The 114,297-nt window shown below is 58.7% G+C and carries 106 protein-coding genes, 5 tRNA genes and 1 other RNA gene (1 of these 112 running past the window's edge); 76 read left to right on the top strand and 36 right to left on the bottom strand.

Features of this window, described 5'->3' with window-relative positions:
* Positions 1-168 precede the first annotated feature (168 nt).
* The 11 genes from CLV83_RS15110 to CLV83_RS15060 all read left to right on the top strand — a co-directional run bounded on the left by CLV83_RS15110 (position 169) and on the right by CLV83_RS15060 (position 10,592).
* Positions 169-747 carry a TRAP transporter small permease gene (locus tag CLV83_RS15110; RefSeq protein WP_132294057.1) on the top strand — a complete coding sequence of 193 codons (579 nt, stop codon included), beginning with the start codon at positions 169-171 and terminating at the stop codon, positions 745-747.
* A 16-nt stretch (positions 748-763) separates the two neighbouring features.
* Positions 764-2,050, top strand: coding sequence for a TRAP transporter large permease (locus CLV83_RS15105; protein ID WP_132294054.1), 1,287 nt, complete (start codon positions 764-766; stop codon positions 2,048-2,050).
* A 12-nt stretch (positions 2,051-2,062) separates the two neighbouring features.
* A complete protein-coding gene (locus tag CLV83_RS15100) occupies positions 2,063-2,500 on the top strand; it encodes a universal stress protein (protein WP_132294051.1) in 438 nt (145 codons plus the stop codon).
* Between the two features lie 92 nt (positions 2,501-2,592).
* Positions 2,593-3,309, top strand: coding sequence for a GntR family transcriptional regulator (locus CLV83_RS15095; protein ID WP_132294048.1), 717 nt, complete (start codon positions 2,593-2,595; stop codon positions 3,307-3,309).
* Positions 3,306-4,313, top strand: a complete 1,008-nt coding sequence (gene eutB, locus CLV83_RS15090; RefSeq protein WP_132294046.1) for a hydroxyectoine utilization dehydratase EutB — start codon at positions 3,306-3,308, stop codon at positions 4,311-4,313. Before CLV83_RS15095 ends, eutB begins: the two co-directional genes overlap by 4 nt.
* 25 nt (positions 4,314-4,338) lie before the next feature.
* Positions 4,339-5,331 (top strand): cyclodeaminase, encoded by a 993-nt coding sequence (locus CLV83_RS15085; RefSeq protein ID WP_132294043.1) that lies wholly within the window; start codon positions 4,339-4,341, stop codon positions 5,329-5,331.
* Positions 5,332-5,395: 64 nt separating this feature from the next.
* Positions 5,396-5,884 carry an Lrp/AsnC family transcriptional regulator gene (locus CLV83_RS15080; RefSeq protein ID WP_132294040.1) on the top strand — a complete coding sequence of 163 codons (489 nt, stop codon included), beginning with the start codon at positions 5,396-5,398 and terminating at the stop codon, positions 5,882-5,884.
* Positions 5,885-5,972: 88 nt separating this feature from the next.
* Positions 5,973-6,596, top strand: a complete 624-nt coding sequence (gene gmk, locus CLV83_RS15075; protein ID WP_132294037.1) for a guanylate kinase — start codon at positions 5,973-5,975, stop codon at positions 6,594-6,596.
* Positions 6,597-6,658: 62 nt separating this feature from the next.
* Complete coding sequence (gene rpoZ / locus CLV83_RS15070) at positions 6,659-6,871, top strand: DNA-directed RNA polymerase subunit omega (RefSeq protein ID WP_132294034.1); 213 nt, start codon at positions 6,659-6,661, stop codon at positions 6,869-6,871.
* 98 nt (positions 6,872-6,969) lie between these two features.
* Entirely contained in the window at positions 6,970-9,093 is a 2,124-nt protein-coding gene (spoT, locus tag CLV83_RS15065) for a bifunctional GTP diphosphokinase/guanosine-3',5'-bis pyrophosphate 3'-pyrophosphohydrolase (protein ID WP_132294412.1), read from the top strand.
* Positions 9,094-9,254: 161 nt separating this feature from the next.
* Positions 9,255-10,592 (top strand): aminoacyl-tRNA deacylase and HDOD domain-containing protein, encoded by a 1,338-nt coding sequence (locus tag CLV83_RS15060; protein WP_243642397.1) that lies wholly within the window; start codon positions 9,255-9,257, stop codon positions 10,590-10,592.
* A gap of 7 nt (positions 10,593-10,599) precedes the next feature.
* Here the strand turns inward: CLV83_RS15060 and CLV83_RS15055 are convergent, their stop codons facing one another.
* Positions 10,600-12,525 (bottom strand): ATP-binding cassette domain-containing protein, encoded by a 1,926-nt coding sequence (locus CLV83_RS15055; protein ID WP_132294406.1) that lies wholly within the window; start codon positions 12,523-12,525, stop codon positions 10,600-10,602.
* A 66-nt stretch (positions 12,526-12,591) separates the two neighbouring features.
* On the opposite strand from CLV83_RS15055, the gene CLV83_RS15050 reads away from it, so the two are divergent.
* Both CLV83_RS15050 and bamJ read left to right on the top strand, forming a co-directional pair.
* Positions 12,592-13,089 (top strand): TIGR02444 family protein, encoded by a 498-nt coding sequence (locus CLV83_RS15050; RefSeq protein ID WP_132294031.1) that lies wholly within the window; start codon positions 12,592-12,594, stop codon positions 13,087-13,089.
* A 63-nt stretch (positions 13,090-13,152) separates the two neighbouring features.
* Positions 13,153-13,857, top strand: coding sequence for a BamJ family beta-barrel-assembly machinery protein (gene bamJ, locus CLV83_RS15045; protein ID WP_132294028.1), 705 nt, complete (start codon positions 13,153-13,155; stop codon positions 13,855-13,857).
* Between the two features lie 93 nt (positions 13,858-13,950).
* Here bamJ and CLV83_RS15040 read toward each other — a convergent pair whose 3' ends face one another.
* Together CLV83_RS15040 and rsd are read right to left on the bottom strand one after the other, a co-directional pair.
* On the bottom strand, positions 13,951-14,922 hold the full coding sequence (locus CLV83_RS15040) for a WD40 repeat domain-containing protein (RefSeq protein ID WP_132294025.1): 972 nt from the start codon (positions 14,920-14,922) through the stop codon (positions 13,951-13,953).
* Positions 14,919-15,392, bottom strand: coding sequence for a sigma D regulator (rsd, locus tag CLV83_RS15035; RefSeq protein ID WP_132294022.1), 474 nt, complete (start codon positions 15,390-15,392; stop codon positions 14,919-14,921). Before rsd ends, CLV83_RS15040 begins: the two co-directional genes overlap by 4 nt.
* Positions 15,393-15,533: 141 nt before the next feature.
* On the opposite strand from rsd, the gene CLV83_RS15030 reads away from it, so the two are divergent.
* The gene (locus CLV83_RS15030; protein WP_132294019.1) at positions 15,534-15,932 is read left to right on the top strand and encodes a flagellar basal body-associated FliL family protein; all 399 of its coding nucleotides are present in this window, start codon (positions 15,534-15,536) and stop codon (positions 15,930-15,932) included.
* Between the two features lie 16 nt (positions 15,933-15,948).
* Here the strand turns inward: CLV83_RS15030 and gshA are convergent, their stop codons facing one another.
* From gshA to pyk, 3 genes are all read right to left on the bottom strand, one after another.
* Positions 15,949-17,514, bottom strand: a complete 1,566-nt coding sequence (gshA, locus tag CLV83_RS15025; protein WP_132294016.1) for a glutamate--cysteine ligase — start codon at positions 17,512-17,514, stop codon at positions 15,949-15,951.
* A gap of 70 nt (positions 17,515-17,584) precedes the next feature.
* Entirely contained in the window at positions 17,585-19,852 is a 2,268-nt protein-coding gene (locus tag CLV83_RS15020; RefSeq protein ID WP_132294013.1) for a Tex family protein, read from the bottom strand.
* A 108-nt stretch (positions 19,853-19,960) separates the two neighbouring features.
* Positions 19,961-21,397, bottom strand: a complete 1,437-nt coding sequence (pyk, locus tag CLV83_RS15015; protein ID WP_132294010.1) for a pyruvate kinase — start codon at positions 21,395-21,397, stop codon at positions 19,961-19,963.
* Positions 21,398-21,513: 116 nt separating this feature from the next.
* Between pyk and CLV83_RS15010 the strand changes: the two genes are divergently transcribed.
* Both CLV83_RS15010 and CLV83_RS15005 read left to right on the top strand, forming a co-directional pair.
* A complete protein-coding gene (locus CLV83_RS15010; RefSeq protein ID WP_132294007.1) occupies positions 21,514-23,808 on the top strand; it encodes an ATP-binding protein in 2,295 nt (764 codons plus the stop codon).
* The gene (locus CLV83_RS15005; protein ID WP_243642396.1) at positions 23,792-25,168 is read left to right on the top strand and encodes a sigma-54-dependent transcriptional regulator; all 1,377 of its coding nucleotides are present in this window, start codon (positions 23,792-23,794) and stop codon (positions 25,166-25,168) included. Before CLV83_RS15010 ends, CLV83_RS15005 begins: the two co-directional genes overlap by 17 nt.
* 99 nt (positions 25,169-25,267) lie before the next feature.
* Here CLV83_RS15005 and CLV83_RS15000 read toward each other — a convergent pair whose 3' ends face one another.
* Positions 25,268-26,875 (bottom strand): methyl-accepting chemotaxis protein, encoded by a 1,608-nt coding sequence (locus CLV83_RS15000; RefSeq protein ID WP_132294001.1) that lies wholly within the window; start codon positions 26,873-26,875, stop codon positions 25,268-25,270.
* Between the two features lie 502 nt (positions 26,876-27,377).
* Between CLV83_RS15000 and CLV83_RS14995 the strand changes: the two genes are divergently transcribed.
* From CLV83_RS14995 to CLV83_RS14980, 4 genes are all read left to right on the top strand, one after another.
* On the top strand, positions 27,378-28,364 hold the full coding sequence (locus CLV83_RS14995) for a TRAP transporter substrate-binding protein (RefSeq protein WP_132293998.1): 987 nt from the start codon (positions 27,378-27,380) through the stop codon (positions 28,362-28,364).
* 129 nt (positions 28,365-28,493) lie between these two features.
* The gene (locus tag CLV83_RS14990) at positions 28,494-29,051 is read left to right on the top strand and encodes a TRAP transporter small permease (protein ID WP_132293995.1); all 558 of its coding nucleotides are present in this window, start codon (positions 28,494-28,496) and stop codon (positions 29,049-29,051) included.
* Positions 29,048-30,445, top strand: coding sequence for a TRAP transporter large permease (locus CLV83_RS14985; RefSeq protein WP_132293992.1), 1,398 nt, complete (start codon positions 29,048-29,050; stop codon positions 30,443-30,445). The genes CLV83_RS14990 and CLV83_RS14985 overlap by 4 nt, the downstream gene beginning before the upstream one ends.
* A 293-nt stretch (positions 30,446-30,738) precedes the next feature.
* Positions 30,739-31,239: a hypothetical protein gene (locus CLV83_RS14980; protein ID WP_132293989.1), complete on the top strand. Its 501-nt coding sequence runs from the start codon at positions 30,739-30,741 to the stop codon at positions 31,237-31,239.
* A 109-nt stretch (positions 31,240-31,348) separates the two neighbouring features.
* On the opposite strand, the gene CLV83_RS14975 is transcribed toward CLV83_RS14980, so the two are convergent.
* Positions 31,349-31,972: a TetR/AcrR family transcriptional regulator C-terminal domain-containing protein gene (locus CLV83_RS14975; RefSeq protein WP_132293986.1), complete on the bottom strand. Its 624-nt coding sequence runs from the start codon at positions 31,970-31,972 to the stop codon at positions 31,349-31,351.
* A 286-nt stretch (positions 31,973-32,258) separates the two neighbouring features.
* Between CLV83_RS14975 and CLV83_RS14970 the strand changes: the two genes are divergently transcribed.
* The 4 genes from CLV83_RS14970 to CLV83_RS14955 all read left to right on the top strand — a co-directional run bounded on the left by CLV83_RS14970 (position 32,259) and on the right by CLV83_RS14955 (position 36,719).
* Positions 32,259-33,710: an efflux transporter outer membrane subunit gene (locus CLV83_RS14970; RefSeq protein ID WP_243642405.1), complete on the top strand. Its 1,452-nt coding sequence runs from the start codon at positions 32,259-32,261 to the stop codon at positions 33,708-33,710.
* Positions 33,707-35,245, top strand: coding sequence for an MFS transporter (locus CLV83_RS14965; protein ID WP_132293980.1), 1,539 nt, complete (start codon positions 33,707-33,709; stop codon positions 35,243-35,245). Before CLV83_RS14970 ends, CLV83_RS14965 begins: the two co-directional genes overlap by 4 nt.
* A 38-nt stretch (positions 35,246-35,283) precedes the next feature.
* Positions 35,284-36,312 (top strand): HlyD family secretion protein, encoded by a 1,029-nt coding sequence (locus CLV83_RS14960; RefSeq protein ID WP_132293977.1) that lies wholly within the window; start codon positions 35,284-35,286, stop codon positions 36,310-36,312.
* A gap of 98 nt (positions 36,313-36,410) precedes the next feature.
* On the top strand, positions 36,411-36,719 hold the full coding sequence (locus CLV83_RS14955) for a DUF190 domain-containing protein (RefSeq protein WP_132293974.1): 309 nt from the start codon (positions 36,411-36,413) through the stop codon (positions 36,717-36,719).
* 89 nt (positions 36,720-36,808) lie between these two features.
* On the opposite strand, the gene CLV83_RS14950 is transcribed toward CLV83_RS14955, so the two are convergent.
* From CLV83_RS14950 to ilvA, 3 genes are all read right to left on the bottom strand, one after another.
* Positions 36,809-38,311 (bottom strand): Na+/H+ antiporter NhaC family protein, encoded by a 1,503-nt coding sequence (locus tag CLV83_RS14950; RefSeq protein WP_132293971.1) that lies wholly within the window; start codon positions 38,309-38,311, stop codon positions 36,809-36,811.
* An 89-nt stretch (positions 38,312-38,400) separates the two neighbouring features.
* On the bottom strand, positions 38,401-39,690 hold the full coding sequence (locus CLV83_RS14945) for an NAD(P)/FAD-dependent oxidoreductase (protein ID WP_132293968.1): 1,290 nt from the start codon (positions 39,688-39,690) through the stop codon (positions 38,401-38,403).
* A 221-nt stretch (positions 39,691-39,911) separates the two neighbouring features.
* Positions 39,912-41,462, bottom strand: coding sequence for a threonine ammonia-lyase, biosynthetic (gene ilvA / locus CLV83_RS14940; RefSeq protein WP_279387530.1), 1,551 nt, complete (start codon positions 41,460-41,462; stop codon positions 39,912-39,914).
* 114 nt (positions 41,463-41,576) lie between these two features.
* On the opposite strand from ilvA, the gene rpiA reads away from it, so the two are divergent.
* Complete coding sequence (gene rpiA, locus CLV83_RS14935; RefSeq protein ID WP_104004714.1) at positions 41,577-42,254, top strand: ribose-5-phosphate isomerase RpiA; 678 nt, start codon at positions 41,577-41,579, stop codon at positions 42,252-42,254.
* Between the two features lie 458 nt (positions 42,255-42,712).
* On the opposite strand, the gene CLV83_RS22865 is transcribed toward rpiA, so the two are convergent.
* Positions 42,713-42,835 carry a hypothetical protein gene (locus tag CLV83_RS22865; protein ID WP_268807721.1) on the bottom strand — a complete coding sequence of 41 codons (123 nt, stop codon included), beginning with the start codon at positions 42,833-42,835 and terminating at the stop codon, positions 42,713-42,715.
* Between the two features lie 231 nt (positions 42,836-43,066).
* On the opposite strand from CLV83_RS22865, the gene CLV83_RS14930 reads away from it, so the two are divergent.
* Positions 43,067-46,093: a DUF748 domain-containing protein gene (locus tag CLV83_RS14930; protein WP_132293962.1), complete on the top strand. Its 3,027-nt coding sequence runs from the start codon at positions 43,067-43,069 to the stop codon at positions 46,091-46,093.
* 187 nt (positions 46,094-46,280) lie between these two features.
* On the opposite strand, the gene CLV83_RS14925 is transcribed toward CLV83_RS14930, so the two are convergent.
* Together CLV83_RS14925 and CLV83_RS14920 are read right to left on the bottom strand one after the other, a co-directional pair.
* Positions 46,281-48,767 (bottom strand): ABC transporter permease, encoded by a 2,487-nt coding sequence (locus CLV83_RS14925; protein WP_132293959.1) that lies wholly within the window; start codon positions 48,765-48,767, stop codon positions 46,281-46,283.
* Positions 48,768-48,769: 2 nt separating this feature from the next.
* Positions 48,770-49,459 carry an ABC transporter ATP-binding protein gene (locus CLV83_RS14920; protein WP_132293956.1) on the bottom strand — a complete coding sequence of 230 codons (690 nt, stop codon included), beginning with the start codon at positions 49,457-49,459 and terminating at the stop codon, positions 48,770-48,772.
* Between the two features lie 122 nt (positions 49,460-49,581).
* Between CLV83_RS14920 and CLV83_RS14915 the strand changes: the two genes are divergently transcribed.
* Positions 49,582-50,193 carry an arylesterase gene (locus CLV83_RS14915; protein WP_132293953.1) on the top strand — a complete coding sequence of 204 codons (612 nt, stop codon included), beginning with the start codon at positions 49,582-49,584 and terminating at the stop codon, positions 50,191-50,193.
* A 23-nt stretch (positions 50,194-50,216) separates the two neighbouring features.
* Positions 50,217-50,717: a hypothetical protein gene (locus tag CLV83_RS14910; RefSeq protein WP_132293950.1), complete on the top strand. Its 501-nt coding sequence runs from the start codon at positions 50,217-50,219 to the stop codon at positions 50,715-50,717.
* Positions 50,718-50,800: 83 nt separating this feature from the next.
* On the opposite strand, the gene CLV83_RS14905 is transcribed toward CLV83_RS14910, so the two are convergent.
* Positions 50,801-51,382, bottom strand: a complete 582-nt coding sequence (locus CLV83_RS14905; protein ID WP_132293947.1) for a superoxide dismutase — start codon at positions 51,380-51,382, stop codon at positions 50,801-50,803.
* 297 nt (positions 51,383-51,679) lie between these two features.
* On the opposite strand from CLV83_RS14905, the gene CLV83_RS14900 reads away from it, so the two are divergent.
* Complete coding sequence (locus CLV83_RS14900) at positions 51,680-51,964, top strand: hypothetical protein (protein ID WP_132293944.1); 285 nt, start codon at positions 51,680-51,682, stop codon at positions 51,962-51,964.
* Here CLV83_RS14900 and nudE read toward each other — a convergent pair whose 3' ends face one another.
* Positions 51,965-52,516: an ADP compounds hydrolase NudE gene (nudE, locus tag CLV83_RS14895; RefSeq protein ID WP_132293941.1), complete on the bottom strand. Its 552-nt coding sequence runs from the start codon at positions 52,514-52,516 to the stop codon at positions 51,965-51,967.
* 82 nt (positions 52,517-52,598) lie between these two features.
* Here nudE and yrfG point away from each other — a divergent pair, with 82 nt between their 5' ends.
* From yrfG to CLV83_RS14875, 4 genes are all read left to right on the top strand, one after another.
* Positions 52,599-53,255 (top strand): GMP/IMP nucleotidase, encoded by a 657-nt coding sequence (gene yrfG / locus CLV83_RS14890; protein WP_132293938.1) that lies wholly within the window; start codon positions 52,599-52,601, stop codon positions 53,253-53,255.
* Positions 53,252-53,686, top strand: a complete 435-nt coding sequence (gene hslR, locus CLV83_RS14885) for a ribosome-associated heat shock protein Hsp15 (protein WP_132293935.1) — start codon at positions 53,252-53,254, stop codon at positions 53,684-53,686. Before yrfG ends, hslR begins: the two co-directional genes overlap by 4 nt.
* Positions 53,687-53,829: 143 nt before the next feature.
* Positions 53,830-54,705, top strand: a complete 876-nt coding sequence (hslO, locus tag CLV83_RS14880; RefSeq protein ID WP_132293932.1) for an Hsp33 family molecular chaperone HslO — start codon at positions 53,830-53,832, stop codon at positions 54,703-54,705.
* 183 nt (positions 54,706-54,888) lie between these two features.
* On the top strand, positions 54,889-56,436 hold the full coding sequence (locus CLV83_RS14875) for a phosphoenolpyruvate carboxykinase (RefSeq protein WP_132293929.1): 1,548 nt from the start codon (positions 54,889-54,891) through the stop codon (positions 56,434-56,436).
* A gap of 174 nt (positions 56,437-56,610) precedes the next feature.
* On the opposite strand, the gene ppx is transcribed toward CLV83_RS14875, so the two are convergent.
* Positions 56,611-58,128: an exopolyphosphatase gene (gene ppx, locus CLV83_RS14870; RefSeq protein WP_132293926.1), complete on the bottom strand. Its 1,518-nt coding sequence runs from the start codon at positions 58,126-58,128 to the stop codon at positions 56,611-56,613.
* Positions 58,129-58,543: 415 nt separating this feature from the next.
* Here ppx and trxA point away from each other — a divergent pair, with 415 nt between their 5' ends.
* The 4 genes from trxA (at position 58,544) to CLV83_RS14850 (ending at position 62,265) form a co-directional block, all read left to right on the top strand.
* The gene (trxA, locus tag CLV83_RS14865; RefSeq protein ID WP_132293923.1) at positions 58,544-58,870 is read left to right on the top strand and encodes a thioredoxin TrxA; all 327 of its coding nucleotides are present in this window, start codon (positions 58,544-58,546) and stop codon (positions 58,868-58,870) included.
* Between the two features lie 220 nt (positions 58,871-59,090).
* Positions 59,091-60,350 (top strand): transcription termination factor Rho, encoded by a 1,260-nt coding sequence (gene rho, locus CLV83_RS14860; RefSeq protein ID WP_132293920.1) that lies wholly within the window; start codon positions 59,091-59,093, stop codon positions 60,348-60,350.
* Between the two features lie 132 nt (positions 60,351-60,482).
* Positions 60,483-61,967, top strand: a complete 1,485-nt coding sequence (gene ubiD / locus CLV83_RS14855; protein WP_132293917.1) for a 4-hydroxy-3-polyprenylbenzoate decarboxylase — start codon at positions 60,483-60,485, stop codon at positions 61,965-61,967.
* Positions 61,960-62,265 carry a 2Fe-2S iron-sulfur cluster-binding protein gene (locus CLV83_RS14850; protein ID WP_132293914.1) on the top strand — a complete coding sequence of 102 codons (306 nt, stop codon included), beginning with the start codon at positions 61,960-61,962 and terminating at the stop codon, positions 62,263-62,265. Before ubiD ends, CLV83_RS14850 begins: the two co-directional genes overlap by 8 nt.
* Positions 62,266-62,271: 6 nt before the next feature.
* On the opposite strand, the gene CLV83_RS14845 is transcribed toward CLV83_RS14850, so the two are convergent.
* Positions 62,272-62,595, bottom strand: coding sequence for a ribbon-helix-helix domain-containing protein (locus CLV83_RS14845; protein ID WP_132293911.1), 324 nt, complete (start codon positions 62,593-62,595; stop codon positions 62,272-62,274).
* Positions 62,596-62,812: 217 nt separating this feature from the next.
* On the opposite strand from CLV83_RS14845, the gene CLV83_RS14840 reads away from it, so the two are divergent.
* The 3 genes from CLV83_RS14840 to gloA all read left to right on the top strand — a co-directional run bounded on the left by CLV83_RS14840 (position 62,813) and on the right by gloA (position 65,634).
* Positions 62,813-63,403, top strand: a complete 591-nt coding sequence (locus CLV83_RS14840; protein WP_243642395.1) for a tat (twin-arginine translocation) pathway signal sequence — start codon at positions 62,813-62,815, stop codon at positions 63,401-63,403.
* 23 nt (positions 63,404-63,426) lie between these two features.
* Positions 63,427-65,010: a GMC family oxidoreductase gene (locus CLV83_RS14835; RefSeq protein WP_132293905.1), complete on the top strand. Its 1,584-nt coding sequence runs from the start codon at positions 63,427-63,429 to the stop codon at positions 65,008-65,010.
* Positions 65,011-65,100: 90 nt separating this feature from the next.
* Entirely contained in the window at positions 65,101-65,634 is a 534-nt protein-coding gene (gene gloA / locus CLV83_RS14830) for a lactoylglutathione lyase (protein ID WP_132293902.1), read from the top strand.
* 56 nt (positions 65,635-65,690) lie between these two features.
* Here the strand turns inward: gloA and CLV83_RS14825 are convergent, their stop codons facing one another.
* From CLV83_RS14825 to CLV83_RS14775, 11 genes are all read right to left on the bottom strand, one after another.
* Complete coding sequence (locus tag CLV83_RS14825; protein WP_243642394.1) at positions 65,691-66,188, bottom strand: TIGR00645 family protein; 498 nt, start codon at positions 66,186-66,188, stop codon at positions 65,691-65,693.
* A 108-nt stretch (positions 66,189-66,296) separates the two neighbouring features.
* Complete coding sequence (locus tag CLV83_RS14820) at positions 66,297-67,574, bottom strand: heme biosynthesis HemY N-terminal domain-containing protein (RefSeq protein ID WP_132293899.1); 1,278 nt, start codon at positions 67,572-67,574, stop codon at positions 66,297-66,299.
* Positions 67,571-68,854: a uroporphyrinogen-III C-methyltransferase gene (locus CLV83_RS14815; protein WP_132293896.1), complete on the bottom strand. Its 1,284-nt coding sequence runs from the start codon at positions 68,852-68,854 to the stop codon at positions 67,571-67,573. The genes CLV83_RS14820 and CLV83_RS14815 overlap by 4 nt, the downstream gene beginning before the upstream one ends.
* Before the next feature lie 73 nt (positions 68,855-68,927).
* Complete coding sequence (locus CLV83_RS14810) at positions 68,928-69,710, bottom strand: uroporphyrinogen-III synthase (RefSeq protein ID WP_132293893.1); 783 nt, start codon at positions 69,708-69,710, stop codon at positions 68,928-68,930.
* A complete protein-coding gene (gene hemC / locus CLV83_RS14805; protein ID WP_132293890.1) occupies positions 69,694-70,632 on the bottom strand; it encodes a hydroxymethylbilane synthase in 939 nt (312 codons plus the stop codon). The genes CLV83_RS14810 and hemC overlap by 17 nt, the downstream gene beginning before the upstream one ends.
* A 105-nt stretch (positions 70,633-70,737) precedes the next feature.
* Positions 70,738-71,514 carry an IclR family transcriptional regulator gene (locus CLV83_RS14800; RefSeq protein ID WP_132293887.1) on the bottom strand — a complete coding sequence of 259 codons (777 nt, stop codon included), beginning with the start codon at positions 71,512-71,514 and terminating at the stop codon, positions 70,738-70,740.
* Between the two features lie 185 nt (positions 71,515-71,699).
* Positions 71,700-73,202, bottom strand: a complete 1,503-nt coding sequence (locus tag CLV83_RS14795; protein WP_132293884.1) for a CoA-acylating methylmalonate-semialdehyde dehydrogenase — start codon at positions 73,200-73,202, stop codon at positions 71,700-71,702.
* A 50-nt stretch (positions 73,203-73,252) separates the two neighbouring features.
* Entirely contained in the window at positions 73,253-74,419 is a 1,167-nt protein-coding gene (locus CLV83_RS14790) for an iron-containing alcohol dehydrogenase (protein ID WP_132293881.1), read from the bottom strand.
* 19 nt (positions 74,420-74,438) lie between these two features.
* Positions 74,439-75,794 (bottom strand): TRAP transporter large permease, encoded by a 1,356-nt coding sequence (locus CLV83_RS14785; protein ID WP_132293878.1) that lies wholly within the window; start codon positions 75,792-75,794, stop codon positions 74,439-74,441.
* On the bottom strand, positions 75,781-76,437 hold the full coding sequence (locus tag CLV83_RS14780) for a TRAP transporter small permease subunit (protein WP_132293875.1): 657 nt from the start codon (positions 76,435-76,437) through the stop codon (positions 75,781-75,783). Before CLV83_RS14780 ends, CLV83_RS14785 begins: the two co-directional genes overlap by 14 nt.
* 65 nt (positions 76,438-76,502) lie before the next feature.
* The gene (locus CLV83_RS14775) at positions 76,503-77,576 is read right to left on the bottom strand and encodes a TRAP transporter substrate-binding protein (protein ID WP_132293872.1); all 1,074 of its coding nucleotides are present in this window, start codon (positions 77,574-77,576) and stop codon (positions 76,503-76,505) included.
* A 263-nt stretch (positions 77,577-77,839) separates the two neighbouring features.
* Between CLV83_RS14775 and argH the strand changes: the two genes are divergently transcribed.
* Both argH and CLV83_RS14765 read left to right on the top strand, forming a co-directional pair.
* A complete protein-coding gene (argH, locus tag CLV83_RS14770) occupies positions 77,840-79,237 on the top strand; it encodes an argininosuccinate lyase (protein ID WP_132293869.1) in 1,398 nt (465 codons plus the stop codon).
* Between the two features lie 55 nt (positions 79,238-79,292).
* Complete coding sequence (locus tag CLV83_RS14765; RefSeq protein WP_132293866.1) at positions 79,293-80,474, top strand: YbfB/YjiJ family MFS transporter; 1,182 nt, start codon at positions 79,293-79,295, stop codon at positions 80,472-80,474.
* Positions 80,475-80,513: 39 nt separating this feature from the next.
* On the opposite strand, the gene CLV83_RS14760 is transcribed toward CLV83_RS14765, so the two are convergent.
* The gene (locus CLV83_RS14760) at positions 80,514-81,026 is read right to left on the bottom strand and encodes a glycine cleavage system transcriptional repressor (RefSeq protein ID WP_132293863.1); all 513 of its coding nucleotides are present in this window, start codon (positions 81,024-81,026) and stop codon (positions 80,514-80,516) included.
* Between the two features lie 161 nt (positions 81,027-81,187).
* On the opposite strand from CLV83_RS14760, the gene CLV83_RS14755 reads away from it, so the two are divergent.
* Both CLV83_RS14755 and CLV83_RS22860 read left to right on the top strand, forming a co-directional pair.
* Complete coding sequence (locus tag CLV83_RS14755; protein ID WP_132293860.1) at positions 81,188-82,099, top strand: AEC family transporter; 912 nt, start codon at positions 81,188-81,190, stop codon at positions 82,097-82,099.
* A 325-nt stretch (positions 82,100-82,424) separates the two neighbouring features.
* Positions 82,425-82,550 (top strand): hypothetical protein, encoded by a 126-nt coding sequence (locus CLV83_RS22860; RefSeq protein WP_279387529.1) that lies wholly within the window; start codon positions 82,425-82,427, stop codon positions 82,548-82,550.
* On the opposite strand, the gene CLV83_RS14750 is transcribed toward CLV83_RS22860, so the two are convergent.
* From CLV83_RS14750 to CLV83_RS14735, 4 genes are all read right to left on the bottom strand, one after another.
* Positions 82,547-83,158 carry a 5-formyltetrahydrofolate cyclo-ligase gene (locus CLV83_RS14750; protein ID WP_279387528.1) on the bottom strand — a complete coding sequence of 204 codons (612 nt, stop codon included), beginning with the start codon at positions 83,156-83,158 and terminating at the stop codon, positions 82,547-82,549. The genes CLV83_RS22860 and CLV83_RS14750 overlap by 4 nt on opposite strands.
* 4 nt (positions 83,159-83,162) lie before the next feature.
* A non-coding RNA gene (ssrS, locus tag CLV83_RS14745) (6S RNA) lies at positions 83,163-83,342 on the bottom strand.
* 113 nt (positions 83,343-83,455) lie between these two features.
* The gene (locus CLV83_RS14740; RefSeq protein ID WP_132293857.1) at positions 83,456-83,782 is read right to left on the bottom strand and encodes a cell division protein ZapA; all 327 of its coding nucleotides are present in this window, start codon (positions 83,780-83,782) and stop codon (positions 83,456-83,458) included.
* Positions 83,779-83,988, bottom strand: a complete 210-nt coding sequence (locus CLV83_RS14735) for a TIGR02449 family protein (protein ID WP_132293854.1) — start codon at positions 83,986-83,988, stop codon at positions 83,779-83,781. Before CLV83_RS14735 ends, CLV83_RS14740 begins: the two co-directional genes overlap by 4 nt.
* 189 nt (positions 83,989-84,177) lie before the next feature.
* On the opposite strand from CLV83_RS14735, the gene CLV83_RS14730 reads away from it, so the two are divergent.
* From CLV83_RS14730 to CLV83_RS14685, 10 genes are all read left to right on the top strand, one after another.
* The gene (locus CLV83_RS14730; protein ID WP_132293851.1) at positions 84,178-87,099 is read left to right on the top strand and encodes a transporter substrate-binding domain-containing diguanylate cyclase; all 2,922 of its coding nucleotides are present in this window, start codon (positions 84,178-84,180) and stop codon (positions 87,097-87,099) included.
* Between the two features lie 118 nt (positions 87,100-87,217).
* Positions 87,218-87,820 carry a UPF0149 family protein gene (locus tag CLV83_RS14725; RefSeq protein WP_132293848.1) on the top strand — a complete coding sequence of 201 codons (603 nt, stop codon included), beginning with the start codon at positions 87,218-87,220 and terminating at the stop codon, positions 87,818-87,820.
* A 62-nt stretch (positions 87,821-87,882) separates the two neighbouring features.
* A complete protein-coding gene (gene pepP / locus CLV83_RS14720; protein ID WP_132293845.1) occupies positions 87,883-89,199 on the top strand; it encodes a Xaa-Pro aminopeptidase in 1,317 nt (438 codons plus the stop codon).
* A 41-nt stretch (positions 89,200-89,240) separates the two neighbouring features.
* A complete protein-coding gene (gene ubiH, locus CLV83_RS14715; protein ID WP_243642393.1) occupies positions 89,241-90,485 on the top strand; it encodes a 2-octaprenyl-6-methoxyphenyl hydroxylase in 1,245 nt (414 codons plus the stop codon).
* A gap of 89 nt (positions 90,486-90,574) precedes the next feature.
* Positions 90,575-91,849: an FAD-dependent monooxygenase gene (locus tag CLV83_RS14710; RefSeq protein ID WP_243642392.1), complete on the top strand. Its 1,275-nt coding sequence runs from the start codon at positions 90,575-90,577 to the stop codon at positions 91,847-91,849.
* A 152-nt stretch (positions 91,850-92,001) separates the two neighbouring features.
* Positions 92,002-93,102, top strand: a complete 1,101-nt coding sequence (gcvT, locus tag CLV83_RS14705) for a glycine cleavage system aminomethyltransferase GcvT (RefSeq protein WP_132293839.1) — start codon at positions 92,002-92,004, stop codon at positions 93,100-93,102.
* Between the two features lie 24 nt (positions 93,103-93,126).
* On the top strand, positions 93,127-93,516 hold the full coding sequence (gene gcvH / locus CLV83_RS14700; RefSeq protein WP_132293836.1) for a glycine cleavage system protein GcvH: 390 nt from the start codon (positions 93,127-93,129) through the stop codon (positions 93,514-93,516).
* 82 nt (positions 93,517-93,598) lie between these two features.
* Positions 93,599-94,795, top strand: a complete 1,197-nt coding sequence (locus CLV83_RS14695; RefSeq protein WP_207894908.1) for a class I SAM-dependent rRNA methyltransferase — start codon at positions 93,599-93,601, stop codon at positions 94,793-94,795.
* A 38-nt stretch (positions 94,796-94,833) separates the two neighbouring features.
* On the top strand, positions 94,834-95,871 hold the full coding sequence (locus CLV83_RS14690; RefSeq protein WP_132293833.1) for an NADP(H)-dependent aldo-keto reductase: 1,038 nt from the start codon (positions 94,834-94,836) through the stop codon (positions 95,869-95,871).
* An 86-nt stretch (positions 95,872-95,957) separates the two neighbouring features.
* Positions 95,958-96,374: a CBS domain-containing protein gene (locus CLV83_RS14685; protein WP_104004673.1), complete on the top strand. Its 417-nt coding sequence runs from the start codon at positions 95,958-95,960 to the stop codon at positions 96,372-96,374.
* 27 nt (positions 96,375-96,401) lie between these two features.
* On the opposite strand, the gene CLV83_RS14680 is transcribed toward CLV83_RS14685, so the two are convergent.
* Entirely contained in the window at positions 96,402-97,058 is a 657-nt protein-coding gene (locus CLV83_RS14680; protein ID WP_132293830.1) for a histidinol-phosphatase, read from the bottom strand.
* A 268-nt stretch (positions 97,059-97,326) separates the two neighbouring features.
* Between CLV83_RS14680 and CLV83_RS14675 the strand changes: the two genes are divergently transcribed.
* Both CLV83_RS14675 and ptsP read left to right on the top strand, forming a co-directional pair.
* The gene (locus tag CLV83_RS14675; RefSeq protein ID WP_132293828.1) at positions 97,327-97,821 is read left to right on the top strand and encodes an RNA pyrophosphohydrolase; all 495 of its coding nucleotides are present in this window, start codon (positions 97,327-97,329) and stop codon (positions 97,819-97,821) included.
* Positions 97,822-97,864: 43 nt separating this feature from the next.
* The gene (gene ptsP / locus CLV83_RS14670; RefSeq protein ID WP_132294391.1) at positions 97,865-100,162 is read left to right on the top strand and encodes a phosphoenolpyruvate--protein phosphotransferase; all 2,298 of its coding nucleotides are present in this window, start codon (positions 97,865-97,867) and stop codon (positions 100,160-100,162) included.
* A gap of 13 nt (positions 100,163-100,175) precedes the next feature.
* On the opposite strand, the gene CLV83_RS14665 is transcribed toward ptsP, so the two are convergent.
* Positions 100,176-100,946, bottom strand: a complete 771-nt coding sequence (locus tag CLV83_RS14665; RefSeq protein WP_165900320.1) for an NRDE family protein — start codon at positions 100,944-100,946, stop codon at positions 100,176-100,178.
* Between the two features lie 111 nt (positions 100,947-101,057).
* Here CLV83_RS14665 and CLV83_RS14660 point away from each other — a divergent pair, with 111 nt between their 5' ends.
* The 20 genes from CLV83_RS14660 to rpoB form a co-directional block, all read left to right on the top strand.
* Positions 101,058-101,858 carry a sulfite exporter TauE/SafE family protein gene (locus tag CLV83_RS14660; protein WP_207894907.1) on the top strand — a complete coding sequence of 267 codons (801 nt, stop codon included), beginning with the start codon at positions 101,058-101,060 and terminating at the stop codon, positions 101,856-101,858.
* Positions 101,859-101,868: 10 nt separating this feature from the next.
* A complete protein-coding gene (lgt, locus tag CLV83_RS14655) occupies positions 101,869-102,669 on the top strand; it encodes a prolipoprotein diacylglyceryl transferase (protein WP_132293822.1) in 801 nt (266 codons plus the stop codon).
* Positions 102,670-102,712: 43 nt separating this feature from the next.
* Positions 102,713-103,555 carry a thymidylate synthase gene (locus CLV83_RS14650; RefSeq protein ID WP_132293819.1) on the top strand — a complete coding sequence of 281 codons (843 nt, stop codon included), beginning with the start codon at positions 102,713-102,715 and terminating at the stop codon, positions 103,553-103,555.
* A 24-nt stretch (positions 103,556-103,579) separates the two neighbouring features.
* Positions 103,580-104,086, top strand: coding sequence for a dihydrofolate reductase (locus CLV83_RS14645; protein ID WP_132293816.1), 507 nt, complete (start codon positions 103,580-103,582; stop codon positions 104,084-104,086).
* A complete protein-coding gene (gene birA / locus CLV83_RS14640) occupies positions 104,086-105,057 on the top strand; it encodes a bifunctional biotin--[acetyl-CoA-carboxylase] ligase/biotin operon repressor BirA (RefSeq protein WP_132293813.1) in 972 nt (323 codons plus the stop codon). Before CLV83_RS14645 ends, birA begins: the two co-directional genes overlap by 1 nt.
* Entirely contained in the window at positions 105,054-105,776 is a 723-nt protein-coding gene (locus CLV83_RS14635) for a type III pantothenate kinase (protein WP_132293810.1), read from the top strand. The genes birA and CLV83_RS14635 overlap by 4 nt, the downstream gene beginning before the upstream one ends.
* Complete coding sequence (locus CLV83_RS14630; RefSeq protein WP_132293807.1) at positions 105,773-106,420, top strand: hypothetical protein; 648 nt, start codon at positions 105,773-105,775, stop codon at positions 106,418-106,420. The genes CLV83_RS14635 and CLV83_RS14630 overlap by 4 nt, the downstream gene beginning before the upstream one ends.
* A 24-nt stretch (positions 106,421-106,444) precedes the next feature.
* Positions 106,445-106,520: transfer RNA gene (locus tag CLV83_RS14625), tRNA-Thr, on the top strand.
* Between the two features lie 22 nt (positions 106,521-106,542).
* Positions 106,543-106,626: transfer RNA gene (locus CLV83_RS14620), tRNA-Tyr, on the top strand.
* Between the two features lie 54 nt (positions 106,627-106,680).
* A tRNA-Gly gene (locus CLV83_RS14615) sits at positions 106,681-106,755 on the top strand.
* Between the two features lie 11 nt (positions 106,756-106,766).
* A tRNA-Thr gene (locus CLV83_RS14610) sits at positions 106,767-106,841 on the top strand.
* Between the two features lie 89 nt (positions 106,842-106,930).
* On the top strand, positions 106,931-108,124 hold the full coding sequence (gene tuf / locus CLV83_RS14605; protein ID WP_132293774.1) for an elongation factor Tu: 1,194 nt from the start codon (positions 106,931-106,933) through the stop codon (positions 108,122-108,124).
* Positions 108,125-108,187: 63 nt separating this feature from the next.
* Positions 108,188-108,263: transfer RNA gene (locus CLV83_RS14600), tRNA-Trp, on the top strand.
* A gap of 60 nt (positions 108,264-108,323) precedes the next feature.
* Positions 108,324-108,692, top strand: coding sequence for a preprotein translocase subunit SecE (gene secE / locus CLV83_RS14595; protein ID WP_132293804.1), 369 nt, complete (start codon positions 108,324-108,326; stop codon positions 108,690-108,692).
* A gap of 9 nt (positions 108,693-108,701) precedes the next feature.
* On the top strand, positions 108,702-109,244 hold the full coding sequence (gene nusG / locus CLV83_RS14590) for a transcription termination/antitermination protein NusG (RefSeq protein ID WP_132293801.1): 543 nt from the start codon (positions 108,702-108,704) through the stop codon (positions 109,242-109,244).
* Positions 109,245-109,350: 106 nt separating this feature from the next.
* Complete coding sequence (gene rplK / locus CLV83_RS14585) at positions 109,351-109,785, top strand: 50S ribosomal protein L11 (protein ID WP_132293798.1); 435 nt, start codon at positions 109,351-109,353, stop codon at positions 109,783-109,785.
* Positions 109,785-110,480: a 50S ribosomal protein L1 gene (gene rplA, locus CLV83_RS14580; RefSeq protein ID WP_132293795.1), complete on the top strand. Its 696-nt coding sequence runs from the start codon at positions 109,785-109,787 to the stop codon at positions 110,478-110,480. Before rplK ends, rplA begins: the two co-directional genes overlap by 1 nt.
* Positions 110,481-110,725: 245 nt before the next feature.
* Positions 110,726-111,220 carry a 50S ribosomal protein L10 gene (gene rplJ, locus CLV83_RS14575; protein WP_132293792.1) on the top strand — a complete coding sequence of 165 codons (495 nt, stop codon included), beginning with the start codon at positions 110,726-110,728 and terminating at the stop codon, positions 111,218-111,220.
* Positions 111,221-111,287: 67 nt separating this feature from the next.
* Complete coding sequence (rplL, locus tag CLV83_RS14570; RefSeq protein WP_132293789.1) at positions 111,288-111,659, top strand: 50S ribosomal protein L7/L12; 372 nt, start codon at positions 111,288-111,290, stop codon at positions 111,657-111,659.
* Positions 111,660-111,827: 168 nt separating this feature from the next.
* A protein-coding gene (gene rpoB, locus CLV83_RS14565; protein WP_132293786.1) for a DNA-directed RNA polymerase subunit beta crosses the window boundary here: on the top strand, positions 111,828-114,297 show its 5' portion. The gene runs 1,634 nt beyond the window's last position; only the first 2,470 of its 4,104 coding nucleotides appear in the window; it begins with the start codon at positions 111,828-111,830; its stop codon lies beyond the right edge, outside the window.

Below are 114,297 nucleotides of genomic sequence, written 5' to 3'. Positions count from 1 at the left end.
GAGATCAGAGGGCCGGCCCGGGCGGCCGGCCCTCTTTGTTTTAGATGGCGTTTTTTTAGAAGACGTTGTGCAACCTAACGTCGTGTCAAAAGCCGCTTTTGGAACGGGTTAAGGACTTTTTGGAGAACACCGCAATGTCCAAGGTACTGATCACCAAGGAGGGCTGGTATGGCTGACAAACCAGCGGATAACGAACATTCGTCCGACCTGCCGGGTATTCTCGGCATTATCGACTCATGCATCAGTCGCCTGGAAGCCTGGGGCTTGGCGCTGAGTGTGATTCTGATGGCGGTAAACACCATTGCCAATGTCATCGGTCGTTTTGTTTTCGGCGAAAGTCTCTTCTTCAGTGAAGAGGTCAACCGCATTCTGATCATCCTGATCACCTTCGCCGGCATCGGCTATGCCGCCCGTCATGGCCGTCATATCCGTATGTCAGCGATCTACGATGCCCTGCCTCCGAAGGTGCGCAAGGTGTTCATGGTGTGTATTGCCGTGATCTCCTCAATCTGCCTGTTCGCGCTCTGTTACTTCTCGATTGTGTATATCGAGAAGGTGGCGAGTTCGGGCCGCATCCTGCCTTCACTGCAGATTCCGGTTTACTGGATCTATCTGTGGGTGCCGGTGGGCTTCTTTGTGACCGGGGTGCAGTACGCACTGACGGCGGTGAAGAACCTGGTACAGAAGGATATCTACCTCTCGACCAAGGTGCTCGAGGGATATGACGACACCGAAGTTGAGCTATAGGTAGGGAGACGCGCTGATGGCAGCTACCATCTTTCTGACAATGATCGTCCTGCTGTTGCTGGGTTTCCCGATGATGATCCCGTTGATCATCGGTGCCTTCATCGGCTTTTACGACCTCTTTAACGGGGTCGGTAAAATGGACTTCATGGTGCAGCAGTTTATGGCCGGTATCCGCCCGGCATCGCTGATTGCCGTGCCGATGTTCATTTTCGCCGCGGATATCATGACCCGCGGTCACTCCGCCAACCGGCTGATCGATATGGTGATGAGCTTTGTCGGCCATATCAAAGGCGGGCTGGCGGTGAGTACCGCGACGGCCTGTACCCTGTTCGGTGCCGTATCTGGTTCAACCCAGGCTACCGTGGTGGCGGTGGGCTCACCGCTGCGCCCGCGCATGTTGAAGGCGGGCTACAAGGACAACTTCGTGCTGGCGCTGATCGTCAATGCCAGTGATATCGCCTTCCTGATCCCGCCGAGTATCGGCATGATCATCTATGGCGTGGTCTCCAACACCTCTATTTCCGAGCTGTTTATCGCCGGTATCGGGCCTGGCCTGCTGATTCTGGTGCTGTTCTCCATCTACAGCATGATCTACGCCACCATCCACAATGTCCCCACCGAGCCGAAAGCGAGCTGGGGTGAACGCTTGACCGCCGTGAAACAGGCGGTATGGCCGCTGGGCTTCCCGGTGATCATTGTCGGCGGGATCTACGGCGGTATATTCAGCCCCACCGAAGCGGCGGCGGTCTGCGTACTCTACGCGCTGATCCTTGAGTTCATCGTGTTCCGGGCGATTTCGGCGCGGGATATCTTTGAAACCGCCAAGTCCACCGGTTTGATCACCGGTGTGGTGTTCATCCTGGTGGGCGCCGGTGCAGCATTCTCCTGGGTGATCTCCTTCGCACGGATTCCGCAGGAGATTCTGTCAGCGGTCGGTGTGGCCGAGATGAGCGCCATCGGCGTGCTGTTTGTGATCTCCATCGCCTTCTTTGTCGGCTGCATGTTTGTCGATCCGATCGTGGTGATTCTGATTCTGGTGCCGATCTTTGCACCGGTGGTGGAATCGGTCGGTCTGGATCCGGTGCTGGTGGGTACCATCATCACCCTGCAGGTGGCGATAGGGTCGGCGACGCCACCCTTCGGCTGCGACATATTCACGGCCATGGCGGTGTTCAAGCGCCCCTACATGGAGGTGATTCGCGGTACGCCGCCCTTTGTCTTCATCCTGCTGGCGGTGGCTGTGGCACTGATCTTCTTCCCGGATATAGCGCTCTTCCTGAGGGATCTTGCGTTCGAGAAATAGTAAGGAGGCAAGGTGTTTAAACGGATACTTCTGCCGGTCGATGGATCGGAAGGTGCCTTCGCGGCGCTGAAAGTGGCAGTTGCAATGCAGAAGACCCATGACGCGGAGCTGATGATTCTGTCGGTCTACCGGCATCACAGCCTGCGCGAGGCCTCCATGTCGATGGTGCGCCCGCGGGATCCGGAACATATGGATGATCTGATGCAGAGCTATTCCAAGGAGGTGGCGGAAAGCTTTCGCAAGTACGCCATCGACCAGGGGTGCCCCGGGGTGAGGGCGTTCGTGAAAAGTGGCCATACCGCGAAGACCATCGTGGAATTTGCCGAGAAGAACAAGGTGGAACTGATTATTATCGGCAGCCGCGGACTGGGCGATGCCGAGACCTTTCTGGTCGGCAGCGTCTCACAGAAAGTGGTGGGGATGTCGAAGATACCGGTACTGGTTGTCTGATCTTCCATCCAGGGAGCCGAGTCGCTGGCCACCCCTCAAGGGCTGGTCGGCTCCCATAACAATAACGATTTGAATAGCAGGTTGGACACACGATGAATGCTTGGCCGGACAGTTCCGGTACTGAGGTGGATGAATCGCTGAGTAGCGTTGAACAGCGTTTTGAACATATCTACTCCACGCTGCGCAGCCGCATCTGTCTGCTGGATTACAAGCCGGGCACCCGCCTGTCGGAAGTGGCGCTGGCGAAAGAGTTCGATGTCAGCCGCACACCGGTTCGCCGGGTGCTGGGAAGGCTGGAGCTCGAGGGGTTACTCGAGATTCGCCACGGCGTAGGTACGCTGGTAACCGGTATCGATTTCGCTTATCTGGCCGAGGTTTACCAGGTGCGGATGGAGCTGGTCTGCCATCTGGGCATCATGGCACCGATGCCCCCGTCTGAGGAGCTGCTCGATGCGATCCGCGCAACCCTGGAGCGGGCGCGTAAAGTACCGCACGCGGACAAGCCGAAACGGCTGTTTGCCCAGGTGAATATCGAGTTTTTCGAACAGCTGATGCAGCTCGTCGGCAACCGTGCCCTGCGAGAAGTCGCCACTATTCTGTTTTACCGTTCGTCGCGCATGTGGCCCTACCTGATGCGTGAAGAAACCGTGGCGATGGAAGCTGAACTGTTTGCCAATGAGATCCGCGAAACGCTGCAACTGCTTGAAAGCGGTCAGATGGTCGCCGTTGGCAACCTGCGGCGGCGCCATATCGCCATGGCGCTGCAACGGCTGAAACTGATGTCTTCCGAGAACGGGTTGGTTGCATGAAGCTGATCGATCTTGCTGCTGTGTATCGTGCGCGCCGGTCGATCGCCGGGCGCGTGACGCGCACACCACTGATACCGGCGTTCAGTCTCAGTGATGAACACACCGAGGTGCGCCTGAAGCTGGAAACCACCCAGCCCACCGGCGCTTTCAAACTGCGCGGGGCGGTGAACGCCCTGGCCAACCTGAGCGACGAGCAGCTCGCGCGCGGTGTGGTCTGTGCATCCACCGGTAATCACGGCCGGGCGCTGGCCTGGGGAGCATCCCAGCTCGGCGCGCGCGCCACGATCTGCATGTCGTCACTGGTGCCGCAGAACAAGGTGGAAGCGATTCGGGCCCTGGGTGCCGATGTGCGCATCCACGGACGCAGCCAGGACGAGGCGCAGCAGCTTGTGGATAAGCTGGTTGCCGAACAGGGCATGAATGAAATCCCGCCCTTTGATCACGCCGACGTGATCGCAGGCCAGGGCACCATCGGACTGGAGATTCTCGAAGACTGGCCTGAGGTGGATACGCTGATTATCGGTCTTTCCGGCGGCGGTCTTCTTAGCGGTATCGCATTGGCGGCGAAAGCGATCAAGCCTGATATCCGCATCATCGGTGTCAGCCCGCGCCGGGGCGCGGCCATGGCCGCCAGTCTGGAGGCCGGAAAGCCGGTCGAGGTTGAGGAGCTGGAAACCCTGGCCGATTCCCTCGGCGGCGGTATTGGTCTGGACAACCGCTACACCTACGAGCATGTGCGTTCACTGATGGATGCTTATGTGCTGCTGGAGGAGCGGGAGATCGCTGCCAGCATGCGCCACCTTTACCGTTATGAACAGCTGGTGGCTGAAGGCGCCAGTACCCTGGGGGCTGCCCTGTTGCTGGAGCCGGAACGTCGCCAGCAGATGAACGAGCAGCTGGGCTCGAAGATCGCGATCATTGTCTCCGGTCGTAATGTGGATATGGATGCCTTCACGGCGGTGATCGATGGTACTCACGGGGCCTGGAGAGCGGATAATCCTTAAGCAGCAGTGCTAAGCGGGAGCGAGCATGGCCGATATCAATATACTCACCGAGTCTGAACTCAAGCAGTGCGTCACCCTGACCAAAGAGGTCACCGACGTGATTGCCGCTGCCTTTGCACGGCTGGCGCAGGGTGGTGTGGTGATGCCACCGGTACTGAGCATGGAGCTGCCCCAGGTGAACGGCGAGGTGGATGTGAAAACCGCCTTCGTTCCGGGTATGGATAACTTCGCCATCAAGGTCAGTCCGGGCTTCTTTAACAATCCTCTTAAAGGGCTGCCGAGCCTGAATGGGCTGATGGTGGCGCTCTCCGCCGAGACCGGCATCGTATCCGCCGTGCTGCTCGATAACGGCTATCTGACCGATATCCGCACCGCTGCCGCCGGTGGCGTTGCCGCCCGTTTTATGGCGCCGCAGCGGGTTGAAACCGCCGGCGTGATCGGCACCGGCTTGCAGGCTCGATTGCAGGTGCAGGCGCTGTTGCTGGAACGGCAGGTGGAACGCCTGCTTGTCTGGGGCCGTGATGCGGACAAGGCCAGGCAATACGCCGAGGAACAGACCCAGGCTCTGGGGATTCCCGTCAGTGTTGCCGATAGCGCAGAGGCACTGGTGAAGGCCTCCCAGGTGGTGATCACCACCACTCCGGCAAAAGAACCGGTTATCGATGTGGCCTGGTTGCACCCGGGGCTGCATATCACCGCCATGGGTTGCGATTCGCCGGAGAAAAACGAGATCGATCCCCGTGTGCTGGTGCAGGCGGATCTGGTGGCGGTGGATCGGGTCAGCCAGTCGCTGGAACGCGGTGAAATGCGTTCGGCAGTAAAAGCAGGTTTGATCGATGCGGACACCATACTGCCGGAGCTGCCGGCGATCAGCGCCGGTCTGGTGCCGGGGCGACACTCCGAGGAGCAGATCACCCTCTGCGACCTGACCGGCACCGGCGTTCAGGATACGGCGATTGCCGACCTGGCGTTGCGTATCGCCGCGGAGAGAGGCCTGGGTACGCTGATCAAAAGTTAAGCCCGATGGTTCGATGCGCAGGAGCGGATGCGCACGGGAATAAGAAAGAGAGATAAAAGCCTGAATGCGTATACGACTGGATGATCGTGATATTCAGATGCTGTCGATCCTGCAACGGGAGGGACGCATCACCAAAACCGAGCTGGCGCGCCGGGTGAATCTGTCGCCGACGCCCTGCTGGGAACGGCTGCAGCACCTGGAAAAGGTCGGCGTGATCGAAGGCTATGGTGCCCGGGTGGCCTGGTCTGCCCTGAGTCGCCAGACCATCGTCTTTATGGAGGCGGAGCTAAACAGCCATCAGGCAGCGGATTTCACCAAGTTCGAACGCGCCATGCAGGAGCAGCCCGAGGTGCTCGAATGTTACGCCCTCGGCGGCGGTATCGACTACCTGTTGAAGGTGATTGCGCCCTCGGTGGACGACTATCAGCGCTTTGTCGATCGCATGCTGAACGCCGATATCGGTTTGCGTCGTTACTACACATATATCGTTACCAAGCGGGTCAAGGATACGGAGTTCGTGCCGGACAGCCTGCTGGAAACTCTCAAAGGCTAATTGCTGCTAACCTGCGCTGGCAGAGAGTCGGCGAACAGGCCGGGTTCTGCTAGAATTTTGCCTTTGCGATCAGAGGGTAGCTAGCGACATGAAACATCTGGGTCATCTTTACATCGTTTCGGCTCCATCGGGCGCCGGCAAGACCAGCCTGGTAAAGGCGCTTCTGGAGCGGGACTCCCAAGTGGTGGTGTCGGTTTCACATACCACGCGTCCGCGTCGTGAAGGCGAAATCGAGGGTGTGGACTACAACTTCGTCACGCCGGAACAGTTCGAGGCCAAGATCGAGAAAGGCCAGTTCCTCGAGTACGCCGAGGTATTTGAGAACAAGTACGGCACCTCCCAGGTGTGGGTCAAAGAGCAGCTCGATAAGGGCCTGGATGTGATTCTGGAGATCGACTGGCAGGGAGCGGAGCAGGTGCGCCGCCTGATGCCGGAAGCGCGCTCGGTGTTTATTCTTCCGCCGAGCCGTGAAGTACTGGAGCGCCGTCTGCGTGGCCGTGGCACCGATACCGAAGAGGTGATTCAGCGCCGCCTGTCGAAAACGGTTTCCGAGATCAGCCACTACACCGAGTTCGATTATCTGATCATCAACGATGACTTCGAAACCGCGCTGGCGGATCTCTCCTCGGTGTTCCGCAGTGCGCGTCTGACCCAGGATCGGCAGCAGCAGAGACATGAGGCTTTGCTCGCCAGCCTCTTGTCTAAGCTTTGATCGAAACGTAAACTAGCTGACCGTTTTTATTTTAATCACCTAATTTCCCGCCGAGGACTGCAATGGCACGAGTAACAGTTGAAGATTGCCTGGATAATCTCGATAACCGCTTCGAGCTGGTGATGGTCGCATCCCGTCGTGCACGTCAGCTGGCGACTGGTGGCAAAGATGCTCAGGTTGAGTGGGAAAACGACAAACCCACAGTGGTTGCCCTGCGTGAAATCGCCGAAGGCTTCGTCGATCGCACCATCCTCGACGAGCGCGAAGAGGCCTGATCTTTCCCTCCGCTTTCGGATACGGCATCATCATTGAGTAGAGCTTGTCGCCGGCGACGCAGTGTTGATGTCGGCGCTACTGAGGTTTACGAGATATGATGCCGACCATCGATGCACTTTCAGACAATCTGACCGAGTATCTGGATCTGGAACAGATCCGGCAGGTGCGTCGTGCCTATTTCTACGCTGAACAGGCCCATGATGGTCAGCGCCGCAAAAGCGGTGAACCCTACGTAACCCATCCGCTGGCGGTGGCCGGTGTTCTCTCTGAAATGCACATGGATCATCAAAGCCTGATGGCGGCGATGCTGCATGATGTGATCGAAGATACCGAGATCAGTTACGAAGGGATCGAAACCCAGTTCGGCAAGCCGGTGGCGGATATCGTCGACGGCGTCTCCAAGCTGACCCATCTTGAGTTCGAGACCAAGGCCGAGGCCCAGGCGGAGAACTTCCAGAAGATGGTGCTGGCCATGGCGGAGGATATCCGCGTCATTCTGGTCAAACTGGCCGACCGTCTGCATAACATGCGCACCCTGGGTGCCATGCCGCCGGTGAAACAGCGCCGCATCGCCCGTGAAACCCTGGATATCTATTCTCCCATCGCCGCGCGTCTGGGTATGCGTGATCTGCAGGTGGAGCTTGAGGATCTGGCATTCCAGGCTTACTACCCTATGCGCGCCCGTTATATCCGCCGCGCCGTGGTTAAGGCTCGGGGCCAGCGTCGCGATATCATCACCCAGATCGAACAGGCCATTCAGGGGCGGATCGATAAGGAACATCTACCCGGTATCGTCACCGGCCGCGAGAAGCACCTTTACAGCATCTATCGCAAGATGAAGACGCAGAGCAAGGCGTTTTCCGAGATCATGGATGTGTTTGCCTTCCGTGTTGTGACCGAGTCGGTGGACGACTGCTACCGCATCCTGGGTGCTGTGCATAACCTCTACAAGCCGGTGCCGGGTCGTTTCAAGGATTACATCGCCATCCCCAAGGCGAACGGCTACCAGTCGCTGCATACCGCGCTGTTCGGTGCGCGCGGTATCACCATCGAGGTGCAGATCCGTACCCGCGAGATGGATGCCGTGGCCAGCCAGGGGATTGCCGAGCACTCCCATTACAAGGTCTATGGTGACTCCGACAGTGCGGTAGGTTCCTACAACCGCGCCCGCAAGTGGGTGCAGGGGCTGCTGGAGATGCAGCGTCGCGCCGGCGACTCCATGGAATTCATCGAGCACGTCAAGAAGGACCTGTTCCCGGACGAGGTCTACGTGTTCACGCCCAAGGGCCGCATTCTCGAGCTGCCACGTGGTGCGACCCCGGTGGATTTTGCCTACGCCGTGCATACCGATGTCGGCAACTCCTGCGTTTCCTGCCGTATCAACCGTCGCCTGGCGCCGCTGTCGGAAGCGCTGGATAGCGGTCAGACCGTGGAGATCATCACCACGCCGCGCGCCCAGCCCAACATGGCCTGGCTCAACTTCGTCGTCACCGGCAAGGCGCGTTCCAGCATCCGTCACTTCCTGAAGAATCAGCAGCGTCACGAATCCGTGGAGCTGGGCCGGCGTCTGCTGAACCAGTTCATGGCGAACTATGGCGCCGGTATCGACGATATCGATCCGGACAAGCTGCAGGCCCTGCTGGATGAGGCGGAACTGAAAAACCTGGATGCCCTGCTGGAAGATATCGGCATGGGTAACCGCATGGCCTATGTGGTGGCGCGTCGCTTGAGACCGGAGGTCGCGCCGGACAGCGAACAGACCCAGACGCTCTCCCCTCAGGGCAAGCCGCTGGCGGTGCATGGTACCGAGGGCATGGTGATGCACTATGCCCGCTGCTGCCACCCGATCCCCGGCGATGCCATCGTCGGTCATATCAGCACCGGTCGCGGACTGGTAGTGCACCGTACCGATTGCCGCAATATCCGCTACATGCGTGAAGACCCGGAAAAATGCGTTTTCCTTGAGTGGTCCAGCGTGGCGGAAGAGGAATATCCGGTGGCATTGATGCTGTCGGTGGAGTCCCAGCGCGGCATTATTGCCCATCTGGCGATGGCGGTCGCTTCGGCAGGAGCGAATCTGCTCAAGATCGATAGCGGTGAACGGGAAGGACAGCTATACAGTGTTCAGATGGAACTGACCGTATTCAACCGAATTCACCTGGCGAAGGTGATCAAGCAGCTGCGCAGGCAGCTGGGCGTAAACCATATCGCTCGTCTCTAAGATCTCTTCTGTCTCTGTGTTGTGTCAGTTCTTTATTGAAAGTTAAAGGTTTTTGCGGTCATCGGGCGGTCATTCATATAATCTGCTTCAATCGCTGGAACGTATTGAATGGGCATCGATACAAATTCCTGACTTAGCGTTTTCCAATCCGGAGATTTTCAGTGACTGTAGGTGTGCAGATCCCCGCATATGACAACCCAGGAGGCGCCTGTGTCCGGCTCGTGCTGATGCATGATGCCGAAGGCAAGGTACTGGTTCTGGTACCCTCCGACAAACTGCTCAACATGGCTGCCGTGTGGTCGCTTTCGGGCCGCAAGCTGCGGGCCGTAAGAGGCGAGGATACGCAGCGCTATTTCTCCCAGGGCGGGCTGCAGAGTGAAGAGGGTCAGCAGCGGCTGATGCACTCCTTCACCTTGCTGGTGGATGCTTCCCTGCAGGGCCAGAGCGAGATCAACCTCTGCGAGCTGCGCAGTGGGCTGAGTTTCCAGTGGCGTGTTAATACAACGCCAGAGCAGAAAGTGCTTTACGGCGAGTTGGCGCAGGAGCCTGAAACCATCCCGCTGCAGAGCGGTGCCGAGGCGGGTCGTGATGCCGTGGTGATCACTCGTGCAGTGGAGCGTTTTACCGCGCTACGTATTCAGCAGCGTCTTGAAGATACCCTGGGTTTGCCGGCGCTGGCTCCCACAACCCAGAAGATCATCATGCTGCGCTCGGATCCGGATTCCGGCGTTGATGCATTGGTCCCTGTGGTTCGTCTGGACCCCAGCCTTTCCGCTCAGGTGATGAGCTGGGCGGCATCGCCCTATTACGCGGCGCCGGGCAAGGTGGAGTCGATTGAAGATGCGGTGATTCGCGTACTGGGCTTCGACCTGGTGGTGAACCTGGCGCTGGGAATCGCCATGGGTCAGGTGCTCAACCTGCCGGAAGATGTGCCCCGCGGCTCAACCCCGTACTGGAAACAGTCGGTTTATACCGCGACCCTGTGTGAGCTGCTGACCCGCCGCATGCCGATCGAAACCCGCCCCAAAACGGGCCTGGCCTATCTTTCCGGGCTGTTGAATAATTTCGGCTATCTGGTGCTGGCGCATCTGTTCCAGCCGCAGTTCTCCATTCTGTCCCGCTACATCGAGGCCAATCCGCATCTGGAGCCCCAGCTGGTGGAGCAGCATGTGCTGAAGGTCACGCGGGATCAGGTGGGCGGCTGGCTGATGGACAGCTGGAACCTGCCGTCAGAGGTGTGTTCGGGTATTCGTCAGCAGCAGTTTGAACTGCCGATCGGTGATGGCGAGCCCTATGCCCGCCTGTTAAGGCTGGCTCAGGCGCTGCTGCGTCGTGAGCAGCTGGCCGATGGGCCGATCACGACCCTGGAGCCGGATATGTATGAGCCGCTGGGCTTGAGTGATGGCGATCTCGAAGATGCCGTGGCTGCACTGCTTGCTAACCGCGACAGCCTGGATCAGTTGACCCATACCCTCAGCAGGCATCGGACGGCGGTCTGAGCCTGACTCAGTTATCCGCCTGATCCAGTTCCTCCTGGAGTAGCTCGAGCGCTTCGAGCTGCTCCATCCAGGCTTCCTCGATCTCCTGCTGTTCACGGGTCAGGCGTGCCTGATCGGCCAGCAGCGTCTTTAGCTGTTCCTTGGCGCTGTCATCGTAGACCGCCGGATCGCCCAGTGCTTCTTCCACCTTGGATAGCGCATCGCTGGTTTTCTCCAGCGCCTTCTCCAGCTTTTCCACCTCTTTCTTCAGTGGTCTTAACTGGGCGCGTCGTTCCGCCTCCAGACGCTTCTGCTCCTTGCGCTCGGCAGCGCTGAGTGAGCGGGTCTCCTTCGGGGCCTCTTCATTGGCGCTGGATTGCTCCCGGCGCTGCTGAGCCAGCCACTGGTGATAGTCGTCGAGATCACCGTTGAACTCCTCGACGCCACCATTGGCGACCAGCAGGAAGCGGTCCACGCTGTTACGGATCAGGTGGCGGTCGTGGGAGACCAGAATCAGGGCACCATCGAAAGATTGCAGGGCCAATGTCAGTGCATGGCGTACTTCCAGGTCCAGGTGGTTGGTGGGCTCATCGAGCAGCAGCAGGTTGGGTTTACGCCAGGCGATCAGGGCCAGCGCGACGCGGGCCTTTTCGCCCCCGGAGAAGGAACCCACGGGGTCCAGCGCCTGGTCGCCGATAAAGCCAAAACTGCCGAGGAAGTTGCGCAGTTCCTGGTCCGTGCTTTTCGGCGATATACGTTGCAGGTGCAATAGTGGTGAGGCGTTCAGGTCCAGCGCTTCCAGCTGATGCTGAGCGAAGTAGCCGATCTCCAGGTGTTCGCCCTCGTGGCGCTCTCCGTTCACCAGGTTTATGGAACCGACCAGGCTTTTGATCAGTGTCGATTTACCGGCGCCGTTGTGACCGAGCAGGCCGATCCGCTCGCCCGGCGTCAGTGTCAGTGCGATATCCTTGAGTATGGTGCGGCCCGGATAGCCAAGATCCGCATCGTAGAGCGTCAGCAGCGGCGAGGAGAGCTTGTCGGAGCAGTCGAAAGTAAAGCTGAACGGGCTGTCGATATGAGCCGGGGAGAGTTGCTCCATCCGCTCCAGTTCCTTGACCCGGCTCTGTGCCTGTTTCGCCTTGGAGGCCTTGGCCTTGAAGCGGCGCACAAAGCCCTCGATCTGCTCGATACGGGCCTGCTGTTTCTCGTAGGCGGCCTGCTGTTGCGACAGCTTTTCCGCCCGCAGATGTTCGAACGCCGAGTAGCCACCCTTGTAGAGAGTGAGCTGACGGTTATGCATATGCGCCACATGTCCGACCACGGCATCGATAAAGTCGCGGTCGTGGGAGATCAGCAGCAGTGTACCCGGGTAGAGCTTGAGCCACTGCTCCAGCCAGATGGTGGCGTCCAGATCCAGGTGGTTGGTGGGCTCATCGAGCAGCAGCAGGTCGGAACGGCACATCAATGCCTGGGCCAGGTTCAGACGGATACGCCAGCCACCGGAAAAACTGCTGACCGGGCGCTCGGCGTCGCCGGGCATAAAGCCCAGGCCGTCGAGCAACTGGTGGGCGCGGGAGTCGGCACGATAGCCGTCGATGGCGTCGAGTTCGGCATGGAGTTCGCCGATGCGGCCCGCCTGATGGGCGGCTTCTGCCTCGGCCAGTTGCTGCTGCACCTGGCGCAGGCGCGCATCACCGTCGAGCACGTATTCCAGCGCCGTACGATCGGTGGCGGAAACCTCCTGTGCCATATGGGCGATAGAAAGCCCTGCGGGTAACTTGAGCTCGCCGGCATCCGGCTGCAGCTCGCCCAGCAGCAGTTTAAAGAGGCTCGATTTACCGACGCCATTGTTACCGACGATGCCGACCTTCCAACCTGAGTGCAGGGTGAGATTGGCCTGTTCCAGCAGGGGAAGGGCGCCGCGGTTTAAGCTGAGATTCTGGATCTGTATCATGGCGCTGAATGTTACAGCGCGCATGGCCTTCAGCGCCAGTACTCACGCAGCTTATGGAGCCTTTTCATGTCCCTGGAAAACCCGCTTTGGCGCTATGCGCTGGATCTTTACTCCCGTCCGGGTGTGGAAGCTGCTGCGCTGGAGCTGCAAACGCTGGGATGCAGTATCAATCGACTGATTCTGGCCTGCTTTCTCGCGCAGCAGGGAAAGCAGCTGACGCCGGAGCTGTTGCAGGGCGAGGCGCAGGCTTGGCAACGGGAATTGACCCATCCGCTGCGCGCGCTGCGTTATCGGGTGAGAGAGCAGAAAGCCGAGCGTGCCGAGCTGGATGTCTGCTATCGCAAACTGCGCGAAGCGGAGCTGGCCTGTGAGCAGGTAGAGATCATGTTGCTGTGGCAGAGGGTTGAAAAGACCCACCAGGCGGAGGTGTTGAAGGAGGATCCGCTGCGCAGCAACATTGAACTGATCGTTGCAGAAATGGGCGATCAGGCTGTGATGCAAGCGTCATCGCAGATCGACGCTTTTATTGCTGTGGTTGATCCTGATCGGCTGGCCAGTGGCTGAACTTTCGCGTTTAATGGGCGACTAACCCAGCACAACCCGCGTTAAACTGTTAAGGAATCGAGCATGAAGAAAACCTTAATCGCTGTGGCACTGACTGGTGCGCTTGTGTCTGCACCGGCTCTCCAGGCCGAGGAGCTTAGCACCGACCAGGAGAAACTCAGCTACAGCCTGGGTCTGATCCTCGGTCAGAAGCTGAAAATGGATATTGAAGACCTGGATATCGATGCCTTCCGTAGCGGTGTGGAGACTGTCTACTCCGAGGAAGAGCCTCTGCTGACTCAGGAAGAGATGGGTGCGGTCATGCAGTCCTTCCAGCAGCAGCAGATGCAGGAACAGCAGGCTGCCATGGCCAAGATGGCTGAAGACAACAAGGCGGCCGGCGATGAGTTCATGGCTGAAAACGGCAAGAAGGATGGCGTGGTTACCACCGATTCCGGTCTTCAGTATGAAGAGCTGAGCGAAGGTGAGGGCGCAAGCCCGAGCGAGGAGGATACCGTTAAGGTTCATTACCGCGGTACCCTGATCGACGGTACCGAGTTCGACAGCTCCTATGCCCGTGACAAGCCGGTGTCCTTCCCGCTGAACGGTGTTATCCCGGGCTGGACCGAAGGCCTGCAGATGATGAAAGAGGGTGGCAAGGCGCGCCTGGTGATCCCGTCCGATCTGGCTTACGGCCCGGGCGGTATGGGCAACGCTATCGGCCCCAACGAAACCCTGGTATTTGAAGTCGAGCTGCTGGAGATCAATCCGGACTCCGACGCTCAGTAAGGCAACTGCCTTGCACTGAAAAACGGCCGCTGATGCGGCCGTTTTCGTGTCTGGTATGAGGTGCGCCCCGCGCCAATAGAGCGGGTGAAAGATTTATCTCAGCACGTTAATCAGCCCATTAGAGCCCACCGCGTAATAGCGGCCGTCATTACCGAACCCTACCGCCTCAATGCTGGTGCTCGTCGGCCCGTAGGCATCACGCTTTTTGGTCTGCCACTTGCGCAGCTCTTTGCCGGAGCTTACATCCCAGAGCTGCACGCTGCCGGAGGCGCTGCCGGTCAGCAGCTGGCTGCCATCGCTGGAGAAGCGGGCGCTGATATAGCTGATCCGTTTTTTCCACAGCATTTCGTCACCGCTCAGCGTATGCAGAATCTGACCACTGCGGGTATCCCAGATATAGGCCTTGTCCAGCGTGGCTGAACTGAACGCAAAGCGGCCGCCATCGGATAGCTCCACCGTGTCCACGGTGTTGTCGAAACTGATGCTGTGCAGCTCTTCACCGCTGCTCATCTCCCACAGGCGAGCCGTGTAGTCGTCAGCGCCGGTCAATGCCAGGTCGGCGGCGCTATCCAGCGCTACGGAGCGAACCCGGGCCGGGTGTAGCAGGGTGCGGCGGATACCACCGTTCTTGATATCGAAATAGACCGCCTGGTGATTGGCGAGGCCTAGAAGGGCGTAATCACCATTGGTGGACAGGGCTATGGAGAGAACTTCGGAGGGGGCGATCCAGTACCAGATCGGTTTACCATCGTCGGTGTTCCAGAGCACCAGGTCGATGCTGCTGGCCGTGGCGGCGAAGCGCCCGTCCGGCGAGAAGCTGCTGTCGACGATATTGGTATAGTCGCCCTGCTTGTGGTTCCAGTCGTACAGACGCTCATGGCGGCGAGTATCCCAGTAGCTGCCGCCGTGCTGTGTGGAGCCGACGATGGCGTGATTGCCGTCTGGTGAAAGAGTGGCGCTGTAGATCCCCTGGGCAGTGTATTCCTGCCAGCTTTCAGGGTCGTCGCCGGTGCCGCAGCCGGTCAGCAGCAGGGCGCTGCAGAGGAGGGCCGCGACGCGCTTCACGCTTCGTCAGCCACCGGCCGGTGAGCGTTATGGAGCACTTCGATCAGTTCATCTTCCAGTTCGAAGCGGTCTTCCAGTGTTTCGCACATATTGGACAGCTCTTCGGCAAAGTCACGAATCTCGCGCAGTGTCGGGCTGTCGAACGCGCCGTAGCGGTCGTTGAAATCCAGTGCGGCATTGGTAGTCGGTTGAATGCGCGGGAACAGGCCCTGCACCTTGTCGACGCTGCCGTCATCGAACTCGCTGCCTTCGAGCAGCAGCTGCTCGTAGACTTCGAAGTGGCCAGATGAGAGGTAGTCCATCAGCAGGTCGCAGAACAGTGTCAGCTGTTCGTTGAGCGGCTTGCCGATCTCACAATCCGAAAGGGAGAAAAGGGTCCGGATCAGCTGCTGACGCTGCTCGAGCCACTGATCGATAATATCGCTGACACCGCCCCAACGTTCTTTGGCATTACGGCATTTTTCCAGCATTTTCGCCCCTCCGCATTTATTATTGCTCAATAGTAATGCCAGCCCAACGGGGGTGCAACAGCGCACCGGCTAGTGTCGGCCGGAGGCCGGCCCCGGTATACTCTCGCGGCATAGATCACAGGTATCAAGAGAGGGAAGAGAATGTTCAGAACACTAAAGCCGCTGCTACTTACGCTACTGTTTCTGACGGCTCCTCAGCTGCATGCGGAGGAGGAGGGGGCTCCCTACATCAGCTATATCGAGCTTAAACCCTTTGTGACCAACTTTGGCTCGGCGGATGATCTGCACTTTCTGAAGGCGGAGGTAACACTGCAGGTGGACTCCGAAGCGGCCCATCACGCTGTGAACGCGCACAAAGCACAGATCCGCAATGATCTGGTGTTTCTGTTCAGTGCTCAGACCGAGGAGAGTGTGGCCGGCGTTGCTGCACAGCAGCTGTTGTCAGGCGAGGCGTTGAAACTGGTGCAGGATATGCTGAGGGAAGAAGAGGGCGCGCCCTATGTCGCTGACCTCTTCTTCACCAGCTTTGTCGTTCAGTAAAACGCTTTAGACCAGCTTAACTGGCCATATAGTGGGCGAGAAAGTCGTCGAAGCTCTGGCTGTCGGCGGCCTCGATCGCCTGCTGCTCGGCCAGAGAATCCGCAGCCATCTTGTTGAACAGCTGCTCTCTTTCCGCTGACAGCGGTGTGGCACACAGGGCTTCCCGGTGTGCACGGCTCTGCTGCAGCGCCCATTCGTTATAACCGGCACCGCTTTCGCGAATGGCGTTCAGCACCTGCGCCGAAGGCGTCTGGTCCGGATCTTCCAGCTTGGCGTACTGCGCATCCACCGCCTTGGTGTAGCTGTCGCCGCCCTTGATGCTGTCCATCACCTGGGCCGTGAGTCTTACCTGATCGAGCATATCACTGCCGCGTTCGGCAACGCTCTGACCGCCGTTGTTGCAGGCCAGTTTCAGGCCTGGCTCACGTCCGCGGGTCACCACCAGCTGATGGTTGATGGCGATCTGTTCGCACTCTGCATCGGTGATCGGCTCGTTGGAGCAGATCAGGCAGGTGATCAGGAAGGAATCCATGAACAGGGACTGTTCCAGGTCGATGCCCAGCGGCTTCAGCGGATCGATATCGGTGCTGCGCACCTCGATGTACTCCACACCGCGCTCGCGCAGCGCCTGGATCGGCTTCTCGCCGGAACGGGTGACCCGCTTCGGACGTACGTCGCTGTAGTACTCGTTCTCGATCTGCAGCAGGTTGGTGTTGAGCTGGTTGTACTGGCCGTTCTGCTTCACACCCAGCTGCTCGTAGGCCGGATGCGGCCTGCGGATCGCATCGCTCAGCGACGCGGTATAGGTATCCAGGTGGTTGTAGCAGATGTTCAGTGCCGACTGCGCCTTGTTGGAGTAACCCAGGTCGCTCATGCGCAGGGAAGTCGCCCAAGGCATAAACAGCGTATGGTCACCGATCTTTTCCAGCTGGTTCGGGCGGCCCTGCATAAAGCTGGACGACAGCGCCGGAGAGGCGCCGAACAGGTAGAGCAGCAGCCAGCTGTAACGGCGGAAGTTGCGGATCAGATTGAAGTACCCGGCGGAGCGGAAGGCATCGATACTGCCGCTGGTCTTCGTCAGCTGCTGATACACCGGCCAGAAGTTTTCAGGCAGTGAAAAGTTGTAATGAATACCCGCTATGGTCTGCATCATCTTGCCATAGCGGTGCTGCAGACCGACCCGGTAGATGTGCTTCATGATGCCCACATTGGAACCGCCGTACTCGGCGATGCGGATCGCCTCTTCCGACGGGATGTTGCACGGCATGCTGGCGTTCCAGAGCTCTTCGTCACCCAGGTGCTTGTAGGTGTAACGGTGCAGGTCGGCGAGGTACGCCAGTGTCTCTGCAGGCGTTGCGCACACCGGGGTAATAAACTCCAGCAGCGCTTCGGAGTAATCGGTAGTGATCTGCGGGTGCGTCAGCGTTGAGCCGAGCGCGCGCGGATGGTCGGTCTGTGCCAGACGCCCCTGAGAGTCGACTCGCAAGCCCTCTTTCTCGATGCCGTGGCCCAGTTGGGTCAGCAGTTTGGCATCGCCGGTGGCGACCAGTAGATCCAGATGTTTTTCCAGAGTTGCCTGCACAGGTCGGATTCCTGTTAAAAAGACTAAAACGCGGCATTATACGCCCGCCAAAGGGCGGGAGCCATGCTCCCTATTTTTTTCCGCGAGCCAGGCCCGCAGCGCGCAGTTGGGCACCGAGACTGCCCTCGCGAGCCGGCTTCTGCTCGCGGCTCGGGGCGCTCTTCGGTTTGCGCTCGGATGCTGTCGGCGCCGGGCGTTCCCTCTTCATGCTCAGGCCGATCCGTTTTCTGCGCTCGTCCACTTCCAGTACGCGCACCTGCACGATCTGACCGCTGGAGACCACGTCATGCGGGTTGCTGACGAACCGGTCTGCCAGCTCGGAGACATGCACCAGACCATCCTGATGCACGCCGATATCCACAAAGGCGCCGAAGTTGGTGACGTTGGTCACCACGCCCTCGAGCTGCATCCCCGGTATCAGATCGGCCAGGGTCTCGACCCCCTCCTGGAATTCAACGGAGCGAAACTCCGGCCGAGGGTCGCGGCCCGGCTTTTCCAATTCGCGGAACACATCGTTTACGGTATAGCTGCCGAAACCTTCGCTGACAAAACTGGACGGGTCCAGCGACTTCAGCGCTTCAGGTTTCGCCAGCAGGTCGCGTTGATCTAAACCGGCGGCTTTGGCGATAGCGGCGACCAGTGGGTAGGACTCAGGATGCACGGCGGAATTATCCAGCGGTTCCTCACCATCGCGGATGCGCAGAAAGCCGGCGCACAGCTCGAACGCCTTGGGTCCGAGGCGCTTCACCTTAAGCAGCTGGCGACGATTAGTGAATACGCCCGCTTCGTCACGCCAGGCGACGATATTGTCGGCCAGGGCCGTGTTAAGGCCGGACACATGACGCAGCAGCGCACTGGAGGCGGTGTTCAGGTCGACACCTACGTGGTTGACGCAGGTTTCGACCACCGCGTCCAGCGCTTCGGCCAGCTTCTGCTGGTTCACGTCGTGCTGGTACTGGCCCACGCCGATGGAGCGCGGATCGATCTTCACCAGCTCCGCCAGCGGGTCCTGCAGACGACGGGCGATGGACACCGCACCGCGGATGCTCACGTCCAGGTCGGGAAACTCTTTCGCGGCCAGTTCGGAGGCGGAGTAAACCGAGGCACCGGCTTCACTGACGACCACGGGTTGCAGGTTGAGGCTGGTTTCGCGCTTGGCCAGCTCACGGGCGAGCTGCTCGGTTTCCCGCGAGGCGGTGCCGTTACCGATGGCGATCAGTTCGACGCCATGCTTTTTACACAGCTTGGCCAGCGTCGCCAGTGACTGGTCCCACTGCTTTTTCGGCACATGGGGGTAAATAGTGGTGTGTTCGAGGAAGCGGCCGGTGGCGTCCACCACAGCTACCTTGACGCCGGTACGCAGGCCCGGGTCCAGCCCCAGGGTGACACGGGAGCCGGCCGGCGGTGCCAGCAGCAGGTCATTCAGGTTGCGGGCGAACACCTCGATGGCAGCGTCTTCCGACTGCTCACGCAGCCGCTTGACCAGCTCAGTCTCCAGCTGCGGCTGCAGTTTTTTGCTCCAGCACTGTTCCAAAGTGCGCTGCATCCAGTCGGACAATGATGCCGCACGCAACTGCCAGTGGCGCTGGATCTGTTCGATGCCCAGCTGCTCGCGGCCTTCCGGCAGTTCGAGTTTGTACTTCAGTACCCCCTCCTGCTCGCCACGCAGCATTGCCAGGGCGCGATGGGAGGGGATCTTCGCGACCGGCTCCGAATATTCGAAGTAGTCACGGAATTTGCTGTCCGGATCCGCCTTGCCGCGTGCGGCGCGACTGACCAGCAGGCCATACTGCCACAGCATTTTACGCAGCGATTCGACCAGGTCAGCGGCTTCAGCCAGTTGCTCGATCAGAATATGGCGGGCGCCTTCCAGCGCGGTATCGCTGTCGGCGATGCCCTTGTCTGCGTCGATAAAGGCGGTGGCGGCCTGCTCTGCCTGTTGTGACGGGTTTTGCAGCAGGCTTTCGGCCAGTGGGCCAAGACCTGCTTCGCGCGCCTCCTGTGCCTTGTTGCGGCGCTTGGGGCGGTAGGGGGCATAGAGATCTTCAAGCCGGGCGCGATTATCCGCCGCCAGCAGCTCGCTTTTCAGGCTGTCACTGAGCTGACCGTTATCCTCGAGCTGGCGCAGAATGGTGTCGCGTCGGCTCTCCAGATCACGCAGCTGCCCGAGACGCTGATGCAGATTGCGCAGTTGGGTATCGTCGAGGGCGCCGGTGGCTTCCTTGCGATAGCGGGCGATAAAGGGAACGCTGGCGCCTTCGTCCAGCAGTGCGATGGTGGCGCGTACCTGGCCGGGGTTGATCCCCAGGTCGCTGGCCAGTCTCTGTTCTATCGGCATCGGCGAGTTGCTCGGTAGGATAAACGTCAGTAACAGCTGAAACGTTATTCAGTGTGGCAAAAAAAGCCCCCGCAGGGCGGGGGCTCTAGGTGTTCAAACGCGGGCCGATCAGGGCACCTGGATAATCTGCATGGAGTTGGTACCGCCATGCACGCCCAGTTTCTGGCCGCGGGTCAGCAGCACGGTATCGCCGCTGGCGATCTTGCCGGCGGCAACCAGTCCTGCCAGAGCCTCATCGTTGAGCTTCTCTTCGCTGGCCTGGGTCGCATCAAAGAACATCGCTTCCACACCACGATAGAGCGCCACGCGGCGCATGGTCTGTTCGTTGCGGGTCAGCGCGTAGATCGGCAGGCCGGAACGGATACGGGACATCCACAGTGGGGTGGAGCCGGACTCGGTCAGGCAGATGATCGCCTTGATGGTCGGCAGGCTGTTGGCGGTGAACATGGCGGAACGGGCGATCGCCTCGTCGCTGCTCTTGCAGGCGTGCTCCGGCTCGGTGGTGACCGGGCGCGACAGCAGGTGCTTCTCTGCGCCCTGGCAGATCCGGGTCATCGCCTGAACCACGTCTACCGGGTACTGGCCGGCGGCAGTCTCGGCGGACAGCATGACCGCATCGGTGCCGTCGAGGATGGCGTTGGCCACGTCGAACACCTCAGCACGGGTCGGCATCGGTGCGGTGATCATGGTTTCCATCATTTGAGTCGCGGTGATGACGACACGGTTAAGCTCACGGCCGCGGCGGATGATGTGTTTCTGCACGCCGATCAGCTCGGCATCGCCGATCTCCACGCCCAGGTCGCCACGGGCCACCATGACGCCGTCGCAGGCGAGGATGATTTCGTCCAGTGCTTCCTGGGTGGCTACGGTTTCGGCCCGCTCAACCTTGGCGATGATCTCGGCACGGCTGCCGGCTTCATCGAGCAGAGCGCGGGCTTCGCGCAGATCGTCGCCGGAACGCGGGAAGGAAACCGCGACATAGTCCAGGTCCAGCTCGGCCACGACCTTGATATCGGCCTTGTCCTTCTCGGTCAGCGCTGCAGCGGAGAGGCCGCCGCCCTGGCGGTTGATACCCTTGTTGTTGGACAGCTTGCCGCCGATGGTGACTTCGGTGTTGATGCGGCTGCCATCGATGCTGGTCACACGCAGCTGCACGCGGCCGTCGTCGAGCAGCAGGATATCGCCTTCGGCACAGTCTTGTGGCAGTGCCTTGTAGTCGATACCGACTTCCTGCTGATTACCGGCGTTGGTTTCCAGCGCAGCATCGAGCACGAAGTGATCGCCGATCTTCAGTTCGATCGGACCTTCGGCAAAGCGGGCGATACGGATCTTCGGACCCTGGAGGTCGCCAAGGGTTGCCACTGACATGCCCAGCTTGCGGCTGGCTTCGCGGACCGCCAGTACACGCTGACGATGGTCGTCGGCGCTACCGTGAGAAAAGTTGAGGCGGACGGTGTTCACTCCGCTCTGGATCAGCTGTTCAAGAACACCAGGTTGGTCGGTGGAGGGGCCCAGGGTGGCAACGATCTTGGTACGTTTCAGCATCGGAAGGTCTCTGCTTGCAGTGGAGGACGCCTGTTCGGCGGAGCGCGACTAAAGTAAGATTCAGACACTACAATTTCAAGTCATGCAGGATTTCAACATGGAGATAGGCCGATAAGATGGCGGAAAAAGCCGGCCCATCCATCAACTCACCCAAGGCCTTTCGGCCTGCAATCCTGTTTCTGCTGCTCGCGCTGTTCTCGTTACTCCTGCTTGAAACCGGCGTGATCAGCCGACAGGAGGCGCTCGAAGATCTGCAGCAGAGTGCCGAGTCTCACCTTGATCGCTATATTATCAGTTTGCAACAGAAGCTGAGCCGCTACAAAGATTTGCCGCATCTGCTCTCGACCCACTCTGATCTGCGTACCGCGGTTGTGGCCGAAAAGGGCGCGCCCGCCATCGACAATGCCAACCGTTATCTCGAGCAGGTTAATGAGATCATGGGCACCACCGATGCCTATCTGATGAACGCCGAGGGGCTCACCGTTGCCGCCAGCAACTGGCGCAAGGAAGACACCTTTATCGGTCGGAACTTCAGCTTCCGGCCCTATTTTCAGGATGCTATGGCCGGGAACGAAGGCCGGTACTTTGCCCTGGGTACCACCTCCAATCGCCGTGGTTACTACTTCTCCAGCCCGCTCAGACTGGAGGGTAAGGTCGTCGGTGCGGTCGTGGTTAAGGTGGATCTGCACGATGTTGAGCGGCACTGGAGTAACCCGCTGATCGATATTCTGGTGACCGACTCGGATGGCGTCATCTTCATCTCGACCCGACCCGAGTGGAAGTTTCGTTCGTTACGGGCGCTCTCCCAGGCGGATCTCGGCCGCATCGTGGAGAGCCAGCGCTACGGCGATTACGAGCTGTCGGCGCTGGATGTGGTCAAGCGCGAGCCGCTGGCGGAAGGGGGTGAACTGATCACCCTGCTGGATGGGCGCGAGATTCGCAATGAGGCCCTGGATGGGGTGGAACCGAAAAAATATGTGCTGCGCCGCAAGCAGGTGCCGGGCACCGGTCTTTATGTTTCGGTACTGGCGAGCCTTGCGCCGGTGGGCGAGGCGATGTGGGGCGCGCTGCTGCTGGTGGGCTTCAGTACCGCTGCCATCACGCTGCTGATCCTGTTCCTGCTGGCGCGTCGGCGCATTGTGCGGGAGCGGGCGCTGTTCCAGCAGCGAGAGATGCTGGCGCTGGAGGAGAACGAGGCACGGGTGCGGGCGATTATCGATAATACCCATGCGGGCCTCGTCGTGCTGGATTCCAGCGGTTGTATCGAGTCGATCAACCCCACCGCCGAGACCCTGTTCGGGCAGACGCTGGAGGGGATGCGCGGTCACTACTTCAGTCAGCTGCTGACGCAGCCGGATCGGGTGGTTTGCTGGCGCCATATTCTTGCCGATACCGCCGAGGTGCCGGATCTGCTCAACGCCGAAGTCACAGGGCTACGCGCTGATGGCGGTGAGATTCCGCTGGAGATCACCATCAACCGCATGGCGCTCACCGATGGGCGGCACTTTATCGTTACTCTGCATGACCTGACCGAACGCAAGGAGCAGGAAGACCGCCTCAGAGCCGCTCAGGAAGCGCTGGAGAGCCGTGTGGAGGAGCGTACCGCCGATCTGAGCCGCGCCAACGACAAGCTGCGTGAAGAGATGGAGCAGCACAGCCAGACCCAGAACGAACTGATCCAGACCGCGAAACTTGCGGTCATCGGGCAGATGTCCGCCGGGATTAACCACGAGCTGAACCAGCCGCTGACGGCGATCCGCAATTACGCCGATAACGCCCGCGCCTTTCTGGCGCGGGATAGGCTGGAGACGGTGGACAGTAACCTCACCGAGATCAGCGGCCTCACCGAACGGATGAGCCGAATCATCCATCCGCTGAAGGAGTTTGCCCGCAAAAGCAGCAACAGCTCAGAGCTGGTGTCGCTGCAGGCGGTGCGCGATGGCGCCATGTCGCTGATGTATGGCCGCTTTGAGAAGGCCGGTGTTGCGGTCTACTGGCCGGAACGGCTGTCGGAATTCTATGTGCTCGGCGATATCCTGCGGCTGGAGCAGGTGGTCGTGAACCTGCTGGCCAACGCGCTCCAGGCGATGGAAACCAGCGCGGATAAACGTATAGATGTCAGCATCGAGACCCATGAAAAACGCCTGCTGCTATCGGTGCGTGACCATGGGCCAGGGATCGCCGAGAGCGATCTGCAACGTGTATTTGAACCCTTTTTCACCACCAAGAAGTCGGGCCAGGGTCTGGGGCTGGGGTTGTCGATCTCCTATCGGATCGTCGAAACCCTGGATGGCAAACTGACGGCGGCGAATCATTCCGAGGGTGGTGCGGTGTTTACCATCGACCTGCCCCGCGGCGTGCGCCCGGAACTGACAGTCCTGCCGGCGGAGGAGCATGATGACAAGCGGTGAACCGACGATCGCACCGATACTGCTGATCGATGATGAAAAACATATCCGCCTGGCGGCAGGGCAGACGCTGGAGCTGGAGGGTTATGCGGTGGAGGCCCTGCCCTCAGCGGACGGTGTGCTGGAACGGCTCGATCCGGACTGGCCCGGGGTGATCGTCACCGATATCAATATGCCCGGTATGGATGGGCTGGAACTGATGCGCCAGGTACGGGCGGTGGATCCGGAGCTGCCGGTGATCCTGATCACCGGTCACGGCGATATCTCCATGGCGGTGAGTGCCATCCGCGAGGGGGCTTACGATTTTATCGAAAAGCCGTTCGCCTCCGATTTCCTGCTCGATACCGTGCGCCGTGCCGTGGATAAACGCCGGCTGACGCTGGAGAACCGTCGCCTGCGTCAGGAGCTTGAGATCCAGAACGCAGCCGGTCCGCGCATGGTGGGTAAGGATCCGAAAATCGTCGCCCTGCGTCAGTTGTGCAAAACCGTGGCGGAAACGCCGGCGGATATCCTGATCCTGGCGGAAACCGGTTCCGGCAAGGACCTGGTGGCGCGCTATATCCATGAGCGCAGCCCGCGCCGGTCGAAAAACTTTGTCGCCATCAACTGCGGTGGGGTGCCGGAAAACCTGATTGAGAGTGAACTCTTCGGTCATGAGGCTGGTGCGTTTACTGGTGCCAAGGCGCGCCGTATCGGCAAGCTGGAGCACGCCAACGGCGGTACCCTGTTCCTCGACGAGATCGAGAGCATGCCGATGTCGCTGCAGATCAAGCTCCTGCGGGTGCTTGAGGAGCGCGCCATCGAGCGTCTCGGTTCCAATCAGCTGATTCCGCTGGATATCCGGGTGGTGGCTGCGGCCAAGATCGATCTGAAAAAACTGGCGGAAGAGGGCCGGTTCCGTGAGGACCTCTATTACCGCTTGAATGTGGTCAGGATCGATATTCCGCCGCTGCGTGAACGCCGCGAAGATATCTCACTGTTGTTTCAGCACTTTGTGCTGGTGGCCTCGGCGCTGTACGGGCGAGAGGTGGTGGAGATCTCTGCGGAGCGGATGCACAGCCTGCTGATGCATGACTGGCCCGGTAACGTGCGAGAGCTGCGCAATCTGGCGGAACGCTATGTGCTGCTGGGTGAGTCCTGCACCTTCGACTTCGATAACCGGCCGATCACCGATGATGCCAACGGTAACGGCCTGACCCTGCCTGAACAGGTGGAGCGGTTCGAGCGGATGCTGATCCACACCGAACTCTCCAAGCATGGTGGCTCGATCAAGGACACCCTGCATGCGCTGGGTCTGCCGCGCAAAACCCTGTACGACAAGATGAAGAAGTACGGCCTGGAAAAGGAAGACTACAAGGCGTGAGCCGCTCCGACCGCAGACGAAAAAGCCCGCATGATGCGGGCTTTTTCTGTGTTGAAGCAAAGTGGCGAAAATCCGCCACTCTTTTAAGACGTACAGAGATCAGAGCTTGAAGCGGCTCACCATCTGCTCCAGCTGCTGCGACAGATCGCTAAGCTGGTCGGAGACACTGGCCAGTTCCTGTGCCCGGCTGGCGGTGGTTTCGGCACCGTCATTGATCTCGGTGATGCTCTGCTCAACGCTGGAAGCCATCTGGGTCTGCTCGCGCACGGCGCTGGCCACCTGGTGGTTCATATCGTTGATGATGCGGACCTCTTCGGCGATGTTGCTCAGGGCGTTGGCGGTTTTTCGCACATGCTCGACGCCATCGCCGGCGCCATCGAGGGCGGTACGCATCACGGAAACAGCGTCCTTGGCATCCACCTGCAGGTCGCTGATGATCTTGTTGATCTCCTCGGTGGAGGCGTGGGTGCGGCTGGCCAGTGTCCGTACCTCGTCGGCTACCACGGCAAAACCACGGCCCTGTTCGCCGGCGCGGGCGGCTTCAATGGCGGCATTCAGTGCCAGCAGGTTGGTCTGTTCGGCCACCTTCTGAATCACTTCAAGCACGGTGCCCACGTTCTCGCTCTGGGAGTCGAGACGCTCGATCACGCCGGTGGCGCGCTCAATGCTCTGTTTCAACGCTTCGATCGACTCGATGGCGGTTTGGGTAACCTGGGTACCGTCGTTGCTCTCCTGCAGCGCCAGATCCGAGGCGGAGACAGTGCTTTCGGCGCTGGCTTCCACACTCTTGGTCGCCGCCTCCATCTGTTCCATGGCGGAGGCTACTGAGCTGGTCTGCATCTGCTGGCCGCGGGCAGCATCGATGGAGTGGGTGGCGATGGTGCTGATCTGGGAACTGGAGCTGGCCAGTTTCTGCACCGTGTCGTTCACGTGCTGAATACTGGACTGGAAGGTGCCGAGCATGGAGTTGAAGGCGGTGGCCATCTGGCCCACTTCGTCGCCGGAGTTGATATCGACACGCTGACTCAGGTCGGCATTTTTCTCGATGTCGGTCATGGTGTTGGCAAAGCTGTTGATCGGCCGGATCACGATACGACGGATAATAAAGCTGATCAGCAACACGCCGGCGACAAACAGCACCATCTCTACCAGCGCCACGTTGCGCAGGTTTTTCATGATTTCACTGTCGACGCGGGCGAAGTCATAGGTGACACGGACGGCGCCCAGTACTGTGCCTTCATCAACCTGGTGACAGAGCAGACAGTTAGTGCCCTTGTACTCGCTTAACGCTTTCATCGGCGTCACCACGGTGAGGCGGTGGCCCTCGCTGTCATCGAACTCTTCGACGACGTGCTCGCCGTTCATGGCGCGCCTGTCCAGCTCATCCATGATGACTGAATCTTCGGTGCCCGGACCATACATATCGGAGACGGCGTCACCGCGGATAATGCGAGCCTCGGTGACCGATTCGTTGCTGAGAATCTTCTGCTGCAGCGTGCCGCGGTTTTGCATGGCGCCACTGAGCATGAGGATGTTGATGCTGTCGAAGTAGGAGTCAGCAGTGGCAAGCGTGGTGAATTCCGCGACGTCACGGCTGAGTGAGCCCTCACTGCGGTGTATTGCTGTCAGTGAACTGGCGAATACGATCAGGAACACAATCGCCAGCGACAGGTTCACTTTTGTCTGTATCGATAGGGCCTTCTTCACAGCACCGGTCTTCCTTTGATCAGGGGGGAGGGCAGTCTTATATGGCTTTCGGCATGTTGCGCAAAATCTATAGCCTATTCAATACAAACTGCGCTAATGGCGCAGAAAGAATACAACTTTTTGATCTGGCCAGGGGTCAGGGAACTCTAAGCCGCTTTCTGGCATCTCAGAATCAGTAGCGACGCCTGTATCAGCAATGCTGCATCGCTCCCTGGCGGGCGCATCAGCGAGAACATCCTTCCCAAGTTGGCGAATCACCGCCCATCCTTCTTTTTTGATGTGTGGAAATCCGCCGATTTCGCGCTTGATTCATTTCTCTTAATTATCCGGTACTCATTTCTCGTCTTTATAAGGTGCTGTAATTAGTAGATTTATTTCTTTTGTTGAGATTTTTTCCTGCTTTGGCATCGGTTTTGCTCATCTAAGCGGACTGCCGGGATTTCCCCAAGATGCCGGTAACAATAACGATGACTAACAACGATAAAGTCTCAGGAGAAGAATAATGCGTCTACTGACTGCTGCAGTTACCACTGTTGCCCTGGCACTGGGTGCCCAGATCGCCAGCGCCGCGCCGATCGAAATCAAATTTTCCCACGTCGTTGCCGAGAACACCCCTAAAGGCAAGATGGCGCTCAAGTTCAAGGAACTGGTAGAAGAGCGTGTGGGCGATGAAGTAACTGTCTCCGTCTTCCCGAACTCTCAGCTGTTCGGCGACAACAAGGTGCTGGAAGCGATGCTGCTGGGCGATGTCCAGATGGCTGCTCCGTCACTGTCCAAGTTCCAGAAATACACCACGCAGCTGCAGGTTTTCGACCTGCCGTTCCTGTTTGAAGATATGGCTGCCGTTGACCGCTTCCAGCAGAGCGAAACCGGTCAGGAGCTGCTGAACTCCCTGAACAAGCGTGGTCTGGTGGGTCTGGGTTATCTGCACAACGGTATGAAGCAGATGTCTGCCAACGAACCGCTGCGTGTGCCGGCCGACGCCTCAGGCAAGAAGTTCCGTATCATGACCTCCGACGTTCTGCAGGCGCAGTTCGAGGAAGTTGACGCCGTACCGCTGAAAAAGCCGTTCTCTGAAGTGTTTACCCTGCTGCAGACCAAGGCTATCGACGGCGCTGAAAACCCCTGGTCTAACATCTATTCCAAGAAGTTCCACGAAGTTCAGCCTTACATCACTGAAACCAACCACGGTCTGCTCGACTACATGGTTGTGACCTCTGCCGAGTTCTGGAACGGCCTGGATGACGACCTGCGCGTCGAAATCAAAAAGGCCCTGGACGAAGCGATCGCCTACGGTAACCAGATCTCTGGTGAACAGGCTGCTGCCGACCGTCAGGCCATCATCGACTCTGGCCGTTCTGAAGTGATCGAGATCACTGCGGAAGAGCGTCAGAAGTGGGTTGATGCCATGAAACCGGTCTGGAAGCAGTTCGAAGACGAGATCGGTGCTGACCTGATCGACGCCGCTCTGAAATCCAACGAAGGCTAATTCCCCGCTACATCCCGGCCCGGATGGTCTCCATCCGGGCTCCTTCTGCTGCCGTTTGGGATGTAGAGGAAAGGCCGGGGTCTCCCCTGTGCGTCTGTTGCACTACGGCTGGATAGAGGTTTAATCATCATGGCTTTACGTAACCTGGTCACCCAGATCGAGGAGGCGATTCTGTCTCTTCTGCTGGTGAGCATGACCCTCCTTGTCTTTGCTGAAGTGGTTGCCCGCTTCGGTTTTAACGCTGGTATCCACTGGGCGCAGGAAGCAACGCTGCTGCTGTCCGGTTGGTTCGTCCTCTTTGGTGCCTCCTATGGCGTGAAAGTGGGTGCTCACATCGGTGTGGACGTCTTTGTTCGCATGTTGCCTTCAAAGCTGTACCGCGCCGTCACTCTGTTCGCGATTCTGCTTTGCGTGGGTTACTGCGTGCTCTTCCTGATCGGCTCCTGGGAGTACGTGATGAAGATGAAGATGATCGGTATCGAGCTGGAAGACATTCCGGTACCGAAATGGACCGCGTCCACCATTCTGATTATCGGTTTTGCGCTGCTGATCATCCGTTTCCTGCAACTGGGCTGGAAGGTGATGCGGGGCGAGGCCGAAGGTTTCAGCTTTGCCGATGAAGCGGAAGAGAGTATGCACCTGGCTAATGAACTGAAAGAGTCCGAAGAGAAGGAGAATCGCTCATGACAACTGCGATGCTCTTTATCCTGCTGTTCGGCTGCATGCTGATGGGCATGCCGATCGCAGTGGCGCTGGGTCTGTCCAGCGTGACTACTATCCTGCTGTTTTCCAACGACTCGCTGGCGTCTATCGCACTGAAGCTGTTTGAAGCAACTTCCGAGCATTACACGCTGTTGGCGATACCGTTTTTTATTCTGTCGTCCGCGTTCCTGTCCACCGGCGGTGTGGCCAAGCGCCTGATCAACTTTGCGGTTGATGCGATCGGTCACGTCCGTGGCGGTCTGGCGATGGCATCGGTAATGGCGTGCATGCTGTTCGCAGCGGTCTCCGGTTCGTCACCGGCTACCGTGGCGGCGATCGGCTCCATCGTTATCGCCGGTATGGTGCGCTCCGGTTATCCGGAATCGTTCGGCGCCGGTGTTATCGCCAACGCCGGTACCCTGGGTATCCTGATTCCGCCGTCCATCGTTATGCTGGTGTACTCCGCCGCTACCGAAGTGTCCGCCTCGCGGATGTTCATGGCCGGTTTCGTGCCGGGCATCATGATGGGTCTGATCCTGATGATTGCGATTTATATCGCCGCGCGGATCATGAAGCTGCCGGCCCAGCCGTTCCCGGGCTTTGGTCAGCTGGCGCGTTCAGGTTTGATCGCCCTGGGCGGTCTGATGCTGATCATCATCGTGTTGGGTTCCATCTACGGTGGTATCGCGTCTCCGACCGAAGCCGCTTCCGTGGCTGCGATCTACGCCTACCTGATCGCCGTGATGGGCTATCGCGATATCGGTCCGCTCAAGGGCGTGGCCTGGCGCAAGGATGGTGAGGGTATGGGCAGCATGGTGGCGCGTAACACCGGCCTGATGCTGCTGGCGTTCCCGAAATCCGTGACCCATCCGGAAGTACGCAAGGTGTTCGTGGATGCGTCCAAGGTCGCCATGATGCTGCTGTTCATCATCGCCAACGCGATGCTGTTTGCCCACGTGCTGACCACCGAGCGTATTCCTCACCAGATTGCTGAAGTGATTGTGCAGTGGGGCCTGCCGGCCTGGGGCTTCCTGATCGTGGTGAACATCCTGCTGCTGATCGCCGGTAACTTCATGGAGCCGTCCGCGATCCTGCTGATCATGGCGCCGATCCTGTTCCCGATTGCGACTCAGCTGGGTATCGATCCGATTCACCTGGGTATCATCATGGTGGTGAACATGGAGATCGGTATGTTGACGCCGCCGGTGGGGCTTAACCTCTTTGTTACCGCCGGTATTACCGGTCGCGACATGGTTTGGGTGATCAAGGCCTGTGCACCCTGGCTCTGCCTGCTGCTGTTCTTCCTGATATTGATCACTTACATACCGCAGATATCGCTGTTCCTGCCGGAATACATCGATAAGCTGAACGGTTACTAATCCGCGTTGTAAACGCTAGAACAGGAGATCCGGGAGTGGCGGCAGGATGCCAATGCTCCCGCAAACTGCTCTCGCAGATAGTTCTCTAGAACAACTCTCGAGAGCACGCCCGCGAAAGCGAGTTTTTCTGCCGCTGTAGCCTTTGGTTACAGCGGCATTTTTATGTCTGCAGCTTCGCCTGCTGGCTGGGAAAAGTCTGTTCGATACCGTGCCGCATCAGCCGGATATGAGGTGCGCAGTTCTGGTTGTATAATGCGGGGTTAATATTTGAGCAGTTGTGGGGTTATGCATTAATGCTGGGTACGATTGCAGCGATCTGGGGATTCTGCGGCATTATCATGTTGTTCAGCAGCGCCATCTATCGTCTGGGGGCGCTGGCGCTGGATATGCCCGTTCACAGCTTTAGCTGGTATCACTGGGTGGCCCTGGTGGCCTGTGTGCTGTTCATGGGGTTTGCCGAGGGTTACCGCGGCTTTCAGCAGAACTTCTCGCCGCGTGTGGCGGCGCGCCTGCTTTACCTGCAGCGTAACGTGACACCGGCACGCCTGATTTTCGCGCCGTTTTTCGGTATGGGTTACTTCCATGCCACGCGCAAGCGCCAGATCATCTCCATCTGCCTGACGGCGGGCATCGTTGTGCTGGTGCTGATCGTACGTCAGATAGAGCAGCCCTGGCGTGGAATTATCGACTGCGGTGTGGTGCTGGGCCTGGCCTGGGGCATCGTTTCCCTGGCGGCGTTTACCTTCAGGGCGTTTTCACGCCCGGGCTATTCGGTCTCGCCTGAAACTCCCTGAGGCAAAGCGAAAAATCTTCTTTTTAAGCCCCCGAAAGGGGGCTTTTGCGTTTCAGATGCTCAAGACTTTTTACGTTTCTGACGCTCAAGGCTTTGTGTATTTCATGCGCTCAGGGCTGTTCCGTGGCGTAGGCGCGTAAAAAAGTATCCACCGCCAGGGCGACCCAGCGATCGATCTGTGCCTGGGACGGCAGGGCCGTGGGATGGGTTAGCGCCTCCAGGTTGCTGATACCGCGCAGCATGCCGATGAAGATCCGGCCGGCGTCGGCGGTACCGACAGCGTGCAGGTCCAGCTCGCCTTTCTCTGCAGCCAGTTCCAGATGCCTGGAGACCATTGGGTCGATGACGTTGGGGCCGACCAGGAAGAAGCGTCGCGCCAGGCTGGGGAAGTGTGGCGCCTCGGAGATCACTATTCTGAGCAGGGCCATGGCGCTGGCGGAGAGAGCCAGGTCCATATATGCATGGGCGATCGCTTCAAGCCGGGTACGCAGGTCTTCTTCGTCCACCGCCAGCTCAGCGAACTGTTCCCGCATCACCAGGCAGAGGTGCTCGATGGCATCGCAAAATAGAGCTTCCTTGGTGGGGTAACGGGTGTAGATGGTGGCCTTGGACACGCCCGCTGCACGTTGAATCATATCGGTGGTGGCGCCGCTGAACCCATGTTGCAGGAACACGTCGGCAGCGGCAGTCAGAATTGCCTGTCGCTTGTGGTCGGGTTTTGCGCTCTGCTCCATGTGGCACCTGATTATTGTGAATTGTTCTCTGTGGATCGGTCTGAAGAGCCCGGCAAACTATAACCAGCTGGCCTGGCTGTCTCAATAGCAATGGGTTTTGTGCTGGTATTTAATCGATTTATACCAAAAGTGAACTACTCGGTTCACCAAATCAAACCATTCTAAGACTATATTTGTAAGTTGCATGCAACTAAACTGTACTGTCTAGTTTAGTTTAGTTTAAGCGATGTTTTTGCGTATGTTCTTTAATAGTCCTCCCATTGCCGGGTGCCGCCCGCCTTTGCTAGTGACCCTGATGGTGGCCTGTATCGCCCTGGCAGGCTGTGCTCCGATGGTTGAAGTTGATAACCCCGCTGACTCCGATCTGATGGAAGTGGAGCTGCCTCTGGCACAGCAGAATCCCCTGTTGAGTGACGCAGTGATGCCGGCGCAATGGTGGCAGCTGTTCGGTGATGACACGCTGAACTGGCTTGAACAGCAGGCGGTTGAAGCTAGCCCGGAGCGGCAGCTGGCAGCGCTGCAGGTAGCAGCTCAGGTGGCACGGCTGGGGTTGGTTGAGTCGCAGGGTAATCCGCAGTTAGGGATGGGAGCGGAGTACAGCCGTTCAGGTATCAGCGAAAACTCGCCCAATGCGCGTATCGGCGGTAGTCCCAAGGCGCATGACTACTGGGAACTGGGGGTTCAGGCCAGCTGGGAGCTGGATCTGTTTGGTTACCTGGACCAGTTGGAGCAGGGTGCCCGTGAGCGGGCCATGGCGAGCCGGTTCAATCAGCAGGCCGTTGCCATCTCCAACGCGGCGGCCATCGCCCGACACTATATGCTGCTGCGGGTCAGTGAGCAGCAACTGCGCTGGAGTCAGCAGCGGGTGGCGCTTTACCAAACGTTGGTTGAGCTGACCCAAAGCCGCGTCCGCAACGGTGTCGCCACCGAGACCGATGTGGCCAAGGTTCAGGCGCAGCTGGCATCGGCCCAGGCGGATCTGGCGCCGCTGCGGCAACAGCGTGAGCGGCAGCAGAACCTGTTGGAACAGATGCTCGGGCTCAAGCCCCATGCGCTGGATCAGCGTCTTGCCAGCGGCGTATCGCTGCCACAGTTGCCTGAGGCCGTGCCGGTGGGCATTCCCAGCAGCGAGGTGCGCAAGCGCCCCGACATTCTGCGCGCCGAGGCACAGCTGAAGGCGGCCCTGGCGGACCTGGGTGCGGCACAGGCGGATTTCTACCCACGCCTGAGGCTGACCGGCAGCTACGACCGCGAAGCGTTTGAGCTTAATGACCTGGGGAGCTGGGGCAGTCGTGCCTTTTCTGTGGGCCCGAGTCTCTACCTGCCGATCTTCCAGGGTGGCCGGCTGCGTCGCACGCTGGAGCTGGCTGATGTCAGTCAGCAACAGGCGGCAATCCGCTATGTCACCACGGTGCTGGACGCCTGGCACGAGGTGGATGATGCGCTCAATACGCATCAGCTGATGGCACAGCGCTACACGCGCCTGAACGAAGCGCTGGAACGCCAGCGCGAGGCGTACACCCGTACCGAACATGCCGAAGATGAAGGCTATGCCAGCCGCATGGACGTGCTCCAGGCGCAGCTGGATCTGATCGCCCGATCACAGCAGCAGGCGGCAGGTCAGACCGAAGCCGCACTGAGTATCGTCTCGCTATACCGATCCCTGGGCGGCGGCTGGCAACAGCAGGCGCTTGAAACCGGAGATAGCGAGCAGGTCGCGGCAGGTAAAGCTTTATGAGTGCCGCTCCGGCCGCAGCGCCCAGCGCCACGCCCCAAGGGGGGCAGTCTATCTATGATTGGCGGCTGCTCACCGGGCTGTTGGGTGTGCTGTTGGCGGCGATGATGGCGGGTCTCAGCAACCGCATGGTTGGCCTGGGTATGACTGATATCAGCGGCGCGCTGGGTATCGATCAGGATATGGCTAGCTGGCTTGATTCGGCCTATGCCGCCGGAGAATTGGCGGTGATGCCCTTTGCGACCTGGTTCGCCATTACCTTTTCGCTACGTCGCTTTCATCTCTGCATGCAGGGGCTGGTTGTCCTGCTGGCGCTGATTATCCCTGAGGTGACCAACTATCACGCACTGTTGGTACTGCGTTTCATGCAGGGGCTGTTTGCTGGCGCGTTGATACCTCTGCTGATGATGGCGGCACTGCGCTTTCTACCGGCTCAGATCCGTCTGCATGCACTTGCGCTGTATGCGATGACCGCTACGCTTGCGCCCAATGTGGCGGTCTGGCTGGCCGCCTACAGTCTGGAATCGCTGAATGAGTGGCGCTGGCTCTATTGGCAGTTGGTCGTTGTCGGCTGCATCTCCATTCCGCTCGTGGCCTGGGGGCTGCCGGCCATGCCGCCGGCTTACGCACGCATCAAACAGGCTAACTGGCTGGGGATGTCGCTGGGTGTTCCTGGACTTGTGATTGTGGCGCTGGCTACCAGCCAGGCGGTGCGGCTCGACTGGTTTAACTCGTCGCTGATCCAGGCCGGTTTCGTTACCGGTATCGGGCTATTAGTGCTGTTTTTGTTCAGCGAATGGTTCCATCCGGCGCCGTTTATGCGTCTGCAGATAATGGGGCGGCGCAATATCGGTCTCGGGTTTGCGGTGTTTTTCTGCCTGCTGCTGGGGATGGGGGCGGCCGTTGCGCTGCCGATGAACCTGCTATCCGCTTTCCAGGGGTTCCGTATCGAGCAGATGACCGAACTGGGCCTGATCGTCGGTGTGCCGCAACTGATACTGGGTTCGCTGGTGGCGATACTGTTGTATCAACGCTGGGTTGATGCCCGTTACCTGTTTGCTGGCGGCCTGTTTCTCATGGGGATGGGGTGCCTGGTCAACTCACAGCTGAACAGTGAGTGGATGGTCAGCCAGTTTTTCTTCGGTCAGGTCCTGCAGACGCTCGGTCAGCCGCTCGCTATCGTGCCTTTGCTGTTTCTCGGAACCAGCGTGGTACAGCCGGCCGAAGGGCCGTTTGTGGCCGGTATTATCAACACCATGCGCGCCTTTGGCACTCTGTTCAGCGGCGCCATGGTCGGTGAACTGATGCACAGCCGGCAGACCTTCCACAGCGAGATACTGCGGGGCCAGAGCAGCTACTGGCTTTCACAGCCGGATACGGGAAGCGGTATTGCAGAGTTGGGGCAGATCGTTAATCAGCAGGCGCTGGTGTTGGCCGGAGCCGATCTCTATGAGATCTACGGCGTCCTGATGTTGCTGCTGATTCCTCCGGTGCTCTGCCTGAAATATATCCCCGCGCCCCAGGTGAAGCCTGAGTAATCCGCATCATTAATGAATGACTGAAACACGGAAATAGCATGTCCAAGAGTACGCGATCCATCACCCTTGTTACCGCCGCGCTGGTCTTGATCGGAGCGGGTATTTATCTGTTTAACAGCGATGAGGGCTCCAGCGCCACGCAGGTCACCGATGATGCGTACCTGCGCGCCGACTTTACCGTGGTGGCACCGCGCATCACCGGCAAGGTTTCTGAGCTGCATGTGGAGGACTACCAGTCTGTGAAGGCTGGTGATCCGCTGGTCGATATCGATGACCGTGATCTGCAACTGGCATTGCAGCAGGCCGGGGCCCAGCGGTTGGAAGCTGAGGCGAGAGTTGAAACGCTGGCGCAGCAGATTGAGCGGCAGAAGAGTCAAGTGGCGAAGGCGCTGGCGGTGATTGAGGTGGATCGCTCACAGCTGACCCTAGCTCAGGCTGACTTTCAACGCTTCAGCAATCTGGCCAATGAGGGCTCAGGTACCCGCCAGGCCAAGGAGCGCGCCCGGGCTGAGCTGGACGGACTCAAAGCTACCACGGCCAGGGATGAAGCGGAGTTGGCGTCAGCGCGTCAGCAGGTAGAGGTATTGAAAGCGCAACTGAAGGCCGCCGAAGCCGGCCTGACAGCCAGCGCCAGTGCGGTGGATAACGCCAAACTGCAGCTCTCCTATGCCCATATCACCGCGCCCGTGAGCGGTGTGGTGGCACAGCGCCGTGCCCGTGTGGGTGGCTATGTGCACCCGGGTGATCCGCTGCTGGCGCTGGTGCCACTGGATCAGATTTATGTGCAGGCCAATTTCCGCGAAACCCAGCTGACCCATATGCAGCCTGGCCAGAAGGTCAGCATCAGCGTGGACAGCTTCCCGGATCTGGAGCTTGAAGGGGTTGTGGATAACATAGGCCCCGCCAGCAGCGTCTCCTTCTCGCCGGTGGCACCGCATAATGCTACCGGCAACTTCACCAAGATCGTCCAGCGACTGCCGGTGAAGATCCGTTTGACCTCAGCACCGGAAAAGCTCGATTCCCTGCGCGTGGGCATGTCGGTGATTACAGAGGTTGAGGTACGTTAACAGGATATTGAAAAGCTATCTGCGTTGCGGAATGCGGGGTTAAACACCCTGTATTACAGGATCAGTGCTGCGGCCCCAGTGCCGTATCGGAGGAAGAGATGGACGGTTATCAGCTTACCTTTTACACCCAGCAGGATCGTCAGCACGAAGGGCGAGGGCTGGCTCAGTGGGTGATGGATGAGGCGCTTAAACTGGGTGTGCGCGGCGCCACCATGAACGCCTCGGTGGAAGGCATCGGCCACGACGGCAAGTCCCATATGGTCAACATGTTCGACCTGTCGGAGCAGCCGATCCAGGTCACCATCGTCGCCGAAGCCCAGGCCTGTGAGGCGCTACTGGATCACTTCAAGGACAGGGGGTTGAACCTGTTCTATACCAAAATGCCGGTCAGCTTCGGCTATCTCTGAAGGGCCTGACTCCCCACCCAGAAAAAATCCCCGGCCTGGCGCAGCAGCCCGGGGAGTGGAGAAAGGGAGTGGAGAAAGCAGGGGCAGAATCAGGCGAAGGCGTAGCCAAGGCCGATAAACAGCACAAAGGTGAACGCCGCGCCCAGCAGCGCATAGGGGATCTGGGTCAGCGCATGCTGCATCGATGTGCAACCGGAGCCCTGGGCCGAGAGCACGGTGGAGTCACTGAAGAAGCAGGCGTGGCTGCCAAACGCGGAAGCGGAGAGCAGCGCGCCCACGGTCAGCGGCATCGACATATCCATCACCTGCGCCATCGGAATCACGATCGGCAGCGAAACCACAAACACCCCCCAGCTTGAACCGGTGGCGAACACCACCGCCGCCATCACGGCAAATACCAGTGCCGGTAACATCTCCTTGGACAGGAAGGGCGTCAGTGCATCGATGATGTAGGGCGTCATGCCGAGCTGGTCGTTCACATCCTTCAGCATGAAGCCGGCGCAGACCACGGCGATCGGGTGCAGCATCACCTTGAAGCCATCGAGCATGGAATCCACCAGCTGGCCGAAGTTGAGCAGGTTCTGCCAGTAGTAGAGCACCATGGTGAACAGGGAAGCCGTCAGCGCGCCGAGCAGCAGATCGATCTCGTAGTAGACGCTGGCGCCCACCAGTACCGCCATCGGCAGCAGGAAGTTGATCAGACCGACGATCGGGGAGACCTTCTTTACGTTGGAGGTATCGAAGCCATCGAGCACAACGCCTGGTGGCACCGGCTCGCCTTTCTGTGCCCGCGCTTCCGCCTGTTTCATCGCCCCCAGGTTGCCGAGGATGCCGCCGGCCACCAGGAACACCACCAGCAGCGCGAACCAGCCGTAGGCCATAAACGGAATGGAGTCGATATAGAGCGACATCCCCTTGCCGGCTTCGGTGGCGCCGTTCTCCTCCAGCAGGGCGGCAAAGTAGACCGCCCAGGTGGATATCGGTACCAGAATACAGACCGGTGCAGCGGTGGAATCGACCAGGTAAGCCAGTTTCTCGCGGGAGATGCGGTACTTGTCGGTAAGTGTTTTCATCGACGCGGACACCGCCAGGGAGTTCAGGTAGTCATCGATAAATACCAGCATGCCCAGCAGGCAGGTGGTCAGCATCGTGCCGCGCTTGGTTTTGATTCGACGCGCCAGGGTTTCACCGAAGCAGACCACGCTGCCGCCGCGTTCAAGAATATTGATCAGTCCGCCCATCATGCCGCAGACGAGCACAATCCAGGCGATGGTCTCGTTCATCACCACGTTGATCGACAGATCGCCCAGTCCGGCAACTACCTGCAAAGGGTTCAGTAGCACCAGTCCGGAGATAATGCCGGCAAAAATCGCTTCCAGCGCGCGGCGGCTGTAGATGGCGACACAGAGGGTCAGCAGGGCTGGCAAAAGGCTGACAAAACCGTAGCCTTCCTCGGCGGAATACTGAGTGGAAAGATAGGCGAAACCCGCCAGGATGACGCAGTAAAAGAGGATCGAACGGGATCTGTTGGACAGCGAATTCCGGCCGCCGGGCTCGATCACCTCGGCGTTAAGGCTAGGATTGGTATTCATTCAGAGGGCCTGTTTATTATTGTCGGGTGTTTAATGGGGCGCGATGCCATACCACCCCGGCAGCCCGGAGTGGCATGGCAGCAACAGCGTCAGATACCGAGTTTATCCCGCAGGTTGTAATAAGCCGCACCGATGGCGGTGTAGGGTACGCGCATCATGCGCCCGCCGGGGAAGGGGTATTGCGGCAGGGAAGCGAAGATATCGAAGCGTTCCGCCTGGCCCTGGATTGCGTCCGCCAGTACCTTACCCGCCAGGTGCGAGCAGGTGAGTCCGTGGCCGCTGTAGCCCTGGGCATAGTAGATATTGGCGTGGGAGCCGACCCGACCCAGTTGCGGCAGGCGCATCAGGGTGAGCAGGAAGTTGCCGGTCCAGGCGTAGTCGATCTTCACGCCTTTCAGCTGCGGATAGGTTTTCAGCATCTTCGGCAGAATCAGCGATTCGATCTTGCTCGGCTCGCGGGCACCGTAGGTGACACCGCCGCCGTAGATCAGGCGGCCGTCGCCGGACAGACGGAAGTAGTCGAGCAGGTAGTTACAGTCCTCTACGCATTGGTCCTTGGGTAGCAGCTCGCGCTGCTGCGCCTCGCTCAGCGGGGCGGTAGCGATCACCTGGGTGCCGCAGGGCATCGCCTTGGCCTGAAGTTTAGGGATCAGGTCACCGAGATAAGCGTTGCCGGCAACCACCAGGAAGTTAGCGGTGACGCCGCCTTTCCGCGTGTGCACTTTAACCTTGTCACCCTCTTCCACCTTCACCGCGGGTGAGCCTTCGTAGATCACGCCGCCCAGGCTTTCCAGCGCGGCGGCTTCGCCCAGCACCAGGTTGAGCGGATGGAAATGGCCGCCGGACTTGTCCAGCAGTGCGCCCTTGTACCGGCTGGAGCCGATATAGTTGCGGGTCTCGGTTTCACTGAGGAGTTCAAGCTCCTGGTGGCCGTGGCTCTCCCAGAGCGCCTTTTTGCCTTTCAGCTCCTCGAACTGCTTGTTGTTGCAGGCCGCGAAAATACCGCCGTCCTTGAGATCACACTGAATGCTGTAGTCCTTGACCAGGCGGCGGATGATGCGTCCGCCCTCGAACGCCATGGCACCCATCGCCTTGCCGGTGGCCCGGCCATAGTTGCGCTCGATAAAGTCGATGTCGCGGCTGTAGCTGTGGACAATCTGGCCGCCGTTGCGGCCGGAGGCGCCAAAGCCGATGCGGGTCGCGTCAAGCACGATAACCTTGAATCCCTTCTCGGCCAGATGCACGGCGGTGGAGAGCCCGGAAAAACCGGCGCCGATGATGCAGATATCGGCTTCAACCTGGCTCTCCAGAGCGGGCCTGAGGCTCTTATCGTTGGCAGAGGCGGCGTAGTAAGAAGTGGTGTGTGAAAGCTCGGACATGATCTGTTTCGTAACCCTAAACTAAATCCCAGCGTCCGGTCATAAGCCCGGAGTGAGATGTTAACAATCGCCATAGGGGCGACTGGCCATGGGTAAACGATAGATTTTGCGCGGCTTAAAGGGATATACCCTTCAGGGGATATTTTAACGGGGTGGGGGGTAGGAACAGGAAAGAGCGCTCCCGAGACCCGGACGGGCCTCGGGATAGCGTCGAACGTCGCTTAGCCGAGGAACAGCTTGTAAGCGGCGTTATCGGTTTCGTCGAAGTAGGTGTAACCGATCTCTTCGAGGAACTGACCCACCTGGGCGTGTTCCTCTTCAGGCACCTGCATACCCACCAGAACGCGGCCGTAGGCAGCGCCGTGGTTACGGTAGTGGAACATGGAGATGTTCCAGCGGCCGCCCAGCTTGTTAAGGAATTTCATCAGTGCGCCGGGGCGTTCCGGGAACTCGAAACGGTAAACCACTTCGTTAACCACGCTGGCCGGGGCGTGGCCGCCGACCATATAGCGTACGTGCAGCTTGGCGGTTTCATCGTCGGTCAGATCGACCACGTCTTCGATATGCTCACGCAGCTCGGCCAGCAGCTCTTCACGACCGCCGTTGTTGGGCAGAATCTGCACGCCGGCAAACACCATCGCCTGGCTGTCATCGGAGTAGCGGTAGTTGAACTCGGTGATGTTGCGCTTGCCCAGCGCGGCGCAGAACTTCTTGAAGCTGCCGGGACGCTCCGGGATACGTGCGGCGATGATCGCTTCGCGCTGTTCACCCAGCTCAGAGCGCTCGGCGATATGACGCAGACGGTCGAAGTTGACGTTGGCGCCGGAGTCGATGGCGATCAGCGTGCCGCCTTCGATCCCCTCGCGTGCGACATACTTCTTCAGGCCGGCCACACCCAGGGCACCGGCCGGTTCGCAGACGGAGCGGGTGTCATCGAAGATATCCTTGATGGCGGCGCAGATTTCGTCGGTGCTGACGGTGATCACCTCATCGACGTAATCCTTGGCGATCTCCCAGGTGTATTCACCGATCTGGGCAACGGCCACGCCATCGGCGAAGATGCCGACCTGATCCAGGGTGTCGCGGAAGCCTTTCTCCATCGCCAGCGCGAGGCTTGCCGATTCGTTGGATTCCACGCCGATGACCTTGGTTTCCGGGCGCAGGTATTTAACGTAGGAGGCGATACCGGCGATCAGACCACCGCCACCGACGGGGACGAAGATTGCATCGATGTGGCCGCTCTCCTGGCGCAGGATCTCCATGCCGATGGTGCCCTGGCCTGCGATCACGTCCGGATCGTCGTATGGGTGCACAAACACCAGGCCTTTCTCTTCCATCAGTTTCTGAGCGTGGGCGCGGGCCTCATCAAAGGTATCCCCGTGCAGAACCGCGCGACCGCCGAGACGTTTGACGTTGGCGACCTTCACATCAGGAGTGGTCTTCGGCATGACGATGGTCGCCTTGATGCCGAGCCTGCGTGCCGACGCTGCCACGCCCTGGGCGTGGTTGCCGGCCGAGGCGGTAATGACGCCGCGTGCTTTCTCCTCTTCATTCAACTGCGACATCTTGTTGTAGGCGCCGCGAATTTTGAATGAGAACACCGGCTGCTCATCCTCACGTTTGAGGAGGACTCGGTTGCCAAGGCGTTCGGACAGACCACGGGCTTCGTCCATCGGCGTTTCACGCGCGATGTCGTAGACCCGGGCTTCGAGGATCTTCTTGATATAACGCTGCATAGGGCACTTCTGATTTGTAGTGGATGCGCATTGCACGCGGAGATTTAAGGTCGAAATGGTATCGGCTGAAACCCCCAGCGTCTATAAGGGGAGCTGAGTGTTGCGTATAATCACGTGCTCATGATCAACCGCGACAGGATCTGACAGGCGATGACCCAGGACGAAATGAAAAAAGCGGTGGCCGAGGCCGCTGTCGAACATATCAAGCCACTGCTGGAAAGCGACACCATTATCGGTGTGGGCACCGGCTCCACAGCCAATCTGTTCATCGATGCCCTGGCGGCGGTGAAAAACCAGTTTGCCGGCGCGGTGGCCAGCTCCGAGGCGACAGCCGAGCGTCTGCGCGGTCACGGAATCGAGGTGTTCGACCTGAACAGCGTTGACCAGCTGGCGGTCTATGTGGATGGCGCCGATGAGTTCGACCCGCATATGAACCTGATCAAGGGCGGCGGCGCTGCGTTGACCCGTGAAAAGATCGTTGCCGCGGTGGCAAAAGAGTTTGTCTGCATCGTCGACAGCAGCAAGAAGGTGGATCTGCTGGGCGAGTTTCCGCTGCCGGTGGAAGTGATCCCCATGGCGCGCTCTTATGTAGCCCGTGAACTGGCCAAGCTGGGCGGCCTGCCGGTGTATCGCGAAGGTGTTGTTACCGACAACGGCAACGTGATCATCGATGTACAGGATATGGAGATTCTCGATCCCAAGGCGCTGGAGCAGCAGATCAACAATATCGTCGGTGTCGTTACCAACGGTTTGTTCGCCCGCCGCGGTGCCGACCTGGTGCTGATGGGAACCCCGAATGGGGTGGAAGAGCTGCGCGACTCTCATTGATTCGACAGCAACAAGCTTAAGCCTGTGCCGGGTCGTCATCGCTCCGGTGCGGGTTTTCAATATCTGTGTAGATCGTCTTTTCCCTGCTTGATACTGAACAGCGCTTTAAGTCATTCCTGCTGATTCCGCTATCCTGCGGCATCTTCCTGTTCATCCAGTCTTAGCTTCTTCTGGCCTCTATTCACGTCTAGTTGCTGTTCACTTCGGCATCAATGATCTCCTCATTTATTCCAGCCGTAATAGCGCCCTAGCCCATTCAGGGCTAAGCGGAACGATTTACTGCGTGTGATAGAACTCAGACGAGACGGATGCTTTCTTTATATCGGAAGAAGAAGGACTGCGTTAAACGGCGGAGAAAGGTGCGGGAGGAGAGAAAGGCCGAGCAAGGTTGGGCAAGGTTCAGAGTTGCGCGAGTTCGCCGTCCGTCTGGCAAACCCGCAAAGCTTATACCGAAGAGCTTACCACTGAACCACTTTGGTCAGTACGATGCTCACCGGCATGGTAATCCACAGCATTGCGACCGCGTTGATCAGCAGCCAGCCCCAGCCAGAGGAATCACGGAAGTTTTCATCATGCGCCATGACGTTATTCACCCTTTTGAAAAACTTGGAAAATATGGTTTCTTAGATTTGTCGCCCATGGCGACTGCATAGAATCGGCGCAAATTTTACCAGAGCGCCAGGGAGCTTAGTAGCCGACCTTTTGTCGTAGTACGTCAGTCACATAAGCGGTACCGGCAACTGCATAGCAGCGTGCGCTTTCCGCTATGCTGTATGTCATCCTTGGGTTGAAGTTAACAGGAGTAACGCCCCATGAAATGGCTCGCCTGGTTGGTGGGAATTGTCCTGACGGTAATGCTGACATTTCATGCACTGCCCTATGTCGTGCGTGACCAGGTGGTTATCTGGCTTCGCTCCCAGGGCGTCGAAGATGCGCGATTCGAGGCGCTGACGGTTAATTGGCTCAGTGGTGAGGTGATCATCAAGGGGCTCAAGGCACGACGCGAGGGGCACTATCCGCTGGATATCGATCGCTTCCGCGTTGCCATCGATTATGGCGATCTGTTCGATAAGCGAATCCATCTGCGCCCGTTAGAGGTTGAAGGCGTTCGCTCCGGCTTTGTATATACCCTTGAAGAACAGTGGCTTGGGCCACTGAATCTGGCAGAGCTGGCGCCGCCAGCCGACGAGACGGAAGAGCCCGAACCAGAGAATAATGAGCCTTCCGGCTGGAGCGTTGGTCTGGATGCGCTGTCGCTGGATAACATCGACTGGCGCCTGCAGCTGTTCAAGCAGGAGCACCATCTGGAACTGGATCAGCTGCAGCTCGGTGGCCTGTTTTTCTGGCAACCGGATGAACCCACCGCGCTGATCCTGCACGGCCGCCTCAATGACGCCCCCTTCGATATCGATTCCACCGCACTGCCATTGCCGGTGGATAAGCGTGCTGAGCTGGCGCTGAAACTGGACAAGCTCCCAGTGCACCCGCTGGTTGCCCAGTTTGTGCCTCAGCTGGAGTCGGCCACCGTCAGCGCAGACCTGCGTTTGGGCGGAGAGTTCGCCGGCGACAGCATTCATGTAACGCCTAACGGTACTCTCAGTCTGACCGATCTGTCCTGGCAGGATGAGGGCCTGAGTTTTCAAACTCCGTCACTGACCTTCGACGGTGGTGTGGATCTTACGCTGACCGCTTTTGCACCGGCCAATATCGCTGTGGGCGCTCGTGTCACACTGGCCGAAGGCGCTGCGCTGACCCAGGGGAGCCAGCAGGTGAATCTGGGTGGCTTGAAGTGGGACGGCAAGGTGGACCTGGATCTGAACCGAGAGGGGCCGATGGATCTGGGTGTGGCCGGCTCCCTGGATGCCCAGACGCTGGCGTTTAGTATGGCGGGTGAAGCGCCTTTGTCGCTGGCCCTGGGGCAACTCGGCTGGCAGGGCGACAGTGATATCCAGGTCGGCCGGGATGAGACCCTGGCGGTGAGTGTGCAGGGCGAAAACCAGCTGCGGCTGGCGGATCTGTCGTTGCAGCAGGGTGAAGCACTGTCGCTGGGTCTTGGCTCAGCCAACTGGCAGGGTGATACGACGGTGCAGGTCAGCGGCGGCGAAACCACGAAGGTAGATCTGCAGGGGCAGAACAAGCTGGATCTGGCAGCGTTGAAACTTCAGCAGGGGAGTGCGCTGTCGCTGGCCCTGAATAAGGCAGACCTGTCCACAGCATTGACCTCAGAGGCGCTGAATAATTGGACGCTGTCCGGCACCCAGCTCAACCTCAGCGGTATCGAACTGCAGCAGGGCGGGGCTATGCAGGTGGAGCTCAGCAGCCTGTCGACCAGCGCCGATGCCAGCTACGCCATCGATAGCGGCGCACTGTCGTTGAAAGCGCCGCAGTTGGCTCTCGGTACGACCAACATGCAGGTGGGCGGTAAGCCGCTGGCCTCGCTGGAGTCGATACAACTGAATACTTTGGATGTGGCAATGCCGCTGAAAGTAGGCCTGGGCTCGGCGCAGGTAGCCGGCCTCAGCCTGGCTAGCACCCAGGCTGGTGATCCGTTGCTGGCTATGGCGGGGATCAGACTGAACAAGCTGGCGCTGGATCAGAGCGGTGTACAGATCGACGCCATAGAGGGTGATGGACTGAACGCCCTGCTCAACCTCGATGAACAGATGCAGCCGGAGGATATCCAGGCGTTGCAGCAGCAACTTGGTGCTCTCTCTGGAGGAGAAAGTGCGAGCGGTGCTGATTCAGATGCACAAAGTCAGACGTCGGGTGAGCCGTTCCGGGTGCGTATCGATCGAATCGGCCTGGGAGGGGAAAATCACTTCACGCTGACGGATCGCTCGGTCAAACCCGCCTATAAAACCGATCTGGTGATCAATCAGCTTGCCCTGACGAATATCGACACCCAGGGTAACGAGCAGAGCGAATTTAACCTCAGTGGCATCTTCAACCGTTTTGCCAAACTGGAAGCCGAGGGCGCGATCAACCTGTTGGGCTCACCACGAAGCGGCCACTGGACGGTCAATCTCGATGATGTGCAGTTGCCGGCGGTAAGCCCGTACAGCATCAAGTACACCGGCTATTACCTGCAAAGCGGTCAGCTTAATGTCGCCATGGAAGGCACACTGGACGAAGATCAGCTGGATGGTAAAAACCATATCCGCATCAACCGCCTGACCGTGGATCCGGTGGATCAGGAGCAGATCGGCGAGTTCCAGGAGACAATAAGCCTGCCGCTGGAAACGGCGATCTCGGTGCTGCAGGACGACGATGAAAATATCGACCTGGATGTGCCGATCAGCGGTTCGCTGAACGATCCTTCGTTCGATTACCAGAGCGTCATCAACCGGGTGCTGGGTAACAGCGTCAAGCAGGGGGTGATGACGTACCTGGTGCAGGCGCTGCAGCCCTATGGAGCGCTGATTACCCTGGCGGAAACCGCCATTGATGCGAGCAAGACCGGATCGTTTATCAACCTGGAACCGGTGGCTTTCGCCGCTGGAGAGTCGGAACTGAGCGGCGATGCCGGTGATTATCTGGATCAACTGGCCGGCTTGATGGCCGAGCGCGGCGGGCTGCGACTGAACCTCTGTGGCGTCACTGTGGCGGCTGACCGCCAGGCAGTTGGCGAGGTGCAGAACGTTGAAAACGGCAAACGCACCAAGCCCCTGGAGGGAGAGGAGCTGGCGGCGGAGCTGAGCGATCTGCTGCGTCAGCTGGCGCAGGCTCGTTCCGAGGTACTCAAGGAGCGGATGCAGCAGAAGGTCGAAGCAGACCGCCTGTTCCTCTGTTATCCACAGATCGACCAGGATGGCGAACCGCGCGTGGATCTGTCGCTCTAGGCCACGTCGCGCAGATCTGAATGCCCCGTGTGCCAGACTTCATTGGCGCGAGCATATTATTCCCTCTGGGTGCGCGTCTCCTACCCGGTCGATAGCTGGAGTAGGTGCTATGCACCGTCGCGATTACCCATCGTGTTTTCATACGCCTCCGTGCCGAATTCAGTCGGCACGGAGGCGTATTCCGATATCAGCTCTGTGAGCGCAGCAGTCGGTAACACTGATCCAGCCGCAGCGGGCGGCGGATCAGGAAGCCGGTAGCCACGAAGAACAGCGATGCCAGCGCCGGCAGGCTGATCCAGAGCCAGGGGTGCAGCTTGGGCTCCACATCCAGCAGCTGAACATGCAGCCCGGCCAGGGTGATCTCGGATGCCACTCCCGCCAGCACACCGCACACCAGACCCAACAGCAGGAACTCGAGCAGATCCAGACGCCGGGTCTGTTCACCGCTGGCGCCCAGCGTCTGCATCAGTGCGGATTCGAAACGACGCTGTTCCAGTGCCTGCAGCAGCGTCACCGCCATCAGAATCAATCCACAGAGCAGCGTCAGGGCCAGGATCATCGCCGAACTGTCACCCAGGCGTTTCAGCCAGGTACCGAGCTGGGCCAGCAGCTGGTCGATATCGATCAGCGTCAGCGACGGGAAGTCGCGCAGCATCTCGGTGGCCAGCTGCTTGCGCTCGCCCTCCAGGCGGAAACTGGTGATCCAGGTGCCGGGATAATTCTCCAGCGCACCGGGGCTGAAGATCACGTAGAAGTTAGGCCGGAACGAGGTCCATTCCACACCGCGGATACTGGTGATCTCCGCAGAGACCTGCTGGCCGCCGATATCGAAGCCAAGGCTGTCGCCGAGCTCCAGCCCCAGGTCTTCCATCATGTCCTGCTCGACGGAGATCTGCGGTCTGTCCGGTGTGGTTTCCCACCATTGCCCGGCCAGCAGCTCGTTATGCTCCGGCCTGTCGCGGGTCCAGCTCAGGTTCAACTCACGTCTCAGGGTGTTGTCCTGCAGCTGCTCCTCGGTCAGCTGGGGCCGAATCGGCTCGCCGTTGAGCTCGTTCAGGCGACCGCGGATCATCGGATAGAGGGTGCTGTCGATCTCGTTATCCTGCAGGAATCCATCCAGATCCGGCTTCTGCCAGGGCTGAATATTGATCACGAAGAAGTTCGGTGTGTCGGTGGGAAACTTGGCGCGCCACTCCGACAGCAGATCGGCGCGGCTGACCCAGACCACTGCCAGCAGGGTGAGCAGCAGTACGATCACGGCAGACTGCAGCCGGTGCCATTTGCGCTGCTGGCGCAGACGCAGGCGTAGCAGGCGTCCGAGCAGCAGCTTGCCGGCCATCGGCTCAGCCAGTTTCTCCAGCAGGAACTGGGCGATATAGCCGAACACCAGTCCGCCAATTACCAGCAGGCCCAGCAGGATCAACGCCGCCGCCGGCGCCTGCAGGAACAGCAGCAGTGTCACCGCCAGAATCACCAGGCAGCTGGCCTGCAGCACGCGGGCGCGTTTGTCCTGGGGCGGCGTATCGCCCCGCAGCAGATGGGCCACCGGAATGCGTGCCAGTGAAAGCACCGGCGGCAGTCCCAGCAGGATTAGCATCACCAGACCCAAAGCCGCACCGCTGAACCAGGTGTAGAAGGCGGGCTCTGGCAATCGCTGCGGCAGCAGATTGATCAGCCAGGACTGCACCAGTCCATCTACCAAGGCCGCAATAGCAGTACCGATGATTGCCAGCAAACCCCAGGCGAACAGCAGCTGGTAGAGATAAACGCGCACCAGCTGCGCCGGGTTAAGGCCCAGGTTAAGCAGCAGCGCACTGCGGGTGAACTGCTTCTGGCTGAAGCGTCGCAGGCTCAGCAGGATGGTCAGTGCCGACAGCAGCAGGGCGGTCAGTGCCGAGAGTTTCAGGTAGGCGAGGGCGTTGCCCAGTGCATTGCCGGTGACCGGCTGGTCGGTTTGCAGGGCCAGCAGGCGTTCGTAGTCGGCCAGCGTCGGGCGCAGCTGTGCATCCAGCGCGGCGATCTCCTCCTTGTCGCCGGACATCAGTACGCGGAAGCTGGCACGGCTGCCCGGTGCGAGGACGCCGGTGGCTTCCAGGTCGGCACGGTCGATGATGATATGGGGGCTGAAACTGCGAAAACCGGTGCCGCGATCCGGAGAGCTGATCAGCTCTGCACTGACGGTAAATTCGCTGTAGCCGAGCTGCAGCCGGTCGCCGATCTCGAGTCCCAACTGGTTCATCACCCGGGCTTCAATCCAGACATGGCCGGAGGCGGGCAGGTCGCTGGTATGAGCCGGCTCGGTGATGATCTCGCCACGCAGGGGATAGGGCGGGTCGGCGGCCCGAACCGATACCAGCATCGGTGGTGTCTCTTCACCGGCGTCCGGGTTGGATACCATGCTCGGGAACTGCACCACTTGGGTGCTGGTGACATCGTTGGCCGCAATTTCCTGCAGACGTTCATCGCTGAGAGGGCGGCCGCTGCTCAGCACCAGGTCGGCGCCGAGCAGGTTGGCGCTCTCGCGCAGCAGACCGCGCTCCAGCCGGTCTCCCAGTAGAGTCAGCAGGGTAGTCAGGGTGATGGCGATCAGCGTGGCGAGCAGCAGCGCCCGCCACTCGGTGGTGCGCAGTTGGGTTTTAAGCTGGCGCAGGGCCAGGCGGGGGAGCAGGTTCATGATTACTCCTCCGTCAGCTGACCGTTATGCAACCTCACACGCCGCTGGCAGCGTGCGGCCAGCTCCGGGTCATGGGTGATCAGAATCAGTGTCGTACCCTGCTGCTGGTTCAGGCTGAACAGCTGTTCGATGATACGGCCGCCGGTCTCTTCATCCAGGTTGCCGGTGGGTTCATCGGCAAACAGCAGGGCCGGCTGGGTGGCGAAGGCGCGGGCGATGGCCACGCGCTGCTGTTCGCCGCCGGAGAGCTGCGAAGGATAGTGGTCGGTGCGCTCTCCCAGCCCTACCTGTTCAAGCCAGCGCTTTGCCTCTTTTTCCGGGTTGGCGCTGCCGCGGATCTCCAGCGGCAGGCGCACGTTGTCCAGTGCGGTCAGCTCCGGCAGCAGATGGAATGACTGAAAAATAAAACTGACTTTGCTGGCGCGCAGCTCTGCGCGCTGTCGGTCGTCCAGCTTCTCCATCGCCTGGCCATCGATGCTGACGCTGCCATGAGTTGGGGTATCTAGGCCTGCCAGCAGGCTCAGCAGAGTGGATTTACCAGCGCCGGAACGGCCGATCACCGCCAGACTTTCGCCGCGAGGCACGTTGAGATTCAGTTCTTCGAACAGGGCTACGCGCCCCGCCTCGGTATCGAAGTGCTTGCTGATTGCCCGCGCTTCGATCATCGACGGGCTCGGGTTAGACTGGTCCATATCTCTCCTTGGATGGCGTATCACTGCCAGTACGGCGAATTCGTCTGAATGGATTTGGAACACTGAACGATCAGAAGGTTCTAAACGTATCGGTCTAGAGACTAATCGAAGGAATCCACCTAATGCGTACACTGCTGTTTTTGTTGCTGATCTTAACAAGCCCGATGAGTTTTGCCTCGATGCTGGTACTGGGTGACAGCCTGGCGGCCGGCTACGGCATCGATGAGGAGGAGGGCTGGGTAAACCTGATGCGGCAGCGGCTGCAGAGCAACGGGTATACGCTGGAGGTGGTTAACGCCAGCGTCAGTGGTGAAACCACCAGCGGTGGGTTGTCGCGCCTGCCGGCGTTGCTGGAAACCCACCAGCCCTCACTGGTACTGATCGAACTGGGCGCCAACGACGGTCTGCGTGGTACACCGCTCAACATCGTTCGTGGCAACCTGGAGCAGCTGGTTGAGCTGTCCAGGGCCTCGGGCGCCGAGGTGCTGATGATCGGTAACCGCCTGCCGCCCAATTATGGTCCGCAGTACACCCAGGCGTTTTTTGGTCTGTTTGCAGAGGTAGCGGGGGAAAAACAGATTGCCCTGGTGCCCTTCCTGCTGGATGGCGTCGCCAGTGACTGGGATCTGATGCAGGACGATGGCTATCACCCGAAAGCTAACGCCCAGGCGAAAATACTCGATACTGTGTGGACCGGGCTGGAGCCGATTTTGGATGAGGCGAGGTCGGAGTAATTTTATTCTGAGTGGACGCAGCAATGACGGATCAGACTCTCAACGGTATTCAGGTAAACGGTATCGGTTACTCGGTTGTCAGTGCAGAACCCGGGGTGTTTTCGCCCTGGGATTACGGCATTGAACCGGAGAGTGTCTGTTCATCCAACTGGTCGGGGTATGTCGCCGGTTATGAGGTGGTTGAGGATGTGCTCAGGCTCTCGTCGTTAAGTGTTGGCTGGTCGCCACCGCGCAAAAGGCCGAAAAGCCAGCAGTTGGCACCGGATGACCCGCTGCGGATATTAGACGATTGGGATCCAGCGCCCTTGCCCGCGCTGAACGGTGTAGAGCCGGAATCGATCGGTGGTGGCTATATGCATTATGCCGATCTGGCTATGCCGCTGGATTACAGTGGTCGTATTCTCGGCTGCAGCGGTGATCCAGACTCGCCTCTGCCGGGCGAGTGTCAGGTATTTACCTTTGAATCTGGCAGGTTGGTAGAGATTGTTGAGTCCAGCTGGAGCGGTTTCCTGGAGCTGCTTTAAGCCGATGTCGGCGCATTGAGGTGGGTTTTGAGTACAAAAAAAGGCGCCCTCAGGCGCCTTTTTTATCGATGGGACGATAACGATTAAGCGAAGTTTTCGTTCGCGAAGTCCCAGTTTACCAGCGCCCAGAAACCTTTCAGGTAGTCCGGACGTACGTTGCGGTAATCGATGTAGTAAGCGTGTTCCCACAGGTCAACGGTCAGCAGTGCTTTCTGGCCGTTGGTCATCGGAGTACCGGCGTTGCTGGTGTTAACGATTTCCAGGGAACCGTCGCTGTTTTTGACCAGCCAGGTCCAGCAGGAACCGAAGTTGTTAACAGCCTTGTCGTTGAACGCTTCCTGGAACTTCTCGAAAGAACCCCAGGTGGCGTTGATCGCGTCAGCGATAGCGCCAGTCGGAGCGCCGCCGCCGTTCGGGGACAGGGAGTACCAGTAGAAGGTGTGGTTCCAGATCTGAGCGGCGTTATTGAAAACAGGGCCGGCCGGAGCGCTGGTGATGATCTCTTCCAGAGTTTTGCCTTCGAACTCGGTGCCCGGAACCAGGCCGTTCAGCTTGGTCACGTAGGTGTTGTGGTGCTTGCCGTGGTGGAACTCCAGAGTCTCAGCTGAGATGTGCGGTTCCAGAGCATCCTTTGCGTATGGCAGTGCAGGCAGTTCAAAGCTCATATTGTTTCACCTTATTTGTTTGACAGGGTTTCGAAAGTCACTGTTCGATTCCGGAGGCTGGCATTCAGTTCCGGGATCCCAGGATTAACTTCCTAGCATAAAACTGGGTTTTCCCATCTGGGTATGCCCTTTGGGTCACCCCCGGCGGTTTTTCGATAATACCACCCTTGTGGGTCAGTATCATGGCACAGTCTGTGGTGCTATTCGGTACGTCTCTGCGACTAATAGATAGCTGGAACTGCGCCTTACTCTCCCTAAAATGGGGGCTCTGATAATAATTACAAGGCGTATGGACTGATGGGCAAGGTGTTTTTATGGATGGGGGTGGTTCTGTTTGCGATCTACCTGGTCAAATCACAGTTTCTGAATTCGAAGACCTGGACACCGTTTCGCGATGGTTGTCTGGCATCGGAAAACGCCACTGAAGCGCAGTGTAACTGCCTGGCCGATTACGTGCATGAGCGTTTCAGCGATCAGGAGGTCCAGCGCATGATGGACAATCGGATCACCGACCCGGTTTTCGCTGAAAAAGTGAATAGCACCGTGGTTGCCGGAACGCTGGCCTGTCGCAACCCGGGTTAATTATCCCGGGTTTTGCTGCAGATACAGGCGGGCCAGAAACAGGCCGGCAATGGCGCGACCTTCGGCGAAGTCATCCCGGGTCACCAGCTGCTCGATATCGTCGAACGCCCAGGTCACCCGCTCCAGCGGTTCCGGCTCGTCGCCGGGTAGAACGCTGGGGTAAAGGTCGCGTGCCAGAATCACGTTGATACTGTGGCCCATGTAGTTGGGCGCTGCGCTGATGTTTTTTAGCAGCACCAGCTCTCGGGCACCGAATCCCACCTCTTCCTGTAGCTCTCGGTTGGCCGCTTCCAATGCGGTTTCGCCCGGGTCGATCAGCCCCTTGGGCAGGGTCAGGATGTAGTCATGCAGGCCCGCTGCGTATTCGCGGATCAGCTGGACGTTGTTGTCCTCATCCAGTGCGACCACCATGACGGCACCGTGCCCCCGCGTGGCGAGCCGTTCGAACTGACGCTCTTCGCCGTTACTGAATCTCAGATCCAGCGCCTCAACGTGGAACAGGCGGCTGTCAGCGACCGGGGTTACCTTCAAAATCTCGGGCTTTCGCGGCATACTCTTTCGTCCGTTTAAGGGAATCTATGGTTACATTCATAGCTTCCTTAGTCTCTTCCATCCATGCGAGTGTTCCCTGATTATGCTGGATTGGCAAGCCGTTGATACCGTAATGCTGGATATGGACGGTACCCTGCTGGATCTGCACTTTGACTCCCATTTCTGGCTTGAATTCCTGCCCCGGCGCTATGCCGAGATCCATGGCTTGGATCTGGAGCAAAGCCGCGCACCTTTGATCGAGCGGATCATGTCTGAGCGCGGTTCCCTGAACTGGTACTGTCTCGATTACTGGAGCGAACAGCTCGAAGTGCCGATCGCCGAGCTGAAACGGGAGATCGCCGACCGTATCGGCTATCGCCCCGGGGTGGAGGTGTTTCTTGAGCGGTTGCGAGCCAGTGGTCGACGCACGCTGATCGTGACCAATGCCCATCGTGACAGCCTAAACCTGAAGATCGAGAAAACCGCTATTGATCAACAGGTCGATTTGGTGATCTGTTCCCACGACTTCGGTCTGCCCAAGGAAGATGTCCGCTTCTGGACTAAGCTTCAGGAGGTGGAGCCGTTCAACCCACAGCGCACGCTGTTTGTAGATGATAGCCTGCCGGTGCTGGAGTCTGCGCGTCGTTTCGGTATTGCACAGCTACTGTGTATCACCACGCCGGATAGCCAGATGCCATCCCGGGTGATCGATGGATTTGATGCTACTGATGATTTTTCCGAGGTAATGCCACCCCTATGAGCAAGCAGTCTCATAACGACAGTTCACACCATGACAAGTCACACCAGGACCACTCACATCATGAGAAGGTCCGCCTGGATAAGTGGCTCTGGGCCGCACGTTTCTACAAGACCCGCGCCATCGCCAAGGCGATGATCGAAGGCGGTAAGGTGCACTACGATGGCCAGCGCGCCAAGTGCAGCAAGATGGTTGAGGTGGGTGCCCAACTGCAGATCCGTCAGGGTAATGAAGAGAAAACCGTTGAGGTGATCGCGCTGTCGGACCAGCGTCGCGGAGCGCCCGAAGCGCAGAAGCTGTATCGCGAGACCGAAGACAGCATCAAGGCCCGTGAGGAGTTTGCCAAGGCACGCAAAGAGACCGGTAGCGGCCCGGATCACCGGCCCAACAAGAAGAGCCGGCGCGAGTTGCTGCGAGTTAAAGGGCGTTTCTGATTAAAAAGCTGACTGCTGCTGTAGGAAAAACAGCCTGCGGGGTGCTTATTCTGTGCCCAATCCGTTAAAATTCGCGGCTTCCCATATGTACCGGATGCAGGCATCAAAAGTCCTGCACCGGGCAAGCGATCTGTAGGTGAAAAGTGAGTAACAGCGACGAGATTCAACGTATCCTTTTTGATGAAATCGACGTGCGTGGCGCCGTTGCCCGCGTCGAGGACAGCTATCAGGAGGTACTCTCCCGCGCCAACTATCCGGCTGTGATTCAGCGGGTGCTCGGTGAAATGCTGGCCGCGGTCAGCCTGCTCAGTACCAATCTCAAATTTGAAGGTCGCCTGATGCTCCAGGCCGCAGGGGAGGGTTCCCTGCGGGTACTGATGGCCGAGTGCAGCCACCACCAGAACCTGCGTGCCATCGCCCGCTATGACGGCGATATCGATGATAACGCTGCTTTCAATGAGCTGCTGGTCAACGGTCGTCTGGCGTTGACCATCGAGCCGGATAACGGCCGTCGTTACCAGGGCGTGGTACCTCTGGAAAAACCGACCCTGGCGGGTTGTCTGCAGGATTACTTCCGTCAGTCAGAGCAGCTCTCCACCAGCATCCAGCTCGCGGCGGACGGAAAGCGTGCCGCAGGTCTGCTGCTGCAGGTACTGCCGGCCTCCGATTCCGGCGATGCCGACTGGCAGCACATCAACACCCTGGCGCAGACGCTGAAGGGTGAGGAACTGCTGGAGCTGGATAACGAAACCATGCTGTATCGCCTCTTCCATGAAGAGAACTGCCGTCTCTACGATCCCGAAAAGCTGACTTTCCACTGTGATTGCACTCGCAGTCGTAGTGCCGAGGCATTGAAAATGATGACCGAGGAGGAGCTGCTGAATGTGGCTGAAGAGCATGATGGCGTGATCGAAGTAAGTTGCCATTTCTGCAACGAACTTTATCGTTTTGATGAGGCTGATATTCGCGCACTCTTCCACGACGCCGGTCAGCTGGACGATACGGATAATCTGCACTGACCGTCATGGCGGGGCTGAGAGGTTTTTAAGGGGTGGCCCGGCGGGTTATCCTCGCTTAGAACTTATGCGATAATTGCGGGTTCTATACATAACTAAAGCGGGGCCTAAACCCGCTGAAATAAGAACTATCAAGTCTTCTATTGCTTTCAGGTAAATTGGCGCGGAGCCAAGGGAATCAGGGTAATGACCAAAGAAACCGTCACTAATGTACACGTGAATCCCAGCCCGGCTGAGCTGGTCGAGCTGGCGATTGCACGCAATGAAGGTGTTCTGGCGGACACCGGCGCACTTGTCGTCAAAACCGGTAAACGTACCGGTCGTTCGCCGATGGATCGCTTCATCGTTGAAGAGCCCAGCACTGCCGACTCTATCGATTGGGGCAACATCAACCGTCCGTTCAACGCCGAGAACTTCGATGCTCTCTGGGATCGTGTTGAAGCCTATCTGGCGGACCAGGAACATGTTGTGTCTCACGTGCATGTTGGCTCCGATCCGAGTCACTACCTGCCGGTAAAAATGACCACTCAGACCGCCTGGCAGAACCTCTTTGGTCTGAACCTGTTCATCCGCCCGCACGAATTCAATCCGAAGGGCAAGGAAGAGTGGCAGATCCTCAACGCGGCGGGCTTCGAATGCGAACCTGAGCGTGACGGCACCAACTCTGACGGCTGCGTCATCCTGAACTTTGCCAAGCGCAAGGTGCTGATCGCCGGTATGCGTTACGCCGGTGAAATGAAGAAAGCGATGTTCTCCGTGCAGAACTTCCTGCTGCCGGAAAAAGACGTACTGCCGATGCACTGCTCCGCCAACATCGGTGAAGATGGTTCCACCACTCTGTTCTTCGGTCTCTCCGGTACCGGTAAAACCACCCTGTCTGCAGATCCGGATCGCTACCTGATCGGTGATGACGAGCACGGTTGGGGCAAAGGTGTTGTCTTTAACCTGGAAGGTGGTTGCTACGCCAAGACCATCAACCTGAGCAAGAAGAACGAGCCGATCATCTGGGACGCTATCCGTTTCGGTGCCATCGTTGAAAACGTACACCTGGATGAGAAGCGTCACGCGGATTACAACGATACGCACCTGACCGAAAACGGTCGTTGCGCTTACCCGCTGGACCACGTTGAGAAGCGTTCCGCTACCAACATGGGCGGCGAACCTGATTCCATTGTCTTCCTGACCTGCGACCTGACTGGCGTTCTGCCGCCGGTATCCGTGCTGACCAAGGAAGCGGCTGCGTACCACTTCCTGTCCGGTTACACCGCGCTGGTAGGCTCCACCGAAATGGGTTCCGGCGGTGGTATCAAATCCACCTTCTCTACCTGCTTCGGCGCACCCTTCTTCCCGCGTCCGGCGCACGTATACGCTGACCTGCTGATGAAGCGTATCGAAGAGTTCGGTTCCCGCGTATTCCTGGTCAACACCGGCTGGACCGGTGGCTCCTACGGCACCGGCGAGCGTTTCAGCATTCCGACGACTCGTGCGATCATCAGCGCGATTCAGGACGGCAAGCTGAACGACTGCGAAACCCAGCATCTGCCGGGCATCAACCTGGCTGTGCCGACCTCCGTACCGGGCGTTGACAGCAAGCTGCTGAACCCGCGCGATACCTGGGCTGATCCGGCTGCCTATGACGCGGAAGCGGCTGAGCTCATCGCTAAATTCACCGGCAACTTCAAGAAGTTCGACGGCGTTTCCGAAGCGATCAAGAACGCAGGCCCGCAGGACTAATACCTGTCCTTAGGCCATAAAAAAACGCCCCGTCAGTGACGGGGCGTTTTTGTTTCTGTCATCGATAACGTCGCAGGAGTGACGCCTTCGTCGCGATCCCGCCGCCAGAGTTTTGAATCACCATAGTGCCGCCTTCAACCGGCCCGAGGGCGGGCTTCCTACAGAACACGATGTTCAGTCAATACTCAGCTCAAACCCGATGGCGCGCAGGTACTCCGCTTCACTGTCCAGATCGGCACGTGTCAGCGGATGGTTATCGAGCCAGCCCTTGGGGAAACTGAGGCGAATCGTTTTCTCTTTGGCCTTGAGTTTCAGTGCCGGCAGCTTGGCGGTGCTGCGGCTGCGATGCATCAACACCGACAGACGCAGGATCAGGCAGAGGAAGCGATAGCTGTGACGCTTATCGTCCGGTAGCAGCTTGTACTCCTCCTTGGGGAACTTGCGTCGGTGGCCACGGGCGAGAAACGCCAGCAGCTGCTGCTCGGTGTTGGTGAAGCCGGGCAGGTCGGAGTGCTGCAGCAGGTAGGCACTGTGCTTGTGAAACTGGGTATGGGCGATAGTCAGGCCGATCTCATGGGTGCGCGCCGCCCAGGTCAGCATGTTGCGATACTCTTCGTCGTTCAGAGACCAGGCGTCAGCGGCTTGGTCGAACAGGAACAGCGCCGTTGTTTCGACCCGGCGGGCATAGCCGCCATCCACGTGGTAACGCTTTTTCAGCGCCTTGATCGTGCGTTCGCGGACATCCTCATGACGCAGCCGGCCAGCCATGTCATACAGCAGCCCTTCACGCAGTGCACCGTCGGAGTAATCCATGGATGAGATACCGAGAATTTCGAACACGGCGATCAGAATCGCGGTGCCCGAGGGTAATACAGCACGGCGGGCAGGTTTGATGCCCTCGATATCGATCTTGTCAGCCTGACCGAACTGAATCAGCTGGTCTCGGACCGCTTTCAGACCCTCCAGGGTGATCTGTTCGCCAAAGCCGAGCGACATGCAGGCCAGGCGTAGCGCCTTGGCGGTGCCGGAGGAGCCGATGGTGCTGCTCCAGCGCAGGCGCCGGTAATCGCGGCGGATGGCGACAAGCTCCCGCGCGGCGGCTGTGCGCGCCCTGTCCATCGCTTCGCGAGTGATGCTGCCATCGCTGAAAAAGCGCTTGGTGTAGCTGACACAGCCCATGTGCAGGCTTTCGAGGCGCAGCGGCTCAAAGCGTGAGCCAATAATGAACTCGGTACTGCCGCCGCCGATATCGACCACCAGACGGCGGTCGTTGTCGTCGGCCAGAGTATGGGCGACGCCCAGATAGATAAGGCGGGCTTCCTCGCGACCGGCGATCACCTGGATAGGCACGTCGAGCACCTGCGCCGCCCGGGCGATAAACTGGCTGCGGTTTTTCGCCTCGCGCAGGGCGTTGGTACCGACGATGCGGATGCTGTCGCGCGGCAGCTCGGAGACCCGCTGGGCAAAACGGCTCAGGCAATCGAGGCCGCGCTGCTGTGCCTCTTCATCGAGATTGCCGTCTACGCCCAGTCCTGCTGCCAGCTGTACCTTTTCGGACATGATATCGATCGGCTTAAGCTCACCATCGCTGACGCGGGCAACCACCATATGGAAGCTGTTGGAGCCAAGGTCGATGGCCGCAAGCAGTGCTCCCTGCTGACCGTTCTGGGTGGGTAGGTCCTGTTCGGGCATCCGTTATAGGTCTCCGGGTACTGGTATGAAGTAGGGTGTCTCTGGGTGACTTTCTTTGGATCGTTCTGTCGCCGGGAAAAGGGGAAGATTACCAGATGTAATTACGGCCTTGCATGCCTAAAACCCCTGTAAAATGCGGGTTTAATACGCTGTTCACATTGGTTTCATGCTGGTGGTATCATCACTTGTCAGTTTTTAACGCACTCGGGAAGTGCCGACATCAGTCACTTTGCCAACGTACAGGCGAGAAAGTACAGGCGAAATCTGCAATAAAGCTCTCCACTTGTTCAACGCCGGCTTCAGATTTTTCTGAAGTTAGGGCAGCATTGTTGCTCGTGGACGCTAACCTTTCTGGTTTTCGCCTGGTTGCTATAGACTGATTTCATCTTCCCTGATGCACTGGAGAGCAGAGCTAATGAGTGAGAACATCGTAAGCGTTACCGATGCGACTTTCGAAGAGGAAGTCCTGAAAGCGGATGAGGCTGTCCTGGTCGACTACTGGGCTGAATGGTGCGGTCCCTGCAAAATGATTGCGCCGGTGCTGGAAGAGATCGCCAAGGACTACGCAGGTCGCCTGAAGGTCTGCAAACTGAATATCGACGAGAACAACGAAACTCCGCCGAAATTCGGTATTCGCGGCATCCCCACGCTGATGCTGTTCAAAGGTGGCAATGTAGAAGCAACCAAGGTCGGCGCGCTGTCCAAGTCTCAGCTCGCGGCTTTTGTTGACGCCAACCTCTGATCGCTGTGCGAAGACGCGATGCGCCGGTTTCCGGCCATTGCGTTTTCTTACCCCGTACGCTGGACAGCAGTTCCCTTAAGCTTTATATTGCTTTTCACTTATCTGTCCGGCCTCAGTGTCCGCTGCAGGCGTCGGCCTGAGCCACTTAATTTTTCTTCCGACTAATAACCACTCCGGTTTCCATCCTGGCCAGCTCTTTGCGGCTGCTTTCAAAAAAACTATGAATCTTACCGAACTCAAAACTAAAAGTGTTCCGGAACTTCTGGATATCGCCACTCAGATGGGCCTCGAAAACATGGCCCGGTCCCGCAAGCAGGACGTGATCTTCGCTATTCTGAAGAAGCACGCCAAGAGCGGGGAGGACATCTACGGCGACGGCGTTCTCGAAATTCTGCAGGATGGCTTCGGCTTCCTCCGCTCTGCAGACTCCTCCTACCTCGCCGGTCCCGACGATATCTACGTTTCCCCCAGCCAAATCAGACGCTTCAACCTCCGCACTGGTGACACCATTGCCGGTAAGATCCGTCCCCCGAAAGATGGGGAGCGTTACTTCGCGCTGCTGAAAGTTAACGAGATCAACTACGATCGGCCGGAAAACGCGAAGAACAAGATTCTGTTCGAAAACCTGACGCCGCTGTTTGCACAGAAGCGTCTGCGGATGGAACTGGGTAACGGCAGTACCGAAGATATCACCGCCCGTGTTCTCGACCTGGTTACTCCTATGGGTAAAGGTCAGCGTGCGCTGATTGTGTCTCCGCCTAAGGCTGGTAAGACGCTGATGCTGCAGAACATCGCCAACAGCATCACCCGTAACAACCCCGAGTGCTACATGATCGTTCTGCTGATCGATGAGCGCCCGGAGGAAGTGACCGATATGCAGCGCACCGTGCGCGGCGAAGTGGTTGCCTCCACCTTCGACGAGCCGCCGTCACGCCACGTGCAGGTCGCCGAGATGGTGCTGGAAAAGGCCAAGCGTCTGACCGAGCATAAGAAGGACGTAGTCATTCTGCTCGACTCCATCACCCGTCTGGCCCGCGCCTACAACACCGTTATCCCGTCATCCGGCAAGGTACTAACCGGTGGTGTCGATGCTCACGCACTGGAGCGTCCGAAGCGTTTCTTCGGTGCTGCGCGTAACATTGAAGAGGGCGGCAGCCTGACCATCATCGCTACCGCGCTGGTAGACACCGGCTCCAAGATGGACGAGGTTATCTTCGAGGAGTTCAAGGGTACCGGTAACTCCGAGGTGCACCTGGACCGCAAGATCGCCGAGAAGCGTGTCTTCCCGTCGATCAATATCCGTCGCTCCAGCACCCGTCGCGAAGACCTGCTGACCTCCGAGGAAGAGCTGCAGCGCATGTGGATCCTGCGCAAGCTGCTGGACTCCATGGAAGACACCGCAGCGACCGAGTTCGTCATCGACAAGCTGAAGGACTTCAAGACCAACGATGAGTTCTTCATGTCGATGAAGCGCAAGTAACAGCGACTGATCCATCGTTAGAAAGGGTGAGTAAGAGAAGCCTGAAGAGCGCTTCACTACTCGCCCTTTTTTATGTCCCTCAATCGGGCCTGTAACCGATAAACTGGAACTCAGCAGAAGGTATCCAAGCTGATGACTAGCCCCAAGTACAAGGATCTGCGCGACTTTATCAAGATGCTGGAGTCGCGCGGTGAGCTCAAACGTATCCGCACCGAGGTCGATCCCTACCTGGAGATGACCGAAATCAGCGATCGCACGCTGAGGGCCGGCGGCCCGGCGCTGCTGTTCGAAAACCCCAAGGGCTATGACTATCCGGTGCTGACCAACCTGTTCGGTACGCCGGAGCGGGTTGCCCTCGGCATGGGCGAAGAGTCCGTCGAGGCACTGCGCGGCGTGGGTGAAACCCTGTCTCAGCTGAAAGAGCCGGAACCGCCCCGCGGTATGAAAGACGCCTGGGAAAAGCTGCCGCTGTACAAGCAGGTGCTGAACATGGGGCCCAAGGTGGTTAAGAATGCGCCCTGCCAGCACACGGTGATCGAAGGGGATGATGTGGATCTGAACCGGATCCCGATCCAGACCTGCTGGCCCGGCGATGCAGGTCCCCTGGTGACCTGGCCGCTGGTGGTAACCCGTGGCCCGGAGAAGCCGCGCCAGAACCTGGGTATCTACCGCCAGCAGCTGATCGGTCGCAACAAGCTGATCATGCGTTGGCTCTCCCATCGCGGCGGCGCGCTGGATTTTCGCGAGTGGCAGCAGCAGCATCCCGGTGAGCCGTTCCCGGTGGCCGTGGCGCTGGGTGCTGACCCGGCGACGATTCTGGGTGCCGTGACCCCGGTGCCCGATACCCTGTCGGAGTATGCCTTCGCGGGTCTGCTGCGCGGCGGCAAGACCGAGGTCGTGAAGTGTATCGGCAGTGATCTGCAGGTGCCCGCCAGCGCCGAGATTATCCTGGAAGGGTTTATCTATCCCGGTGAGATGGCCGATGAAGGCCCCTTCGGCGACCACACCGGCTACTACAACGAGGTGGACCAGTTCCCGGTGTTTACCGTGGAGCGGATCACCCAGCGTGAGGTGCCTATCTATCACAGCACCTACACCGGTCGTCCCCCCGATGAACCGGCGGTGCTGGGCCTGGCTCTGAACGAGGTGTTTGTGCCGATCCTGCGCAAGCAGTTCCCCGAGATCGTCGATTTCTACCTGCCCCCGGAGGGCTGCTCCTATCGCATGGCGGTGGTCACCATGAAGAAACAGTACCCGGGCCACGCCAAGCGCGTGATGTTCGGTGTCTGGTCCTTCCTGCGCCAGTTCATGTACACCAAGTTCGTGATCGTCTGTGATGACGATGTGAATGCCCGTGACTGGAACGATGTAATCTGGGCGATCACCACCCGCATGGATCCGGCCCGGGATACGCTGCTGGTGGAAAACACCCCGATCGATTACCTCGACTTTGCCTCGCCGGTATCGGGCCTGGGTTCGAAGATGGGGATGGACGCCACCAACAAATGGCCCGGCGAGACCGACCGTGAGTGGGGCGTTCCGATCGAGATGGACCCGGCGGTGAAGGATCGCGTCGACAGCCTCTGGGATGAGCTGGATATTCTCGGTAATGGCTGAACAGCCTGACGCCGTGCGCTGGCAGATCCGTGTGCAGGGCGTCGAGCAGGTGATTCAGGCTGGCAGTGGTGAAACACTGCTCTCAGCCCTCGAGCAGGCGGGTGTGCCGGTACGGCATGCCTGTCGCAACGGCGTCTGTGAGATCTGTGAGGCGCGTCTCATCGTCGGTGCGGTGACCCAGCGCTATCCGGCGCTGCAGATTCAGGCGGGTGGGGATGCACCCCTGCTACGGCTCTGTGCGGCCTACGCCGCCAGCGATCTGGAGCTGGAACTGATGCCCTACGCCTGGAAACGCTGAAACCGCTCAGCCGGCAACAGCGGCGGCCTTGGGCAGCAGCGGCTCGGCGAAGCCGCCGGTGGCAGCGCTGGCCTTGTTGTTCAGGTAGATCGCACAGGCGACTCGCAACAGCGACGCCAGATTGCCGATCTCACCGCGCTCTTCGATCACTTCAGCATAAAGCTGGCTGATAAACTGCCCGGCAGATAGCTCCTGCTCGGCGGCCAGCTCTTCCAGAATATCCCAGAACTCATTTTCCAGTCTGACGCTGGTGACACAGCCCTGCAGCCTTACTGAGCGGGTGACACACTCGTAGCGGTCCGGTGTGGTCGACGCATAAACTCTGCACATGGTTGTTCTCCCTCTTTGTTTTTGTTGGCCAAACCATGGCGCCCTGACGGGCTGAGTCAGGCTGGGCGGCTCAGGGTGGAAGATTCAATGTAGTACTCCACTAATACCCGCGGCCCGTTAACTCGGCCTAGACTCGACCCTGATGCTAACCGGCATAAAGTCCGACAACAACAATAAGATGATCGGGCAGCGGTGCTGTCCGTGTCAGGAGAAAGCCATGTCATCGAAGAATCTTTCCAGGCGTACCTTCCTGAAGGCGGGTGGTGGTGCGCTGGTCGGCACGCTGGCGATGTCCGGTGGAGCCATTGCGCTGCTTGCCCCAAGCCGCAGCTGGGCGGTGACCACGAACCATCTCAGTACCGCTGAGGGCGAGGTCCTGCTTGGTTTTACCCGTCAGCTGTTTCCGCATCGGGATCTGGAAAATGCCGTCTACGCCCTGGTGGTGAAGGCACTGGACAAGCAGATCGATAGCGATCCCGGCGTCTATACCCTGCTGATCGATGGCGTCGCTGCACTGAACCGAAGTGCTGGTGGTGACTGGCTGGCGCTGGATAAGACGGCGCGGGCCGCCAGTGCCAAAGCAGCACGCACCAGCCTCACTCCCTTCTTTGAAAAAATTCGCTCCACCGCGGTCGTGGCGCTGTATGACAACCCGCTGGCTTATGCCCATTTCGGTTATCAGGGCTCGGATGGGGATGGCGGCTACCTGTTGCGCGGGTTTAACGACCTGACCTGGTTACCGGATCCGGGGCAGCCGGACTCGGGCCCGCTACCGCCCGGGGTCGCTAATAAAAATAACAACGCCTGAGCCAGGATCGAGGAGTAAACCCTATGTCTGTATTCACAAATTACGCAAGGTTTGACCAAGATGACGCCAGCGTTGTCGTCATCATCGGCTCCGGTGCCGGCGGCGGTACCCTGGCCAATGAGCTGGCCCAGAAGGGGATCGACGTGGTGGTTCTTGAGGCCGGCAGTTTTAACGACCGTCTCGATTTTCACGCCGATGAGTGGCCCGCTTTCAGCCAGCTTTCCTGGCTGGATAACCGCACCACCAGCGGTGACTGGCGTATCGCCAAGGATTTTCCCAACCTGCCCACCTGGATCTGCAAGACCGTGGGCGGCACCACGGTGCACTGGGCCGGCGCCAGCCTGCGCTTTCAGCCCCATGAATTCAGCGCGAAAAGCCATTACGGCGAGGTGGCTGGTGCCAACCTGCTGGATTGGCCGATCGGTTACGAGGATCTCGAACCTTTTTACATTCAGGCCGAGAAAAAGATGGGCGTAACCCGGACCAACGGCAACAAGGGATTGCCAGGTAACAACAACTTCAAGGTGATGCATGCCGGCGCCGAAAAGATGGGTTATGCCTGCACCACGGGCCATATGGCGATTAACAGCGAGACCCGCGACGGCCGCCCCGGTTGCCAGCAGCGCGGATTCTGTTTCCAGGGCTGCCGCTTTGGCGCCAAGTGGTCGACGCTCTATACCGAGCTGCCCGCCGCGGCGAAGACAGGGCACATGGAGCTGCGCACCGATTGCCACGTGGCGCAGATCGAGCATGATGCTGAGGGTAAGGCCACCGGTGTCACCTACTTCGACGCCTCGGGTCAGCTGCAGCGTCAGAAGGCGCGGCTTGTCGCCGTAGCGGGTAACTCCATCGAGACGCCGCGCCTGCTGTTGAACTCGGCCTCCAGCCTGTTCCCGCAGGGGATGGCCAACAGCTCGGGGCAGGTGGGCCGCAACTATATGCGCCATACCACCGGCTCGGTGTACGCCACCTTCGACAAGCCGGTGCATATGTATCGCGGCACTACCATGGCGGGGCTGATCTCCAACGAGGCTAAGCACGATCCGAGCCGTGGCTTTGTCGGTGGCTACGAGATGGAAACCCTGTCGCTGGGATTACCGTTCATGGCGGCGTTTCTTGATCCCGGTGCCTGGGGCGAGCAGTTCACCCACGCCATGGATCAGTACGAAAACATGGCCGGTATGTGGATCGTCGGTGAGGATATGCCGCAGGAGAGCAACCGCATCACGCTGCATGGTGAACTGAAAGACCAGCACGGTCTGCCGGTACCGAACGTGCATTACGACGATCACCCCAATGATCTGGCGATGCGTGATCATGGCTTCAAGCAGGGTGCTGCACTCTATCGCTCGGTGGGCGCCATCGACACCTATGAGGTTCCGCCCTATCCGTCAACGCACAACCTGGGTACCTGCCGTATGAGCGAAAAAGCGGCCGATGGGGTTTGTAATGCCTTCGGTCGTACCCATGATGTACCCAACCTCTTTATTTCGGACGGCAGCCAGTTCACCACCTCGGCGGCGGAAAACCCGACGCTGACCATCGTTACGCTGGCGATCCGTCAGGCCGGCCATATCGCTGAGCTGATGAGTCGGGGCGAGGTGTAACTGACGCACAGAGGCGTTCGATTTCCAAGGCGCTCCTCCCCAAGCTGGGAGGACGCACAGATTAAAAGGCATCCACTAAAGGAGATATGTATGAGTTTTGCAGGTGAGCAGGTACCCGGAGTGGAACAGCCCGCCCCAGAGGCGCAGGGCTTCCGCCTTAATCACAGCATGCTGAGGGTGAAGGATCCAGCGGTATCGTTGGCGTTTTATACCCGTGTTTTCGGCATGCGTTTGCTGCGCAAGCTGGACTTCGAGGAGATGAGTTTCTCGCTGTACTTCCTCGGTCGTCTGGATGACGACGAGGTGATTCCGGAAGATGTAGGTGAGCGTACCGCCTGGACCTTCAGCCAGCGCGGCCTGCTGGAGCTGACCCATAACTGGGGTACCGAAACCCAGGAGGGCTTCAGCTATCACAACGGTAATGCTGAGCCGCAGGGCTTTGGTCATATCTGCTTCACCGTACCGGACCTGGATGCGGCGATCGCCTGGTTTGATGCCAACGAGGTGGAGTATGTGAAGCGCCCGGAGCAGGGCAAGATGAAGGATGTGGCCTTTATCAAGGATCCGGATGGCTACTGGATCGAGATCGTGGAACCCGCGCGGATGAAAAACGTGGGTCGTTGAAGCTGAAACCGCGGCATTAAAAAGGGCTCTTGCGAGCCCTTTTTTGTGTCTGTCGATCAGTGTGCCTTTTTGGTCAGCTTATCGAGCAGACCCATGGCGACCGCGGAGACCACAAACGTCAGGTGGATGAGCACGTACCAGAGCAGTTTGTCGTTATCGATATTCTGCGCGTTCATAAAGATCTTCAGCAGGTGGATCGACGAGATCGCCACGATGGACGCCGCTACCTTGTTCTTCAGGCTGTTGGTATCCAGCGTACCGAGCCAGCTCAGCTTCTCTGAGCCCTCGTCCAGGTCGATACGGGAGACGAAGTTCTCATAGCCTGAGAACATCACCATCACCAGCAGGCCGCCCACCAGGGTCAGGTCGATCAGCGACAGGATCACCAGCACCAGTTCGGTTTCGGCGATCTCGGCAATATGCGGCAGCAGGTGGGCCAGCTCCATGAAAAACTTGATACCCAGGGCGATAAGCGCAAGGCTCAAACCCAGGTAGATCGGCGCAAGGATCCAGCGCGACAGGTACATAAGACGTTCGAACTGACGTTCCAGCATCTCTTTTACGGTCCTCTAAAAAATTGAAGGCCCCAGTAATCTGGGGCCTGGTGTTGGGGTTTCAATATCTGCAGCTAAGACTGCAATTACGAGCTTTAGCTACAGACCTCAGAGCTTGCGCTTGGTTTCGTCCATATCCAGCTGGGCGGTCTCGGGCGGTAGCGGCAGGGCCGGGAGTTTACCGTTGACCAGGTCAAAGCCCCGGGCAGAGATTTCGCCGGCACGCTCCTTCTCGCCGAGGTGGCTGAGCAGGCGGCTGAGTTCGGCATATGCTTCCGCGCTTGGCTGCAGCTCGAGGCTTTGCTCGAAGTGCTTGATCGCCGCGCCCCAGTGTTCGTTCTGCATCGACAGACGGCCCAGGGTCAGTTCCAGCGCCGGGCTGGCGTCATGCTTCTTCAGCCAGGCGCGGGCGGTATCCAGCTGCTTGTGCGGGGTGCTGCTGGTGATGCGGCCATAGAGAGCCACCAGTTTTTCGTCCCACTGTTTTTTCAGCTGCTCGCGCAGCATCTTCTCGGCTTCGTCGGCGCTGCCCGCTTCAACCATCAAACCGGTGTACTGCTCGATCAGGTCGGTGTCGTGGGTGCAGTTAGCCGGAAGCTCCTGCCAGGTATGGGCCACAGCCTGAAGGCGGGTTTTGCTGTCCGCTTCGGCCGGCTGGTTGCTCAGGCTCTGTGACAGCAGGTGGCGTGCGGCCCGGGTTTCCAGATCACGCAGCTGCTGCTCGGGCAAAACCTGGTGGCGGCGCAGATCGGGCATCAGCTGGGTCAGACCGGACCAGTCATTGAGGCGCACATAGGCTTCTTTCAGCAGTTTGAGCACGTAACTGTGTTTCGGCGCCAGACGCTTCAGGTGCAGCAGGGTCGCCAGTGCCGGCTCGTTCTGTCCGCGGGAAAGCTGGATCTGTGCCTGCACGATACCCACCGCCACTTCCGCTTTCGGCGTGGCTTCACGGGCTTTCTGCAGCAGGTTGTCCGCGGCGTTGGTTTCACCCTGTTCGTGGGCGGCCTTGGCGGCGGCCAGGTAGTTGATCAGCGGCTGCTCGCTGCGCTCGGCGGCCTGGGTCAGGAAACGCTGGGCCTTCCACCAGTTACCCTCAGACAGCGCCATCAGGCCTTTCAGGGTCTTGTTCTGTGCAATCTTCTGATTACGGCGACCGCGCCAGCTACGCATCCTCTGTGCCGGCAGGCGGGCACGGCCGATCAGGTTAATCAGGGTGTGCAGCACGGCAAAGGCGATGATCGCCATCAGCAGCAGCACCCAGAGGCTGGTTTCGATCGTGGTTTCCTTGTAGGCGAGCAGCACGTAGCCCGGATCCTGCACCATCAACTGACCGAGCCAGGCGCCGGCCAGCAGCAGGAGCAGCAGGATGATGAAGAAGCGTTTCATCGGTTCGCCTCCTGTTTCAGACGTGCCATCTCACTCAGGTGCGCCTTGAGGGCCTTGAGCGAGCCTGAGATGTCCGGCAGTTCGGGAGCAACATCGATCTGCTTCAGTTCGGCGAAAGCGCGCAGCAGTGACTCGGTGGTGGCATCCTTTTCATCGAAGTAGGTGCTCACCCAGTCGTTGGCCTTGAGCAGACTGGCGTCGAACGCCAGCTGTTTGCGCTGCAGCAGCGCCAGTTGCGCCTGCTCCAGCATCAGGTGCAGGTTCTGCTGCAGGTAGTAGGTCTGTTCCGGTGACATCAGCGGTTCTACCGGTTCATCCCGGTGCTGAATCACCACCAGCTTCTCAAACTTGTCTACCGCCTTGCCCCAGGCGGCGGCTGCGCCTTCGGTCCAGCTCTGCTCCACCGATTCCGGTGTGATCTCTTCGAGCATGGCGGGCAGCTTGCGCTTATCGGTGATCGGCGTGACACGCAGGTTATCCACCTGGCTGCTCAGGGCCGCCAGCTGCAGGTAGATGCCTTCGGTATCCAGGCTAGGTACTGCTTCCAGCGCGGCGATATCCTGGGCCAGGGCTTCACGCACCGGGTAGAGCGCCACGTCGTCGCTCTCACGCAGGATCTGGTCGGTGGATTTCAGCAGTGTCAGTGCGCCGGTGGCGGTCTGCTCCATCAGCACACGCTGGTTGGCCAGGCGCAGCAGGTATTCCGCTTCCGCCAGCAGGAAGTCCTCGCGGGAGGTTTCCCGGGTGGCATTCACCTGTTTGATCGCATCGGTCAGGCGTTGCTGCAGCTGGGCGATATTCTGCTTGTCGGACTCGGCCTGGCTTTTCAGCGCGCCGAGGGTCTCGCTGACACCGCTGACACGGTCGGCGATCTGGGCGCGGGTGTTGGCCAGTTCGGTTTCGACCTGCTGGGCGATGGCGCCCTGGGAATTGGTGGTGCTCTGTTTCAGCTCCCAGCCCTGCCAGCAAAGATAGCCGACGCCACCGAGCGAAATCACCGACAGCAGCAACGCCAGTTTGCCGGGCCAGGTGGCTGGCTTTTTCGGCTCACTGGCCGGGGGTTGGGTGCCTGAACCACCCGCATCTCCACCTGCTGCCGCTGATGCACTGGGTTCGCTATCAGTGGCCTTGTTGCTGTCGGTGGAAGGAGTGGTTGCTGAGACTGTGGGCTTATCAGAGGAGGAGTCGCTGGCGGTGGTGTTTTCCGCTGCGCTGGTTTGTTCTTCAGTTTTCGACTCGGTTGCCAAGGTTTGCTCCTCGGGCTTGCGGGTATCGTTCATACCTTAGATTCCAGTCAGTCGGCAGGTCTTAACAGGTGGTTGAAAATCTCTCTGCGTTACTCGTTAACGCTTTTCAATACGCTGCTAAGGCGCGGATCATGGACGAGTCATCCGGTCCGTCCGCTATCCTGATTCGTGTAAAGCCCCGGGCTCTGGCGAGATCGGCGATCCGCCGGCTCGGAACGATCAATGCTGTTTCAAGTAGATCCGACTCTGCACCTGCAAGTTCCAACAGGTTATCCAGAGCCATGCCGCTGGTTATCAGAATAACGGATAATCGCTGTGCATAAATAGTACTTTTGATTTCCGCTTGGCTGTAGCGGGGACAAACGCGGCGATATAGATCAGCGTAGTCCACATCGGCACCGCGTGATCTGAGAGTCTCGGCGAGCAGCTCGCGACCGCCTTCTCCACGCAGGATCAGAAAGCGTTTTTCGGCGATATTCTCAAGTAGCGGGTCGGCCAGCAGTGCTTCGGAATCGAAGCCATTTTTGACGTGGTAAGCGTGAATCCCCAGCGACTCCAGCGTAGCAGCGGTGCCGGCGCCTATGGCCAGCCAGTCGATTCCCACCGGCAACTGCGGCCAATATTGATCGATCCACTGCTCGCCGATACGGGCGGCGTTGGGGCTGATAAAGATCACCCCGGCATAAAGATCGAGATCGAGGATACGCGCCTTGATCAGGTTGTAGGCGCCCCTGTCGCTCTCATCGATCGGTTCGATCTCGAGCAGTGGGAAGGGGATCGGTTCCCCACCCTGCTTCTGCAGTGCGTCGATCAGCCCCTCAGCCTGATGTGCCGGGCGGGTGACCAGCACCCGCAGCCCCGCCAGCGTCTGTTCAGCCACGCTCGGCATACACCTCTTTCAGAATATCCGCCGCGCCGGCGTCGAGCAGGCGCTCCGCCAGGGTGATCCCCAGCTGTTCTGCCTGATCCACCGGGCCGCGGATCTCGTCGCGCAGCACCAGGGTTCCGTCGGGGCGGCCCACCAGGCCGCGCAGCCAGATTTCACTGATATCGTCGTTGAGGGTGGCGTAGCAGCCGATCGGCACCTGGCAGCCGCCTTCGAGGCGACGGTTCATGGCGCGCTCGGCGAGTACGCGGTAAGCGGTTTCGGTGTGGTGCAGCGGCGTGATCAGGTCGATCAGTTCCTGGTCATCGCTGCGGCACTCGATACCCACCGCACCCTGGCCGCCAGCGGGCAGGCTCTCCTCGGCGGGCATCTCGTAGCGGATACGTTCGTTCAGTTCCAGGCGCATAAGACCTGCGGTGGCGAGGATAATGGCGTCGTAATCGCCGTTATCCAGCTTGCCAAGGCGGGTCTGCACGTTGCCGCGCAGGAATTTCACCTGCAGATCCGGACGGCGCTCACGCAGCTGAACTTCACGGCGCAGCGAAGAGGTGCCGACAACGGCGCCTTCGGGCAGCTCATCCAGGTGGTTGTAGTGGTTGCTGACGAAGGCATCGGTGGGGTTTTCCCGTGGGCAGATGACGGCCAGGCCGAGGCCTTCGGGAAACTCCATCGGCACATCCTTCATGGAGTGCACGGCGATATCCGCTTCGCCATCGAGCATGGCGTTTTCCAGCTCCTTGACGAACAGCCCCTTGCCGCCGATCTTCGCCAGAGGCGTATCGAGAATCTTGTCACCCTTGGACTGGATCTTCAGCAGCTCCACCTGGATACCGGGGTGGATGCGCTCCAGTTCAGCCTTGACGTATTCGGCCTGCCAGAGGGCCAGCAAGCTGCGACGGGTGGCGATGCGGATGGTTCTGCTCATGGGTGAATCCTTGTCAGGAGGCTTAGCCTCGCCAGGTGGAAATATAAGTGCGATCGAATGGCCGGCAGTTTAACAGAAAGCGGCCTGCGGATTGACTGATTCGCCTCAGCTCTGTGCCGGTACCCGGATCACCTGCTCCAGCTGTCGGGCCGCTTCACGCAGCTGGGGTTCAAACTTCAGTAGGTCCTCCAGCGAGCAGCGAATCACCGGAGCGTGGGTGAACAGGCAGGCCAGCAGGCGATCATTGGCGTCCTTGACCGGTACCGCCACCGCCACCATGCCGTCGATAAATTCCTCGTTATCCACAGCCAGCTGTTGCTGTTCTGTGTGAGCGAGCTCATCCATCAGTTCGGCAGGGTCGGTCAGCGTATTACGGGAGTACTGCTGTACCGGCAGCTTTTCGATCATCAGCTGGCGCTGGCTTTCCGGCAGGTTGGCGAGATAAAGCTTGCCGCTGGCGGTGCACCAGGTTGGGGTGTGGCTGCCGATCGGCAGGTTGATCTGCAGCGGCCAGTTGGTCTGGATGCGGTCGAAGTAGAGCATCTCGGTGCCATCGGGGATTGCCAGACCGCAGGTCTCTCCGATATGGCTGGACAGGTCCTCAAGAATGGCGCGGCGCTGCGCCTTGTAGCGTCCGGCGTAGATGATCCCCAGGGCCGCCTGGTGCAGACGGGCGCCGGGAATAACAAAGCCGCGCATATTGGTCTGCAGAAATCCCTCTTTCTCCAACGTCTGCACCAGTCGATGGCCGGTGGCCTTGGGAATGTCGAGCTGCTTGGCGAGTTCTGTGGGGGTCATCGGCTTGCTGGCGCTGGCGACCGCTTCGACGATCTCCAGCACACGGAGAATCGATGAGCCTTTCTCCCGTCGTGTGTTGGTCATGGGGTAGTTATCTGTCCATTACTGTGACTGCTGAGAAAGAGTATACAGGCTGTACCGGGTCTGAACATGGCCCGGAACGCAGCCTGGTTTGGCGACAGCGGCGCAAAAAAAACCGCCCGGTCAGGGCGGCAAAATCAGCGTACCAGGGGTACCACGCGATTCAGCAAAGCGTTGCTGTTGAGGGTTTACTTCATGGTCGGCATGGAGAACTCCGCGCCGGCGCGGATGCCGGTGGGCCAGCGGCGGGTGACGGTTTTCATCCGGGTAAAGAAGCGCACACCGTCGGAGCCATGCATGTTCAGCGGACCGAAGATGGAGCGCTTCCAGCCACCGAAGCAGTGGAACGCCATCGGTACGGGGATAGGCACGTTGATACCCACCATGCCAGCCTGCACGTTCTCCTCGAACTGGCGCGCGGTGTCGCCGTCGCGGGTGAACAGTGAGGTGCCGTTGCCGTATTCGTGATCGTTGATCAGCTGCAGCGCCTCATCGAAGCTCTGCGCTCTAACCACCACCAGCACCGGTCCGAAGATTTCCTCCTGATAGATGCGCATGCTGCGGGTGACGTTATCGAACAGGGTAGGTCCCACGAAGAAACCGTTCTCGTGGCCATCCACCTTGAAGTTACGGCCATCGACAACCAGGGTGGCACCCTCTTCGACGCCGGTATCGATATAGGAAAGAATCTTCTGTTGATGCTCGCGGCTCACCACGGGTCCCATATGCGGCTCAGGCTCTACACCGAGGCCCGGCCCCACCTTCATCTGACCGATCTCGGTTTTCAGCATCTCCACCAGGTTATCGGCCACCTCGTCACCGACGCAGACCGCGACAGAGATCGCCATGCAGCGCTCACCCGCTGAACCGTAAGCGGCCCCCATCAAAGAGCTGACCACCTGTTCCGGGTCGGCGTCCGGCATAACGACCATGTGGTTCTTGGCGCCACCGAGGGCCTGGCAGCGTTTGCCGTGGGCGGAAGCAGTGGCATAGATATATTCGGCGATCGGTGTTGAACCGACGAAGCTGACCGCCTGAACGCGCTCATCGGTGAGCAGTACATCCACCGCCTCCTTGTCACCGTTGACCACATTGAAGACACCTGCGGGCAGCCCCGCTTTGGCCAGCAGTTCGGCGATAAACAGCGGTGCGCTCGGATCCTTCTCCGAGGGTTTCATCACGAAGGTGTTCCCGCAGGCGATCGATACCGGGAACATCCACATCGGTACCATCGCCGGGAAGTTGAACGGGGAGATACCGGCACAGACGCCCAGCGGCTGCATCAGCGAGTCGGAATCGATATTGCGGCCCACGTTGAGCGAGTGCTCGCCTTTCTGCAGATGCGGTATGCCGCAGGCAAATTCGACCACTTCCATGCCGCGGGTGATCTCGCCTTGGGCATCGGAAAATACCTTGCCGTGCTCGGCGGTGATCAGCTCGGCCAGTTTGTCGCGGTTCTGATCCAGCAGCTCCTTGAACTTGAACATCACCCGGGCGCGTACCACCGACGGTGTCTTGGACCACTCGGTGAAGGCGGCCTGGGCGGCGGCTATGGCGCCACGGGTTTCATCCGCGGTGGATAGCGTCAGGGTGCCGCTCTGCTCGCCGGTGGCGGGGTTGAAAACCGGCTGGGTGCGGCCGGATTCGCTGGCAACAGGGGTGTTGTTGATAAAGTTGGTCAGGGTGCTCATTTTGAAACTCCGTTAGTTGTTCTTGTTCGCTTGAGTAAGACTGAGGTCGATCACTGCTGGTGCCAGACGGCGGCATACAGCTCGATCAGTTCGGCAACACTGGGTACCCGCGGGTTATTGCCCGGGGAGCCCGATGCCAGCGCCTGTTCCGCCATGGTTTCGCGCAGCTCGAAATAGCGCGCTTCATCGATGCCAAAGTCTGCAGGACTGGGCACCTGGAGCTCCGTGTTCAGTGCGCGTAGTTCGGCGATGAGCTTCTGGTTTGCCGTGGCGGTGTCGTCGCCCGGTTCGGCGGCGCCGATGGCGCGTGCGCAGTCAGCGTAGCGCTCGGCCGCGCTGTCCAGGGAGAAAGCGGTGACGGTGGGCAGCAGCATGGCGTTGGAGAGGCCGTGAGGTACGTGGAAAAAGGCACCGATGGGGCGGCTCATGCCGTGCACCAGGGCGACAGAGGCTGCGGAAAAAGCCACGCCGGCCAGGGTTGAGCCGAGCATCATCGCTTCGCGTGCTTCCCGGTCATTGGGGTTGTGGTAGGCACGGCGCAGGTTCGGGCCGATCAGTCGCATGGCCGCCAGCGCCTGGCTGTCGCTGTAGGGATTGGCCTTGGCGCTGACGTAGGCCTCGATGGCGTGGGTCAGCGCATCGATACCGGTATCGGCGGTGACGCGGGCCGGCACCGAGATGGTCAGTTCGTAATCCACCAGCGCCGCCGCCGGCATAAAGCCAAGCCCGACACAGAGCATTTTTTCATCCTTGTCGGCATCGGTGATGATGGTGAAACGGGTTACCTCGGAACCGGTACCGGCGGTGGTGGGGATGGCGATAACCGGAAGTCCCTGCTCGCTGACATCACGAGGGAACTTGTAATCGCGCATCTGACCGCCGAATTTGCCCAGAATCGAGATCGCCTTGGCGGAGTCGATGGGGCTGCCACCGCCGAGGGCGATGATCGAGTCGTAGCTGCCGCCCTTCACTTTATCCACACCGGCGATGATCGATGCCTCGGTAGGTTCCGGCAGAGTATCGGCGAACAGGTCGCTGTCCAGTCCCGCCGTTGTCAGCACCGCCCGGAGTTTATCCACATAACCCAGTTGGACCATCATTGGGTCGGTGACGATCAACGGGTTTTTGCATCCCAGCGCGGCCAGTATTTCCGGGGCCTTGGCGCTGGCTCCGGCGCCCACTTCCAGCAGGCGAGGCAGAATGATTCGGTTGCTCATAGGTGTTCTCCGGAAATAGTCAGTTGGCGTAAGCCATGGAGGGCAGCCAGGTCACGATCTGGTGCCAGTAAAAAACGATCGCCAATCCCACCAATTGCAGTGCGATAAAGGGTAGTACGCCACGGTAGATGGTGCCGACGCTAATCCCCTCTGGAGCGACCCCCTTCATATAGAAAAGGGCGAAGCCCACCGGCGGAGTCAGGAAAGAGGTCTGCAGGCAGACCGCGAATAGGATGGTGAACCAGACCAGGTCAAAGCCGAGGCCAGCGACTACCGGTGCCACCAGCGGCAGAATGATCAGGGTCAGTTCGATCCAGTCGAGGAAGAAGCCGAGCACAAAGGTGGCCAGCAGGATGCAGATCACGATACCGGTGGGGCTGAATGGCAGGCCGGTCAGTGCCGCCTCGATCAGCTCGTCACCGCCCAGGCCGCGCAGGACCAGCGAGAACGCGGTGGCACCCAGCAGCAGTGCGAAGATAAATGCCGTGGTCTTGGTGGTTTCACGGCAGACTTCGTAGAGCACCTGCAGGTTGACCCGCTTTTTCACCACCGCGAGCAGGGTTGCCCCTGCAGCTCCTACGCCTGAGGCTTCGGTGGGGGTGGCAATACCGGCGAAGATAGAGCCGAGCACGGCCAGGATCAGCCCCGCCGCCGGCAGCACGGTGAGAAAGACCCGGGCGATCAGCAGCGGTGTGACCGGTTCAGCATTATCAGGTGCGGGCGCGGCACCAGGCCGCAGCAGGCCCACACAGAAGATGTAGCCGATATAGAGCGCAGCGAGCAGCAGACCCGGGAGCAGCGCACCCAGAAACAGATCGCCAACAGAGACTCCGATACGGTCACCCATCATCACCAGCATGATACTGGGGGGGATCAGGATACCGAGTGTACCGGTGGAGCAGACGGTGCCGCAGGCCAGTTCGTGGCTGTAGCCCTGGCGCATCATCATCGGGATACCCAGCAAAGCGAGAAGTACTACCGATGCGCCGATAATACCGGTGGACGCCGCCAGCAGCAGGCCGACAAAGGTGACGGTGATCGCCAGACCACCGCGGACCCGGCCGAACAGGCGTACCAGATTGGTCATCAGGTCTTCAGCGATACCGGAACGGTCCAGCATCAGGCCCATGAAGACGAACATCGGCAGGGCCACCAGCACCCAGTTGGTCATTACATTCCAGATGCGCGGAACCACGATAGAGACGTAATCCCAGTCGACACCGATCCAGGCATCCCAGACCTGATCTGCAATCATCGACAGGACAGCGAAGATCAGCGCGACACCGCCGAGTACCCAGGCCACAGGAAAGCCGGAGAACAGCAGGACGATAAAGCTGGCGAACATGGTAATAGCGAGAATCTCATTGATCTCCATGAGCGTTCTCCTTAGCGGTGCCATGCAGGGCGTTTGGGAATCCGAACAGCAGGGCGCAGATGCGGCTCAGTCGGGAGCAGACGGCGATCAGCAGCAGGGCAAAGCCCAGGATGAGGAAGCCCTTGATCAGCCAGCGATAGGGCAGGCCACCCGGCGCCATGGATACCTCGTTCATCTCGAAGGAGTACTGGACGAAAGGGATGGCGTACCAGAGCACGGCGACTGCGAACGGTAGCAGCAGAAACAGTATGCCGAGCAGCTCTATAACAGCCTGGGCTTTCAGACCGAGTCGCTCATGCACCAGGTCGACACGAACGTGGTCGTCGAGCACGTAGCAGAAGGAAAGCCCCACCAGCCAGCCGATGGCGTATAGATGCCACTGCAGTTCCTCCAGCTCGATATAACCCTCGCCGAAGGCGTAGCGCAGTACCACGTTGGTCAGGATCACCAGCATCAGTGCCACCCAGCTCCAGTGCGCCACTGAAGCTACGCCACAGATCAGGCGGTCGAAGGCGCGTGAAAGCCGGGTACGAGGCAGCTCGGTGTGGTGAACGAACTGCTCCAGGTCCACATGCTCGGGTGCCCGACGTACTGGCACATCGGTGCTATCGTGGACAGCCGCCTGTGTTGTCAGTTGATTCATGTCTCGACTCCGTCAGTCAGAGCCGGAACGGGGATCCCCGTTCCGGGTGGAGGTGAGGACTGAGGTTAGAGGGAACCCAGCTCTTTCCACTGGTCGTAACCCTGACGGAAGTTCTGCATGGAGTCGTAGACCTCCTTGAACATCGGGTCTGTGGCGGAGGTTTCCTGCATCACCTCCGACGTGGCGTTCTGCAGTGCCTCCATCAATGCGGGGCTGAGACGATGCGGTGTGACTCCTTTGCCTTCAAATTTCGCCAGCTCAGCGCCCTGGAGTGATTCGCTGTAGGCCAGGCCACGGAAGGTGGCTGCGGTACAGGCGGTCTCGATCAACGCCTGTTTCTGTTTGCTCAGCCCGTTCCAGATATCGGTGTTCACAACGAGGTGGCTGGCGGTGAACGGCTGATGCCAGCCAGGGAAGTAGTTGTGCTTGGCGACCTTTTCGAAGCCAAGCATCTCGTCGATGGCGGGGGTGGCAAACTCGGTGGCATCGATGGCGCCTTTCTCCAGAGCGGGGAAAATCTCGCCGCCAGGAATGACGGTGACCGAGGCGCCAAGCTTCTGCAGCACCTTGCCGCCAAGCCCTGCGAAACGGATCTTCAAACCCTCCAGATCTTCAGGGGTGTTGACCTCGTTACGGAACCAGCCTGCCGTCTCTGCACCGGTGATCGAGCAGAGGATCGGGTGAACGTTGTGCGGGGCATAAAGTTTTTCGGCCAGCTCATGACCGCCTCCCTCATACCACCAGGAGCTGTAACCCAGTGGGTCCATACCGAAGGGAACCGCTGCAAACAGGGCCGCTGCGGGCATCTTGCCCTGGTCGTAAGCCAGCCAGGCGTAGCCGGCAGGAATCTGCTTGTTCTTTACCGCTTCGGTGATGCCAAAGGAGGGAACGATCTTACCCGGCTCGTAGACCTTGATCTGCGCCTCGCCGCCGCTGGTTTCCTTCAGCGACTCCTCCACCAGACGAATCGGATTGCCCAGGCCCGGCCAGTTGGTGTTGAACACCGCCTGAACTTTCCACCTTACCGGTTCATCGGCGGCCAAAGCCTGGGTGCTCAGACTGGCTGCCAGTACTGCCCCGGCGAGCAGGGGAAAAGAGTGGTTGGCAAGGCGGGTGTGGCGTTTGTTAAAGCGTTTCATAAACGATCCTTATTTTTATTTTGAGACGTTTTGTCTCGTTATAGATAGGATCTGTGTTTTGGTTGGTCAAATAAAATGAGACAAAAAGTCTCAAATTAATACTAAAGTATTATCTTTGTTGTAGGCTGGCAGGTGATCGGAAAAGGATCTGAAAAGCGGTGTCGCGGTTTCTGCCAAACAGGTGGGAAAGGCCTGTATAATCCCGCCATCGACATTCACAGGCCCGGAAAGCGGGCCGACAAAGCGCCAACGAGGTATGGGGTATGAGCAAAGAGACCAATCAGCAATGGGGTGGCCGTTTCAGCGAGCCGACGGACGCATTTGTCGCGCGTTTCACCGCGTCTGTGGACTTCGATCAGCGCCTCTACAAGCAGGATATCCAGGGCTCGATCGCACATGCTCGTATGCTGGAAAAGGTCGGCGTACTGACCGAGAAAGAGCGCGATGACATTATCCGTGGTCTCGGTGAGATCCGTATCGAGATCGAGCGCGGCGACTTCGCCTGGTCCGTCGCGCTGGAAGATGTCCATATGAACATCGAAGCGGCACTGACCAAGAAGATCGGCATCACCGGTAAGAAGCTGCACACCGGCCGTTCCCGCAACGACCAGGTGGCCACCGATATCCGTCTCTACATGCGTGATGAGATCGACCTGGTACTGGCCGAGATCAGCCGCCTGCAGCAGGGGCTTCTGGATCTGGCAGAGAAAGAAGCCGATACCATCATGCCGGGCTTCACTCACCTGCAGACTGCCCAGCCGGTGACCTTCGGTCACCACCTGCTGGCCTGGTTCGAGATGCTGAGCCGCGACTACGAGCGTTTCGCCGACTGCCGCAAGCGCGTCAACATCATGCCGCTGGGCGCCGCTGCGCTGGCTGGTACCACCTATCCGATCGACCGTGCCTACACCGCTGAACTGCTGCAGTTCGACGCACCGGCGGGTAACTCCCTGGATGCGGTCTCCGATCGTGACTTCGGTATCGAGTTCTGCGCCGCGTCCAGCCTGCTGCTGATGCACATGACGCGTATGTCCGAAGAACTGGTGCTCTGGACCTCCGCTCAGTTCAATTTCATCAACCTGCCGGACCGCTTCTGCACAGGCTCATCCATCATGCCGCAGAAGAAAAATCCGGACGTACCCGAGCTGGTGCGCGGCAAGAGTGGCCGTGTCTACGGTCACTTGATGTCACTGCTGACGCTGATGAAGTCCCAGCCGTTGGCGTACAACAAGGACAATCAGGAAGACAAAGAGCCGCTGTTCGACGCTGTTGATACCGTAAAAGGCTGTCTGCGTGCCTTTGGCGATATGATCCCTGCCATCGAATCCCGCAAGGAAGAGATGCGTGAAGCGGCTCGCCGCGGCTTCTCAACGGCTACCGACCTGGCGGATTACCTGGTTCGCAAGGGCGTGGCGTTCCGTGATGCCCACGAGATCGTCGGTCTCTCCGTGGCCTATGGCATCGAGCACAAAAAGGATCTGTCCGACATGACCCTGGATGAACTCAAACAGTTCTCCGATACCATTGAGCAGGACGTATTCGACGTTTTGACACTGGAAGGTTCGGTGGCAGCACGTAATCATATCGGCGGTACGGCTCCGGACCAGGTTCGCGCTGCCGTCGACCGGGGGCGCGACCTGATCGCAGCGCGGGGCGAATAAGCCTTCGCTGATCCCCCGATAACAAGAATAAAAACAGTTCGGGGGATACACAGGGATGGATCAGCGTCTCAAGGTACTGAGCGCAGGCATACTTAGCCTGATAGTGACGGTGGGCGTGGCACGTTTTGCGTACACGCCGCTGTTGCCGGTGATGCTGCAGCAGACCTTTCTCGATACCTCTGGCGGCGGCTGGCTCGCCAGTTTCAACTATATCGGCTACCTCGCTGGAGCTCTCGCGGCGGCCGCCGTTCCCAATCTTCGCCTTAAAGACCAGCTCTACCGGCTCTGCCTGGTGCTGGCTGTAGTCACCACCCTGGTGATGCCGTTAAGCGAAAACTATCTGGTCTGGTCGATTCTGCGCCTGATTGCAGGTTTCAGTGCCGCCGGCGGCCTGCTGCTGGCCAGTGCGCTGATTCTTAACTGGCTGATCCGCCACGGTTATCGCTCCGAACTGGGTGTGCACTTTATCGGCATGGGCGCCGGTATCGCCTTCTGCTCAGTGGTGGTGGAGTTGTTCAGTGCGCTTAACCTTGATTGGAGTCAGCAGTGGACGGGCTTCGCGCTGCTGGCGCTGCTGCTGGCGGTACCGGCCTGGCGCTGGATGCCAAGGCCGGATCTCAGTGGAATGACAACCAGCGGCCAGCAACTGGTGGATCAACCGCCAAGCCGGCGCTTCAACTGGCTGTTGCTGGCGGCCTATTTCTGTGCCGGCTGGGGCTATGTGATCAGCGCCACTTTCATTGTGGATATCGTGCAGCGGCAACCGGGTCTTGAGAGCAGCGGCAACTGGGTGTTCCTGGTGTTGGGACTGGCGGCGGCGCCGGCCGTGATCGTCTGGGACAAGGTGGCGCGCAGGACCGGCTATGTTCCCGCGCTGTTGCTAGCCTACGTGGCTCAACTGCTGGGCATCCTGATGCCGGCATTGTCGCCGACGCTGGCTGGCGCGATGACCGGCGCGGTGCTGTTTGGCGCCAGTTTTATCGGTGCCGTCGGTCTGGTGCTGACCCTGGCGGGGCGCTTTTATCCAACCAAACCTGCGAAACTGATGGGGCGTATGACGCTCTCCTACGGTCTGGCGCAGATTATCGCACCGGCGATTACCGGCACGCTGGCCGAGCGACTGGGTAACTATAATCTTGGACTCTATATCGCCGCGGGCGTGGTGGCGCTGGGCGCTGTGCTGATGGCGCTGCTGTGGCGCCTGGAACAGGAGGAGCCGGCGCTGCAACGACTCTGAAAGAGTCGGGAATCAGATGCGCAGCGCCGGTTAAGTCGATCAGTCGAGGGTGATGTCGACCATCAGATCGGAAGCGATCGCCTCCAGTTTGTCCTGCAGCTCATCCAGATCCACCGGGCTCGGTACCAGCAGTTCGGCACTGGCCTTGAACAGCTGCTCGCCGGACATGGAGCCGGAGACGAGCTCCGTCTGCATCTTGTGAACATTGATCTGCATGCTCGCCAGTGCACGGGAGATATCGCGCACGATACCGGTTTTGTCATGGCCGACCAGGTCCAGGGTGACGGCACGGGTGTTGGCGGCAGTGGCGGCATCTTCACTGCGTTCGATGCTTACCTTGAGGCCCTGGTTTTCAAGCCCTTTCAGGGCTGTGGTCAGTGCTTCCTCCTGCTCAGCGGGAACCTGAATAATCAGTACCCCCGCGAACTGTCCTCCCAGGCGAGACATACCCGATTCCAGCCAGTTACCCTGGTGCTCGGCGATGGTGCTGGAGAGCAGGCCAACCAGGCCCGGTTTGTCGCGGCCGATAAAACTCATTACCAGAGATGTCATTAGAGGGGGCTCCATGTAGGCTAGTGTTGCCGCGCAAGCGGCGTGCTGCTGTCGTTTTGTGTGTTTCTGTCGTTATTAATGTATTAAAACCTGGGCATCTCTTGCGCACCAGATTCTGCATCGGCTTCTTCACCCGATCCTGAACAAGAGTATAAACAACTATGGACGGTATTCTCACGGCTCTCTGGCCAGTCTTTGCCCTGTTGGTGATCGGTTACCTGGCAAGACGTTACGATTTTCCCGGTGCGGCGTTCTGGCCTCCGGCGGAGAAAGCCACCTATTTCGTGCTTTTCCCTTCGCTGCTTGTTAGCCGCCTGAGCCAGGCGGATCTGGCGTCGGTGCAGTCGTCTTTGCTGGTGACGGCGGTGCTGTCCATGTTGCTGATACTGTCACTGCTGGTGTTGTTGGTGCGTCCATTGTTGGGTGTGGGCAACGCCCAATTCACCTCGGTCTATCAGGGTAGCCTGCGCTTTAACACCTATGTGGCACTGGCGGTCAGCGCCGCGTTGATGCCGGAACAGGGGGTGGTGCTGGCGGCAGTAATGACCGCGGTAATGATTCCGACGCTGAACCTGCTCTGCGTGCTGGTGTTTGCCTGGTTTGGCGAAAGCCGGCCAACGCTCAAGGGAGTGCTGAAAACACTTTCACGTAACCCGCTGATCCTCGCCTGTCTGTTCGGCATAGCGCTGAACCTGAGTGGTATCGGATTGCCGGCTCCGGCACGTCCGGTGCTGGGTCTGCTAGGGGGGATGGCACTGCCGCTGGGCCTGCTGGCGGTGGGGGCGGCGCTGAATCTGCGGGTGCTCAAACACAGCGGACCCGCGGTGATCGCTGCGAGCCTGATCAAACTGCTGATCTGCCCGCTGATCGCTTTTGCGCTGGCCAGGCTGTTTGGTCTGTCTGAGCCGGCAGCCCTGGTACTGCTGATCTTCGCATCGGTGCCCACGGCGACCGCCGCTTATATTCTGGCGCGTCAGCTTGGCGGTGATGCGGAGCTGATGGCCAACATCATCACCACTCAGACCCTGATTTCGTTACTCTCCATGCCGCTGGTATTGATGCTCCTGGCCTGAGACTGGGCGCGTTAATCCGTGGTTTTGTGTGTAAGATTTTTGAGCCGGTTGACACGGAGCCACTAGCGTCCGTTTTATTAGCTAACCGTTATTTAGGCCGGAAAGGTTAGGGAACGGTATAAATGTGTTGAGTAACGACATGTTTTTGGATGGAAGTTGACATTTATCCACCGTTCTCTGTCGGATCTGTTGCATTTTTTTCCAGCTGTGGAACACTAGCGCTCGATCACTGTCACAAAGTTGTTAACATTCGTGGAAGGCCCGTCGTAATTGGCCTGGCGCCTTTCGTTATATGGCAGCTCTAAAAATTGGAACAATCCATCAAATGAAGAAGAGTCCCGATCTGGTTCTTGTTCTGGTCCTGGTGTTTGTCGTTGGTGCTTTGATGACCGGCGTTTCCCAGACAGACCTGCAGCTTACCTCTCTGGTGCAGCAGGCGTTCAATAGCTAGACGGACTGACGGCGAAGATAATTCGCCCTGTCGGTCACTATTCCGAACAGCGGTACATCCCAGGGTTGTACCGGTAGCTCCCCGACTCTCTGAAATTCATGCGCCAGCCCGATTAGCCGGGCGCCTTTGATCCCTTTTCCCTTGAGTTTGTAGCTGAAGGTGCGGTCATAAAAACCGCCGCCCATGCCCATCCTGTTGCCATCCGCATCAAATGCCACCAGTGGCAGCATTACCAGATCCATTGCCCAGGCCGGGCGTCGCGGATGTTTCTGCAGCGAAGGCTCGGGAATACCAAAGCGGTTAGGGCTCATGCGGGTATTCGGCGTGTAGTGGATAAACCAGAGCCGGTTGTGGCGGATCGGGTGCAGTACCGGCAGATAAACCGCTTTGCCCATTTTCCAACAGAGCTCTATCAGCGGAGTCGGGTCGATCTCACCGTCATTAGGCAGGTAAAGGGCGATATGCCGTGCTCTGAGAAACCAGAGTTGATTACGGATGCGGTTGCGTACACCGATAGCGGCTTCGCGCTGCTGTGTCGGGCTGAGACTGCGACGTTGGCGACGCATCTGCTGGCGCAGTGCGCGTTTTTCCGCGGGCGTGTTGTTCAAGGTAGGGCCTCCCAGGATGCCGACATCGGTTGTGGCCCTGAACCCAAAGGTTCAGGTCGAGGATGTCAGCAGATATATCAGGCTTTCCGGTAACCGGACATGCACACAACACCTGCTTTCCACCCTCTGGGTAGTGCTTATCGGCTCGAGGGACTTAACCGACTAGCGAACACCCCAGGAAGTGAATCTATTATACCGCTGCAGGTATGAATGTCAGCTCTTGCAATTTTTTAAGCTTTTGCTAAGAGCGCTCTATTCGTTTGAAATATAACGATTAAAAATGACTATGAGAGTTTTTCAGGCGTCATTTTTGGAAGTGTCACCGACATCTCCTGCGTCCCTTTCAAGGGAGCGGTCGATCTTGCTGCCTAGACGCTTGAGCTGCATCTCCAGGTTACGGCGGCTGTCGGCATTACTTTTGATCAGTTCGTGGGAAACATTCAGCGCCGCCATCACGGCGATACGCTCAAGGCCAACGATCTTGCCGCTGGACTTGATCTCCCGCATCTTGCTATCGAGATAATCCGCCGATGCCAGTAGCTCCGCTTCGGCGCCATCCGGACAGCTGATGGTGTATTCCTTGTCGAGAAGCTTTACGGTAACGGTACGTGCGTCCTTACTCATGATTGCTGCTCCAGTGCTTTGAGGCGCGAAATCATGCCTTCCACCTTATCGCGGGTCTGGTCATGCAGCTGCAGAAGCTGTGCGCGTTCTTCGCGTAGCTTGCCGGTCTGGTCACGCAGATAGCGGTTTTCCTGCTCCAACTGATCGAGTTTACCGAGTAGCAAATCGATCTTCTGTTCCAGTGCGTTGAAGTAGTGTTCTGACATGCCCCTGACCTTTGTGACTTACCGGCGCTCTCCGGGGGGAGACTCCCGTCAGGGCGACTATAAACAGCGCTAACCGGAGGGTCAATCGGCGTCAGGCCTGATTGCGCCGCTGTTTAAGCTTGCTCTGATTGAGAGGGGGTGGCATGTTTAACCAACGTTCTACTTGATCGTACAGGGAAAGTTTATTCAGTGTCGCGAATACACCTCATCCTTCTGATGTTCTGGGTTCTGCTGGCGCGATCGGTTCTGGCTGCCGATCCACAGGTGGTGCTGACGGAAAGAGAAGCTGCCTATGTCGCCGCCGGTAAGCCGGTCAGCATGGCTGCCATGTACGATTTTGTGCCCTTTTCCTTTATTGATAAGGGGGAGCTGCGCGGTTTTGTGCCGGAGCTGGTCGAGATCATCGAACAGAAAACCGGCCTGGATATAAAACTAGGCACCGGCGAGTGGTCCAACAACCTGCGCATGCTCGAAGAGCGTCAGATCGATGCTATCTCCGATATCTCCTTCAAGCCTGAACGCACGCCGTTCACTCTCTATACGACACCCTATTTTGAAATTCCCACCGTGGTATTCACCCGCAAGGAGTTTGGTGATTACAACGGTCTGGCAGATCTGTCCGGTAAACGGGTCGGCGTGCTGCGTAACATCTTTTATCTGCGCGAGCTGCGCACCCAGGCGGATCTGGATATCCGCGAATATGAAGATTACGCCACGCTGATCAGCGCCCTGGCCTATGGCGAGATCGACGCCGCGATCCAGAACCTGACCTCCGGCTATCACTACGCGTCGACCAACGCCTATACCAACATCAAGGTGGCGGGTGAGTTCCAGTTGCGTAACGTGGGGCGTGAGGATCTGCGCTTTGGCGTACAGCCGGAACAGCCCCTGCTGCGTTCCATCATTCAGAAGGGTATGGATGCCATTACGGCGGATGAGTGGGAGGCGCTGATCGACCGCTGGATGGGGCGCGCATCGATGGGCTTTATCCGCAAGGCCCGTACCGTGGCGCTAACGCCGAGCGAACGCGAGTTCGTCAAGCAGAACCCGGTGATCAGGGTGCATAACGAAAGCAATTTCGAGCCCTACAACTTTTTCGAAAACGGCCGTCCACGTGGTCATTCCGTAGACCTGATCCAGCTATTGGCCGACAAGGTGGGGCTGGAGGTGAACGTGGTGTCCGGTTTGAGCTGGGACGAATACCTGCAGATGATGCGTGAGGGCCGCCTCGATGTGATGATGAATATCGTCTATAGCGAAGAGCGCGACACTTACCTTGAGTTTACCCGCCCCTATGTACGCCAGGTGCAGGCGTTGTATCGGCGTGATTCGACGCCGGCTATCGCCAGCTTCGATGAGCTGAAAAAGAAAACGCTGGTGCTGCCGGATGGCTTTTATATGTATGACCGGCTCAGCAGTCAGCCGGGCATGAAGGTCATTCCCTCCACCGACAGTCTCGACTCGCTGCTTAAGGTCAGCACGGGAACGGCGGATGCTACCATCGAGCTGATGACGGTGGCGGACCACCTGAGCCAAAAATACGGCGTCCCTGGGCTGATCAGCCAGAGTACGCTAGACATCGATGGGGGGGATCCGCTGTCGCTGCGGATCGCCGTGCGTGAGGATCAGCCGCAGCTGCGCGATATTCTGCAGCGGGCCATGGACAGTCTTACCGAAGAGGAGAAAAGGGGGCTGCAGCAGAAGTGGCTTTCCAGTGCCGCTTCCCCGGCCAGCTACGTGCACCTGCGCGGTGAAGAGCTGGAATGGCTGGAGTCCCGCACTGCCGTCAAGGTTTGCGTGCGCCGCGATAACCTGCCGCTGGAGCATATCGGTGAGGACGGCAAGAAGATCGGCGCTTTCGCCGATCTTCTGGAGATTCTGCGTAACAACTCCGGTATCAGCTTCCGTATCGAAGCGGCGGACAGTTACAAACAGGCGTTGGCCGCGCTGGAGAGCCGGCGCTGTGACCTGGTGGCCACCTCGCCCTTACTGCAAGAGCGCGATGACCTCTCTTTTACCCAGCCACTGTTCACCAGTCCGCTGGTGGTCGCTACCGGGCCGGATGAGATGTTTTTCAGCGATCTGGAACAGCTAAAAGGGCGCACCCTGGGGCTGGTTGAGGGAGGCGAGGTTCAGCAGTTTTTACGTGATCTGGGATCGGATGTGGAGCTGCGTGGGTATGAGGATCTGGAAGCTGCACTGACCGCGCTGAACGAGGGTGAGATCTATGGCGTGGTCGACAGCCTGCCGGTCTTGGGGCGGGAACTGAACCGTCGAGTCTACGGCGAACTGAAAATCTCCGGTCAGTTGGACTCCCGCTACGCGCTACGCATGGCGATGCGTGCCGACGATGTGATCCTCAACCGGATCATGAACAAGACGCTGGCGTCGGTCAGCGATGAGCAACGTGAGACCATCGCCAACCGCTGGCTGCAGATAGGCCCCTTGAAAGAGAGCACCGATTACCGCCTGCTGGCGCAGACCTCGCTCGGTGCAGCGCTGCTGCTGGGTGTGATCCTGGTGTGGAATCGCAAGCTGGCGCGCCTGAATAACCGGATTCGGGAGAGCAACGATCAGCTGCAGCAGGCCCACGAAGAGCTGACGGTGAAAAACCGGATGTTGGAGCAGCTATCGGTTACCGATCGTCTGACCCGGCTGAAAAACCGGCTGTTTATCGAGCAGCTGTTCGAGCGTGAAGTGGAACAGGCGGAAAAGGGTGGGCCGGGCTTCGCGGTGTTGCTGCTCGATATCGACCACTTCAAGGAGGTCAATGATCGCTTTGGCCACGATGCCGGCGATCAGCTGTTGACCGATTTTGCAGCGGTGCTCAGGGGCGGTTGCCGCCAGCAGGACTCCATTGCCCGTTGGGGTGGTGAGGAGTTTATGGTGGTTTGCCCTGACACCAGTATCGATGATGCGGAGCAGCTGGCACAAAGGCTTGCGGAAAATGTGCGCAGCCATGCCTTCCCGGTGGCAGGGGCTCGCACCGTCAGTATCGGTGTGGCGGCCTGGCGCCTGGGCGATACTCAGAAAAGTATCAGTCTGCGTGCGGACCAGGCGCTCTATCGTGCCAAGGACCTGGGTCGTGATCGGGTGTGTGTGCAGCACTGATGCCGGCTTGCGTGGCCCTGTATCCGCTGAGGTGCTAGCATATCTCCTTATCTGAATACCCAAAGCGGGTCGCGCTGTCGGCCCGCTATCCCTCTGACCAACAGAATGTATCCTGACCATGACCCGCGAAGATGCCGCAGTTGAACTGCCCGATTTCGATATTGTCGCCAACCTGTTGATCGAGGAAGGTGTACTGGCCGTATCCCCGGCCGAACTGCACGGCTTGCTGGCCGGTCAGCTGGCCGCCGGTGCCCGCTTTGATGCCGATACCCTGCTGCGGGTGTTCCTGGAACTGATGGACGTCAGTGCACTGAAGCAGGAAACCACTAAGCTGGGCCTCATCGAGCTTTATCAGCGCACCCTGGCTCAGTATGAGTCGGATGACTTTGATTTTGCCCTGCTGCTGCCGGATGACGACCAGATGCTGGCGCAGCGCGCTGAAGCACTGGGTAGCTGGTGCAGCGGATTTCTGAGCGGCTTTGGCCTGCATACGCAGAAGTCTCAGAAGCTGTCTGCTGAAGCGAAGGAAGGGCTGCAGGATCTGGCGCAGATCGCCCAGATCGCGGCTGATACCGATGCAGACTCCGACGAGGATGAAGCGGATCTGATGGAGGTACAGGAATATGTCCGCACCGCGGCGATGCTGATGTTCAATGAATGCAATCGCGTGCCGGAAGCGGAAGCCGAGGCCACCAAGCAGACGCCGCCGACACTGCACTGACGCGGCTCCCTGTAGTGAAATCATCGCCAGCACTGACATTATCGAAAGGACACTGCTCTACCATGAAAATCAGTCAGCAATGCTTTGCCAACCGCCGTCGTCGCCTGCTGGATGCGCTGCCGAAAGATAGCGTCGCACTGGTGGCCGGCTCCAGCCTGGTCACCCGTAACCGCGATGCGGAATTTCCGTTTCGTCAGAACAGTGATTTCTACTACCTGACTGGCTTCAACGAGCCCGACGCGCTGTTGTTGCTGCGCCCCGGTCGTGAAGCGGGCGAAGTGGTGCTGTTTTGTCCACCCCGCGATCCCGCCATGGAGATCTGGACCGGTTACCGCGCAGGCCCTGAGGGCTGTGTCGAGCGTTTCGGTGCTGATGAGGCGTTCGATCACGATGAACTCGATGAGCGTATTCCGGAACTGCTTGATGGCGCTCGCCGTCTTTACTACGCGGTGGGTAGTGACGAGGTGCTGGACTCCCAGGTGATGGGCTGGCTCAACGCCGGTCGCGCCAAGTCCCGTCTCGGCGCGGAACCGCCGGAAGAGCTGGTGCTGCTGGATAACCTGATCCACGAGATGCGGCTGTTCAAGGATGAGGAAGAGCTAGCGGTGATGCGCCACGCCGCGGCGATCTCCGCGGAGGCTCATTGCGAGGCGATGCGTCTGGCGGCTCCCGGCCGTTATGAATATGAGCTGGAAGGCAAAATCATCAGCCACTGCATGAGTGCCGGTGCGCGTTTCCAGGCCTACAGCCCCATCGTCGGCGCTGGCGCCAACGGCTGCATCCTGCACTACATCGAAAACGATGCGCAGATGCAGGATGGCGATCTGATTTTGATCGATGCCGGCTGCGAGGTTGATTGCTACGCCAGCGATATTACCCGTACCTTCCCGGCCAGTGGCCGCTTCAGCGAAGAACAGCGTGCTCTGTATGACCTGACCCTGAGCATCAACGAAGCCTGTATCGAGCTGGTCAAACCCGGTCTGCCCTGGAACGAGGTACATGACCTGTCGGTGCGTATGCTGACCGAAGGCCTGGTTGAGCTCGGACTGCTGCAGGGCGAGGTCGACGCGCTGATCGAAGCGGGTGCTTACCGCGAATTCTACATGCACCGCATCGGCCATTGGCTCGGTATGGATGTGCATGATGTGGGTAACTACAAGGTGGATGGCGAATGGCGTCCGCTGCAGCCGGGCATGGTAATGACCATCGAGCCGGGAATCTATGTCTCGCCACAGAATGAGAATGTTGAGCCGCGCTGGCGCGGTATCGGCATCCGCATTGAGGATGATGTGGTGGTCACCGAAGGTGGCTGTGAAGTGCTGACCGGCGGCGTGCCGAAACGCGCCGACGAGATCGAGGCGCTGATGGCGCAGGGGTAAAACAGACGATGCGTGACGACTCTGAGCGCGGGAATGACCCAGTGGATAACTATGATCTGGTGATTGTCGGCGGCGGCATGGTGGGTGCGAGCCTGGCCTGTGCCCTGCTGCCGGTGGCCCGTGAGCTGAAGCTGCGTGTGGCAGTGGTAGAGGCCGAGCAGATGCCCGCCCCGGGCGAGCCGGTGTTTCAGCCCAGCTACGATGCACGCTCCACTGCGCTGGCCTATGGTGTGCGCGCCCCGTTCGAACGTATGGGTATCTGGCAGCAGTTGGTAGAGCATCTGACGCCGATTGAGCATATTCACGTATCCGACCGCGGCCGTTTTGGTGTGACGCGCCTTGATGCCGAGCGCGAGAATGTCTCCGCGCTGGGCTATGTGGTGGAAAATCACTGGCTCGGCCAGGTGCTGTTGAGTCGTCTGGCACAGCATGGCGCCCCTGAGATCGACTTTATCGCTCCGGCCCAGGTGGAAGATCTGGATAACCGTGCCGATGGCAGTCAGGTACGGATCGCTACTGCCGAGGGTGAGCGTACCTTGAATGCAGGTCTTGTGGTGATCGCCGATGGCGGGCGCTCATCGCTAAGAGAGAAACTCGGCATAGGTTACAGCCAGAGCAGCTATGAACAGCATGCGCTGGTAGCCAATGTTAGCCTGGATCGCGGTCATGGTGGTGTAGCTTACGAGCGCTTCACCGATAGTGGCCCGATTGCGCTGCTTCCCGGTGAGGATCTGGATGGTCAGGCCCGTTGTGGCCTGGTCTGGACCCTGCCGGAAGATGATGTAGACGAAGTACTGGCGCTGGACGACGCGGCTTTTCTGCGCAAACTCCAGGAGCGCTTTGGCTATCGCGCGGGGCGGTTTATCCGTGTTGGCGAGCGTTTTCACTACCCGCTCAAACTGGTACTGGCGGAAGAGCAGGTGCGTGCCGGTCTGGTGGTGTTGGGCAACGCGGCTCATGCGCTGCACCCGATTGCAGGCCAGGGCTTTAACCTGGCGTTCCGCGGTGTTGTCGCCCTGGCCGATATGATTATTGAGCGTCGCCGCGAAGGTCTGCCGCTGGGCGATCTGCATGCGCTGCAGGCGTTTGAAACTGCCCGCCACTCCGATCAGTTCCGCACTATCCAGTTCAGCGACCGTACCATGAAGCTGTTTACCAGCTCTCAGCCCGGTGTCGGTTTGTTAAGAGACGCGGGGCTGGTAGCGCTGGAGCTATGCCCGCTGGGTAAAACCCTGCTGGCCCGGGCGGCCATGGGGCTGGATCAGCCGGCGCCAAAGCTCCACTGATATCAAGCTCCACTGATATCAAGTTCCACTAATGAAAAGCTTCACTGAAATAAAGCTGCATTGAGATTAATTGAGAGTAGAGGTGCACGGTGTCGACAGCCGAAGCGGTAACCGAATCTGTGGATATCCTGATTGTGGGTGGCGGCATGGTCGGTGTGGCCCTGGCCTGCGCTATCGCGCCCACCGGGCTCAATATCCGCATCCTTGAAAGCCGCGAGGATCGCCCGAAGCAGCTGCTCGAAGCGCTGCCGATGCTGACCGAAGCAGGGTTTGACCCGCGTGTCAGTGCGCTCACCTGCGCCTCACAGCAACTGCTGACTCATCTTGGCGCCTGGCCCCATATTCTCGACACCCGTGCCAGCGCCTACACCGATATGCGCGTCTGGGATGGTACCGGACGCGGTGAAATCCACTTTGGCGCCGATGAGCTGCACGAACCCTGTCTGGGGCATATCGTCGAAAACCGCGTCACCCTGGCGGCGCTGTATCGGGTGATGCAGCAGGCCGAGAATATCCAGTTCGACACCGGCGTGAAGATCGAATCGATCACCTCCCCGGATCCGCTGGGTGCACGCCAGGTACGTCTTGGCGATGGCCGCAGTATCGAAACCCGTTTGCTGGTCGCTGCCGATGGCGCCAACTCCCGTGTCAGAGCGTTGACCGGTATGGGCGCTACCGAGTGGGATTACGGTCACCATGCGATTGTGACCACCATCGAGACCGAAGATCCGCACCAGAGCACCTGCTGGCAGCGTTTCACTGAGGACGGTCCCTTGGCGCTGCTGCCGCTGGCCCATCCCAACGGTCGGACCGTTTCTATCGTCTGGTCCACCTCGCCCGGCCACGCCCGTGAGCTGATGGCGCTGGATGATGAATCGTTCTGCCAGGCCCTGGGCAAGGCGTTTGAACATCGCCTGGGTCATATCCTGAGCGTTGATAAACGCCATGTGCATCCGCTGCGTCAGCGTCATGCGCAGCGCTATGTGCAGGCGGGGCTGGCGCTGGTGGGCGATGCGGCTCACACCATTCACCCGCTGGCGGGGCAGGGCGTGAACCTGGGCTTTCTCGATGCGGCGGCGCTGGCCGAGGTGATACTTGATGCCCATGAGCGCGGCGAGAACTGGTCCCTGGAGTCGGTATTGCGCCGCTTCCAGCGTATGCGTCGCGCCGATAATATCCAGACCGCGGCGGTGATGGAGGGCTTCAGGCGGTTGTTTGACGATCTGCCGGCACCGCTGCGGCTGCTGCGTTCAAGCGGTATGAACCTGATGGACCGTATCTCTCCAGTCAAACAGCATCTGGTGCTTATGGCCATGGGGCTGCGTGGCGAGGTGCCCCGTCTGGCGCGGCGACCGCTGGCCTGAGAAGCTGATTCTCAGCGCCGGTTCAAACATTGAACTGGCGCTGAATTGCCGATACATTGTCATCCCTTTTTTTCATGCTGCCGGCCGCGTACTCCCTGCTAAGTATCCCTGTTGTGTACCGCGGCCCGGGGCCTCAACCCGTGGGTTGAACGATGACAAAAACAACACCGCTCCATGCTCAGCATCTGGCACTGGGTGCCAAAATGGTCGACTTCAGCGGCTGGGATATGCCGTTGCACTATGGCTCCCAGGTGGAGGAGCACCACCAGGTTCGAGCCGATGCCGGCCTGTTCGATGTCTCCCATATGACCATCGTGGATATCTCCGGTGGCCAGGCCAGCGAATTTCTGCGTTATCTCCTTGCCAACGATGTGGCTCGACTTAAACATGCCGGACAGGCGCTCTATACCACCATGCTCAATGAGAAGGGTGGAGTGATCGATGACCTGATCGTTTACCGCATGACCGAGCCGGGAACCAGCGAATGGTTCCGCCTGGTGGTGAACTGCGGTACCCGCGATGCGGACCTGGCCTGGATGGTTGATTGCGCCGTACGCTTTGATGTCAGTCTCAATGAACAGCCGGATCTGGCCATGGTCGCTGTGCAGGGCCCCAACGCGCTTAAACTGACCGCTTCTGTGCTTAGCGAAAGCCGCGCCCGTTTGATCGATGGCTTGAAACCCTTCCAGGGGCAGGAGTCCGAGGGTTGGTTTATCGCTCGCACCGGTTATACCGGCGAAGATGGTCTTGAGCTGATGTTGCCGGATGAAGAGGTGGTTGCTTTCTGGCAGGCGCTGATCGACGCAGGAGTCAAACCCTGTGGTCTGGGTGCACGTGATACCCTGCGCCTTGAGGCCGGTTTGAACCTCTATGGCGCGGATATGAACCAGCAGGTGACGCCGCTGGAAGCCAATCTGGCCTGGACCCTTGCCTGGGAGCCCGAGGAGCGCCGTTTTATCGGCCGCGATGCGCTCGAAAAGCAGCGTAACGAAGGTGTGCCGACTAAACTGGTTGGACTGGTGCTTGAGGGGCGTGGTGTATTGCGTGCTCACCAGAAAGTACTGGTCAATAATAGCGGTGAGGGTGAAATTACCAGCGGTGGCTTTGCGCCGACCCTGGGCTGCTCTGTAGCACTGGCGCGGGTGCCTGCTGATACCGGTGACAGTGCTCAGGTCGAGATGCGCGGCAAGAGTCTGGCGGTTAAAGTAGTCAAACCGCCCTTTGTGCGCAGGGGCAAAAAACAGTTTTCCTGAGATTCAAAGTTAAAGGATCAAACGATGAGCAATATCCCGAGTGAACTGAAGTATGTGGCCAGCCACGAGTGGATCCGCGAAGAGGGCGACGGCATTGTCACCATCGGCGTCACTGATCATGCCCAGGAGCTCTTGGGTGATGTGGTATTCGTGGAACTGCCTGAACTGGATGCGGAGCTCGCCAGCGGCGATGAAACCGGCGTTGTTGAGTCCGTGAAAGCCGCCTCCGATATCTATGCGCCGGTCAGCGGCACGGTAGTTGCGATCAACGAAGAGCTGGAAGAATCGCCGGAACTGGTGAACTCGGATCCGTACGGCGATGGCTGGTTCTTCAAAGTTAAAATCAGCGATCCTGAAGAGCTGGATGCACTGCTCGATGCAGAGACTTACGCTGAGCAGTGTGAATCCGAATAACGGTGTCCGCTTTGGCGGAAACTAGCTTTTCCCTTTGTCCCGGCCTCGTGCCGGGACACTCATTTCAAGCGATACGGCAGTTATGAACATCAAACCCCTGGTGCTACAGGCCAATGCGGACCGCCGCCTGCGCGGTGGTCACCTCTGGATCTACAGTAATGAAGTCGATACCAAGCGCACCCCGCTGAAATCTTTTGAGCCGGGCGAGCAAGTGCGTGTCGAAAACGCCCGCGGCAAGGTGATGGGGCTGGCGTACGTTAATCCGAATACGTTGATCTGCGGTCGTATTATCAGCCGCGATACCGACTATATGCTGGATCGTTCGCTGCTGGTTCACCGCTTGAAAGTGGCAGCTTCCCTGCGTGATGCCCAGTTCGACAAGCCCTGCTACCGGCTGGTATTCGGTGATGCGGACGGCTTGCCTGGGCTAGTGGTGGATCGTTTCTACGATATTTTCGTGGTCCAGGTCGCCACAGCCGGTATGGACCGGGTGCAGGACCTGGTGATCGATGCGCTGAACCGGGTCTTCAAGCCGGCTGCCATCGTGCTGCGCAACGACAGCAAGATGCGCTCGGTGGAAGGACTGGAAACCTATGTCGAGGTGGTTCAGGGTCAGGTGCCGGAGCTGGTGCCGCTCAGTGAGAACGGAGTCGACCTGCTGGCACCGGTGCTGACCGGACAGAAAACCGGCTGGTTCTACGATCACCGTGAAAACCGCGCCCGGATGCAGTCCATGGTCAAGGGTAAGCGGGTGCTCGATCTCTTCAGCTACGTCGGTGGCTGGGGTGCCCAGGCGCTGGCCGCCGGTGCCGAGGAGGTGTCCTGCCTGGATGCGTCTGCAGGCGCGCTGGAAGTAGCCGCGGAAAACGCCCGCATCAACGATGGCGAACGCCGTTTCCGTGCCCTGCAGGGCGATGCCTTCGACCTCTGCAAGGCGATGGTGGCAGAGAAGGAACGTTTCGATGTGGTGATCGTCGATCCGCCGGCATTTATCCAGAAGCGCAAGGATATCAAGAATGGCGAGCGCGCCTACGCCCGTATCAACAACTACGCCATGCGCCTGCTGGCCAAGGACGGGATCCTGATCTCAGCGTCCTGCTCCATGCATCTGCAGCGCGAGCGTCTGGTCGATATGTTGCGCTCCAACAGCCGCGAGCTGGATCGTTACGCGCAGATCTTTGCCCAGGGTTACCAGGGTGCCGATCATCCGATCCATCCGGCGATTCCCGAAACCGAATATCTCAAGGCCTATTTCATGCGTGTGTTGCCTGCAAGCTGAGGCAGTTCGCGCCCGAGAGCTAATCAAGGAGAGCATTGATGGAGTACAAACAGCTGGGTCGTTCCGATCTCAGGGTCAGCCGTATTGCCCTGGGTACCATGACGTTCGGGCGCACCAATACCGAAGCGGAAGCGTTTGAGCAGATGGATTACGCCCTGGATGCGGGTGTGAATCTGATCGATGCCGCCGAGATGTACCCGGTGCCGACCGACCCCGCCTATCAGGGCAATACCGAGCAGTATATCGGTAACTGGATGAAGGCCCGCGGCAGTCGTGACAAGGTGGTGCTGGCTACCAAGGTAGCAGGTCCTGGCGAACAGATCAGCTACCTGCGTCCGAATCTGCACCTTGATCGTGCCAACATCCGCAAGGCGCTGGAAGACTCGCTGAGCCGCCTGCAGACCGATTACGTCGATCTGTACCAGCTGCACTGGCCGGACCGCGTCGCCAACTATTTCGGCAAGCTGGCTTATGAGCACCGCCCGGAAAAAGACGGTGCGCCGATTCTGGAAACCCTGCAGGTGCTGGGCGAACTGGTGGACGAGGGCAAGATCCGCTATATCGGTCTTTCCAACGAGACCGCCTGGGGCACGATGAAATACCTGCAACTGGCGGAGCTGCATAATCTGCCGCGTCCGATCTCGGTGCAGAACCCTTACAACCTGCTGAACCGCTCGCTGGAAGTGGGTCTCTCCGAGGTGATGCTGCGTGAAGAGGTAGATCTGCTGGCCTACTCGCCGATGGCGTTCGGTGTGCTCAGTGGTAAGTATCTCGGTGGTGCACGCCCTGAAGGCTCCCGCCTGGTGGAGTTTCCGCAGTTTGCCCGTTATCTGTCTGAAAATGGGCAGGCCGCTACCGAGGCTTATGTGAATCTTGCCAAAGATGCCGGCCTCGATCCCGCCATGATGGCGCTGGCCTATGTGAATAGCCGAGACTTCCTGGGCAGTAATATCATCGGTGCCACTAAAATGGATCAGCTGCGCGCGAATATCGCCTCGGTGGATCTACAGCTCAGCGATGAGCTGGTTGAGCAGATCGAAGCGCTGCATAACCGTTACACCTACCCCTGCCCCTGATGAAATAATTGCCCGGCCGCGGGCAAAAGCGCTGATCCTTTGCCACACTTTAGTCGCAATGACTAACGTTTAAAGGAGGGTCGGTCATGCTTCATCAGAAACAGGTGCGTGACCTGATGTTCCCGGTGACGCACCCGCTGTCTGGCCAGATGGCACTATCGGAAGCGGTAGAGCTGATTCTGGTGTCCGGACAGCTGGGTCTGCCGGTGGTGGGCGATCGCAAGGAGGTGGTCGGCTTTCTGTCCGAGCATGACTGCCTGAGATATCTGGTCAGCAGCAGCTATTACTGCGATGCCCGCATTCAGGTAGCCGATATCATGCACCAGGAACCCCTGTGTGTTTCACCCTCGGACAGTGTTATCGACCTGGCACAGCAGATGAGCAAGGCTAGGCCGAAAAACTATCCGGTGGTGGAAAACGGTCGTCTGGTGGGCATGATCACCCGGCGTCAGGTGATGATGGAGCTGAACCGGACCCTGCGTGAGTGCAAGGTCGCGATCTGACAGCAGTCTTGGTCAGACTGGTTTCTCTCAGGTGCGCAGGTCCATAATCGGCCATCCCCGGTCGCGGGCAGTTGCGGCCAGAGCGTCGTCGGGATTGACCGCCACGGGGTTATCCACCTTTTCCAGCAGGGGTAGATCGTTACGGGAGTCGCTGTAGAAGCTGCTCCCGTCCAGCGTGTGTCCGGTTTCTTTCAGCCAGGCGTCAAGCCGCACTACCTTGCCATCCTGGAAACAGGGCGTACCGGCTACGCGGCCGGTGAAGCGATCGCCGATCCGCTCCGGCTCCGTAGCTAGCAAGGCATCAACGCCGAGGCGTTTGGCAATGGGGCCGGTAACAAAACTGTTGGTTGCGGTGATGATCAGCAGGAAGTCGCCCTGATCGCGGTGCTTGTCGAGCAGTGCTCGGGCGGCTGGAAGCATCATCGGTTCGATACATTCGGCCATAAATTCGTCGTGCCAGGCATTGAGCTGCTCTTCGCTGTGATTGGCCAGCGGTCGCAGGGCAAAATTCAGGAACTCATGGATATCCATGGTGCCGCTCTGGTACTGATGGAAAAAGTGGTCGTTGGCGTCCCGGTAGGCTTGTTCGTCAACGATACCGCGTTGGCAGAGAAATTCTCCCCAAGCATGGTCGCTATCGCCGTTGAGTAGGGTGTTGTCGAGATCAAATATAGCCAGGGGCACGTCTTGGCACTCCGTTCCTGCCGCTGCTGCGGCGCGTTAAGGGCAAAGCGAATAGGATAAGCGGTGGTTATAGGGCATGCAATCAAGCCTGTCGGGTAACGTACGGCGATATGTGTAAAGGTGTGTTTGTCGCTTAGCAAGAGGCGTTGTATCAAGGGAATAGCTTTAGCAGGCAAAGGTTACTGATGCTTAAGTGGCAGGCTATTTGCCTGATTGTGGATCTATGGAACAATAGCTTCATATTAATAAGTTATTTCGGGATTAAACTGTGATCGATTCAGACGGGTTCAGACCGAATGTCGGCATCATTCTGGTCAACGCGCTGGGTCAGGTACTTTGGGCAAGGCGTATAGGGCAGGATGCCTGGCAGTTTCCGCAGGGCGGCATTCAGGGGCGCGAAACCCCGGAGCAGGCGATGTTTCGTGAACTGAAAGAGGAGATCGGACTATCGCCCCGAGACGTTGAAATTCTTGCGGTAACACGAGGCTGGTTGCGCTACCGGCTGCCCAAACGCATGATTCGGCGCCACTCACACCCGGTGTGTGTGGGCCAGAAACAGAAGTGGTTCCTGCTGCGCATGCTCAGCCATGACAACGCAGTGAAAATAGATGAGACCGATTCGCCGGAGTTTGATGGCTGGCGCTGGGTCAGTTACTGGTACCCTCTTGGACAGGTAGTGTCTTTCAAGCGAGAGGTGTACCGCAAAGCATTACGAGAATTATCGCCGAAGCTGGCGCGTCTGCAGCCGGTTTCAGAGCGTTAGAGGTTCTAGAGCGTTAAGAGAGTAGGGGGCACTTCGAATGGCGATGCTGAGCGTATTGCGCAAAATAGTCCAGGAGGTCAGTGCCGCCCCTGATCTTGAGTCCGTTCTTGACCTGACGGTCAGGCGTATTCAGCGCGCCATGCATACCCAGGTCTGCTCCATCTATCTGCTTGATACCATTACCCAGCGCTATGTGCTGAAAGCGACCCAGGGGCTTAACCTCGAAGCTGTGGGAGTGGTCAGTCTGTCACCCACCGAGGGCGTTGTAGGCCTGGTGGGGCAGCGGGCAGAGCCGATCAACCTGGAGGATGCTTCCCTCCACCCTTCCTTTATCTACGTCCAGTCCACCGGTGAAGAGCGCTTTCATGCCTTTCTCGGGGTGCCGATCATTCACCAGGGCGAGGTTTTGGGCGTTCTGGTTGTGCAACAGCATGACCGCCGTCGCTTCGATGAATCGGAAGAGGCGTTTCTGGTCACCGTATCGGCCCAGCTGGCCGGTGTTATTGCCCATGCTGAGGCCACAGGTTCGATTCAGCCGGTGGGTAACAACCTGGGTGGTACGGCAAAAATTGTTCAGGACCGCCGTTTCAGCGGTGTGGCCGGGGCACCGGGGATCGCCATAGGTCAGGTATTCGTGGCGAGCCTGCCGGCTGATCTGGAGGGCGTGCCTGATAAGCGGGCCAAAAATATCGAGCGTGAGGTCGAGGCCTTCACCGAAGCGCTGGAACAGGTGCGTCACGATATCCGTGAGGTGAGTAAATCACTCTCCCAGCGACTGCGCAGTGATGAGCAGGCGCTGTTCGATGTCTATCTGCGTATGCTGGAAGATAATGCGCTGGCCGGCCAGGTGGTGGAGCGGATTCGTGCCGGCAACTGGGCCCAGGGGGCGCTGCGTGAAGTTGTAGCCGAGCATGTGCGCCAGTTCTCTTCCATGGATGATGCCTACCTGCGTGAGCGTGCCACCGATATTCGCGATCTGGGGCGGCGTATTCTCAGCCACCTGCAGGAGGGCGTCGGCAGTCACGAGGTGGAATATCCCGATCAAACCGTGCTGATAGCGGATGATCTGTCACCGGCAATGCTGGGACTGGTGCCTGAAGACAAGTTGGTAGGCCTCGTCTCTGTCAGTGGCTCGGGTAACTCTCATGCCGCTATTCTGGCGCGCTCCATGGGGATTCCTACCGCCATGGGGGTGGTGGATCTGCCCTACACGCGGATGGACGGTCGCGACATCATCCTCGATGGCTACACCGGTCGGGTTTATGTAAACCCGTCCGATGACCTGAAAAACGCCTTTGGCGAAATACTGCGCGAAGAGCAGATGATCGCTGCGGGATTGGAAACACTGCATGATCTGCCGGCCCAGACCACCGATGGCTATCGTATGCCGCTCTGGGTGAACACGGGTCTGACCAGTGATGTGGAGCGTTCGCTGGAGCGGGGTGCTGAGGGGATAGGTCTCTACCGCACCGAGATTCCGTTCATGACGCGGGACTTCTTCCCCAGCGAACAGGAGCAGATGCATATCTACCGTCGCCAGCTTGAAGCCTTTGCGCCCAGGCCGGTGACCATGCGCACGCTGGATATTGGTGGCGACAAGGCGCTGCCTTACTTTCCGATCAGTGAAGAAAACCCTTTCCTGGGCTGGCGTGGCATTCGTGTGACGCTGGACCACCCCGAGATATTCCTGGTGCAGGTGCGCGCCATGCTGAGGGCGGCCCTGGGCTACGGTAACCTGCGCATCATGCTGCCGATGGTGACCTGCATGCATGAGATCGAGGAGGCGATCGAGCAGATCGACCGGGCCGTGCGTGAGTTGCAGGAGGAGGGGCTGGATGTGGAGCGCCCACCCATTGGCATCATGGTGGAGGTGCCGGCGGCGGTATACCTGACCCGCCGATTTGCCCGCAAGGTGGATTTCATCTCCGTGGGCTCCAACGATCTGACCCAGTATCTGCTGGCGGTGGACCGTAACAACCCCCGTGTGGCGGACCTTTACGCGCCCTATCATCCGGCGGTGCTCAAAGTGCTGCAGTTTATCGCTCAGGAAGCTCGCAAAGAGCATAAGACCGTTTCGATCTGCGGTGAGATGGCAGCCGATCCAGGCGGTGCGCTGCTGCTGATGGCGATGGGATACGACGTACTGTCGATGAACTCCAATAACCTGCCGAAAGTGAAGTCCGCTATTCGCGGTTGCAGTCTTGCCAAGGCGAATTCATTGCTGCAGCGGGTGATGCGGATGGATGACGCCGAGGCGATTCATCAATACCTGCGTACATCGTTGAAAAAGATGGGTCTGGGCAGTCTTACCAGGCCAAGCCTGCCTGGGCGGGAAGACTGATCGCTCCTGCCGTTTATTGAGGACTGATACCAAGCGGTTTCAGCCTCAGGCTCAGATCGGTCTCTCCGCTCTGCTCTCCCTGTCTGCCGTAGCGACGTTCGATGATTCGCGTATCGCCCGCGCTGTTCTGCATTATCAGGGTGCTCGCCCGGGTACCGTAATCCTCGCTGTGAATAAAACAGCTCGATAACAGGCGCTCCTTGTCGAGGGGGATGCCGGTGTCCGGTAGCTGGTCATCACCGGCCCGGGTGTCATCGTGTAGCAGTTCAAGGAGCTGTTGAGGGTCATTCTTCCCCGCGCCGATGGCAGCCTCCAGGGCATGTCGGATGTGCAGTGTTTTGGGCCAGGGGGTGTCCAGCAGCGCGTTGCTCAATGCGTGGATGCCGCTGCCGAGTTGCTGAGCCTTTCCACCCCGGTTGCTGGCGTAATAAAAGCCCGTCTCGTCCGCACATAACAGGTTGTACCCTGAGCGTACCTGTGTCGAAGGCTGGTGTTCGCTGGCGGGGCCGACTCCGCAGAGGAAGTCCGTCACCAGTTGGCCGCGTGAGGCGCCTGGTTGGGCTGGCTCGCGGCCGTCACGAAAGTTGGTCAGGGCGGCAAAGCGGCCGTCGCGACTAAAACCCATCCAGCTCCCCTGGGCTAGCAGGTCTCTGCCGGCGATGATCGGAGCATCGGGCCAGAAGTGCAGTGAACGGGTGGGGCGTTGATGAAATTCGTCGCGGTTGGCGAGTAGCACAAAGGGCCACTCAGGGTCGGTATTCAGGGCAAAAACGATCAGGCACAAGACGAGGGCTCCAGCACGGCGGGGATGTTCATGAACCGGTCTAGTCCCTAATATAGTGCACTTTCTGCCGGCCTGAACAGTGTCGGCCCGAACGGAGTGGATGTTGGATTGATGTTGGAAATCGTTGGGCTTTACCTGTTGCTTGGAGCAGCGGCAGGTTTTGTTGCCGGTCTTTTTGGTATCGGCGGTGGGTTGTTGATTGTGCCGGTACTGATCTTTTCGTTCACCGCCCAGGGAATGGCGCCGGAAGTGCTGACCCATGCCGCAGTGGCGACTTCTCTTGGCACTATTGTGTTTACCTCTATCGCCTCGATCAAGGCGCACCATGCCAGGGGCGCAGTGAGCTGGAACCTTTTTCCCTGGATATCGGTCGGAATTCTCGCGGGCGCCCTGGGCGGAGTCTGGATCGCGGAAATGCTCAGCGGCCGCGCACTGCAACTGGCGTTTGGTTGCTTTACGTTGATCGTCGCGCTGCAGATGGCGCTGAACCTGCTGCCGTCTGCCGGTGACAGGGATCCGGGAAAGCCGGAATTGATCGTTGCAGGTAGTGGTGTGGGCTGTGCTTCGGCGGTGTTTGGTATCGGTGGCGGTACATTGACCGTGCCCTATCTGCACTGGCGACAGCTAAGCATGCCACGGGCTGTAGCCACATCCTCGGCCTGTGGATTGCCTATCGCTCTGATTGGCGCCGTGGGGAATGTGGTGACCGGCTGGGGCGAGGTAGAAATGCCGGAGTGGAGCCTGGGTTACATCTATCTGCCAGCATTGGTGGGTATAGTGCTGACCAGTGCCCTGACCGCACGTTTCGGTGCGCGGTTGGCGCACCGACTGCCGCAGCGTCGATTGAAACTGATTTTTGCGGCGTTTCTCGCCTTCGTGGGCGTACGTTTTCTCGTGACTAATCTTCTCTAGGGGTAAGTTTGTGTGGGTTCATGATATAGATCCGCTGGCGCTGGAGTTGGGGCCGCTCAAGGTACACTGGTACGGACTGATGTATCTGATCGGCTTTGGCGCAGCCTGGGCGCTGGGTAGCTGGCGCGCACGTCAGCCCGGTTCAAACTGGACCGAACAGCAGGTCTCGGATCTGGTGTTCTGGGGAGCGCTGGGCGTGGTGCTGGGCGGCCGCTGTGGTTACGTGCTGTTCTACCATTTTGATTATTTCCTCAATGACCCACTCTGGCTGTTTGCCATCTGGGAGGGGGGGATGTCTTTCCACGGAGGTTTGCTGGGTGTGCTGGTGGCCATCGCCTGGTTCTCCCATCGACATGGCAAACGCTTCTTCGAGTTGGCGGACTTCGTTGCACCGTTGATTCCGATCGGTCTTGGTGCCGGACGTGTGGGTAACTTTATCGGTGGCGAGCTTTGGGGGCGTCCCACGGATCAGACTTGGGGGATTATATTCCCGCGGGCGGCAGATGGTCTGGGGCGGCACCCCTCACAGTTGTATGAAGCGGTGCTGGAAGGCGTAGTGATGTTCGCCATCCTCTGGTGGTATTCCGCAAAGCCGCGGCCGCGGATGGCGGTATCCGGGCTGTTTCTGCTGCTTTACGGCGTGTTCCGCTCCAGTGTGGAGTTTTTTCGTGAGCCTGATGAGCAGCTCGGTTTCCTCGCGTTTGACTGGCTCACCATGGGGCAGTTGCTGTCGGCACCGATGATCGTGGGTGGCGTTGTGCTGCTGGCGATCGCCTATGGCCGTCGTGCGCCTGATGCCGTTAAGCGGTAAAGTATGTAGCCTTCTGATCTACTCGGGTTAAAGATAAGGCCGTATGCAACAATACCTCGATTTGATGCGCGAAATAGTGGAGCAGGGCGTCGACAAGGGCGACCGTACTGGCACAGGTACACGCTCGCTATTTGGACGTCAGCTGCGTTTTGATCTCCAGCAGGGCTTTCCCCTGCTGACCACCAAGAAAGTGCATCTGCGGTCGATCATCTATGAGCTGCTCTGGTTCCTCGACGGTAACACCGATAACAATTGGCTCAACGAGCACGGCGTTACTATCTGGGATGAGTGGGCGTTGGAAGACGGTGATCTGGGGCCGATCTATGGCAAGCAGTGGCGCTCCTGGGCGTGCCCGGATGGTTCTACCATCGATCAGATCTCCAGCGTGATTGAACAGATCAAACGCAATCCGAACTCCCGCCGTCTGATCGTCAGCGGCTGGAACCCGGCGGACCTGCCGGATGAATCGATCAGCCCTCAGGATAACGTGCGTAACGGCAAGGCGGCGTTGCCTCCCTGCCATACGCTGTTTCAGTTCTATGTCGCCAACGGGCGCCTGAGCTGCCAGCTATATCAGCGCAGTGCGGACTACTTCCTCGGGGTGCCATTCAATATCGCCAGTTATGCGCTGCTGACGCATATGGTGGCGCAGCAGTGTGATCTGGACGTGGGCGAGTTCGTGCTGACTTTCGGTGATCTGCATCTCTACGCCAACCACTTCAATGACGAAAGCATCGTGCCAGAACAGCTGTCTCGTGAGCCGCGGGCTTTGCCGAAGCTGCATATAAAACGTCGCCCGGCGACGATTTTCGACTACGAATTCGAAGACTTCGAGGTGGTGGATTACGATCCCTGCCCAGTGATTCGTGCCCCGATCTCGATCTGAGGCGTGTTCATGAAAGGAGAGACCATGAGATTGGCAATGATCGTCGCCCAGGCCGAGAACCGCGTGATCGGTAATGACAATAAACTTCCCTGGTACCTGCCGGAAGATCTGAAATATTTTAAGCGGGTGACCCTGGGGAAGCCGATAATCATGGGCCGTAAAACCTATGAGTCGATCGGTCGTCCGCTTCCGGGTCGCTGCAATATTGTTGTGACCCGGGACGAAAACTGGCAGGTGCCTGGCGTTGTGGTCACCGCATCTCTTGCTGAAGCGGTAGAGCATGCCAGTGCGCAGGCGGAGATCGATGGTGTCGATGAAGCGGTGGTGATAGGCGGTGCTGAGATCTACCGCCAGATGCTGCCGCAGACAGAACGTCTCTATCTGACCCAGGTCCACGCCTCGGTGGAGGGGGATGCACACTTCCCAGAAATCATTGCCAGCGAATGGGGTGAGATCGGGCGTGAGGATTTCGCCGCCAGTGATAATAATCCGTACGCCTATAGCTTTATCGTGCTGGAGCGGATCAACTGATGTCGTTAGCCAAACTGTTAAATCTGATGGCGGACGGCGCCTTTCACTCTGGGCGTGAGCTGGGCGAAGCATTAGGAGTCAGCCGCTCTGCAGTCTGGAAACAGATTCAGCGGATAGAGACGCTCGGTATCGAGGTCTATAGCGTTAAAGGTCGTGGCTACAGGATTCCCAATGGTCTCGATCTCCTCAGTCTTGAGCAGTTCAACGCGGCGCTGTCGTCGGCAGCCGGTGAGCGCTTGGATGAAGTGGTGTTCGAGGGAGAGGTCGCATCCACCAATATTCTGGCCCTGCAGGCCCTTAATCGCGGCAGTCGCTCGGGGCTGTTTGCCGCCGAATATCAGGCTCAGGGGCGTGGTCGCCGCGGCCGTGACTGGGTGAGTCCCTATGCTGCCAATCTCTGTTTTTCACTCGCCTGGCGTTTTTCTGCCGGTGTTGCTGCGCTGGAAGGGTTGAGTCTGGCGGTCGGCGTGGCACTGCGCCGCGGGTTGGCGCGCGTGGGTGTCAGCGGTGTGCAGTTGAAATGGCCCAATGATCTGCTCTGCGATGGCCGTAAGCTGGCGGGCATTCTGATTGAGATCAGCGGTGATGCGGCGGGGGAGTGTCGTGTGGTCATCGGTGTTGGCGTCAATGTCTCCATGCCCGCCGCTCAGGCAGAGAAGGTCTCCCAGCCGTTTGTGGATGTGGCTTCTTTGGCTGCAAAGCATCCGGGGCGTAGCACGCTGCTCGCGGTGTTGGTTGAAGAGTTGCTCGAAACTCTGGATAGCTTTGAGCGAGATGGCTTCGGCGCCCTTCGTGAAGAGTGGCAGCAAGCGAATGCCCACCGCGATAGTCGCATCCGTCTGATTAGTGGCCAGGATGAGGTTGATGGTATCTGTCGTGGCGTAGATGAAAGCGGTGCACTGCTGCTTGAGAGCGATGGCCAGGTGCGAAGCTACTACGGTGGTGAGGTCAGCCTCAGGGCAGTGGAATGATTCTAGAGATAGACGTCGGCAACAGCTTTCTCAAATGGCGGCTGCGTGAGCCCGGGCAATTGCCGGGCGTAGCTGCGAGGGTCGCATTGTCAGCGCTTTCTGCTGAGGGGTTTCAGGCCCTGGGGCATGTCGAAGCGGTGTATGTTGCGTCGGTGGCTGACGAATCGTTTAACCATAACCTTGCTGGTTTGATTGAGGCTGCCGGGCTGCCAGCGGCGAGTTTTGCGCGCACCCGTAGCGCCTGTGCTGGCGTAAAAAACAGCTACGCAAAACCGGAGTTGATGGGGGTCGATCGCTGGCTTGCGATGCTGGCGGCCTGGGACAGGGCCGGCGTTGGTTGTTGTGTTGTTGACTGTGGCAGCGCGATTACCGTGGACTATCTCAATGCCGCAGGTGTGCACCGTGGCGGTTATATCCTGCCCGGGATGGGGTTGCTGAGTGCCGCCTTGCTGGCTAAAACCGCTCGGGTGTTTGTTGACGCCCCGGCTGAAGAGTTTGATCTTTCCCCAGGCAGGTCTACCAGTGATGCGGTTACTCACGGTTCCAACTTTCTGTTCGATGCGCTGGTGCAGCGAGTGCTGGCGAGTCTTGCTCCCGGTGAACCGCTTTTTATCACCGGTGGTGATGGTGCTCTGTTCCATCGGTTGGCTGGCAGGGGGGAGTGGTTACCGGACCTGGTGCTGGATGGTCTGGTTCATGCGTTGAGGGATTCGCTATGATCGTGCGCTGGTTCTTTCTTCTGCTTCTGCTGGCGAACGCGCTGCTGTTTTTCTGGTATGCCCAGCGACAGGCGGCCGCGCCGGTGGCTGCTGAGAATGAAGATGTGGCTGTGGGTGAGCTGCGGCTACTGTCTGAGTTGCCTGCCCGCGAGAAGCTTCCCGCCCGCGAACGTATCTGCTTTAGCTACGCACCGTTGAACTCGGAGGCGGAGGCGCGGCGCCTGGTTCGTATGCTGGAGGCTGAACCGGTTACCGCTGAGCCGGAACCCTTGCCGGCGGAAGTGATCGGCTGGCGTCTTGTATTGCCGCTACCGGCGGACTCGGCCCGGCGTATCGCCCTGCTGGATGAACTTGCCCAGCAGGGCTGGGTTCCAGAAAGTCGGGGCTCGATTCTCTCCTTCGGCAATTTCGATAATCGCCAGGCGCTAGAGGCGTTGCGTCAGCAGCTGCCTGCAGCGATAGCGTCTCGCACCCAGGTACAGGAACAGGCTGCTGAGAGAGGTCGTTGGCAGGTTCGCGTAAGGCATTTGGCTGGTTACGAAATATCCAGTGAAATCAAACAACTTGTGTCCAGAAGCTGGCCTGGAATAAAAGTTGAAAAAAATGGTTGCGAAGGGGTTGCATCACCCCGGGGCGATAAGTAAGATACGCCCCACTTCGCTGCCAAGGCCGGTATAGCTCAGTTGGTAGAGCAACTGACTTGTAATCAGTAGGTCCGGGGTTCGACTCCTCGTGCCGGCACCAGTTGAGACAGCGAAGTGGTAGTGGTGGGGTTCCCGAGTGGCCAAAGGGATCAGACTGTAAATCTGACGCGCGAGCTTCGGTGGTTCGAATCCACCCCTCACCACCATCTACTGCAGCAGGCACATACCCCGTGCAAGTTGTGGTAAGTCAGCTGGCTTCGGCGGGTATGGTATAGTGGCTATTACCTCAGCCTTCCAAGCTGAAGAGGCGGGTTCGATTCCCGCTACCCGCTCCACGCGTTGTTGTGCTCATGTAGCTCAGGGGTAGAGCACACCCTTGGTAAGGGTGAGGTCGGCGGTTCAAATCCGCCCATGAGCTCCAGTTTTGAGAAGGGTAGATATAGTAATATGTCTACCCTTTTTCGTATTTGGCGACCCAGGTATTCATTTCGAACAGGTTGGGAACTTCAGATGGCTAAAGAAGCTTTTTCTCGTAGCAAGCCGCACGTAAACGTCGGCACCATTGGTCACGTTGACCATGGTAAAACCACTCTGACCGCTGCGCTGACTCGCGTATGTGCAGAAGTTTGGGGCGGCGCTGCCGTTGCCTTTGACGGTATCGACAAGGCACCGGAAGAGCGTGATCGTGGTATCACCATCAACACTTCTCACGTTGAGTACGAGTCCCCGACTCGCCACTACGCGCACGTTGACTGCCCGGGACACGCCGACTACGTCAAGAACATGATCACCGGTGCCGCTCAGATGGACGGTGCTATCCTGGTATGTTCCGCAGCTGACGGCCCCATGCCGCAGACTCGTGAGCACATCCTGCTGTCCCGTCAGGTTGGCGTACCGTACATCGTTGTCTTCCTGAACAAGGCAGACATGGTTGATGACGAAGAGCTGCTCGAGCTGGTCGAAATGGAAGTCCGCGAACTGCTGGACAACTACGACTTCCCGGGTGACGACACTCCGATCATCACCGGTTCCGCACTGATGGCGCTGAACGGCGAAGACGACAAAGAAATGGGTACTACCGCTGTTAAGAAGCTGGTTGAAACCCTGGACGAATACATCCCGGAACCGGAGCGTGCGGTAGACCTGCCGTTCCTGATGCCGATCGAGGACGTATTCTCTATCTCTGGTCGTGGTACCGTTGTTACCGGTCGTATCGAGCGTGGCATCCTGAAAACTGGCGACGAAATCGAAATCGTTGGTATCAAGGACACCACCAAGACTACCTGTACTGGTGTTGAAATGTTCCGCAAGCTGCTGGACGAAGGTCGTGCAGGCGAGAATGTTGGTGCGCTGCTGCGTGGTACCAAGCGTGACGAAGTTGAGCGTGGTCAGGTCCTGGCTAAGCCGGGTTCCATCACTCCGCACACTGGCTTCGAAGGCGAAGTATACGTACTGAGCAAGGAAGAAGGCGGTCGTCACACTCCGTTCTTCAAAGGCTACCGTCCGCAGTTCTACTTCCGTACTACCGATATCACTGGTGCGGTTGAGCTGCCGGAAGGCGTTGAGATGGTAATGCCGGGCGACAACGTCCAGATGAACGTTACCCTGATCAACCCGATCGCGATGGAAGAAGGTCTGCGCTTCGCTATCCGTGAAGGTGGTCGTACTGTTGGTGCCGGCGTAGTTTCAAAAATTACTGCTTAATCTGACATTTAGTGTTGCCAAGCACTAGGGAGGTGCCTATAATGTGCCTCCCTATTATGCAGTAGGCCAGTAGCTCAATTGGCAGAGCAGCGGTCTCCAAAACCGCAGGTTGGGGGTTCGATTCCCTCCTGGCCTGCCATTCCTTATCTGGGATGGCGTCACGTAAAGCGCAAGCTTTCACCTTTTTGAGGCTCCTAGCGTGAATTCCAAAGTGACTTCCGAAGGTTCAAAACTAGACGCCCTGAAGTGGCTTGTCGTCATTGCAATCGTGGCGGTAGGTGTAGTCGGTAATTCCGTATTTTCCGGCGAGTCGCTACTTTATCGCGTTCTTGCTCTGCTGGCTCTGGCGCTGGTGGCGGGTTTTGTTGCCTTTCAGACGGCCAAGGGTCGTACGTTCTTTCAGCTCTTTAAAGAAGCTAAGAACGAAATTCGCAAAGTGGTCTGGCCGACGCGCCAGGAAACTCTGCAGACCACAGCTATTGTTGTTGTGGCGGTGCTGATCGTAGGGCTGATGCTCTGGGGTCTGGATTCGCTGCTGGGCTGGCTGGTGTCTGGCGTCATAGGCTAAGGAGATAGCATGGAGACCGAAAAGAAGCGCTGGTACGTTGTGCATGCCTACTCCAACTATGAGAAGAAGGTAAAGGAAGCGCTGATCGAAAGCGTTAATCGTCACGAAATGCAGGATCTCTTTGGAGATATCCTGGTGCCGACCGAAGAGGTGGTCGAGATTCGTGATGGTAAGAAGCGTAAGTCGGAGCGTAAGTTCTACCCCGGCTATGTGCTCGTGAATATGGTCATGAATGACGAAACCTGGCACCTGGTGAAAGATACGCCGCGTGTGCTGGGCTTTATCGGTGGTACCGCGGACAAGCCGGCCCCGATTACTGAAAAAGAGGCTAACGAGATCCTGCAGCGCGTTGAAAGCGGTGTGGATAAGCCGAAGCCGAAGACTGTCTTCGAACCAGGCGAAATGGTGCGTGTTATCGATGGCCCATTCGCGGATTTCAACGGTGTGGTCGAAGAGGTCAATTACGAGAAAAACCGTCTCCAGGTTGCGGTGCTTATTTTTGGGCGCTCTACACCTGTGGAATTGGAGTTTGGTCAGGTCGAGAAAGCCTGATCGGCAATAGCTTTAATGGGGAGGGTGATCGCGTCTGCGCGGTCGCCCTCTTGTTGTGAGAAAAAGGGGAGCCGTAAGGCGTTCGCACCCTTGAGGAGTAGCTTAAATGGCTAAGAAAATCAGTGCTTATATCAAGCTGCAGGTAAAGGCAGGTCAGGCTAACCCGAGTCCGCCAGTAGGTCCGGCTCTGGGTCAGCACGGTGTTAACATCATGGAGTTCTGTAAAGCGTTCAACGCCCAGACTCAGAGCATGGAAGCGGGTCTCCCGATTCCGGTTGTTATCACTGTTTACAGCGACCGCAGCTTTACTTTTATCACCAAGACTCCGCCGGCGTCTATCCTGCTGAAAAAAGCAGTAGGCCTGAAAAGCGGTTCTGCACGTCCGAACACTGAGAAAGTGGGTCACGTTACTCGCGCTCAGCTTGAAGAAGTTGCGACCGTTAAAATGCCGGACCTGACCGCTGCTGATATGGATGCGGCTGTTCGCACTATCGCTGGTAGCGCGCGTGCTATGGGTCTGACTGTAGAGGGTGATGAGTAATGGCTAAGCTGACTAAGCGCCAGAAGGCGATCCGCGAAAAAGTTGAAGCGGGCAAGCTGTATTCAATCGACGAAGCCGTGTCTGTGCTGGCTGAAGTTTCTTCAGTTAAGTTCACCGAATCCCTGGATGTAGCGGTTAACCTGGGTGTTGATCCGCGTAAATCCGATCAGGTGGTTCGCGGCTCTACCGTGCTGCCGCACGGTACCGGTAAAGACGTTCGTGTAGCTGTATTTGCTCAGGGTGAAAACGCTGAGAAAGCCAAAGCTGCTGGTGCTGATGTTGTCGGTTTCGACGACCTGGCAGAGCAGGTTAAAGGCGGCAACCTGGACTTTGACGTGGTTATCGCGACTCCGGACGCGATGCGCGTTGTCGGTCAGCTGGGTCAGATCCTGGGCCCTCGCGGCCTGATGCCGAACCCGAAAGTCGGTACCGTTACTCCTGACGTTGTAACTGCGGTTAACAACGCTAAGGCTGGTCAGGTGCGTTTCCGTACTGACAAGAACGGTATCATCCACTGCTCCGTTGGTAAGCTTGGCTTCAGCGAAGTAGCAGTTAAAGAGAACATCGAAGCCCTGATCGCTGACCTGAAAAAGCTCAAGCCGTCCAGCGCTAAAGGTGTTTATCTGAAGAAGGTTACCCTGTCCACTACCATGGGCCCGGGTATCCTCGTCGATCAGGGCACACTGTCCGTTTGATCGATGCTTGAGCCCGTTGAAAGGCGGGCTCAGTAAAGGTTTTTTGAGGGTCTTCGTGACCTCTGTGACAGAGACGAAGGCCGTCAAAGACCGCAGGTGGCAGAGCTGCTTGCAGTGTCTGCCTTAATGGGCCAACCAGCCTGCGCAGACGGTGAGATTCACGCGTGAATCGAGACCACCGTACTCAACCTCGCGTAAGCGGGGTGGTTGGTAATAAGTCGAAAGACTCAATCCAGGAGTAAATTGTGGCATTAGGACTCGAAGACAAAAAAGCGATCGTCGCTGAAGTCCAGGAAGCTGCCAAAAATGCGCTCTCTGCTGTCGTTGCGGATTCCCGTGGCGTTGAAGTGGGCGATATGACTGCTCTGCGTAAGCAGGCGCGTGACAACGGTGTATGGCTGAAAGTCGTTCGTAACACCCTGGCACGCCGCGCAGTTGAAGGCACCGATTACGAGTGTCTGTCTGGCAACTTCGTCGGTCCGACTATCATTGCTTTCTCTCAGGAACATCCGGGCGCCGGCGCTCGCATCCTGAAAGATTTTGCAAAAAGCAATGACAAGCTCGAACTGAAAGCTGCTGCCTTTGAAGGCGCAGTTGTGGACATTAACGTACTGGCTAGCCTGCCGACTTACGACGAGGCACTGGCGAAGCTGATGAGCTGCATGAAAGAAGCAGCTGCTGGCAAGCTTGTACGTACTTTGGCTGCTGTTCGCGATCAGAAAGAAGGAGAGGCCGCGTAACCTGTACCTATGTAAGTACAAGGCGCGTCCCTTCACGATTTAACGCACGTTTATAGGATTTTAGAAAATGTCTCTGTCTAAAGAAGATATCATCAACGCAATCGCTGAAATGTCTGTCATGGATGTTGTAGAACTGGTTTCTGCAATGGAAGAAAAATTCGGTGTTTCTGCTGCTGCTGCAGTAGTTGCTGGTCCGGCTGGCGACGCTGGTGCTGCTGCTGAAGAGCAGACTGAGTTCGACGTAATCCTGGCTGCTGCCGGCGACAAGAAAGTCAACGTCATCAAGGCTGTCCGTGGCGCTACCGGCCTGGGTCTGAAAGAAGCGAAAGAGATGGTTGACGGCGCTCCGGCCACCATCAAAGAAGGCGCTTCTAAAGAAGAAGCTGAAGAACTCAAGAAAGCACTGGAAGAAGCCGGCGCTACTGTTGAGCTCAAGTAATCGCTTTGATGCGTTGCAAGCAGCGTAATACTGCTTAACGACGTATGGCTGGTGGCGAAATGCCACCGGCCTTTTTCCGTTATTTGTAGACAACAAATTTAACGGTATAACAGCCCGCCATTCGGCCGGCTGGCTTCTCAACCTAGGTGCACATGCTGGGGAACACTGATGGCTTATTCATACACTGAGAAGAAACGCATACGTAAGAATTTCGGTAAGCTGCCGCAGGTCATGGATGTGCCATATCTGCTTGCGATCCAGCTCGATTCTTACCGCAAGTTTCTGCAAGCGGGCTCCGACCAGGCGGAGGGGCGCAAGGACGAAGGGCTGCACGCTGCATTCAATTCTGTATTCCCGATCGTTTCCTATTCCGGAAACGCAGCGCTGGAATACGCCGGTTACCGCCTCGGTGAACCCGTTTTTGACGTCAATGAATGTCAACAGCGTGGTGTGACCTATGCTGCTCCGCTGCGCGTAAAAGTACGCCTGATTATCTACGATCGTGATTCCTCTACCAAAGCGATCAAGGATATCAAAGAGCAGGAAGTCTACATGGGCGAAATGCCCCTGATGACTGAAAACGGTACCTTCGTTGTTAACGGTACCGAGCGCGTTATCGTATCGCAGCTGCACCGCTCACCGGGTGTGTTCTTTGACCATGACAAGGGTAAGACCCATTCGTCTGGCAAACTGCTTTACTCCGCACGAATTATTCCGTATCGCGGTTCCTGGCTCGATTTCGAGTTCGATCCGAAGGACGCTCTGTTCGTTCGTATCGACCGTCGCCGTAAGCTGCCGGCTACTATCCTGCTGCGCGCACTCGGCTACCAGGCTGAAGAGATCCTCGATACCTTCTTTGAAAACACCGGCTGGAACCTGGAGAACGATCAGATCTGGATGGACCTGATCCCAGAGCGTCTGCGCGGTGAAACCATGACCTTCGAGATCAAGGATCCTGAAGGTAAGACCATTGTGGAAGCGGGTCGTCGTATCACTCCGCGCCACATCCGCCAGATGCAGCAGGCGGGTATGCAGCAGCTGAATACTCCGGCTGAATACCTGATCGGCAAAGCGCTGGCGAAGGACCTGATCGATCCGTCTACTGGTGAAGTGTTCGCTCCGTGCAACACCGAAGTCACCGAAGACCTGATCGCCAAGATCCAGGCTGCTGGCATCGATCGCGTTGAGACGCTGTACACCAACGATCTCGACTGTGGTCCGTTTATCTCCGATACCCTGCGTATTGACCCGACCCGCAACCAGCTGGAAGCGTTGGTCGAGATCTACCGCATGATGCGCCCGGGCGAGCCGCCGACCAAAGAGTCCGCGGAAGGTCTGTTCGAGAACCTCTTCTTCTCCGAAGAGCGTTACGACCTGTCTGCCGTTGGTCGCATGAAGTTCAACCGCCGTCTGGGCCGTCCTGAAGAGACAGGTTCCGGCATCCTGGATAAGGATGACATTCTGGCGGTCATGAAGACATTGATCGAGATCCGTAACGGTCAGGGCGTTGTCGATGATATCGACCACCTGGGTAACCGTCGTATCCGTTCTGTCGGTGAAATGGCCGAGAACCAGTTCCGTGTCGGTCTGGTCCGTGTCGAGCGTGCCGTCCGTGAGCGTCTGTCCATGGCGGAAGCCGACAACCTGATGCCGCAGGATCTGATCAACGCCAAGCCGGTTGCTGCTGCAATCAAAGAGTTCTTTGGTTCTTCCCAGCTGTCCCAGTTCATGGACCAGAACAACCCGCTGTCTGAGATCACGCACAAGCGTCGTGTCTCTGCACTGGGCCCGGGTGGTCTGACCCGTGAACGCGCAGGCTTTGAAGTTCGAGACGTACATCCGACCCACTACGGTCGCGTATGTCCGATCGAGACCCCTGAAGGTCCGAACATCGGTCTGATCAACTCGCTGGCCGTATTTGCCCGCACCAACGACTATGGCTTCCTCGAGACGCCGTACCGTCGCGTGACTGATGGCAAGGTAAGCGACGATATCGATTACCTGTCTGCTATCGAAGAGAGCAAGTACGTTATCGCCCAGGCTTCCGCTGCCATGAACGAGCAGATGGAGCTGACCGACGAGCTGGTAGCTGTCCGTCACATGAACGAATTCACCGTTACGCCGGCTGAAAACGTTCAGTACATGGACGTGTCTCCGCGTCAGGTAGTATCCGTTGCGGCTTCTCTGATCCCGTTCCTGGAACACGATGACGCGAACCGTGCATTGATGGGTTCCAACATGCAGCGTCAGGCTGTACCGACTCTGCGCGCCGAGAAGCCGCTGGTAGGTACCGGTCTTGAGCGCAACGTGGCCCAGGACTCCGGTGTCTGTGTCGTTGCCCGTCGTGGTGGTGTGATCGAGTCTGTCGATGCCAGCCGTGTCGTAGTGCGTGTGCGCGATGAAGAAGTTGAAGCTGGCGACGCCGGTGTCGACATCTACAACCTGACCAAGTACACCCGCTCCAACCAGAACACCTGTATCAACCAGCGCGCCATCGTGCGTCCTGGCGAAACCGTGCAGCGTGGCGACGTGATGGCTGACGGCCCGTCCGTTGATATGGGTGAACTGGCCCTGGGTCAGAACATGCGTATCGCGTTCATGCCGTGGAACGGTTACAACTTCGAGGATTCCATCCTCA

It is taken from the genome of Marinobacterium mangrovicola (assembly GCF_004339595.1).
GTDB classification, from domain to species: domain Bacteria; phylum Pseudomonadota; class Gammaproteobacteria; order Pseudomonadales; family Balneatricaceae; genus Marinobacterium_D; species Marinobacterium_D mangrovicola.
This window is presented reverse-complemented; position numbering and strand designations above follow the sequence as displayed.

Coding starts and splice junctions, on each gene's coding strand:
- CLV83_RS15110 (WP_132294057.1), top strand. CDS start 169: ATGGCTGACAAACCAGCGGATAACGAACATTCGTCCGACCTGCCGGGT.
- CLV83_RS15105 (WP_132294054.1), top strand. CDS start 764: ATGGCAGCTACCATCTTTCTGACAATGATCGTCCTGCTGTTGCTGGGT.
- CLV83_RS15095 (WP_132294048.1), top strand. CDS start 2,593: ATGAATGCTTGGCCGGACAGTTCCGGTACTGAGGTGGATGAATCGCTG.
- eutB (WP_132294046.1), top strand. CDS start 3,306: ATGAAGCTGATCGATCTTGCTGCTGTGTATCGTGCGCGCCGGTCGATC.
- CLV83_RS15085 (WP_132294043.1), top strand. CDS start 4,339: ATGGCCGATATCAATATACTCACCGAGTCTGAACTCAAGCAGTGCGTC.
- CLV83_RS15080 (WP_132294040.1), top strand. CDS start 5,396: ATGCGTATACGACTGGATGATCGTGATATTCAGATGCTGTCGATCCTG.
- gmk (WP_132294037.1), top strand. CDS start 5,973: ATGAAACATCTGGGTCATCTTTACATCGTTTCGGCTCCATCGGGCGCC.
- rpoZ (WP_132294034.1), top strand. CDS start 6,659: ATGGCACGAGTAACAGTTGAAGATTGCCTGGATAATCTCGATAACCGC.
- spoT (WP_132294412.1), top strand. CDS start 6,970: ATGCCGACCATCGATGCACTTTCAGACAATCTGACCGAGTATCTGGAT.
- CLV83_RS15055 (WP_132294406.1), bottom strand. CDS start 12,525: ATGATACAGATCCAGAATCTCAGCTTAAACCGCGGCGCCCTTCCCCTG.
- CLV83_RS15050 (WP_132294031.1), top strand. CDS start 12,592: ATGTCCCTGGAAAACCCGCTTTGGCGCTATGCGCTGGATCTTTACTCC.
- bamJ (WP_132294028.1), top strand. CDS start 13,153: ATGAAGAAAACCTTAATCGCTGTGGCACTGACTGGTGCGCTTGTGTCT.
- rsd (WP_132294022.1), bottom strand. CDS start 15,392: ATGCTGGAAAAATGCCGTAATGCCAAAGAACGTTGGGGCGGTGTCAGC.
- CLV83_RS15030 (WP_132294019.1), top strand. CDS start 15,534: ATGTTCAGAACACTAAAGCCGCTGCTACTTACGCTACTGTTTCTGACG.
- CLV83_RS15020 (WP_132294013.1), bottom strand. CDS start 19,852: ATGCCGATAGAACAGAGACTGGCCAGCGACCTGGGGATCAACCCCGGC.
- pyk (WP_132294010.1), bottom strand. CDS start 21,397: ATGCTGAAACGTACCAAGATCGTTGCCACCCTGGGCCCCTCCACCGAC.
- CLV83_RS15010 (WP_132294007.1), top strand. CDS start 21,514: ATGGCGGAAAAAGCCGGCCCATCCATCAACTCACCCAAGGCCTTTCGG.
- CLV83_RS15005 (WP_243642396.1), top strand. CDS start 23,792: ATGATGACAAGCGGTGAACCGACGATCGCACCGATACTGCTGATCGAT.
- CLV83_RS14995 (WP_132293998.1), top strand. CDS start 27,378: ATGCGTCTACTGACTGCTGCAGTTACCACTGTTGCCCTGGCACTGGGT.
- CLV83_RS14990 (WP_132293995.1), top strand. CDS start 28,494: ATGGCTTTACGTAACCTGGTCACCCAGATCGAGGAGGCGATTCTGTCT.
- CLV83_RS14985 (WP_132293992.1), top strand. CDS start 29,048: ATGACAACTGCGATGCTCTTTATCCTGCTGTTCGGCTGCATGCTGATG.
- CLV83_RS14980 (WP_132293989.1), top strand. CDS start 30,739: ATGCTGGGTACGATTGCAGCGATCTGGGGATTCTGCGGCATTATCATG.
- CLV83_RS14975 (WP_132293986.1), bottom strand. CDS start 31,972: ATGGAGCAGAGCGCAAAACCCGACCACAAGCGACAGGCAATTCTGACT.
- CLV83_RS14965 (WP_132293980.1), top strand. CDS start 33,707: ATGAGTGCCGCTCCGGCCGCAGCGCCCAGCGCCACGCCCCAAGGGGGG.
- CLV83_RS14960 (WP_132293977.1), top strand. CDS start 35,284: ATGTCCAAGAGTACGCGATCCATCACCCTTGTTACCGCCGCGCTGGTC.
- CLV83_RS14955 (WP_132293974.1), top strand. CDS start 36,411: ATGGACGGTTATCAGCTTACCTTTTACACCCAGCAGGATCGTCAGCAC.
- CLV83_RS14950 (WP_132293971.1), bottom strand. CDS start 38,311: ATGAATACCAATCCTAGCCTTAACGCCGAGGTGATCGAGCCCGGCGGC.
- CLV83_RS14945 (WP_132293968.1), bottom strand. CDS start 39,690: ATGTCCGAGCTTTCACACACCACTTCTTACTACGCCGCCTCTGCCAAC.
- rpiA (WP_104004714.1), top strand. CDS start 41,577: ATGACCCAGGACGAAATGAAAAAAGCGGTGGCCGAGGCCGCTGTCGAA.
- CLV83_RS22865 (WP_268807721.1), bottom strand. CDS start 42,835: ATGGCGCATGATGAAAACTTCCGTGATTCCTCTGGCTGGGGCTGGCTG.
- CLV83_RS14930 (WP_132293962.1), top strand. CDS start 43,067: ATGAAATGGCTCGCCTGGTTGGTGGGAATTGTCCTGACGGTAATGCTG.
- CLV83_RS14925 (WP_132293959.1), bottom strand. CDS start 48,767: ATGAACCTGCTCCCCCGCCTGGCCCTGCGCCAGCTTAAAACCCAACTG.
- CLV83_RS14920 (WP_132293956.1), bottom strand. CDS start 49,459: ATGGACCAGTCTAACCCGAGCCCGTCGATGATCGAAGCGCGGGCAATC.
- CLV83_RS14915 (WP_132293953.1), top strand. CDS start 49,582: ATGCGTACACTGCTGTTTTTGTTGCTGATCTTAACAAGCCCGATGAGT.
- CLV83_RS14910 (WP_132293950.1), top strand. CDS start 50,217: ATGACGGATCAGACTCTCAACGGTATTCAGGTAAACGGTATCGGTTAC.
- CLV83_RS14905 (WP_132293947.1), bottom strand. CDS start 51,382: ATGAGCTTTGAACTGCCTGCACTGCCATACGCAAAGGATGCTCTGGAA.
- CLV83_RS14900 (WP_132293944.1), top strand. CDS start 51,680: ATGGGCAAGGTGTTTTTATGGATGGGGGTGGTTCTGTTTGCGATCTAC.
- nudE (WP_132293941.1), bottom strand. CDS start 52,516: ATGCCGCGAAAGCCCGAGATTTTGAAGGTAACCCCGGTCGCTGACAGC.
- yrfG (WP_132293938.1), top strand. CDS start 52,599: ATGCTGGATTGGCAAGCCGTTGATACCGTAATGCTGGATATGGACGGT.
- hslR (WP_132293935.1), top strand. CDS start 53,252: ATGAGCAAGCAGTCTCATAACGACAGTTCACACCATGACAAGTCACAC.
- CLV83_RS14875 (WP_132293929.1), top strand. CDS start 54,889: ATGACCAAAGAAACCGTCACTAATGTACACGTGAATCCCAGCCCGGCT.
- ppx (WP_132293926.1), bottom strand. CDS start 58,128: ATGCCCGAACAGGACCTACCCACCCAGAACGGTCAGCAGGGAGCACTG.
- trxA (WP_132293923.1), top strand. CDS start 58,544: ATGAGTGAGAACATCGTAAGCGTTACCGATGCGACTTTCGAAGAGGAA.
- rho (WP_132293920.1), top strand. CDS start 59,091: ATGAATCTTACCGAACTCAAAACTAAAAGTGTTCCGGAACTTCTGGAT.
- ubiD (WP_132293917.1), top strand. CDS start 60,483: ATGACTAGCCCCAAGTACAAGGATCTGCGCGACTTTATCAAGATGCTG.
- CLV83_RS14850 (WP_132293914.1), top strand. CDS start 61,960: ATGGCTGAACAGCCTGACGCCGTGCGCTGGCAGATCCGTGTGCAGGGC.
- CLV83_RS14845 (WP_132293911.1), bottom strand. CDS start 62,595: ATGTGCAGAGTTTATGCGTCGACCACACCGGACCGCTACGAGTGTGTC.
- CLV83_RS14840 (WP_243642395.1), top strand. CDS start 62,813: ATGTCATCGAAGAATCTTTCCAGGCGTACCTTCCTGAAGGCGGGTGGT.
- CLV83_RS14835 (WP_132293905.1), top strand. CDS start 63,427: ATGTCTGTATTCACAAATTACGCAAGGTTTGACCAAGATGACGCCAGC.
- gloA (WP_132293902.1), top strand. CDS start 65,101: ATGAGTTTTGCAGGTGAGCAGGTACCCGGAGTGGAACAGCCCGCCCCA.
- CLV83_RS14825 (WP_243642394.1), bottom strand. CDS start 66,188: ATGCTGGAACGTCAGTTCGAACGTCTTATGTACCTGTCGCGCTGGATC.
- CLV83_RS14820 (WP_132293899.1), bottom strand. CDS start 67,574: ATGAAACGCTTCTTCATCATCCTGCTGCTCCTGCTGCTGGCCGGCGCC.
- CLV83_RS14815 (WP_132293896.1), bottom strand. CDS start 68,854: ATGAACGATACCCGCAAGCCCGAGGAGCAAACCTTGGCAACCGAGTCG.
- CLV83_RS14810 (WP_132293893.1), bottom strand. CDS start 69,710: ATGCCGAGCGTGGCTGAACAGACGCTGGCGGGGCTGCGGGTGCTGGTC.
- hemC (WP_132293890.1), bottom strand. CDS start 70,632: ATGAGCAGAACCATCCGCATCGCCACCCGTCGCAGCTTGCTGGCCCTC.
- CLV83_RS14800 (WP_132293887.1), bottom strand. CDS start 71,514: ATGACCAACACACGACGGGAGAAAGGCTCATCGATTCTCCGTGTGCTG.
- CLV83_RS14795 (WP_132293884.1), bottom strand. CDS start 73,202: ATGAGCACCCTGACCAACTTTATCAACAACACCCCTGTTGCCAGCGAA.
- CLV83_RS14790 (WP_132293881.1), bottom strand. CDS start 74,419: ATGAGCAACCGAATCATTCTGCCTCGCCTGCTGGAAGTGGGCGCCGGA.
- CLV83_RS14785 (WP_132293878.1), bottom strand. CDS start 75,794: ATGGAGATCAATGAGATTCTCGCTATTACCATGTTCGCCAGCTTTATC.
- CLV83_RS14780 (WP_132293875.1), bottom strand. CDS start 76,437: ATGAATCAACTGACAACACAGGCGGCTGTCCACGATAGCACCGATGTG.
- CLV83_RS14775 (WP_132293872.1), bottom strand. CDS start 77,576: ATGAAACGCTTTAACAAACGCCACACCCGCCTTGCCAACCACTCTTTT.
- argH (WP_132293869.1), top strand. CDS start 77,840: ATGAGCAAAGAGACCAATCAGCAATGGGGTGGCCGTTTCAGCGAGCCG.
- CLV83_RS14765 (WP_132293866.1), top strand. CDS start 79,293: ATGGATCAGCGTCTCAAGGTACTGAGCGCAGGCATACTTAGCCTGATA.
- CLV83_RS14760 (WP_132293863.1), bottom strand. CDS start 81,026: ATGACATCTCTGGTAATGAGTTTTATCGGCCGCGACAAACCGGGCCTG.
- CLV83_RS14755 (WP_132293860.1), top strand. CDS start 81,188: ATGGACGGTATTCTCACGGCTCTCTGGCCAGTCTTTGCCCTGTTGGTG.
- CLV83_RS22860 (WP_279387529.1), top strand. CDS start 82,425: ATGAAGAAGAGTCCCGATCTGGTTCTTGTTCTGGTCCTGGTGTTTGTC.
- CLV83_RS14740 (WP_132293857.1), bottom strand. CDS start 83,782: ATGAGTAAGGACGCACGTACCGTTACCGTAAAGCTTCTCGACAAGGAA.
- CLV83_RS14735 (WP_132293854.1), bottom strand. CDS start 83,988: ATGTCAGAACACTACTTCAACGCACTGGAACAGAAGATCGATTTGCTA.
- CLV83_RS14725 (WP_132293848.1), top strand. CDS start 87,218: ATGACCCGCGAAGATGCCGCAGTTGAACTGCCCGATTTCGATATTGTC.
- pepP (WP_132293845.1), top strand. CDS start 87,883: ATGAAAATCAGTCAGCAATGCTTTGCCAACCGCCGTCGTCGCCTGCTG.
- gcvT (WP_132293839.1), top strand. CDS start 92,002: ATGACAAAAACAACACCGCTCCATGCTCAGCATCTGGCACTGGGTGCC.
- gcvH (WP_132293836.1), top strand. CDS start 93,127: ATGAGCAATATCCCGAGTGAACTGAAGTATGTGGCCAGCCACGAGTGG.
- CLV83_RS14695 (WP_207894908.1), top strand. CDS start 93,599: ATGAACATCAAACCCCTGGTGCTACAGGCCAATGCGGACCGCCGCCTG.
- CLV83_RS14690 (WP_132293833.1), top strand. CDS start 94,834: ATGGAGTACAAACAGCTGGGTCGTTCCGATCTCAGGGTCAGCCGTATT.
- CLV83_RS14685 (WP_104004673.1), top strand. CDS start 95,958: ATGCTTCATCAGAAACAGGTGCGTGACCTGATGTTCCCGGTGACGCAC.
- ptsP (WP_132294391.1), top strand. CDS start 97,865: ATGCTGAGCGTATTGCGCAAAATAGTCCAGGAGGTCAGTGCCGCCCCT.
- CLV83_RS14660 (WP_207894907.1), top strand. CDS start 101,058: ATGTTGGAAATCGTTGGGCTTTACCTGTTGCTTGGAGCAGCGGCAGGT.
- CLV83_RS14650 (WP_132293819.1), top strand. CDS start 102,713: ATGCAACAATACCTCGATTTGATGCGCGAAATAGTGGAGCAGGGCGTC.
- CLV83_RS14645 (WP_132293816.1), top strand. CDS start 103,580: ATGAGATTGGCAATGATCGTCGCCCAGGCCGAGAACCGCGTGATCGGT.
- birA (WP_132293813.1), top strand. CDS start 104,086: ATGTCGTTAGCCAAACTGTTAAATCTGATGGCGGACGGCGCCTTTCAC.
- CLV83_RS14635 (WP_132293810.1), top strand. CDS start 105,054: ATGATTCTAGAGATAGACGTCGGCAACAGCTTTCTCAAATGGCGGCTG.
- CLV83_RS14630 (WP_132293807.1), top strand. CDS start 105,773: ATGATCGTGCGCTGGTTCTTTCTTCTGCTTCTGCTGGCGAACGCGCTG.
- tuf (WP_132293774.1), top strand. CDS start 106,931: ATGGCTAAAGAAGCTTTTTCTCGTAGCAAGCCGCACGTAAACGTCGGC.
- nusG (WP_132293801.1), top strand. CDS start 108,702: ATGGAGACCGAAAAGAAGCGCTGGTACGTTGTGCATGCCTACTCCAAC.
- rplK (WP_132293798.1), top strand. CDS start 109,351: ATGGCTAAGAAAATCAGTGCTTATATCAAGCTGCAGGTAAAGGCAGGT.
- rplA (WP_132293795.1), top strand. CDS start 109,785: ATGGCTAAGCTGACTAAGCGCCAGAAGGCGATCCGCGAAAAAGTTGAA.
- rplL (WP_132293789.1), top strand. CDS start 111,288: ATGTCTCTGTCTAAAGAAGATATCATCAACGCAATCGCTGAAATGTCT.